At 71.0% G+C, this 113,376-nt stretch carries 102 protein-coding genes and 1 tRNA gene (2 of these 103 cut by a window edge); 57 read left to right on the forward strand and 46 right to left on the reverse strand.

Features of this window, described 5'->3' with window-relative positions; translation table 11 throughout:
- A protein-coding gene (locus LXM90_RS09075; RefSeq protein ID WP_026604751.1) for an alpha/beta fold hydrolase crosses the window boundary here: on the reverse strand, positions 1-1,028 show its 5' portion. 1 nt of this gene lie to the left of the window's left edge; 1,028 of the gene's 1,029 nt are visible here — the first part of the coding sequence; its start codon is at positions 1,026-1,028; the stop codon is cut by the window's left edge — 2 of its three bases fall inside, at positions 1-2.
- An 80-nt stretch (positions 1,029-1,108) separates the two neighbouring features.
- Entirely contained in the window at positions 1,109-2,173 is a 1,065-nt protein-coding gene (locus tag LXM90_RS09080) for a WcbI family polysaccharide biosynthesis putative acetyltransferase (RefSeq protein WP_020091925.1), read from the reverse strand.
- A gap of 724 nt (positions 2,174-2,897) precedes the next feature.
- Between LXM90_RS09080 and LXM90_RS09085 the strand changes: the two genes are divergently transcribed.
- Positions 2,898-3,563, forward strand: a complete 666-nt coding sequence (locus LXM90_RS09085) for a hypothetical protein (protein WP_106735905.1) — start codon at positions 2,898-2,900, stop codon at positions 3,561-3,563.
- Between the two features lie 91 nt (positions 3,564-3,654).
- Here LXM90_RS09085 and LXM90_RS09090 read toward each other — a convergent pair whose 3' ends face one another.
- Positions 3,655-4,509 (reverse strand): LysR substrate-binding domain-containing protein, encoded by an 855-nt coding sequence (locus LXM90_RS09090; RefSeq protein ID WP_020091927.1) that lies wholly within the window; start codon positions 4,507-4,509, stop codon positions 3,655-3,657.
- Between the two features lie 92 nt (positions 4,510-4,601).
- Between LXM90_RS09090 and LXM90_RS09095 the strand changes: the two genes are divergently transcribed.
- Positions 4,602-5,906 carry an aspartate aminotransferase family protein gene (locus LXM90_RS09095; RefSeq protein ID WP_234082422.1) on the forward strand — a complete coding sequence of 435 codons (1,305 nt, stop codon included), beginning with the start codon at positions 4,602-4,604 and terminating at the stop codon, positions 5,904-5,906.
- 10 nt (positions 5,907-5,916) lie between these two features.
- Here LXM90_RS09095 and LXM90_RS09100 read toward each other — a convergent pair whose 3' ends face one another.
- Positions 5,917-7,782, reverse strand: a complete 1,866-nt coding sequence (locus LXM90_RS09100; RefSeq protein WP_234082424.1) for an ABC-F family ATP-binding cassette domain-containing protein — start codon at positions 7,780-7,782, stop codon at positions 5,917-5,919.
- Between the two features lie 264 nt (positions 7,783-8,046).
- Between LXM90_RS09100 and LXM90_RS09105 the strand changes: the two genes are divergently transcribed.
- Positions 8,047-9,111 carry an HD-GYP domain-containing protein gene (locus LXM90_RS09105; RefSeq protein ID WP_234082426.1) on the forward strand — a complete coding sequence of 355 codons (1,065 nt, stop codon included), beginning with the start codon at positions 8,047-8,049 and terminating at the stop codon, positions 9,109-9,111.
- 9 nt (positions 9,112-9,120) lie between these two features.
- On the opposite strand, the gene LXM90_RS09110 is transcribed toward LXM90_RS09105, so the two are convergent.
- Positions 9,121-10,023 carry a UDP-3-O-acyl N-acetylglycosamine deacetylase gene (locus LXM90_RS09110; RefSeq protein WP_234082431.1) on the reverse strand — a complete coding sequence of 301 codons (903 nt, stop codon included), beginning with the start codon at positions 10,021-10,023 and terminating at the stop codon, positions 9,121-9,123.
- A gap of 245 nt (positions 10,024-10,268) precedes the next feature.
- On the opposite strand from LXM90_RS09110, the gene LXM90_RS09115 reads away from it, so the two are divergent.
- From LXM90_RS09115 to LXM90_RS09130, 4 genes are read left to right on the forward strand one after another with little or no spacing between them, the layout of a single operon-like run.
- Positions 10,269-10,955 carry a Crp/Fnr family transcriptional regulator gene (locus tag LXM90_RS09115; RefSeq protein WP_026604752.1) on the forward strand — a complete coding sequence of 229 codons (687 nt, stop codon included), beginning with the start codon at positions 10,269-10,271 and terminating at the stop codon, positions 10,953-10,955.
- 4 nt (positions 10,956-10,959) lie between these two features.
- The gene (locus tag LXM90_RS09120) at positions 10,960-12,018 is read left to right on the forward strand and encodes an ABC transporter ATP-binding protein (protein WP_234082434.1); all 1,059 of its coding nucleotides are present in this window, start codon (positions 10,960-10,962) and stop codon (positions 12,016-12,018) included.
- Positions 12,015-12,959: an ABC transporter permease gene (locus tag LXM90_RS09125; RefSeq protein ID WP_234082438.1), complete on the forward strand. Its 945-nt coding sequence runs from the start codon at positions 12,015-12,017 to the stop codon at positions 12,957-12,959. Before LXM90_RS09120 ends, LXM90_RS09125 begins: the two co-directional genes overlap by 4 nt.
- Positions 12,956-13,729 (forward strand): ABC transporter permease, encoded by a 774-nt coding sequence (locus tag LXM90_RS09130; RefSeq protein ID WP_234082441.1) that lies wholly within the window; start codon positions 12,956-12,958, stop codon positions 13,727-13,729. Before LXM90_RS09125 ends, LXM90_RS09130 begins: the two co-directional genes overlap by 4 nt.
- Positions 13,730-13,736: 7 nt before the next feature.
- Here the strand turns inward: LXM90_RS09130 and LXM90_RS09135 are convergent, their stop codons facing one another.
- Together LXM90_RS09135 and LXM90_RS09140 are read right to left on the reverse strand one after the other, a co-directional pair.
- A complete protein-coding gene (locus tag LXM90_RS09135) occupies positions 13,737-15,197 on the reverse strand; it encodes a sodium:solute symporter family protein (RefSeq protein ID WP_020091936.1) in 1,461 nt (486 codons plus the stop codon).
- Positions 15,194-15,397, reverse strand: a complete 204-nt coding sequence (locus LXM90_RS09140; protein WP_234082445.1) for a DUF3311 domain-containing protein — start codon at positions 15,395-15,397, stop codon at positions 15,194-15,196. Before LXM90_RS09140 ends, LXM90_RS09135 begins: the two co-directional genes overlap by 4 nt.
- Before the next feature lie 198 nt (positions 15,398-15,595).
- On the opposite strand from LXM90_RS09140, the gene LXM90_RS09145 reads away from it, so the two are divergent.
- A complete protein-coding gene (locus tag LXM90_RS09145) occupies positions 15,596-15,826 on the forward strand; it encodes a hypothetical protein (RefSeq protein WP_020091938.1) in 231 nt (76 codons plus the stop codon).
- 39 nt (positions 15,827-15,865) lie between these two features.
- Here LXM90_RS09145 and ureG read toward each other — a convergent pair whose 3' ends face one another.
- From ureG to LXM90_RS09180, 7 genes are all read right to left on the reverse strand, one after another.
- The gene (gene ureG / locus LXM90_RS09150; protein ID WP_020091939.1) at positions 15,866-16,483 is read right to left on the reverse strand and encodes an urease accessory protein UreG; all 618 of its coding nucleotides are present in this window, start codon (positions 16,481-16,483) and stop codon (positions 15,866-15,868) included.
- Positions 16,484-16,492: 9 nt separating this feature from the next.
- Positions 16,493-17,203 carry an urease accessory protein UreF gene (locus LXM90_RS09155; RefSeq protein ID WP_020091940.1) on the reverse strand — a complete coding sequence of 237 codons (711 nt, stop codon included), beginning with the start codon at positions 17,201-17,203 and terminating at the stop codon, positions 16,493-16,495.
- Positions 17,169-17,669 (reverse strand): urease accessory protein UreE, encoded by a 501-nt coding sequence (locus LXM90_RS09160; RefSeq protein WP_020091941.1) that lies wholly within the window; start codon positions 17,667-17,669, stop codon positions 17,169-17,171. Before LXM90_RS09160 ends, LXM90_RS09155 begins: the two co-directional genes overlap by 35 nt.
- Positions 17,670-17,702: 33 nt before the next feature.
- The gene (locus LXM90_RS09165) at positions 17,703-18,182 is read right to left on the reverse strand and encodes a DUF29 domain-containing protein (protein WP_020091942.1); all 480 of its coding nucleotides are present in this window, start codon (positions 18,180-18,182) and stop codon (positions 17,703-17,705) included.
- A gap of 32 nt (positions 18,183-18,214) precedes the next feature.
- Positions 18,215-19,942: an urease subunit alpha gene (gene ureC / locus LXM90_RS09170; RefSeq protein WP_020091943.1), complete on the reverse strand. Its 1,728-nt coding sequence runs from the start codon at positions 19,940-19,942 to the stop codon at positions 18,215-18,217.
- 2 nt (positions 19,943-19,944) lie between these two features.
- Entirely contained in the window at positions 19,945-20,565 is a 621-nt protein-coding gene (locus LXM90_RS09175) for an urease subunit gamma (RefSeq protein WP_020091944.1), read from the reverse strand.
- Positions 20,566-20,688: 123 nt separating this feature from the next.
- On the reverse strand, positions 20,689-21,702 hold the full coding sequence (locus LXM90_RS09180; RefSeq protein ID WP_020091945.1) for a LysR family transcriptional regulator: 1,014 nt from the start codon (positions 21,700-21,702) through the stop codon (positions 20,689-20,691).
- A gap of 97 nt (positions 21,703-21,799) precedes the next feature.
- Between LXM90_RS09180 and LXM90_RS31995 the strand changes: the two genes are divergently transcribed.
- Genes LXM90_RS31995 through LXM90_RS09195 form a run of 3 tightly spaced genes read left to right on the forward strand, consistent with a single transcriptional unit; the run spans position 21,800 to position 23,869 of the window.
- The gene (locus LXM90_RS31995; RefSeq protein ID WP_326491896.1) at positions 21,800-23,053 is read left to right on the forward strand and encodes a GNAT family N-acetyltransferase; all 1,254 of its coding nucleotides are present in this window, start codon (positions 21,800-21,802) and stop codon (positions 23,051-23,053) included.
- The gene (locus LXM90_RS09190) at positions 23,050-23,664 is read left to right on the forward strand and encodes a cysteine hydrolase family protein (protein WP_020091947.1); all 615 of its coding nucleotides are present in this window, start codon (positions 23,050-23,052) and stop codon (positions 23,662-23,664) included. Before LXM90_RS31995 ends, LXM90_RS09190 begins: the two co-directional genes overlap by 4 nt.
- A complete protein-coding gene (locus LXM90_RS09195; protein ID WP_234082447.1) occupies positions 23,657-23,869 on the forward strand; it encodes a hypothetical protein in 213 nt (70 codons plus the stop codon). The genes LXM90_RS09190 and LXM90_RS09195 overlap by 8 nt, the downstream gene beginning before the upstream one ends.
- Here the strand turns inward: LXM90_RS09195 and LXM90_RS09200 are convergent, their stop codons facing one another.
- Together LXM90_RS09200 and LXM90_RS09205 are read right to left on the reverse strand one after the other, a co-directional pair.
- On the reverse strand, positions 23,870-24,049 hold the full coding sequence (locus tag LXM90_RS09200; RefSeq protein WP_042673505.1) for a hypothetical protein: 180 nt from the start codon (positions 24,047-24,049) through the stop codon (positions 23,870-23,872).
- Positions 24,050-24,497: 448 nt separating this feature from the next.
- A complete protein-coding gene (locus LXM90_RS09205) occupies positions 24,498-24,725 on the reverse strand; it encodes a hypothetical protein (protein ID WP_042673504.1) in 228 nt (75 codons plus the stop codon).
- Between the two features lie 255 nt (positions 24,726-24,980).
- Between LXM90_RS09205 and LXM90_RS09210 the strand changes: the two genes are divergently transcribed.
- The 6 genes from LXM90_RS09210 (at position 24,981) to LXM90_RS09235 (ending at position 33,608) form a co-directional block, all read left to right on the forward strand.
- Positions 24,981-26,234, forward strand: coding sequence for an efflux RND transporter periplasmic adaptor subunit (locus LXM90_RS09210; protein ID WP_234082450.1), 1,254 nt, complete (start codon positions 24,981-24,983; stop codon positions 26,232-26,234).
- Positions 26,235-26,283: 49 nt separating this feature from the next.
- The gene (locus LXM90_RS09215) at positions 26,284-29,448 is read left to right on the forward strand and encodes an efflux RND transporter permease subunit (protein ID WP_234082454.1); all 3,165 of its coding nucleotides are present in this window, start codon (positions 26,284-26,286) and stop codon (positions 29,446-29,448) included.
- A gap of 236 nt (positions 29,449-29,684) precedes the next feature.
- On the forward strand, positions 29,685-30,830 hold the full coding sequence (locus tag LXM90_RS09220; RefSeq protein WP_234082457.1) for a CaiB/BaiF CoA transferase family protein: 1,146 nt from the start codon (positions 29,685-29,687) through the stop codon (positions 30,828-30,830).
- A 34-nt stretch (positions 30,831-30,864) separates the two neighbouring features.
- Positions 30,865-31,614, forward strand: coding sequence for an SDR family oxidoreductase (locus LXM90_RS09225; RefSeq protein WP_020091954.1), 750 nt, complete (start codon positions 30,865-30,867; stop codon positions 31,612-31,614).
- Between the two features lie 10 nt (positions 31,615-31,624).
- Positions 31,625-32,773 (forward strand): acyl-CoA dehydrogenase family protein, encoded by a 1,149-nt coding sequence (locus tag LXM90_RS09230; protein ID WP_042669501.1) that lies wholly within the window; start codon positions 31,625-31,627, stop codon positions 32,771-32,773.
- A 1-nt stretch (position 32,774) separates the two neighbouring features.
- Positions 32,775-33,608, forward strand: a complete 834-nt coding sequence (locus LXM90_RS09235) for an FAS1-like dehydratase domain-containing protein (RefSeq protein ID WP_042669502.1) — start codon at positions 32,775-32,777, stop codon at positions 33,606-33,608.
- A gap of 115 nt (positions 33,609-33,723) precedes the next feature.
- Here the strand turns inward: LXM90_RS09235 and LXM90_RS09240 are convergent, their stop codons facing one another.
- Together LXM90_RS09240 and ade are read right to left on the reverse strand one after the other, a co-directional pair.
- On the reverse strand, positions 33,724-34,149 hold the full coding sequence (locus LXM90_RS09240; protein ID WP_234082460.1) for an organic hydroperoxide resistance protein: 426 nt from the start codon (positions 34,147-34,149) through the stop codon (positions 33,724-33,726).
- An 85-nt stretch (positions 34,150-34,234) separates the two neighbouring features.
- Positions 34,235-35,956 (reverse strand): adenine deaminase, encoded by a 1,722-nt coding sequence (gene ade, locus LXM90_RS09245; RefSeq protein WP_103984782.1) that lies wholly within the window; start codon positions 35,954-35,956, stop codon positions 34,235-34,237.
- 127 nt (positions 35,957-36,083) lie between these two features.
- On the opposite strand from ade, the gene ilvD reads away from it, so the two are divergent.
- On the forward strand, positions 36,084-37,913 hold the full coding sequence (gene ilvD, locus LXM90_RS09250) for a dihydroxy-acid dehydratase (RefSeq protein WP_234082462.1): 1,830 nt from the start codon (positions 36,084-36,086) through the stop codon (positions 37,911-37,913).
- On the opposite strand, the gene LXM90_RS09255 is transcribed toward ilvD, so the two are convergent.
- From LXM90_RS09255 to fcl, 3 genes are all read right to left on the reverse strand, one after another.
- The gene (locus LXM90_RS09255; protein WP_234082463.1) at positions 37,914-38,612 is read right to left on the reverse strand and encodes a GDSL-type esterase/lipase family protein; all 699 of its coding nucleotides are present in this window, start codon (positions 38,610-38,612) and stop codon (positions 37,914-37,916) included.
- 3 nt (positions 38,613-38,615) lie between these two features.
- Complete coding sequence (locus LXM90_RS09260) at positions 38,616-39,638, reverse strand: lipase (RefSeq protein WP_042669512.1); 1,023 nt, start codon at positions 39,636-39,638, stop codon at positions 38,616-38,618.
- A gap of 77 nt (positions 39,639-39,715) precedes the next feature.
- On the reverse strand, positions 39,716-40,687 hold the full coding sequence (gene fcl, locus LXM90_RS09265; protein WP_042669513.1) for a GDP-L-fucose synthase: 972 nt from the start codon (positions 40,685-40,687) through the stop codon (positions 39,716-39,718).
- Positions 40,688-40,966: 279 nt separating this feature from the next.
- On the opposite strand from fcl, the gene LXM90_RS09270 reads away from it, so the two are divergent.
- The 4 genes from LXM90_RS09270 (at position 40,967) to LXM90_RS31895 (ending at position 45,368) form a co-directional block, all read left to right on the forward strand.
- Positions 40,967-42,568, forward strand: a complete 1,602-nt coding sequence (locus tag LXM90_RS09270; protein ID WP_106735906.1) for a hypothetical protein — start codon at positions 40,967-40,969, stop codon at positions 42,566-42,568.
- 74 nt (positions 42,569-42,642) lie between these two features.
- Positions 42,643-44,166: a phytoene desaturase gene (locus LXM90_RS09275; protein ID WP_020091964.1), complete on the forward strand. Its 1,524-nt coding sequence runs from the start codon at positions 42,643-42,645 to the stop codon at positions 44,164-44,166.
- Complete coding sequence (locus tag LXM90_RS09280) at positions 44,147-45,217, forward strand: phytoene/squalene synthase family protein (RefSeq protein WP_026604757.1); 1,071 nt, start codon at positions 44,147-44,149, stop codon at positions 45,215-45,217. Before LXM90_RS09275 ends, LXM90_RS09280 begins: the two co-directional genes overlap by 20 nt.
- A gap of 22 nt (positions 45,218-45,239) precedes the next feature.
- Positions 45,240-45,368: a hypothetical protein gene (locus LXM90_RS31895; protein ID WP_020091966.1), complete on the forward strand. Its 129-nt coding sequence runs from the start codon at positions 45,240-45,242 to the stop codon at positions 45,366-45,368.
- 50 nt (positions 45,369-45,418) lie between these two features.
- On the opposite strand, the gene LXM90_RS09285 is transcribed toward LXM90_RS31895, so the two are convergent.
- Both LXM90_RS09285 and hemC read right to left on the reverse strand, forming a co-directional pair.
- On the reverse strand, positions 45,419-46,330 hold the full coding sequence (locus LXM90_RS09285) for a PhzF family phenazine biosynthesis protein (protein ID WP_103984777.1): 912 nt from the start codon (positions 46,328-46,330) through the stop codon (positions 45,419-45,421).
- Between the two features lie 10 nt (positions 46,331-46,340).
- The gene (gene hemC / locus LXM90_RS09290) at positions 46,341-47,264 is read right to left on the reverse strand and encodes a hydroxymethylbilane synthase (RefSeq protein WP_020091968.1); all 924 of its coding nucleotides are present in this window, start codon (positions 47,262-47,264) and stop codon (positions 46,341-46,343) included.
- A gap of 183 nt (positions 47,265-47,447) precedes the next feature.
- On the opposite strand from hemC, the gene LXM90_RS09295 reads away from it, so the two are divergent.
- The 3 genes from LXM90_RS09295 (at position 47,448) to LXM90_RS09305 (ending at position 49,653) form a co-directional block, all read left to right on the forward strand.
- Positions 47,448-48,368, forward strand: a complete 921-nt coding sequence (locus LXM90_RS09295; protein WP_020091969.1) for a metallophosphoesterase — start codon at positions 47,448-47,450, stop codon at positions 48,366-48,368.
- Positions 48,369-48,559: 191 nt separating this feature from the next.
- Positions 48,560-49,114, forward strand: coding sequence for a TerB family tellurite resistance protein (locus LXM90_RS09300; protein WP_020091970.1), 555 nt, complete (start codon positions 48,560-48,562; stop codon positions 49,112-49,114).
- Positions 49,115-49,191: 77 nt separating this feature from the next.
- Positions 49,192-49,653 (forward strand): hypothetical protein, encoded by a 462-nt coding sequence (locus LXM90_RS09305; protein ID WP_020091971.1) that lies wholly within the window; start codon positions 49,192-49,194, stop codon positions 49,651-49,653.
- A 38-nt stretch (positions 49,654-49,691) separates the two neighbouring features.
- On the opposite strand, the gene LXM90_RS09310 is transcribed toward LXM90_RS09305, so the two are convergent.
- Positions 49,692-51,224 carry an acyl-CoA carboxylase subunit beta gene (locus tag LXM90_RS09310; protein ID WP_020091972.1) on the reverse strand — a complete coding sequence of 511 codons (1,533 nt, stop codon included), beginning with the start codon at positions 51,222-51,224 and terminating at the stop codon, positions 49,692-49,694.
- Positions 51,225-51,380: 156 nt separating this feature from the next.
- Positions 51,381-51,455, reverse strand: a tRNA-Val gene (locus LXM90_RS09315).
- 258 nt (positions 51,456-51,713) lie between these two features.
- On the opposite strand from LXM90_RS09315, the gene LXM90_RS09320 reads away from it, so the two are divergent.
- Together LXM90_RS09320 and LXM90_RS09325 are read left to right on the forward strand one after the other, a co-directional pair.
- Complete coding sequence (locus LXM90_RS09320) at positions 51,714-52,055, forward strand: SelT/SelW/SelH family protein (RefSeq protein WP_234082982.1); 342 nt, start codon at positions 51,714-51,716, stop codon at positions 52,053-52,055.
- Positions 52,056-52,110: 55 nt separating this feature from the next.
- The gene (locus tag LXM90_RS09325) at positions 52,111-54,327 is read left to right on the forward strand and encodes a sensor histidine kinase (RefSeq protein ID WP_020091974.1); all 2,217 of its coding nucleotides are present in this window, start codon (positions 52,111-52,113) and stop codon (positions 54,325-54,327) included.
- A gap of 24 nt (positions 54,328-54,351) precedes the next feature.
- Here the strand turns inward: LXM90_RS09325 and LXM90_RS09330 are convergent, their stop codons facing one another.
- From LXM90_RS09330 to LXM90_RS09365, 8 genes are read right to left on the reverse strand one after another with little or no spacing between them, the layout of a single operon-like run.
- On the reverse strand, positions 54,352-55,500 hold the full coding sequence (locus tag LXM90_RS09330; protein ID WP_234082465.1) for an ABC transporter permease: 1,149 nt from the start codon (positions 55,498-55,500) through the stop codon (positions 54,352-54,354).
- 11 nt (positions 55,501-55,511) lie between these two features.
- On the reverse strand, positions 55,512-56,528 hold the full coding sequence (locus tag LXM90_RS09335) for an ABC transporter permease (RefSeq protein WP_020091976.1): 1,017 nt from the start codon (positions 56,526-56,528) through the stop codon (positions 55,512-55,514).
- Positions 56,525-58,492 carry an ABC transporter substrate-binding protein gene (locus LXM90_RS09340; RefSeq protein WP_020091977.1) on the reverse strand — a complete coding sequence of 656 codons (1,968 nt, stop codon included), beginning with the start codon at positions 58,490-58,492 and terminating at the stop codon, positions 56,525-56,527. The genes LXM90_RS09335 and LXM90_RS09340 overlap by 4 nt, the downstream gene beginning before the upstream one ends.
- Positions 58,489-59,355 carry a hypothetical protein gene (locus tag LXM90_RS09345; protein ID WP_020091978.1) on the reverse strand — a complete coding sequence of 289 codons (867 nt, stop codon included), beginning with the start codon at positions 59,353-59,355 and terminating at the stop codon, positions 58,489-58,491. Before LXM90_RS09345 ends, LXM90_RS09340 begins: the two co-directional genes overlap by 4 nt.
- Positions 59,355-61,196 carry an ABC transporter ATP-binding protein gene (locus LXM90_RS09350; protein WP_234082467.1) on the reverse strand — a complete coding sequence of 614 codons (1,842 nt, stop codon included), beginning with the start codon at positions 61,194-61,196 and terminating at the stop codon, positions 59,355-59,357. Before LXM90_RS09350 ends, LXM90_RS09345 begins: the two co-directional genes overlap by 1 nt.
- The gene (locus tag LXM90_RS09355) at positions 61,193-63,145 is read right to left on the reverse strand and encodes a glycosyltransferase (RefSeq protein ID WP_020091980.1); all 1,953 of its coding nucleotides are present in this window, start codon (positions 63,143-63,145) and stop codon (positions 61,193-61,195) included. Before LXM90_RS09355 ends, LXM90_RS09350 begins: the two co-directional genes overlap by 4 nt.
- Complete coding sequence (locus LXM90_RS09360; protein WP_103984773.1) at positions 63,133-64,413, reverse strand: glycosyltransferase family 4 protein; 1,281 nt, start codon at positions 64,411-64,413, stop codon at positions 63,133-63,135. Before LXM90_RS09360 ends, LXM90_RS09355 begins: the two co-directional genes overlap by 13 nt.
- Positions 64,410-65,660, reverse strand: a complete 1,251-nt coding sequence (locus LXM90_RS09365) for a glycosyltransferase family protein (protein ID WP_020091982.1) — start codon at positions 65,658-65,660, stop codon at positions 64,410-64,412. The genes LXM90_RS09360 and LXM90_RS09365 overlap by 4 nt, the downstream gene beginning before the upstream one ends.
- Before the next feature lie 148 nt (positions 65,661-65,808).
- On the opposite strand from LXM90_RS09365, the gene LXM90_RS09370 reads away from it, so the two are divergent.
- Positions 65,809-67,137, forward strand: coding sequence for a glycosyltransferase family 87 protein (locus LXM90_RS09370; RefSeq protein WP_020091983.1), 1,329 nt, complete (start codon positions 65,809-65,811; stop codon positions 67,135-67,137).
- On the opposite strand, the gene LXM90_RS09375 is transcribed toward LXM90_RS09370, so the two are convergent.
- Entirely contained in the window at positions 67,097-67,957 is an 861-nt protein-coding gene (locus tag LXM90_RS09375; RefSeq protein ID WP_020091984.1) for a carotenoid 1,2-hydratase, read from the reverse strand. The genes LXM90_RS09370 and LXM90_RS09375 overlap by 41 nt on opposite strands.
- Positions 67,954-69,489 carry a 1-hydroxycarotenoid 3,4-desaturase CrtD gene (crtD, locus tag LXM90_RS09380; RefSeq protein WP_043712296.1) on the reverse strand — a complete coding sequence of 512 codons (1,536 nt, stop codon included), beginning with the start codon at positions 69,487-69,489 and terminating at the stop codon, positions 67,954-67,956. The genes LXM90_RS09375 and crtD overlap by 4 nt, the downstream gene beginning before the upstream one ends.
- A 106-nt stretch (positions 69,490-69,595) precedes the next feature.
- On the opposite strand from crtD, the gene LXM90_RS09385 reads away from it, so the two are divergent.
- From LXM90_RS09385 to LXM90_RS09455, 15 genes are all read left to right on the forward strand, one after another.
- On the forward strand, positions 69,596-70,465 hold the full coding sequence (locus LXM90_RS09385) for a polyprenyl synthetase family protein (protein WP_020091986.1): 870 nt from the start codon (positions 69,596-69,598) through the stop codon (positions 70,463-70,465).
- A gap of 29 nt (positions 70,466-70,494) precedes the next feature.
- Positions 70,495-71,622 carry a methyltransferase gene (locus LXM90_RS09390; protein ID WP_020091987.1) on the forward strand — a complete coding sequence of 376 codons (1,128 nt, stop codon included), beginning with the start codon at positions 70,495-70,497 and terminating at the stop codon, positions 71,620-71,622.
- A gap of 94 nt (positions 71,623-71,716) precedes the next feature.
- Positions 71,717-72,655: a chlorophyll synthesis pathway protein BchC gene (gene bchC, locus LXM90_RS09395; RefSeq protein WP_020091988.1), complete on the forward strand. Its 939-nt coding sequence runs from the start codon at positions 71,717-71,719 to the stop codon at positions 72,653-72,655.
- Positions 72,652-73,656 carry a chlorophyllide a reductase iron protein subunit X gene (locus LXM90_RS09400; protein ID WP_020091989.1) on the forward strand — a complete coding sequence of 335 codons (1,005 nt, stop codon included), beginning with the start codon at positions 72,652-72,654 and terminating at the stop codon, positions 73,654-73,656. Before bchC ends, LXM90_RS09400 begins: the two co-directional genes overlap by 4 nt.
- Positions 73,657-73,661: 5 nt before the next feature.
- Positions 73,662-75,191 (forward strand): chlorophyllide a reductase subunit Y, encoded by a 1,530-nt coding sequence (gene bchY, locus LXM90_RS09405; protein ID WP_020091990.1) that lies wholly within the window; start codon positions 73,662-73,664, stop codon positions 75,189-75,191.
- Positions 75,191-76,657, forward strand: a complete 1,467-nt coding sequence (gene bchZ, locus LXM90_RS09410; protein WP_020091991.1) for a chlorophyllide a reductase subunit Z — start codon at positions 75,191-75,193, stop codon at positions 76,655-76,657. Before bchY ends, bchZ begins: the two co-directional genes overlap by 1 nt.
- A 35-nt stretch (positions 76,658-76,692) precedes the next feature.
- Positions 76,693-76,914 carry a hypothetical protein gene (locus tag LXM90_RS09415; RefSeq protein ID WP_026604760.1) on the forward strand — a complete coding sequence of 74 codons (222 nt, stop codon included), beginning with the start codon at positions 76,693-76,695 and terminating at the stop codon, positions 76,912-76,914.
- Positions 76,915-77,041: 127 nt separating this feature from the next.
- On the forward strand, positions 77,042-77,278 hold the full coding sequence (pufB, locus tag LXM90_RS09420) for a light-harvesting antenna LH1, beta subunit (RefSeq protein WP_012319767.1): 237 nt from the start codon (positions 77,042-77,044) through the stop codon (positions 77,276-77,278).
- Between the two features lie 10 nt (positions 77,279-77,288).
- Entirely contained in the window at positions 77,289-77,480 is a 192-nt protein-coding gene (gene pufA, locus LXM90_RS09425) for a light-harvesting antenna LH1, alpha subunit (protein ID WP_020091993.1), read from the forward strand.
- Positions 77,481-77,560: 80 nt separating this feature from the next.
- Positions 77,561-78,385 carry a photosynthetic reaction center subunit L gene (pufL, locus tag LXM90_RS09430; RefSeq protein ID WP_020091994.1) on the forward strand — a complete coding sequence of 275 codons (825 nt, stop codon included), beginning with the start codon at positions 77,561-77,563 and terminating at the stop codon, positions 78,383-78,385.
- 80 nt (positions 78,386-78,465) lie between these two features.
- Positions 78,466-79,446 carry a photosynthetic reaction center subunit M gene (pufM, locus tag LXM90_RS09435; RefSeq protein ID WP_020091995.1) on the forward strand — a complete coding sequence of 327 codons (981 nt, stop codon included), beginning with the start codon at positions 78,466-78,468 and terminating at the stop codon, positions 79,444-79,446.
- Positions 79,447-79,456: 10 nt separating this feature from the next.
- Positions 79,457-80,560, forward strand: coding sequence for a photosynthetic reaction center cytochrome PufC (gene pufC / locus LXM90_RS09440; RefSeq protein ID WP_234082471.1), 1,104 nt, complete (start codon positions 79,457-79,459; stop codon positions 80,558-80,560).
- A 109-nt stretch (positions 80,561-80,669) separates the two neighbouring features.
- Positions 80,670-80,813, forward strand: coding sequence for a DUF3096 domain-containing protein (locus LXM90_RS09445; RefSeq protein ID WP_012319762.1), 144 nt, complete (start codon positions 80,670-80,672; stop codon positions 80,811-80,813).
- 165 nt (positions 80,814-80,978) lie between these two features.
- Positions 80,979-83,669 carry a pyruvate, phosphate dikinase gene (gene ppdK / locus LXM90_RS09450; protein WP_042671174.1) on the forward strand — a complete coding sequence of 897 codons (2,691 nt, stop codon included), beginning with the start codon at positions 80,979-80,981 and terminating at the stop codon, positions 83,667-83,669.
- 192 nt (positions 83,670-83,861) lie between these two features.
- Positions 83,862-84,113, forward strand: a complete 252-nt coding sequence (locus tag LXM90_RS09455) for a hypothetical protein (protein WP_020091998.1) — start codon at positions 83,862-83,864, stop codon at positions 84,111-84,113.
- An 82-nt stretch (positions 84,114-84,195) separates the two neighbouring features.
- Here the strand turns inward: LXM90_RS09455 and LXM90_RS09460 are convergent, their stop codons facing one another.
- The 3 genes from LXM90_RS09460 to LXM90_RS09470 form a co-directional block, all read right to left on the reverse strand.
- Positions 84,196-85,710 carry a DUF882 domain-containing protein gene (locus LXM90_RS09460; RefSeq protein ID WP_103984769.1) on the reverse strand — a complete coding sequence of 505 codons (1,515 nt, stop codon included), beginning with the start codon at positions 85,708-85,710 and terminating at the stop codon, positions 84,196-84,198.
- A gap of 142 nt (positions 85,711-85,852) precedes the next feature.
- Positions 85,853-87,877 (reverse strand): L,D-transpeptidase family protein, encoded by a 2,025-nt coding sequence (locus LXM90_RS09465; protein WP_103984768.1) that lies wholly within the window; start codon positions 87,875-87,877, stop codon positions 85,853-85,855.
- Between the two features lie 246 nt (positions 87,878-88,123).
- The gene (locus tag LXM90_RS09470) at positions 88,124-89,608 is read right to left on the reverse strand and encodes a sigma-54-dependent transcriptional regulator (RefSeq protein WP_020092001.1); all 1,485 of its coding nucleotides are present in this window, start codon (positions 89,606-89,608) and stop codon (positions 88,124-88,126) included.
- Between the two features lie 250 nt (positions 89,609-89,858).
- Here LXM90_RS09470 and LXM90_RS09475 point away from each other — a divergent pair, with 250 nt between their 5' ends.
- From LXM90_RS09475 to recJ, 7 genes are all read left to right on the forward strand, one after another.
- Positions 89,859-91,730 (forward strand): M3 family oligoendopeptidase, encoded by a 1,872-nt coding sequence (locus LXM90_RS09475; protein ID WP_020092002.1) that lies wholly within the window; start codon positions 89,859-89,861, stop codon positions 91,728-91,730.
- Between the two features lie 109 nt (positions 91,731-91,839).
- Entirely contained in the window at positions 91,840-93,201 is a 1,362-nt protein-coding gene (locus LXM90_RS09480) for an ABC1 kinase family protein (RefSeq protein WP_234082473.1), read from the forward strand.
- Positions 93,202-93,323: 122 nt separating this feature from the next.
- Entirely contained in the window at positions 93,324-93,617 is a 294-nt protein-coding gene (locus LXM90_RS09485; RefSeq protein WP_020092004.1) for an aa3-type cytochrome c oxidase subunit IV, read from the forward strand.
- A 207-nt stretch (positions 93,618-93,824) separates the two neighbouring features.
- Positions 93,825-95,054 carry a Re/Si-specific NAD(P)(+) transhydrogenase subunit alpha gene (locus tag LXM90_RS09490; protein ID WP_020092005.1) on the forward strand — a complete coding sequence of 410 codons (1,230 nt, stop codon included), beginning with the start codon at positions 93,825-93,827 and terminating at the stop codon, positions 95,052-95,054.
- A 24-nt stretch (positions 95,055-95,078) separates the two neighbouring features.
- On the forward strand, positions 95,079-95,534 hold the full coding sequence (locus LXM90_RS09495) for a proton-translocating transhydrogenase family protein (protein WP_020092006.1): 456 nt from the start codon (positions 95,079-95,081) through the stop codon (positions 95,532-95,534).
- 4 nt (positions 95,535-95,538) lie between these two features.
- Positions 95,539-96,936, forward strand: coding sequence for an NAD(P)(+) transhydrogenase (Re/Si-specific) subunit beta (locus tag LXM90_RS09500; protein ID WP_020092007.1), 1,398 nt, complete (start codon positions 95,539-95,541; stop codon positions 96,934-96,936).
- A gap of 131 nt (positions 96,937-97,067) precedes the next feature.
- Positions 97,068-98,885: a single-stranded-DNA-specific exonuclease RecJ gene (recJ, locus tag LXM90_RS09505; protein WP_020092008.1), complete on the forward strand. Its 1,818-nt coding sequence runs from the start codon at positions 97,068-97,070 to the stop codon at positions 98,883-98,885.
- Positions 98,886-98,897: 12 nt separating this feature from the next.
- On the opposite strand, the gene LXM90_RS09510 is transcribed toward recJ, so the two are convergent.
- From LXM90_RS09510 to LXM90_RS09525, 4 genes are all read right to left on the reverse strand, one after another.
- A complete protein-coding gene (locus tag LXM90_RS09510; RefSeq protein ID WP_020092009.1) occupies positions 98,898-99,392 on the reverse strand; it encodes a CAP domain-containing protein in 495 nt (164 codons plus the stop codon).
- Positions 99,393-99,545: 153 nt separating this feature from the next.
- Entirely contained in the window at positions 99,546-100,619 is a 1,074-nt protein-coding gene (locus tag LXM90_RS09515) for an HD-GYP domain-containing protein (protein ID WP_020092010.1), read from the reverse strand.
- 109 nt (positions 100,620-100,728) lie between these two features.
- Positions 100,729-100,875: a hypothetical protein gene (locus tag LXM90_RS09520; protein ID WP_020092011.1), complete on the reverse strand. Its 147-nt coding sequence runs from the start codon at positions 100,873-100,875 to the stop codon at positions 100,729-100,731.
- A 398-nt stretch (positions 100,876-101,273) separates the two neighbouring features.
- On the reverse strand, positions 101,274-101,966 hold the full coding sequence (locus LXM90_RS09525) for a GntR family transcriptional regulator (RefSeq protein WP_020092012.1): 693 nt from the start codon (positions 101,964-101,966) through the stop codon (positions 101,274-101,276).
- 478 nt (positions 101,967-102,444) lie between these two features.
- On the opposite strand from LXM90_RS09525, the gene oxlT reads away from it, so the two are divergent.
- Together oxlT and LXM90_RS09535 are read left to right on the forward strand one after the other, a co-directional pair.
- Entirely contained in the window at positions 102,445-103,722 is a 1,278-nt protein-coding gene (gene oxlT / locus LXM90_RS09530; protein WP_020092013.1) for an oxalate/formate MFS antiporter, read from the forward strand.
- Between the two features lie 113 nt (positions 103,723-103,835).
- Positions 103,836-104,507, forward strand: a complete 672-nt coding sequence (locus tag LXM90_RS09535) for a class II aldolase/adducin family protein (RefSeq protein ID WP_020092014.1) — start codon at positions 103,836-103,838, stop codon at positions 104,505-104,507.
- 12 nt (positions 104,508-104,519) lie between these two features.
- On the opposite strand, the gene LXM90_RS09540 is transcribed toward LXM90_RS09535, so the two are convergent.
- Positions 104,520-105,452 (reverse strand): methionyl-tRNA formyltransferase, encoded by a 933-nt coding sequence (locus LXM90_RS09540; RefSeq protein ID WP_020092015.1) that lies wholly within the window; start codon positions 105,450-105,452, stop codon positions 104,520-104,522.
- A 189-nt stretch (positions 105,453-105,641) separates the two neighbouring features.
- A complete protein-coding gene (gene frc / locus LXM90_RS09545; RefSeq protein WP_020092016.1) occupies positions 105,642-106,919 on the reverse strand; it encodes a formyl-CoA transferase in 1,278 nt (425 codons plus the stop codon).
- Positions 106,920-107,390: 471 nt separating this feature from the next.
- On the opposite strand from frc, the gene LXM90_RS09550 reads away from it, so the two are divergent.
- Positions 107,391-107,669 (forward strand): hypothetical protein, encoded by a 279-nt coding sequence (locus tag LXM90_RS09550; RefSeq protein ID WP_012319741.1) that lies wholly within the window; start codon positions 107,391-107,393, stop codon positions 107,667-107,669.
- Between the two features lie 5 nt (positions 107,670-107,674).
- Here LXM90_RS09550 and LXM90_RS09555 read toward each other — a convergent pair whose 3' ends face one another.
- Positions 107,675-108,367, reverse strand: coding sequence for a hypothetical protein (locus tag LXM90_RS09555; RefSeq protein ID WP_020092017.1), 693 nt, complete (start codon positions 108,365-108,367; stop codon positions 107,675-107,677).
- Between the two features lie 438 nt (positions 108,368-108,805).
- Here LXM90_RS09555 and LXM90_RS09560 point away from each other — a divergent pair, with 438 nt between their 5' ends.
- Genes LXM90_RS09560 through LXM90_RS09570 form a run of 3 tightly spaced genes read left to right on the forward strand, consistent with a single transcriptional unit; the run spans position 108,806 to position 112,199 of the window.
- A complete protein-coding gene (locus LXM90_RS09560) occupies positions 108,806-110,686 on the forward strand; it encodes an MHYT domain-containing protein (RefSeq protein WP_103984767.1) in 1,881 nt (626 codons plus the stop codon).
- Entirely contained in the window at positions 110,686-111,138 is a 453-nt protein-coding gene (locus LXM90_RS09565; RefSeq protein ID WP_020092019.1) for a response regulator, read from the forward strand. Before LXM90_RS09560 ends, LXM90_RS09565 begins: the two co-directional genes overlap by 1 nt.
- Complete coding sequence (locus LXM90_RS09570; RefSeq protein ID WP_020092020.1) at positions 111,135-112,199, forward strand: sensor histidine kinase; 1,065 nt, start codon at positions 111,135-111,137, stop codon at positions 112,197-112,199. The genes LXM90_RS09565 and LXM90_RS09570 overlap by 4 nt, the downstream gene beginning before the upstream one ends.
- A 10-nt stretch (positions 112,200-112,209) precedes the next feature.
- Here LXM90_RS09570 and LXM90_RS09575 read toward each other — a convergent pair whose 3' ends face one another.
- Positions 112,210-112,773, reverse strand: a complete 564-nt coding sequence (locus tag LXM90_RS09575) for a TetR/AcrR family transcriptional regulator (RefSeq protein WP_020092021.1) — start codon at positions 112,771-112,773, stop codon at positions 112,210-112,212.
- A 97-nt stretch (positions 112,774-112,870) separates the two neighbouring features.
- Between LXM90_RS09575 and LXM90_RS09580 the strand changes: the two genes are divergently transcribed.
- Positions 112,871-113,376 carry the start of an efflux RND transporter periplasmic adaptor subunit gene (locus LXM90_RS09580; protein ID WP_020092022.1) on the forward strand. The gene runs 598 nt beyond the window's last position, so 506 of the gene's 1,104 nt are visible here — the first part of the coding sequence; its start codon is at positions 112,871-112,873; the stop codon falls past the right edge of the window.

The following is a 113,376-nucleotide window of genomic DNA, read 5'->3' on the forward strand; positions in this document are numbered from 1 at the left end:
CACGCCGGTCGCGCGGCCGGCAGGCGGATGATGCTCGCCAGGAACGCGTCGTAGCCGGCCGCCACCGCCTCCGGCCGCTCGAAATGCGGGAACGCGCCGGTCGGCAGGATGTCGACGCGCCAGTTCGGCCGGTCGGCGACCCGCGGCACCAGACGGTAGTCGACGAAGTCGCCGCGCTCCCCGTGCACCATCCAGACCGGGAGGCGCAGGCGCTCGTAGAGGCGGGTCGCATCGGTGGGGAACAGGTGGCCCGCGATGAAGCAGAACGGGGCGTGCTCGGCGCCGGGCTGGTGAGCCGAGGCGTGATCGTAGGCGAGCAGACCCTCGTCGATCTCGGAGGAACCGAAGGTCTTCTCCAGGAAGAACCGCATGCTCGGCCGCGTGACCAGCGCGTCGAAGAGCGGCCGGCCGAGCGGAGGGCGGTCGAGGACGCGGAGCAGCCAGTCGCGGCCGCGATGGCCGTCCGGCGGTCCCTCCCCGGAGAGCCGGGCGTCGAACCCCGTCGGGCTCACCAGCGCGAGGCTGCGATAGGCGTCGGACCGCTCCAGGCTCGCCCGCGCCAGGAACGAGCACGAGAGCGACAGGGCGAGGGCGTCGATCGCCCAGCCGCCGTGCCGGCTCCGGATCTCGTCGACCGCCGCGTGGATCGCCTCCACCATCAGGCGCGGCGTATAGCGGCGGCGCGAGCGCTCCGAGAAGCCGAAACCCGGGAGTTCCAGGGCGTAGACCGGGCGCGTGCCGCGGTAGCGCAGGTACAGCGGCCGGACCTCGTAGGCGTTGGCCGCCGCGTTGATCGAGTGGATGAGCAGGAGCGGCACGCCCTCGGCCTCAGCGGAGCCGTAGAGCGACAGCGCGCCGGCGCGGCGGGTTCGGATCCGCTCGTGGCGGCCCGGCAGGGCAGGCGGCAGGGTCATCCGCCGGTCCACGGCCAGCGCGCTCCAGCCGACCAGCGCCGCCGCCGATCCGGCGAGCGTCAGGGCCGCCGCGGTCGCGGCGCGACCGGTGCGATGGCGGGACACGGAACTCATCGGAACACCTCGACGTCCTTCCCGCGGCGGCGGGCCGTGGCCGACAACGCCGGGCCCGCGGGGAAGTGCCCTTCCGGACGCTACGAGGCGTGGCCGGCGAGGCTGCCGGCATTCACCGCCGGGGCCCGGCTCGCCGGCCGCGCCGGCGCGTCGCCCCGGCCCGCGGCCTCGCGCAGGAAATCCACCGTCGGCGCGTCGTTGAGCCAGCCCTGGACGCGCTGCGAGATCAGGAGCTTCCGCTCGCGCCGGTCGTAGTTCGCGTAGGAGGCGGCGACGAATTCGGGCCGGCTCATCGTGCGCGCGGGGCCGGACCGGCGCGTCTCCGCCTTGAAGAACAGGGCGCTGCCGGGCACGCCGTAATGCTGGGCGATCTCCGGATAGACCGGCCAGCTGCCCTGGCCGCCGAGATCGTCCGGGAGGAACGCGTCGAGGTCGCATTCCTCGAAGGGCACGCCGGCCCGGGTCAGCAGGCCGCGGGCGAGGTCGGCCACCACGTAGAGCTTCGTGTGGTTGATCGAGTGCATGAAGCAGCCCCGACGCGCCCAGCGCGTGAGGTGCGTGTCGAGATCGTACCCGGCCTGGACGCCGAGGCCGCGCAGGTACGCGACCGACTCGTCCCAGAGATTGAAGTATCCGAGGCGCTCGAAGACCGGCTCGGAGAACAGCCGAAGCGCCTGCGCCTGCGAGAAGCCCGACAGGTAGGCGAACAGCGTGATCGCCGAGTGCGAGTGCCCCATCGGACCCGAGATCAGGCCGTTCAGCGTGACGTGATCCTGAACGCCCACGTGGACGAGGTCGGGATGGTAGGCGCTGAACACGATGGTCGGGATCAGTCGGACCTTCGGGTGCGTCCGAAGCGTGTCGATCGAGCCGCCGCCCTTGAACTTGGGCAGGTAGATGCTGGTGAAGACGTGGTCGTACCCGTCCGCGTGCGCCATCAGGTCGGCGAGCCGCGGGAACCGGCGGGACGCCGTGAAGGCCGAGACGAAATCCACCTGCGCGTGCGGCAGCAGGTAGCGCATCGTCTTGGCGATGGATCCGGCCTGGCAGACCCCGATCACGAGGATGCGCGGCGATCCGGTCCGCTTCTTCCCGAACTGCGCGAGCCGGTGCCGCGCGCGCCAGAGGCTATCGACGGTCAACATCCGGCCTCTCTCGCATGTCCGCGGGCCGCGGGCAAACACCGCACCCGTGCGGATCCCGCGGGCCGGGACCGCCGATCGCGCCCATCGGGAGGAGCCCCCTCGCGGTGCTGACCGTCGGACGGACTGCGCGACCCGCGCGGCGGAACCGCAGCACACGGCGACGCGCGCCGCCTGTGGATCGCCCAGGCTTGAAAGCACGCGCTCGGGGATCTCCGATTATTCGGAGCACCGCCCGCCATTTCTGAGAAGAGCGGAAGCAACGCGTACAGCGGACCGCCGAATTCCTACGATGTCGCCACGATATAAAGTCCAAGAAAGTCCGTCACGGAGACGATTCAACTTGCGCGCTGTTGACAGAGTCAAGTCGTTGGATACAAATCCGATTCAACGAAGCATGAAGCTCGCGGACTGGGCGCTCGCGGTCATGAGGACCGGCAGGCCCCCGATGACCGAGGTGGATCCCCTCTCTCGCCGTGTTTCCGCGTCAGCGGCCGCTCCGACGGGCGCGGGGCATTTCCGACCGACCTGCCTGGACAACCGGCCACGGTCCGAGCCGCTCGGACGGCGCAGCCGCGGCATGCCCGCGGTGGCGCCCCTCCGCATCGCCGCGACGGTCGTCGATCCACGCCCGCATGGCCGTCGGCAAACGGTCGATGCGCGGGCGACGGCGCTGCGCGGGTCGGAGGCCGGGTTCCGCATCGGGTCGAAAGCTGGAGACTGCGCGATGGATTACGTACCTCCGATGGCCGCGATCGCGGCGGCCGCACAGAAGGCGCCGCCCGGCGAGGCGACCGTGCTTACCCCGGCGCGCGACGTGAATCCCGTCGCGGCGCCGGATCCGCGGTCGATCTACACGCTCACGCCGGAGGCGGCCGGGGCCGTCTTCGCGCTCGTCGAGAACCGCATCCAGGTGATCGACGCCGCGCTCGACGTGACCGACCGGCGGGGCACGCAGGTCGCTGCCGCCGCGATGGCGACGGCCACGGCGACGACCCCGGTCGTGTCGCCGGAGACGACGAAGACGATCGGCGCCGCCAATCGCAATTGGAGCGAGGATGTCCGATTGGATCACAGCCCGTCCCGGCTCGTCGGCGCCGACACGGTCGTGGCGTACGACAGCCCGCGGGTCACGGCGGCCTGGAGCCTGGCCTTTCCGGACGTGCCCGGCCGGCGGTTCCGGGCCGTGCAATTGCCGGGTCCGAGCCTCCGCTCCGTCCTGCGCGAGGCAGAGGCCGGTTTGGACGACACGGGGAGCGACATCTACCTGCTCTGCAACAGCGCGCATTTCGAGACGATCCGCCAAGCCCATCCGCGCACCCACATCAACTGGATCAACGTCGACAACGACGAGATCGTCGTCGTCTGGCGGAAGCCGTCCGAGGCGGGCTAGCGACAGGCCCGACCGGCTCGGGGCGGCCGCGATCGCGACCGGACCAGGGCTACCCCGCCCGGACGAACGGGAGCCCGGCGGGACCGCCCGATCAGAGCGTCGGCAGTACCGCGCGCAGGTGGGCGGCGAAGGCGCGGGTCAGCGGCGCGGCGTGCGCCTCGTCCAGGCGGATCGTCAGGCCGATCCGCGGCAGCGCGGGCAGGCCGCTGCCGCGGTTCAGGATGCGCAGGTCGGGCGGGACCGCGGCGCGGGTGAGGACCGCGACCGCCTGGGCAGAGCGCGCCACCGCCAGCAGTCCGGACAGGCTGCCGCTCGCGTAGGCGATCCGGTACGCGCGCCCGCCCGCGTCGAGGGCGGCCCGCGCCGCCCGGTGGTCCAGCGTGTCGGGATCGCCGAGCGCCAGCGGCAACGGGTCGGGCCATGGCGCTTCGGCGCCGCGCGGCGCCACCCAGACGAGGTCCTCGCGCCGCAGGATCTCCCGCCCGGCCGCCAGCGGGACCGAGACGAGGGCCAGATCGAGCCCGCCGCGGGCGAGCCGCTCCTCCAGACGGGGCGTCGCGCCGCAGACCACCTCGATCGCCGCGTCGGGATGCAGGTGCGCGAAGCCGCGCAGCAGGGTGGGGAGGAAGGCCTGCGCGTAATCGTCCGGGCAGCCGAACCTGAGCGTGCCGTTGAGGCGGCCGCCGGACAGTTCCGCCACCGCGTCGTCGTGCGAGGCCAGGATCCGGCGCGCGTGGACGAGGAGGCGCTCGCCCTGCACCGTGAGCACCACCCCGCGCCCGGTCCGTCGCAGCAGCGGCTGCGCGACCAGATCCTCCAGCCGCTTCATCTGCATGCTGAGGGCGGCTTGGCTGCGCCCGACCCGCTCCGCGGCCCGGCTCAGCGCGCCCGTCTCCGCGACCGTGGCGAAGCTGCGCAGGAGGTCGATGTCGAGGCTCTGGGCCATCAGGATCGCTGAACCCTCGGTTCAGAACTATAAGCTTCTCTGGGGTTGCGGGCGGTCCTAGCATGGCGGGGCCTGCCACGGGACCCGGATCGATGACGACGCGGAACGACGACCCCGACTTCTGGACGCGCGCGCGCCGGCACCTCGTGCGCTACGGCGGCGCCTTCGCGCCGGTCATCATCGAGCGCGCGGAGGGCAGCTTCGTCTACGACGCGGACGGCCGGAAGATCCTCGACTTCACCTCCGGCCAGATGAGCGCGATCCTGGGTCACGGGCATCCCGAGATCGCCGCCGTCGTCGCCGACCACGTCGGGCGCCTGGATCACCTGTTCAGCGGCATGCTGAGCCGGCCGGTGGTCGACCTCGCGACCGCGCTGGCCGGACTCGCCCCCGGCGGGCTGGAGCGCGCGCTTCTCCTGACCACCGGCGCCGAGGCCAACGAGGCCGCCCTGCGCATGGCCAAGCTCGCCACAGGCGGCTGGGAGATCGTGAGCTTCGCGCAGTCGTGGCACGGCATGACGGCGGGGGCCGCCTCGGCCACCTACAGCGCCGGCCGCAAGGGCTACGGCCCGGCCCCCGTCGGGTCCTTCGCGATCCCCGCGCCGAACGCCTACCGCCCGACTTTCGCGCGGGACGGGGCCGCCGACTGGCAGACCGAGCTCGACTACGCCTTCGCCCTGGTGGACCGGCAGTCGACCGGCAATCTCGCAGCCTTCCTGGCCGAGCCGATCCTCAGCTCCGGAGGCATCCTCGAACTCCCGCCCGGCTACCTCGCGGCGCTCAAGCGCAAGTGCACCGAGCGGGGCATGCTGCTGATCCTCGACGAGGCCCAGACGGGCATCGGCCGCACCGGCCTGATGTTCGCCTGCGAGCGCGACGGGGTGGTGCCCGACATCCTCACCCTGTCGAAGACCCTGGGCGCCGGCCTGCCCCTCGCGGCGGTCCTGACCACGCCGGAGATCGAGGATCTCTGCCACGCCCGCGGCTTCCTGTTCTACACGACGCACGTCTCCGACCCGCTTCCCGCCGCGGTCGGGCTCAAGGTGCTGGAGATCGTCCGGCGCGACGGCCTGGTCGGCCGGGCCGAGGCGGCCGGCGCGCGGCTGGCGGCGCGGCTGCGGGCGCTGCAGCAGCGCTTCGCCTGCATCGGCGACGTGCGCGGGCGCGGCCTCCTGCAGGGCGTGGAGATCGTGGCCGACCGGGACACGAAGGTGCCGGCACCGGAACTCGGCGACGCGATCACGCGGCGCTGCCTCGAGCTCGGGCTGAGCATGAACATCGTGCAGCTGCCCGGCATGGGCGGCGTGTTCCGCATCGCCCCGCCGCTCACGGCCACGGACGCGGAGATCGACCTCGGGGTCGACATCCTGGAGCGGGCGATCGAAGGCTCGGTGTGAGGCGGCCCCGTCAGGCCGCCTCGATCTCCGCGCTGACCGTCAGCCACTCCTCCTCGGCGGCGGCGAGCGCGGTCGCGGCGTCCGACCGCATCTTGGCGATCTCGCCGGCCTTGGCGGCGTTCTCCCGAAACGCGGACCCGTCCTCCAGGGCCGCGTCGATCTTCTGGATCGCCGCGGTCAGCTTGGCCATCCGCGCCTCGATCGCCTCCAGCCGCTTGCGCAGGGGCGCGAGGGCCGCGCGGCGCTCGACGCCGGCGCGGCGCGCCTCGGCTTTCTGGCCGCCGGACGGCTCCGTGTCGCGCTCGGTCTCGCGCTCGGGCCCCGACAGCACGAAGCGCCGGTAATCGTCCATGTCGCCGTCGAAGGTCTTCACCGTGCCGTCCGCGACCAGCCAGAGCCGGTCGGCGCAGGCCTCGACCAGGAACCGGTCGTGCGAGACGAGGATGACGGCGCCCTCGTAATCGTTGATCGCCTCCACGAGGGCCTGCCGGCTCTCGATGTCGAGGTGGTTGGTCGGCTCGTCGAGGATCAGGAGGTGCGGGCCGTGGAAGGCCGCGAGCCCCATGAGCAGCCGCGCCTTCTCGCCGCCCGACAGCTTCTCGACCGGCGTGTCGGCCTTGTTGGCGCCGAATCCGAGCCGCGCCGTCGCGCTGCGGACCTTCGCCTCGGGCACATCCGGCATCAGGGTCCGGACATGCGCGTAGGCGCTCTCGGCGGGGCGCAGCTCGTCGAGCTGGTGCTGGGCGAAGTAGGCGACCTCCATCTTGGAGGAGCGCTTCACCTCGCCGGCGACCGGCCCGAGCCGGCCGCCGATCAGCTTGCAGAAGGTCGACTTGCCGTTGCCGTTCGCGCCCAGCAGCGCGACCCGGTCGTCCGGCGCGAGGCTGAGGTCGAGGCCGGTCAGGACGATCCGATCCCCGTAGCCGGCCTTGACGCGCTCCATGGCGACGATGGGCGGCGACAGCGGCTTCTCCGGGCTCGGCAGGTGGATCACCGGCACATCGTCCTCGAGGAGCGCGGCGATCGGCTCCATCTTGGCGAGGCGCTTCATCCGCGACTGGGCCTGCCGCGCCTTGGTGGCCTTGGCCTTGAACCGGTCGATGAAGCTCTGCAGGTGGGCGCGCTCGGCATCCTGCTTGGCCTTCGCCTTGGCCTGGAGAACGCGCTTCTCCGAGAGCTGCTTGGCGAAGCTGGTGTAGCCGCCGCGGTAGATCGCCAGCTTGCCGCGGTCGAGGTGCAGGATGTGGTCGACGCTGGTGTCGAGCAGGTCGCGGTCGTGGCTGATGATGATCGCGGTGCGCGGGTAGCGCTCCAGGTAATCGTACAGCCAGAGCGTGCCCTCGATGTCGAGGTAGTTGGTCGGCTCGTCGAGGAGCAGCAGGTCCGGCTCCGAGAACAGGACGGCGGCGAGCGCCACGCGCATCCGCCAGCCGCCGGAGAAGTCCGCGCAGGGCCGCGCCTGGGCCGCCGCGTCGAAGCCCAGCCCGTGCAGGATCGCGGCGGCGCGGGCCGGCGCCGAGTGGGCGCCGATATCCACGAGCCGCGTCTCGATCTCGGCCCGGCGCAGGCCGTCCGCGTGCTCGGCCTCCGCCATCAGGCGGGCGCGCTCCGTGTCGGCGGCGAGCACGACCGCGTGCAGCGTCTCCGGTCCGGCCGGCGCCTCCTGGGCGACCGCGCCGATCCGCATGCCCTTGGGCAGCGACACCGACTTCGCGTCGACCGGGAGGTCGCCGAGGATGGCCTTGAACAGGGTGGTCTTGCCGGCCCCGTTGCGCCCGACCAGCCCGACGCGGGCGCCTTCCGGGATCGTGAAGCTCGCGGAATCGAGGATCAGGCGGTCGCCGATGCGGTAGGTGAGGTCGTTGACGCGCAGCATGCCGGCGTTCTGGCGGTCCGGACGCCGCGAGGCAAGCGCCGCCGTCGCGCGGGCAGGCCACCGCCCCCGCGGCGACCCGGACACATCGCAACGCCAATTATAAGCTTCAAACATCAGCTTCGGCTGTCGGATTTTTAACGGAATGCCGTCAAACCTGCGGCGAGTGCTGTGCATATAGACGATGATAGTGCGTTCATCGGCTCTAGAGCGTCGGCACGCGAGCTCGCGAAGCGCCCGGGCGGGGGCGAGCCACAGGGGGGAATCTTGGGCCAGACCCTGATCCTGACCGACGATGTCGAGCGCGCCGAGAGGCTCGCGCGCAATCTCGGCGGCGTCACGCCCGTTGTGCTGCACGACCTTTACGGCGACGCCGTCCCGCCGCGGGGGGCGGCGCTGATCATCAGCGACGTCAGCGCGCTGACCTCCGAATCCGTGCGGCGCCTGCGCCAAGCGCTGTCCACCGCGCGCGGGCCCGGCGTCCCGTTCCTGGCCCTGATCCACGGCAACCTCGGCCGCGGCGAGATCCAGGCCACCGCCCTCGGCGCGACCCGCGCGATGCCGGCCGCCGCGGTCAGCGCCATGCTGCTGAACGCGGTCGCGGCCCTGATCGGCACCGCCAAGGCCCCGCCGCAGACCGGCAACTGGCGCGAGCAGGTGAACGAGGCCCGCTCGGCCTTCGTCAGCCTGTTCCGTGCCGATCAGGCGCCCCCGGCCGCGCTGGTCGAGAACGGCGCCGACCTGGTCAACCAGGCGATCCGCGAGGCCAAGGTGCGCGAATGGCTCAGGGTCGTGGCGAGCTTCGACGACGTCACGCACCGCCACTGCCTGAGCGTGGCCGGAATCGCGGCCGAGTTCGCGCGCGTCCTGGGGCTCAACGAGGCGGATTCCCGCTACCTCGTCAAAGGCGCGCTGCTCCACGACATCGGAAAGGCCAAGATCCCCCTCGCGATCCTGAACAAGCCCGCGCCGCTGACACCGACGGAGCGCGCCGAGATGGCGCGCCACCCGGCGCTCGGACACGAGATGCTGCTCACGGGCGACTACGACGCGCTGACCCTGTCGGTGGTCCGCTCGCACCACGAGTATCTCGACGGGTCGGGATATCCGGACGGGCTGCGCGGGCAGCAGATCCCCGACCTCGTCCGCCTGATCACCATCGCCGACATCTTCGCCGCGCTGATCGAGGCGCGCCCCTACAAGGCGCCGAAGGCCCCGCGCGAGGCCTACGCCATCCTCGAGTCGATGAGGGCGAAGCTCGATGCGGACCTCGTCCGCGCCTTCGGTGCGGTCGCGGTCGCCTGCGAGACGCCCCGCCGCGCCTCGGCCTGAACCCGACCCTCAGACGAGTTCCCAGGCCTTGCCGTCCCGCATCAGGGCGGTGACGAGGGCGTGGTTCAGCTCGTGCCCCGTGTGGAACGCCGAGATCCGGCCCTCGACCGGGTGGCCCGCCAGCGCGAGGTCGCCGACGAGGTCGAGGATGCGGTGGCGGACCGGCTCGCCGGGGACGCGCATCCCGCCCAGCACGTGCCCGCGCACCAGCAGAGCTGCCGAGCGGGGCGAGACGCCCTGCAGGAAGTCGTTCCGCATCAGGTAGCCGTAGGCGCGGCCCGCCATGGCCCGCGCGTAGCGCCCGAAGCTGCGGGCCGGCGCGATCTCCCGCTCGAAGGAGTCCGGCGTGATCGCGCCCGACCAGTCGATCGATCCGAAATGCGCCAGCGCGACGTGGCCGGTGACGTGCAGGCCCGGGCCCGGCTCGATCTCGAGGCGGCGCCGCCCGTTCTCGACCGCGACCGTGCGCAGCAGGCGGATCACCCGGCAGGGCAGGCTCTGCTCGCGGCGACCCGCGATCCGTATCGCCTCACACCAGGGCGTCGCGCTCCCGTCGAAGATCGGCAACTCGTCCGCGTCGATCTCGGCCAGCACGTTGTCGATCCGCAGCGCGCTGAGCGAGGCCATCAGGTGCTCGATCGTGCGCACGAGGACGCCGTCGCGTCGCAGCGCCGAGGAGAGCGGCTGCGATTCCCGGTAGTGCCAGTGGGCGGGCACGTCGACCGCCCGACCGTCCTTCAGGTGACGGCGGAAGACGATGCCGTGGCCGGCCGGGGCAGGGCTGACGCGGACCGTGGCGTGCCGCCCGGAATGGAGGCTGCGGCCCGAACGCTCGAAGGGGAGCGCGAGCGTCGCCTGCTGGCGGGGACCGGTGGAGGATGTCGAGCGCGGGAAAGGTACGTCTTGATGCATCGATACTGCCCGCCTCGGCGGGCCAGGAATTTAGCCCTGATCCCTGATCCACGCTAATAAACTCCTGTTCATCGGGACGCGGCTTGACCGCCCCGCCCGCGACCGTCACGATTGCGGCTGCCCGATCAATCCAGCACCGCCCCGGCGGGGCGCGGCTTCACTGTGCGGGCTGCTCCCGTCCCCAGATCTGCTGGCCGGCCCCCGTCAGGGCAGGGACGGAGGCCGGAGTTGAGGGAACACGATCGATGGCGCGGTTGGGGACAATACCTTTCTTCAAGGATCCCGGCATCGAGCTCAGCCCCTACGAGCCGCGCTGCCACTGGCGCCGCTTCGACGAGAACGAAGTCCTCGTCGACTTCGACGACATCTCCACCGACGTGTACTTCATCGCCTCCGGCGAGGTCCGCATCCTGAACCGGACCCAGTCCGGCAAGGAAGTCATCCTGGGCGAGATGCGGGGCGGGGCCTTCTTCGGCGAGCTCGCCGCCATCGACGGGATCGGCCGCTCGGCCAACGTCACGGCGCTGACCCGCGGCGAGGTCTGCGTGGTGCCGGCGCCGGTCTTCCGGCAGATCGTGTTCGCCTCCGAGGCGATTGCCGACCGTCTGTTCCGCCTCCTGGCCAAGCGCGTGCGCGAGCTGAACACGCGGCTCATGGAGCACGCCCTGCTCGACCTGAAGCACCGGCTCTACGCCGAGCTGCTCCGCCTCTCCGTGCCCCGGGCCGGCACGGCGGGCGAGCGGGTGGTCTCGCCGCCACCCTACCACCACGTCCTCGCCGCGCGGATCGGCTGCCGCCGCGAGCAGGTGACCCGGGAGTTCACCGCGATGGCGGCGGAGGGACTGGTCGACCGCACCCGCGGCGCCCTGGTCCTGCGCCGGCCGGACCTCCTGGAAGCGCGCGTGGCCGAGGCGCTGCGCGAGGATTCCTGATCCGTTGTCCGAGGGGCCTGCGCCGCGCCTGCGGCTGGAGGAGCTGACCAAGCGCTTCGGCACGCATCGGGCCGTGGACACCGTCTCCCTCGCTCTCGAGGCGGGGGAGTTCTTCTGCCTGCTCGGCCCGTCCGGATGCGGCAAGAGCACACTCCTGCGCATGATCGCGGGCTTCGAGAGCCCGACCTCGGGGCGGATCCTGCTGGGCGAGCAGGATCTCACCGCGCTGCCGCCCCATCGGCGGCCGGTCAACATGATGTTCCAGTCCTACGCCCTGTTCCCGCACATGAGCGTGGCCGGCAATATCGGCTACGGGCTGAAGGGCCTCGCCCGCTCCGCCTTGGCGGAGCGCGTGTCGGAGCTGCTCAAGCTCGTGCGCCTGGACGGGTTCGGCGGCCGTCGCCCGGAGACGCTCTCGGGCGGCCAGCGCCAGCGGGTCGCCCTGGCCCGGGCGCTCGCCCGGGAGCCGAAGCTGCTGCTGCTCGACGAGCCGCTCGGCGCGCTCGACCGCGGCCTGCGCGAGGAGACGCAGGGCGAGCTGCGCGCGGTCCAGCGCCGCCTCGGCACCGCCTTCGTCGTCGTCACGCACGATCCCGAGGAGGCGATGATGCTCGCCGACCGGATCGGCGTCATGGAAGCGGGCCGCCTGATCCAGGTCGGCCCGCCGGCCGATCTCTACCGCCGACCGGCGAGCCGCTTCGTGGCCGGTCTGCTCGGCGACGTGAACCTCATCCCCGGCCGCATCGGCGCCGGAGGCGCCGACACGGTCCGCACGGTCGAGACCGCGCACGGCCCCGTGCGGGGCGTCACGGAGGCCGCGCTCGCGGAGGGGGCCGCGGTCGTGGTCGCGGTGCGGCCCGAGGACGTGGTGCTGGGCGCCGAGGGGCTGCCGGTGGTCGTCGCCGACGCCGTGTTCCTGGGCGACCGGGTGCGCCGGACGCTGCGTCTGCCCGACGGCGCGACGCTGCGGGCGAGCGGGCGGCCCGCGGAGGCCGCCGCGGCGCCGGGCTCGGACGCACGGGCCAGCTTCCCCGCCGACGTCGCCGTGATCCTGCCGGCATGAGGGCCGCTGGAGCCGAGGCCGGGCCCGCGCGCGTCCGGAAGCGCGGCCGGCTGTTCGACCGCCTGGTGCGCCTGCCGCCGTTCCTGTGGCTGGCGGCGTTCTTCCTGCTGCCCTTCGTCATCACCCTGAAGATCAGCCTGTCGGAGCCGGCGACGGCGATCCCGCCCTACCTGCCGCTGCTCGACTGGCGCGGCGGGCTCGACGGCTGGTCGGCCTTCCTCGAAGCCCTCAACTTCGACAATTACCTCACGCTCGCAGCCGACCCCCTCTACCGCGACGCGGCCCTGGGCTCCCTGACCTACGCGGGCGTCGCCAGCCTGATCCTCGTCGCCCTCGGGACGCCGCTCGCCTACGCCCTGGCGCGGGCGCCGGCGCGCTGGCAGCCGCTCCTCGTGGCGCTGGTCATCGTGCCGTTCTGGACGAGCTTCCTGATCCGGATCTACGCCTGGATCGCGATCCTGAAGCCCGAGGGGCTGCTCAATCTCGCCCTGCGCCGGCTCGGCCTGATCGACGCGCCGCTGACGATCCTCAACACCGACGCGGCGGTGATCGTCGGGCTCGTCTACGCCTACCTGCCCTTCATGGTGCTGCCGCTCTACGCGGTGATGAACCGCCTCGATCCGACCCTGCGCGAGGCCGCGGCGGATCTCGGCGCCTCGCCGAGCCGGGTGTTCTGGACCGTGACCGTGCCGCTCAGCCTGCCCGGGATCGCGGCAGGCGCGGGGCTCTGCTTCATCCCGATGGTCGGCGAGTTCGTGATCCCGGACCTGCTCGGCGGGTCGGAGACGCTGATGCTCGGCCGGGTGCTCTGGAGCGAGTTCTTCTCGAACCGCGACTGGCCGCTGGCCGCGGCGGTCGCCGTGCTGATCCTCGCCATCGTCATCGGACCGGTGGTGCTGTTCCGGGACAGCCTGCGCGCGGGCGAGGGCGAGGCGCCGTGAGCTGGGTGACCCGCACCGCCCTGGTGGCCGGCCTGGGCTTCCTCTACGGGCCGATCGTGGTGCTGATCGTGTACTCGTTCAACGCCTCGCCGATGGTGACGGTCTGGGGCGGGTTCTCGACCCGCTGGTACGGCGCCCTGCTCGCCGACGCGCCGCTCCTGTCGGCCGCCTGGGTCTCCCTCAAGGTCGCTTTCCTCGCGAGCCTGCTCGCCACGATCCTGGGGACGCTGGCCGCGCTCGCCCTGGAGCGGCAGGGCCGCTTCCGCGGTCGCGCCCTGTTCACGGGTCTCGTCTTCGGGCCGATCGTGATGCCGGAGGTGATGATCGGGCTGTCGCTCCTGCTCATGTTCATCGGGATCGGGCTGGACCGCGGCCTCCTGACGATCGTGATCGCGCACACGACCTTCTGCACCGGCTTCGTGGCGGTGGTGGTCGGCGCGCGCCTGCGCGGCCTCGACCGGTCCCTCGAGGAAGCCGCGGCCGATCTCGGGGCGTCGCCGGGGCGGGTGCTGATGACCGTGACGCTGCCGCTGCTCGCGCCCGCCCTCGCGGCCGGCGCGCTCCTCGCCTTCACCCTGTCGCTCGACGACCTGGTGATCGCGAGCTTCGTCTCCGGCCCGGGCTCCACCACCCTGCCGATGCGGCTCTACAGCCAGGTCCGTCTCGGCGTGAATCCGGAGATCAACGCGGCCTCGACCCTCCTCGTCGGGCTGGTGAGCGTCGCGGTGCTGCTGGCGTCCTGGCTGACCGCCCGCCGCGGACAGGGTTGAGCGGGCATCACTCCGCGGCCTGCGCGGCGGTCGCGCCCGCGCGCACCATCTGCGCCACGGCGACCGTCACGACGACGTTCACCACCAGCGCCACGATGCCGACATTCACGTCCTGGAGCGGTCCCAGGAGCGGCAGCTTCGCCAAGCTGAACCCGGAGAGGACGGTCGCCGCCACGGTGGCCACGCCCGCGACGATCCCGGCGATGGCGGCGCGGCGGTCGAGGGGATTGCGGCGCATCAGGCTGGTGATGAAGCAGGGGAAGAGCTGCGTCACGAAGTTGTAGCCCATGAGCAAGAGCTGCACGATCGTGTCGCCGCCCGACAGGGTGAAGCCGACGCAGACCAGCGCCAGCACCGGCACGAGGATCTTGCACAGCCGCGCGGTCGCGGCGTCGTCCATGCCGGGGCGCAGCGGCCGGACGAGGTTGTTCGCCACCAGCGTGACGCCCGCGATCAGGATCATGGAGCCCGGGACGAGGGCGGTCAGCACCCCCGTGGCGCCGATCAGCCCGATGACCCAGGGCGGGAAGGTCGCGAGGGAGAGCTTGAACAGCGAGAGGTCGACGTCGGGCCCCGTCAGCCCCGGCACCTGCATCACGGCGGTGAAGCCGATCACGAACACGAACAGGTTGATCAGCTGGTAGATCGGCAGGATCACGGCGTTTCGGCGGAAGGCGCCCGGCTCCCGCGCCGTGTAGAGCGACGCGAAGGTGTGGGGCCACATGTAGCCGCCGAGCGCGGTCAGCAGGACCGTGGTGGTGAACCAGGTCGGGCTCTGGCCGCGGTCGGGCAGGGCCAGGAAGCCGGGCTTCGCCGCCTCGATCGCCGTGAACAGGCCCTCGTAGCCGCCGTAATAGTGGACCGGCAGGTAGATCCCGAGGAACACCACCACGAACAGGATGCTGGTGTCCTTGATCACGGCCGTCCAGGCGGAGCCGTGCACGCCCGACACCACGACGTAGGCGGTGAGCGCGGCCGCGCCGATCCAGACCGCGGTCGTCGACGAGATCGCGCCGTAGGACGCCGTCGAGACGATGATCCCGAGGCCCTTGAACTGCAGCACGAGGTAGGGAACGAGGGCGACGATCCCCACGAGCGCCACCAGCATGCCGAGCGCGCGGCTGCCGTACTTGCGCGCGAAGAAGTCGGGCTGCGTGTAGAGGTTGTGCTGCTTGGCGTAGCGCCAGACCGGCGGCAGCAACCAGTACGAGGTCACGTAGGCGAGCGTCAGGTAGCAGAGGATGTAGTAGGCGGGGCCGCCCTTGCCGTAGGCGATGCCGGAGCCGCCGAGGAACGTGAAGGTCGTGTAGATCTCCCCGGCCATCAGCAGGAAGACCAGGGCGGTGCCGAAGCCGCGGCCGCCGACGGTCCACTGCTCCAGCCCCATCTCGCGGCCGACCCGCGCGTAGAGTCCGAGGCCGATCGCCAGCGCGAAGCCGGCGGCCACGATAACGAGCGCGATGCTCATCGGGGATCCTCCGGCGCGCGGTTCTGAGGGTCGGTCAGGTAGATCACCCCCATCAGGATCGAGGTTCCGATCACGCAGAACACCAGCCAGGCGAGGAGCAGCGGCAAGCCGAACACGAAGGGCTCGACCCGGTTCAGGAAGAACGGGCCGACCAGGATGCCGAGGAAGGGAAGGGCGGCCAGCCACCGCAGATTTCGCATGCGCGATACCGTTCAGAAGGCCCCGATATCGCGGGTTGAATCAGTCACGGACCGCTGTCAACGCCGCGATGGCCCAACGGCGCTCATCCCGATCACGTCTGCGTGCTGTGCGCTCGCGCACGCGGCCGCGCTCCGGGCGCGCATATCCTCAGCGCAGCGTCGCGCCGTCCGACACGGCGGGCGCCGAAGGATTTCACGATGACCCGCACTCTGACCTTCGCGGCGCTGGCCGCGCTCCTCGCCGTTCCGGCGGTCCAAGCGGAGGCCCGCCCGCGGCACACCCCCGCCAAGGCGCAGCCCAGCGCCGCGATCAAGGCGCGCCAGACCGTCCTGAACGATTTCAACGCGCGGATGAGCCGCCTGGACGCGCTCATGGGCACCCCGAGCAGGTCGTCGGTCCGCGCGCGCTCGGCCGAGGCCGGCCGCTAGGAAACGTGACGCGCCGGTCGCCCGGACCGGCGCGTCGACTCAGCGGCCCAGGCCGCCCGCCTCCTCCACGAAACGCGCCACCGCGTCCGCGCCCGCGCCCTCGCGCAGGGACGCGAACACGTACGGCCGGGTGCCGCGCATCCGCTGCGTGTCGGATTCCATCACCGACAGGTCGGCGCCGACGAGCGGCGCGAGATCCGTCTTGTTGACGATCAGCAGGTCGGACCGGGTGATGCCCGGACCGCCCTTGCGGGGGATCTTCTCGCCGCCGGCGACGTCGATCACGTAGAGCGTGATGTCTGCGAGTTCCGGCGAGAACGTCGCCGCGAGGTTGTCGCCGCCGGACTCGATCAGCACGAGGTCGAGCTTCGGGAAGCGCCGGCTCATCTCGGCGACGGCGGCGAGATTGATCGAGGCATCCTCCCGGATCGCCGTGTGCGGGCATCCCCCGGTCTCGACGCCGAGGATGCGCTCCTCCGGCAGGGCGCCCGCGACGGTGAGGATCCGCGCGTCCTCCTTCGTGTAGATGTCGTTGGTGATGGCGCAGATCTCGTAGCGGTCGCGGAAGCGCTTGCAGAGCTGCTCCATCAGGGCGGTCTTGCCGGAACCGACAGGTCCGCCGATGCCGACGCGGAGGGGGCCGTTCGTGGAGGTCATGCTGCGGGCTCAGGATCGGAAGATGCGGGAATACTGGGTCTCATGGCGGAAGGAGCCGAGATCCAGGCGGAAGGTGGCGGCACCGAGCGCGTCGAGATCCGCCGCGGTGGCCGCCTCGGCGAGCCCGGCGAGGCGCGGCGCGAGGGCGGCCACGACCCGCGTGCCGGCGGCCTGACCCACGGGCGCCGCCCGAAGGGCCGCGGAGACGAGGTTCTGCAGGAAGGCGAGGCCGTAGGCGGCGAGCACGGGGCCCGGATCCATGCGGTGCGCGCCGGCCGCGAGGCCGACCGCGACCGGGTAGGCGACCGGCCCCGGCAGATTGCCGGCCAGGGCGTCGAGGGCGTCGCAGGGCCACGCGCCGCGCGTCGCGTCGAGGAAGCTGCGGCCCTGCTGGCTCGTCTCCAGGTGCAGCTCGCGCGACGGCGCCAGGGCCAGGGCGAGGTCGTTGACGGCGACCAGCGCGGCGCCGTCCGCGGACAGCGCCGCCGCGTGGGCGTGGGCGGCCAGGATCAGGTCGTTGCGCAGGGCGCCGCGCTCGCAGACGTCCCGGAGCCACGCGGTCAGGCTCGCCTCGTCGCGGACGTCGCCCGCTTCGACCGCCCATTCGAGCCCGTGCGAGTAGGCGTAGGCCCCGACCGGGTAGCCGGGCGACAGCCACGCCATCAGGCGCAGCGCCTCCAGGGCGTCAGCCCGCGGCATGGTGGTGCTGGTGGCCGCCATGCGGGTGGTCGTGCCCGTGGTCGTGCCCGTGGCCGCCGGAATAGGCGCCGCCCTCGGGCCGGAACGGGCGCACCACCGGCTCGGCGGTGCCGCCGAGGCCCCGGACCATCTCGGCGAGGACGTGGTCGTGCGCGATCCAGACCGCGTCCGGGCCGATCTCGGCGGCGATGTGCCGGTTGCCGATGTGCCAGATCAGGCGCTTGAGGGCGTGATCGCCGGCGGCCCGGATCTCGAGCAGGCGCTCCGGCGCGGCCTCGACCCAGACGAGGCGTCCGTCCTGCAGGACCAGGGCGTCGCCGTCCTCCAGCACGGTCGGCTCCGGAAGGTCCAGCAGGAAGCTCAGTCCCCCGGCGCCGCGCATGGCGACGCGGCGGCGGTGGCGGTCGCCGTGATCGAGGACGACGCGGTCGACGATCTCGCCACCTGACAGGGCGTCGCGGCGGAGGATGCGGGTGGCGCGGATCATGGTTGACGGATCGGGCTGGATACTCGGGCGCGGTCAGACAACGTCCGTCTCCGGCGTGCCCGGATAGAAGCCGAGCTCACGGATCTGCTCGATCGCGTAGGGACAGGATTTCGGAAAGACGGATCCGGGCAAGCCCGTCTCGCTCGCGGCCCCGAGGACAGCGACGGAATAGGCCTTCGCGAGCACCGCATCCGGCCAGGACTGGAGGCTGGGGCTCATGTCGATCAGGTCATCGATCCGGATGCGCTGCTCGAGGATGGTCGCGCGCCAGCCGTACTTCCGCTTCTCCGGCTGGAATTCCCACTTCAGCAGGTGCAGCAGCAGGATGGCGAGACGGCTCCGGATCTCGGCTTTCTGGGATCCGCCCAAGCTCTCGATCTCCTCGGCGACGTTGGCGCGGTCCAGATCCGGCCAGCGCCCGGCCCGGAGCAGGGCTGCCTGCTCCTCGGTCCAGAGGCAGAGATCGGTCGTGTAGAGGTCGTCCCTCGCCGGAAGCTGGGCGATCTTCGTCATCGCGGCTCTCCTGCCACCGAGCCCATCCTATCTCAGAACAGGAAGTAGCGCTGCGCCATCGGCAGCACCTCGGCCGGCTCGCAGACCAGCAGCTCGCCGTCGGCGCGCACGTCGTAGGTCTCCGGATCGACCTCGATGACCGGCGTGGCGTCGTTCAGCACCATGCTCTTCTTCGAGATGCCGCCGCGGACGTTCTCAACGGCGACCAGCTCCTTCTGCACGCCCAGCCGCTCCCGCAGGCCGTCCTCCACCGCCGCCCGCGAGACGAAGGTGAGGGCGGTGGCGAAGGGCGCCCGGCCGTAGGCGCCGAACATCGGCCGGTAATGCACCGGCTGCGGCGTCGGGATCGAGGCGTTCGGGTCGCCCATGGGCGCGGCCGCGATGCTGCCGCCCTTCAGCACGAGGTCGGGCTTCACGCCGAAGAAGGCCGGCGTCCACAGCACGAGGTCGGCGAGCTTGCCGGGCTCCACCGAGCCGATGTGCCGGGAGATGCCGTGCGCGATGGCCGGGTTGATCGTGTACTTGGCGACGTAGCGGCGCGCGCGCAGGTTGTCGGTGCCGGACGCGTCGCCCGGCAGGGCGCCCCGCTGGCGCTTCATCTTGTCGGCGGTCTGCCACGTGCGGATGATGACCTCGCCGACCCGGCCCATCGCCTGGCTGTCGGAGGACATCATCGAGAGCGCGCCGATGTCGTGCAGGATGTCCTCGGCCGCGATGGTCTCGCGCCGGATCCGGCTCTCCGCGAAGGCGAGATCCTCGGGGATCGACGGGTCGAGGTGGTGGCACACCATGAGCATGTCGAGATGCTCGTCGATCGTGTTCCACGTGTAGGGCCGCGTCGGGTTGGTGGACGACGGCAGCACGTTCGGCAGCCCGGCCACCTTGATGATGTCCGGCGCGTGGCCGCCGCCCGCGCCCTCGGTGTGGAAGGCGTGGATGGTCCGGCCCTTGAAGGCCGCGATCGTGTCCTCGACGAAGCCCGATTCGTTGAGCGTGTCGGTGTGGATCATGACCTGGATGTCGTGGGCGTCCGCCACCGACAGGCAGGTATCGATCGCCGCGGGCGTGGTGCCCCAGTCCTCGTGCAGCTTCAGCGCGCAGGCACCCGCCCGCACCATCTCGACGAGGCTCTCCGGACGGGACGCGTTGCCCTTCCCGGCGAAGGCGAGGTTCATCGGGAAGGAATCCGCCGCCTCGATCATCCGGGCGATGTGCCAGGGGCCCGGCGTGCAGGTGGTGGCGAAGGTGCCGTGCGCCGGGCCGGTGCCGCCGCCGAGCATCGTGGTGACCCCCGAGCAGAGCGCCTCCTCGATCTGCTGCGGGCAGATGAAGTGGATGTGGCTGTCGAAGCCGCCCGCCGTCAGGATCTTGCCCTCGCCGGCGATGACCTCGGTGCCCGGCCCGACCACGATGTCGACCCCCGGCTGCACATCCGGGTTGCCGGCCTTGCCGAGCCGGAAGATCCGGCCGCGCACGATGCCGACATCGCACTTCACGATGCCCCAGTGGTCGAGGACCACCGCGTTGGTGATCACCGTGTCGACGGCGCCGTCGGCGTTGGTGGCCTGGCTCTGGCCCATGCCGTCGCGGATGACCTTGCCGCCGCCGAACTTCACCTCCTCGCCGTAGGTGGTGAAGTCGCGCTCGACCGTGATCTCCAGGCTCGTGTCCGCGAGCCTGATGCGGTCGCCGACGGTCGGGCCGAACATGTCGGCGTAGGCCGAGCGCGGCAGGCTGGCGGGCTTGGGCGTGTTGGCCATGGTCAGAGCTTGCCCATCACGTCGCCGCGGAACCCGTAGACGGTGCGCCCGCCGGAGAGCGGCACCAGCGCCACTTCCCGCGTCGATCCCGGCTCGAACCGCACGGCGGTGCCCGGCGCGATGTCGAGGCGCTTGCCGCGGGCCTGCTCCCGCGGGAACACGAGGCCCGGATTGACCTCGAAGAAGTGATAGTGCGAGCCGACCTGAATCGGCCGGTCCCCGACATTGGCGACCTCGATCACGGTCCGCTCGGCGCCGGGGTTGAACACGATCTCGCCGGGCAGCGTCGTCACCGCGCCGGGGATGTCGGACGAGGCCGCGCCCCGAATCGGGTGATGCACGGTGACGAGCTTGGTGCCGTCCGGGAAGGTCGCCTCCACCTGGATGTCGTGGATCATCTCGGGCACGCCCTCCATGACCTGATCGGCGGTCAGCACGGAGGCGCCGGCCTGCATCAGGTCGGCCACGGTGCGGCCGTCCCGGGCGCCCTCGACCACGAAGTCGGTGATCAGCGCCACCGATTCCGGATGGTTGAGCTTCACGCCGCGGGCGAGGCGGTTGCGCGCCACCTGCGCCGCCATGGCGATGAGCAACTTGTCCTTCTCACGGGGCGTCAGCAGCACGGGCAACCTCGTCGTCGCGGCGGCCGGAGCAAGGATCATGCGCGCGGCGCGGTCAAGGGCGGGCGTCGGCCGTTGCAGAACCCGGACCAGCGGCCGTCGCGGGCCGCCTGAATCAGGGAGGCGTCACGGCGTCATGGCGATGAAGCCGGCGAACAGGTCGGGGAGGGCCGCGCCCTTCACCGCACCCGGCAGGTCGCGGGGATGGATGAACTCGTCGCGGAACCAGGGATAGCGCTTCGGATCGAAGGAGGCCCGCAGCCAGTCGATCGTCCGCCGCACGCGGGTGATCCGCTCGGCGTCCGGGTGATAGGTCAGCCAGATGTCGACGCTGAAGCGGCCGAGATTGTCGACCGGGACGACCTGGGCGCCGATCGCGCTGGCATAGGTCGGCAGCAGGCCGATCCCGGCCCCCTTGGCGATGGCCCAGTAATACGCGCTGCTGACGTTGATCTTCAGGGTGATCGGGACCTTCGCGGGGAAGCCCGGCACCGTGCGCACGTAATCCTCGAGGGCGACGGTCTGGCCGCCGTCCTGCACCACGATCCGGTGGCGCTCCAGGTCTTCGGGGCGCGCCGGGAGCCCGTAGGTCTCCTCGTAGCTCCGCGCGGCGTAGGGCACCATGTGGATCCGGCCGAGCTTGACGATGCGCAGGTCCGGGCTGGTCGGCCGCGTCAGCTGGATCGCGACGTCGGCCTCCAGCCGCAGGACGTCGGCGGATTCCATCGCGCAGCGCAGGTCGACTGTCAGGCGCGGGTTGGCGCGCTGGAACTCGACGAGCCGCGGCGCGAGCCAGAAGGCGCCCAGCCCCTCCGTCACGGCGATCCGCACCTCGCCGGTCTCGGCGAAGGGCGCGCCCTCGCCGGTGCGCACGAGGCTGAAGGCGGCCGCCTCCATGCGGCCGGCGGCCTCGAGGATCGCGTGGCCCTCGGCGGTGAGGCGGATGCCGTCGACGTGGCGGGTCAGCAGCGGCGCGCCGATCAGCGCCTCGAGATCGTCGATCCGGCGCCGCACCGAGTTCACCGACAGGCCGAGCTTCGTCGCCGCCGAGCGGAAGCTGCCGGACCGCTGGAGCGCCAGGAAGACCCGGATGCTCTGCCAGTCGGGCATCGGGTCCCGGATCGCCTCCGCCTGTTCCATCGACGGAACACCCCTGTTTCAAATTTTGCACATACAGCCAGAGCGCTAGATGCGAAGTGCTTAACCGTCAATCCGTACCCGAATGACAGGTCATCCGATGACGGTGCACATTGCTCGCGCGCAGTTCGTGGCCAAGGACGCCGATCAACTCGGTACAGCGCTAGTCTCTCCCGAGCCGCGGCACGCGCTGAATGCGCTCGAGGTCGGCCGAATTGCCCGGCACCTCGTCATCTTCACGCCGACCCCGGACGATCTGGCGCGGCTGATCGCGGCGGCGCGCGCGGATCTGCCCGATCTCGCGCCCCTGCGCACCGTCCAGCGGGTGATGTCGATCAATCCCGACAGCGTCCTGGCGATCGCCCAGCGCCACCGGTTCGACGCCGCGGATCCGCGGGGCGAGGGGTTCGTGGCCTGCCTGATGCTGAACGCCGACGGACTGGCGGCGCTCAAGGCCGGGACGCTCGACGCGTCCGACCCGCCCGCCGCGCTGCTGGCCGGCCAGCACGAACGTCCGGCGGGCATCTACGTCTGGGCCGTCTACGCGCGGCGGCGCCTCTCCGGCGGCGTCGGCCTCGTCTTCGACCGTCTGTCGAGCCCGACCTACCGGGGCGTCGACTTCTACGCCCGCGCCGCCACCCCAGAGGGGGCCGACCTCCTGACGACCCTCGGCTTCACGGCGCAGACCTCCGCCCGCGGTGCTCTGTACCATTTCGCCCGCGCACCGAAGGCGGAGACGGCGCCCCCGTACGACACCCACCGGACCGGCGGGACCGGCATCAGCGTCGCGGTCGCGCGGAACATGGAGGACCTGTCCCGCGTGATCGCCCTGCGGGCCGCCGTCTACATGGCGGAGCAGGCCTGCCCGTACGAGGAGGAGTTCGACGGCAACGACCTCTCGGCGACGCACCTGATCGGCTATGTCGGCGACGAGCCGGCGGGCTGCCTGCGCATCCGGTTCTTCGCGGATTTCGCCAAGATCGAGCGCCTCGCGGTCCGAGCGGAGTTCCGCAACACGCGCCTGTCCTTCGCGCTGGTCCGCGCCGGGATCGAGCTGGCCCGGGTCAAGGGCTACCGGCGGCTCTACGGCCACGCCCAGAAGCGCCTCGTCGGCTTCTGGAGCCGCTTCGGCTTCCGGGTCTTCGAGGGCGCGCAGGAGCTGGTCTTCTCGGATTTCGACTACGTCGAGATGCTGATGGAGGCGGAGCCGCACCCGCAGGCGATCGGCCTCGGCGCCGACCCCTACGTCATCATCCGGCCGGAGGGGCGCTGGCATCGGGCGGGCGCCCTCGACCGCTCGCGGAGCCGCGCCGTGACCCGCCCGTCCGTCGACCGGGCGGTGGCCGCGCGATGAACCGGCCGATCAACCCGGCGCTGTATCGCCGGCCGCGCAGCGTCCCGGCCCTGGTCCTGGTGGACATGCAGCAGGAATACGAGATCGCGGGCCGCCCGCTCGCCCTGGCGGGGATCGAGCCCGCGCTCTCCAACTGCCGGCGCGCCCTCGCGCATGCCCGCGCGAGCGGCATGCAGGTGGTCTACGTCCGCTGGATCGGCGCGCCGCTGTTCCAGGCGGGCAGCCGCTTCGTCCGCTGGATCGAAGGGTTCGAGCCGCACGGCTGCGACATGATCTTCGACCGGGACCGCCCGTCCTGCTACGCCAGCCCCGCCTTCGCGGACGCGATGGAGCGGGGATCGCCGCCGCTCGTCATCGCGGGCTTCGCCGGCGAGTCGTCCTGCCTCGCGACGGCGGTCGACGGCTTCCACCGCGGCCAGGACGTGACCTTCCTGTCCGACGCTTCCGCGAGCCACGACCTCGACGGGATCTCCGCCGACGAGATCCACCGGTCGGTGAGCGCGGTGATGCGGGTGTTCGGCGACGTCACCGACACGCAATCCTGGATCGCGGCCTCGGCGCCTTTCAGGCCCCTGCCCACAGCTTCGAGACCCACGCACGCCAATGACTGACCGAAGCCAGAATCACGGGTTTCCGGAGGGGGTCCCGGCCGGCGACGATGTGGACCTGCGCCTCGGCCGGCACGCGATCGAGTTGCTGCAGGCGGCGCGCGAGGCCGGCGAGCCGACGCTGATCGCCCAGGCCGAGGCCATGGCGATGGCGGTCGGCTTCGTGCTGGCGAGCCGGCTGCCGGGCGGCGCGCCGGAGACCGCGTGATCAGTCGGCGCCGTCCTCGCCGCCGATGAGGCGCATGGCGCGCAGGCGCGCGGTCCGCTCGTCCTGGGCGCGCCGGTCCGCGGCGAGCGCCCGCCACAGCACGACGAGCTCATCCGCGAGAGGCGAATCGACGGTTTCGTCGGCATCGCGCGCGATATTGGCGTGATCGAAGGCGTCCATGTTCGAGGTTCCGCGCCTTGAGGTGCGGTCCGCTAACAGGACAGGATCGCGATCGTCCAGCCCGAAAGTTGAGCAGATCCTGTACAAGCCGACGGGATCGTCACGCGCGGCGCAATCCATCGCCGGCAAACCGAACACCGGATCGTAGATCGGCGAGGATGGGGAGGCTGACGGCGGTCGATCGACCGGGGCGATGATCCGGCTGGACCGAATTGCATCCGGAGCCGCTGTTTCGGCGCCTGCCCGGACATGAATTCAATAATCTATTGACGATAATCGATGAATACGCGACCGGCCACGCCGCCCGCCGCCTCGAACAGTGTCCGCACGGGGCCGCGCACGCCGCGAGCGCTCAGAAACATCTCGGACACCGAACTGTGACAATCCCGACCGGTATCGGCCAGGGCCCGGGCGCCGCACGGGTGCGTCCGATCGGACCGCGAGCACCTCAGGCCCGGGATCGCGTCAGCGCGGCGATGATGGATTCGACCACCACGATCTGCTCCTGCACGGCGACCAGCCGCGGCCCGGCATCCGCGCCGTCGCCCAGCACGAAGGTGCCCTTCTGCCGCCGCGCGTCGCGCAGCTTGCGCACCGACGCGACGATGACCTGCCGCTCCTCGATCAGCGCGTCGCGCAGTTCGTTCAGGCCGTCCAGTTCCAGGGTCGAGGCCATGCGGCGTCCCGGTCTCACATCCTCGGCGCGGCGTCGGCGGCCATCCCGCGCGGGCACGCCGGGCGCCTGTCGTCCGCGCGGGGCGTCCGGCCCCGCGGCGCGGCCCACTCTCGGCGGCGGTAGCACGCTTTCCGCTCACGGAACATTGCCGCGATCCGGGGAGCGCCGCGATGTCCGGCGCGGCCATTGTATGCTATTGAATGCAAAATTATCCCGGTCCGCGAAGCGGTCGGATCAACGGGCGGATAGCGGCGCATGCTGAGTGAGGACGTGCACGACCGCGACGGGTCTCGCGCGGACGAGACGGTCACGGACCGGAGCCACGGCGACGCGCGCCGCGCCGCGACCAAACCGGCGAAGAAGCGCTCGGGCGCGGCCGGCCTGATCCTCCTGCTGCTCGCCGTCGCGGGCGGCGGCGCCTACGGCTACACGCGCCTGAATCAGCCCGCGGTGAAGTCCCGGGCGGCGGCCCCGCTGCCGGTGCCCGTCACCCTCGGCACGGTCGAGCAGGGGCCGTTCGCCCTCGTGTCGAACGGCCTCGGCACCGTCCAAGCGTACAACACCGTTCAGGTGCGCACGCGCGTCGACGGCGAGATCCAGCAGGTCGCGTTCCGCGAGGGTCAGACCGTCCGCAAGGGCGACGTGCTCGTGCAGATCGACCCGCGGCCCTACCAGGCGGCGCTGGATCAGGCGAAGGCCAAGAAGGAGCAGGACACGGCCAACCTCGGCAACGCGAAGGCGGACCTCGTCCGCTACACCGGGCTGGGCGCCTTCGCCTCCCGGCAGCAGACCGAGACGCAGACGGCCCTGGTCGCCCAGCTCACCGCGCAGGTGGCGTCCGACCAGGCGGCCATCGACAACGCCACGACGCAGCTCGGCTACGCCACGATCCGCGCGCCCATCGACGGCGTCACGGGCTTCCGGCAGGTCGATATCGGCAACATCGTCAACGCGGCCGGCCAGACCCCGATCGTGACGATCACCCAGGTCGAGCCGATCTTCGTGGTGTTCACGGCCCCGGAGGATCAGCTGCCCGCCATCACCGCGGCCCTCAAGGCCGGTGACGTGCCGGTGGAGGCCTGGACGTCGGACGGGCTGACCAAGCTCGCCGACGGCAAGCTCGCCCTGTTCAACAATCAGGTCGACACCGCGACGGGCACGATCCGCCTCAAGGCCGTCTACGAGAACAAGAACCACGCGCTGTGGCCGGGCCTGTCGGTCTCGACCAAGATGCGGGTCGGCACGGTCGCGGTCGCCACGACGGTGCCGGACGACGCGATCCAGCACGGGCCCGACGGGCTGTTCGCCTTCGTGGTGGACGATGCCAGCCGGGCGCATCAGCGCGCGCTGAAGGCGGGCCGCTCGGATTCGGGGCGGACGCGCGTTCTCAGCGGCGACCTCCGGCCCGGCGAGCGGGTGATCGTCGCCGGCCAGTACAAGGTGCAGGACGGCAGCCTCGTGGCCGATCCGCACGCGGCCCACACCGCGCAGGCGGAGGCGGTCCAGTGACGCGCGCCGGACGCCTCACGGCGGGCGCGTCCCCGCGCGGGGCCCGGCCATGAAGGGCGGCATCTCGGCACCGTTCATCCGGTTCCCGGTGGCGACCACGCTGATCATGGTCGGCATCCTGTTCCTCGGGATCGTGGCCTATCCGCTGCTGGGCGTCGCGCCGCTGCCGCAGGTGGATTTCCCGACCATCCAGGTGACCGCGCAGCTCCCCGGGGCCAGCCCGGAGACGATGGCCTCGTCGGTGGCGCAGCCCCTCGAGCGGCAGTTCTCGCAGATTCCCGGCGTGTCGCAGATGACCTCGACGAGCTCCCTCGGGATCTCGACGGTCACGGTCCAGTTCGACCTCAACCGCAACATCGACGGCGCCGCGAGCGACATCCAGGCGGCGATCAATGCCGCCAGCGGCCAGCTCCCGAAGAACCTCCCGACCCCGCCGACCTACCGCAAGGTCAATCCGGCCGATTCGCCGATCCTGCTGCTCTCGGCCACCTCCGACAGCATGCCGCTGATCGACGTCGACGACGCGGTCGACGTCCAGCTCGCCCAGCGGATCAGCCAGATCTCGGGCGTCGCGCAGGTCTTCATCGGCGGCCAGCAGAAGCCCGCCGTGCGGATCCAGATCGACCCGGCCAAGCTCGTGGCCAAGGGCCTGTCGCTGGAGGACGTGCGCGCGCAGCTCACCCTCACCACGGTCAACAACCCGAAGGGCAGCATCGACGGCGGCAGCCACAGCTACACCATCTACGCCAACGACCAGCTCACCGCGGCGCACAACTGGAACGACGTCATCGTCGCCTATCGCGACGGCGCGCCGCTGCGCGTCCGCGACATCGGACAGGCGGTCGCCGGCCCCGAGGACACCAAGCAGGCAGGCTGGACCAACGGCAAGCGCGGCATCTTCCTGGTCGTGTTCAAGCAGCCCGGCGCCAACGTCATCGACACGGTCGACAGCATCAAGGCCCAGCTGCCCCGCCTGACCGCCACACTGCCGGCCGCCATCAAGGTCGGCATCCTGAGCGACCGCACGCAGACCATCCGCGCCTCGGTCGAGGACGTGCAGTTCACCCTGCTGCTGACGATCGCGCTGGTCGTCGGGGTGATCTTTGTCTTCCTGCGCAGCTTCTGGGCGACCGTGATCCCGAGCGTGACCGTGCCGCTCGCGCTACTCGGCGCCTGCGCGCTGATGTGGATGGCGGGCTACACCCTCGACAACCTCTCGCTGATGGCGCTCACCATCTCGGTCGGCTTCGTGGTCGACGACGCCATCGTCGTGCTGGAGAACATCAGCCGCTACGTCGAGGAGGGGATGCGGCCCATGGAGGCCGCCTTCAAGGGCGCGGGCGAGATCGGCTTCACCATCGTGTCGATCTCGGTGTCGCTGATCGCCGTGCTGATCCCGCTCCTGCTGATGGGCGGCATCATCGGAAGGCTGTTCCGCGAGTTCGCCGTGGTGCTGTCGATGACCATCGCGGTCTCGGCCTTCGTGTCTCTGACGCTGACCCCGATGATGGCCTCGCGGCTGCTGAAGGCCCACGACGCCGAGCGCCACGGCCGCCTCTACCGCATGAGCGAGGCCGCCTTCGACTGGCTGCTGGCGGTCTACGCCGACGCCCTCGACGTCGCGCTGCGCTTCCGCCGCGTCACGCTGCTGGTCTTCTTCGCCACGCTGGCGCTGACCGGCTACCTGTTCGTCGCCATCCCGAAGGGCTTCTTCCCGCAGCAGGACACCGGTTTCATGATCGGCGTCACCGAGGCGTCGCAGGACATCTCCTTCTCGGCGATGAAGGCGCTGCAGGAGAAGGTCGGCGCGATCGTCCAGGCCGATCCCGCGGTCGCCACCGTCGGCATGTCGCTCGGCGGCAACGGCCAAGCGCTCAACTCCGGGCGCATGTACATCACGCTGAAGCCCCGCGACGAGCGCGACGTCAACGCCTTCCAGGTGATCGGCCGGCTGCGCCCCAAGCTGGAGCGCGTCGAGGGCATCCGGACCTTCATCCAGGCGACCCAGGACGTGCGCACCGGCGGCCGCACCTCGCGGACGCAGTTCGAGTACACCCTTCAGGACCCGGACCTCGCCGAGCTGAACACCTGGGCGCCGCGCATCCTCGACAAGATGAAGACGCTGCCGGAGCTGCGCGACGTCGCCACCGACCAGCAGACCCGCGGCACGACGCTGACGCTGTCGATCGACCGCGACGCCGCCTCGCGCTACGGCATCACGCCCCAGCTCATCGACGACACGCTCTACGACGCGTTCGGCCAGCGCCAGATCGCGCAGTACTTCACGCAGCTCAACAGCTACCACGTCGTCCTGGAGGTTCTGCCGGCGCTGCAGGGCAGCGTCGAGAGCCTCGACAAGATCTACATCAAGGCGCCGATCGGCGGCGGGCAGGTGCCGCTCGCGGCCTTCGCCCGCTGGACGACGGTTCCGGTGGCGCCGCTGGCCGTGAACCACCAGGGGCAGTTCCCGGCGGTGACGATCAGCTTCAACCTCGCCCCCGACGTCGCCCTCGGGCAGGCCACGGAGGCGATCGGCCGGGCGATGCGAGAGCTGCAGGTCCCGCCGACCGTGGTGAGCGGCTTCCAGGGCACCGCCCAGGCCTTCCAGCAATCGCTCTCGACGGTGCCGCTGCTGATCCTGGCGGCCCTGTTCGTGGTCTACCTGATCCTCGGCATCCTCTACGAGAGTTTCATCCACCCGATCACCATCCTGTCGACGCTGCCCTCGGCCGGCGTCGGCGCCCTGGCGGTGCTGATGTGGGCGGGGTTCGACTTCAGCCTGATCGCGCTGATCGGCATCATCCTCCTCATCGGCATCGTGAAGAAGAACGGCATCATGCTGGTCGACTTCGCCATCGTCGCCGAGCGGGAGGAGGGCCTCTCGCCCGAGGTTGCGATCCGGAAAGCCGCGCTGCTGCGCTTCCGGCCGATCCTCATGACCACGATGGCGGCCCTGCTCGGCGGCATCCCGCTGATGGTCGCCACCGGGACCGGCTCGGAAATCCGGCAGCCCTTGGGCTACGCCATGGTGGGCGGCCTCGCGGTCAGCCAGGTGCTGACGCTGTTCACCACGCCGGTGATCTACATCTACCTCGACCGGCTGGCGCACCGCTTCTCGTTCCGCGACAAGCCGCGGGCGGTGGACGGGGCGCTCGATGACCCCGAGCCGCTGGAGGAGGTCCGCGGCCCGCCAACGCTGCGCGCGGCGGAGTGAGGCCGACCGCCGTCTCTGCGAGCGGAGCGAAGCGATCCAGATACGCCGCGCTCGCCGACGTCGCGCTTCCCTGGATTGCTTCGCTCCGCTCGCAAAGACGCTGAGCGCGGCGAAAGCGACGTCCCGAAGCCAATGGCCGGGCAGCCCTGTCACCGCGGCCCGCTTGGCGGGGCTTCTCGCCGTTCCAGTTCATGCGGCACCGGCCCTCTGAGACCGCGGGAAGCCGAAGGATGCGGATGAGCCAGAACCTGCCGCTGCGAGGGCTGACCGTGCTCGCCCTGGAGCAGGCCGTCGCCGCGCCCTACTGCACCTCGCGGCTCGCCGATGCCGGGGCCCGGGTCATCAAGATCGAGCGGCCGGAGGGGGATTTCGCCCGCGGCTACGATGCGGCGGTCAATGGGCTGGCGAGCTACTTCGTCTGGCTCAACCGCGGCAAGGAGAGCCTCGTCGCCGACATCAAGGATCCGGCCGACGCCCGCCTGCTGCACGCGATCCTCGCTCAGGCCGACGTGTTCGTGCAGAACCTCGCCCCCGGCGCGGCGGCCCGGGCGGGCTTCGGCTCGGCGGAGCTGCGCGCGCGCTACCCCCGGCTGATCACCGTCGACATCTCCGGCTACGGCGCCGGCAACGCCTACAGCGACATGAAGGCCTACGACCTGCTGGTCCAGGCCGAGAGCGGGCTCACCGGGATCACCGGCCACCCGGCGGGGCCCGGCCGCGTCGGCGTCTCCGTCTGCGACGTCGCCTGCGGGATGGACGCCCACGCCGCGGTCCTCGAGGCGCTGATCGCCCGCGGGATCACCGGGCAGGGCTGCGCCCTGGAGGTCAGCCTGTTCAGCGGCGCCGCCGACTGGATGAACGTGCCGCTGCTCTACTTCGAGGGGACCGGCAAGGCGCCCCAGCGGGTTGGCCTCGCGCACCCGTCGATCTGTCCCTACGGCGCCTTCCCCACGGCCGACGGCAGCCTCGTGCTGATCTCGATCCAGAACGAGCGCGAGTGGGCGAATTTCTGCGCCGGCGTGCTCCGGGAGCCGGAGCTCGCCCGGGCCGAGGGCTTCGCGTCCAACAACGCCCGTGTGGCCAACCGCGCCGCGGTCGACCTGCGCATCGGCGCCGCGCTGGTGCGGCTGACCCGCGACGCGGCCGCCGCCCGGCTGAAGGCGGCGGGCACCGCCTACGGTTTCGTCAACACGCTGGCGGACCTCGCCACGCACCCCGCGCTGATCCGCGCGGAGGTCCGGACGCCTTCGGGGCCGGCCCGGATCGTGGCGCCGCCGGTGCTGATCGACGGCGCGGTCCGCGCCCTCGGACCGGTCCCGGCCATCGACGAGCACGGGGCGCGGATCCGCGCGGAATTCGCGCCCCGGGCTCGAGGACAGTGATCTGACAGCGCATCGGAATGGACGGGAGGAGACGATGAGACTGGACGGCAAGATCGCGCTCGTGACGGGGGCCGGCAGCGGCTTCGGGGCCGGGATCGCCCAGCGCTTCGCCGCGGAGGGCGCCAAGGTGGCCTGCGTGGACATCGACGGCGCGGCGGCCGGGCGCGTCGCGGCGGCGCTCGGCGACAACGCCATCGCGATCGCCGCCGATGTCGGGCTGGCCGCTGACGTCGCCGCCAGCGTCGCCGAGACGCGGCAGCGCTTCGGCGTGCCGAGCATTCTCGTCAACAACGCCGGCACCACCCACCGCAACAAGCCGCTGATGGAGGTGACGGAGGAGGATTTCGACCGGGTCTTCCGGGTCAACGTGAAGTCGATCTTCCACTACGTCCGGGAAGTCGCCCCGCTGATGCGCGACGCGGGCGGCGGCGCGATCCTCAACGTCAGCTCGACGGCGGCGCTGCGGCCGCGCCCGGGTCTGACGTGGTACAACGCCTCCAAGGGCGCGGCGAGCCTCGCCTCGAAGTCGCTGGCCCTGGAGCTGGCGCCCTGGAAGATCCGTGTGAACGCCCTCTGCCCGGTCATGGGCGCCACGGGGCTCCTCGAGCACTTCATGGGCGTCCTCGACACGCCCGAGAACCGCGACCGCTTCATCGCCACGATCCCGCTCGGGCGCCTGTCGGAGGCGAGCGACATCGCCGCCGCCGCCCTGTTCCTCGCCTCCGACGAGGCGGCGTTCATCACCGGCGTCGATCTCCCCGTCGACGGCGGCCGCACGGCCTGAGGAGCCCCCGATGGAAGCCTATACCGAGATCCGCGAGGCGGTCGCCAAGCTCTGCGCCGGCTTCCCGGGACCGTACTGGCGGGCCCTCGACCGGGAGATGGCCTACCCGATTGAATTCGTGAACGCGCTGACCGAGAGCGGCTACCTGTCGGTGCTGATTCCCGAGGCGTACGGCGGCTCCGGCCTGCCGCTCTCGGCGGCCGCCGCGATCCTCGAGGAGGTGCAGCGGGCGGGCTGCAACGGCGGCGCCTGCCACGCCCAGATGTACACGATGGGCACGCTGCTGCGGCACGGCTCGGAGGCGCAGAAGGCCGAGTACCTGCCGGGCATCGCGGAGGGCCGCCTGCGGCTCCAAGCCTTCGGCGTGACCGAGCCGACCTCCGGCACCGATACCGGCAGCCTGAAGACGACGGCCCGCCTGGAGGGCGACCACTACGTCGTCAACGGCCAGAAGATCTGGACCAGCCGCGCCGAGCATTCGGACCTGATGCTGCTCCTCGCCCGCACCACGCCGCGGGCCGAGGGCATGAAGCGCACGGACGGGCTGTCGGTGCTGCTCGTCGACATGCGCGCGGCCAAGGGCAACGGCCTGACGATCCGGCCGATCCGCACGATGATGAACCACGCCACCACGGAGGTGTTCTTCGACAATCTCCGCGTTCCGGCGCAGAACCTCATCGGCGAGGAGGGCAAAGGCTTCCGCTACATCCTGTCCGGCATGAACGCGGAGCGGATCCTGATCGCCGCCGAGTGCGTCGGCGACGCCAAGTGGTTCATCGACAGGGCCCGGGCCTATGCCGGCGAGCGGACCGTCTTCGGCCGGCCGATCGGTGCCAACCAGGGCGTGCAGTTCCCCATCGCGAAGGCCTACGCGAACATGCGCGCGGCCGAGCTGATGGTCCGCGAGGCGCTGACCCTCTACGAGGGCGGGGCCAATCCCGGGGCCGAGGCCAACATGGCCAAGATGCTCGCCGCCGACGCGTCCTTCGAGGCGGCGAACGCCTGCATCCAGACCCACGGCGGCTTCGGATTCGCCGAGGAGTACGACGTGGAGCGCAAGTTCCGCGAGACGCGCCTCTATCAGGTCGCGCCGATCTCCACGAACCTGATCCTCGCCTACCTGTCCGAGCACGTGCTCGGCCTGCCGCGCTCGTACTGACATGACCGATCTCAGCGCCTGGATCGGCCGCGCGCGGGACGCGTCCGACCTCGTCACGCCGCGCCTCCTCGCCGAGTTCCGCGCGACCTTCGCGCCGCACCTGGCGCCGGTCGCCGACGGGATCGCGCCGCCGGCCCTGCACTGGTGCCTCGCGCCCGAGACGCCGACGGCCGACTCCCTCGGGCCCGACGGCCACGCCGCCAAGGGCGGCTTCCTGCCCCCGGTGCCGCTGCCCCGGCGGATGTGGGCGGGGGGCGAGATCGAGACGCTCTCGGACCTGCGCGCGGGGGACACGGTCACGCGCACCGAGACCGTGCGGGACGTCGCCTTCAAGAGCGGGCGGAGCGGGAGCCTGTGCTTCGTCACCGTCGACCACACGGTCTCGACAGAACGGGGCGTCGCGATCCGCGACCGGCAGGATATCGTCTACCGCGAGGCGGCGGGCGCACAGACGGGAAGCGGCGCCGCGCCCGAGCGCGACGGTTCCGAATCCTACGCGGTGATCTGGGAGGTGCCGGCGACGCCGACGCTGCTGTTCCGCTACTCGGCGATGACATTCAACGGCCACCGCTTCCACTACGACCAGCCCTACGCGACGCGGGTGGAAGGCTACGCCGACCTCGTCGTGCACGGCCCGATGCAGGCGACGCTGCTGATGAACCTCGCCGCGACGCTCCTCGGACGCGTGCCGCGGACGTTCACGTATCGCGGCGTCGCGCCGATGACGGCGAACCAGGTGTTTCGGATCTGCGGGCGGGTCGCCGGGACGGCGTTCGAGGGTGTGACCCTCGACGCGGGGGGCCAGGTCTGCATGCGGGCCCGGGCCGACGGGTGAGCGGCCGCGGACGCTCGGTCCGCATCCGAGATCAGGCCGGGATCGGCACCGCCGTCGCGCCGCGGGCGGGAAAAAAGCGGCCCGCGGACGCGTCCGCGGGCCGGCCCCGGGGGGATCAGGCCAGCTTCAGGCCGACGTTGACGTTGCCGCGGGTCGCGTTGGAGTACGGGCAGACCTGATGGGCGGCGTCGACGAGCTTCTGCGCGTCGACGCGGTCCAGGCCCGGGAGGCTGATGGTCAGGTCGGCGGTGATGCCGAAGCCGCCCTCGGAACGCGGGCCGATTCCGACGTCGGCGGTCACGGTGGTCTCGGCCGGAACCTTCAGCTGCAGCGACGGCGCGACGGCCTTCATGGCGCCGAGGAAGCAGGCCGAGTAGCCGGACGCGAAGAGCTGCTCCGGGTTCGCGCCCGGACCACCCGCGCCGCCGAGCTCCTTCGGGGTCGAGAGCTTGACCTCGAAGCTGCCGTCGGCAGTCCGGGCGGCGCCGTCGCGGCCGCCGGTGGCCGTGGCGGTGGTACGGTACTTCACGTCTACGGGCATGGGACTCTCCGGTTTGGGGATGCCGCCGGCATGTAGGCGCCGACTCGCCTCCGCACAGTCCACTTAGATTGCGCGCAATCTAATTTCAAGGATCGATCAGCGCGAAGCGGTCGACATCGACGAGCCCACGATCGGTGATCTTCAGGTGGGGGATCACCGGCAGGGGCAGGAAGGCCACCTGCAGGAAGGGTTCGGGAAGGACGACCTCCAGGCTTCGCGCCGCGTCGCGCAAGGTTACGAGCGACCGGCGGATGGCGTCGAACGGCATGAGACTCATGAGCCCGGCGATCGGCAGCGCGATCTCGGCCAGCACCCGGCCGCCCTCGACCACCACGAAGCCGCCCTCGATCGCGCCGAGGCGGTTCACCGCCACGGCCATGTCGGCGTCGTCCGCCCCGACCACCGTGATGTTGTGGCTGTCGTGCCCGACCGACGAGGCGATGGCGCCGCGCTTGAGGCCGAACCCCTTCACGAACGCGACGCCGACGCCGCGCGCGCCCGGCTGTGTCCGGCCGTGGCGCTCGACCACCGCGACCTTGATGACGTCCTGGTCGAGGTCGATCCGGCGCTCGCCGCCGGAATAGGGCAGGGTCAGGTCGTGCCGCAGGGTGATGATCTTGCCGGGCACGACGCCGATCACCGGCGTCGACGGCCCGGAGCCCGGAGCGGCGAAGTCGGCGGCCGTCACGTGCCGCGCCCGCACGCTCCGGCGGCCGATCGGCTCGATCGACGCGCGCGCGTCGAAGAGCGCCGCGCCCACCGGCCGGCCCGCGCTGAGGACTTGCGACACGGCACAGGCGGCGAGATCGTCGAGCACCACGAGGTCGGCGCGCTGGCCGGGCGCGACGAGGCCCCGGTCGTGCAGCCCGAAGGCGTGGGCCGCCGACCAGGAGGCCGCCCGGTAGGCGGCCAGCGGCGGCACGCCGAGGGCGATGGCCGTGCGGATGACGAAGTCGAGGTGCCCCTCCTCGGCGATGTCGAGGGGATTCCGGTCGTCGGTGCAGAAGGCCAGGAACGGCGCCGTCCGCTCGGTCAGGATCGGCGCGAGGGCGTGCAGGTCCTTGCACACCGAGCCCTCGCGGATCAGCACGGTCATGCCCTTCGACAGCTTCTCGCGGGCCTCCTCGGGCGATGTCGCCTCGTGCTCGGTGCGGATGCCCGCCGCGATGTAGCCATTGAGGCCGAGGCCGCGCAGGAGCGGCGCGTGCCCGTCGATGTGCCGCCCCTGGAAGACCGCGAGCTTGTCCAGCACGCCCGGGTCGCCCGCCAGAACACCCGGGAAGTTCATGAACTCGGCGAGGCCGATCACCTTCGGGTGCGTCGCGAAGGGCAGGAGATCCTGCGCCTCGATCCGGGCGCCCGAGGTCTCCAGGTGGTCGGTGGCCGGCACGCAGGACGAGAGCTGCACCCGCAGATCCATCGCCAGCGTCTCGGAGGATCTGAGGAACCACGTGAAGGCGTCGGTGCCGAGCACGTTGGCCATCTCGTGCGGGTCGCAGATCCCGGTGGTGACGCCGTGCGGCAGGACGCACCGCTCGTATTCCTGCGGCGGCATCAGCGACGACTCGACGTGGAAATGCGTGTCGATGAAGCCCGGCACCACGATCTTCCCGGACGCGTCGATCTCCCGGGCGCCGCGATACTGCCCGAAGGTCCCGACGATCCGGTCGCCGCAGATCGCGATGTCGGAGGCGACGAGGTCGCCGGTGACGAGGTCGAGGAAGCGGCCGCCCTTCAGGACCAGATCGGCCTCGGCCTGGCCCTGACCCTGCGCGATCGCGCGCCGGAGGAAATCCACCTGTGTCATCGCGATCCGCCCCTCCCGCCTGCCATCAGCCAGAAGCATGCCACGGGTACCGGCCTCGCGGCGACGCTTGCGGATGCGCGGGCGCGGGCGCAGAAGCCCTTCACCTTTGAACCAGTCGAAGCTCTCGATGCCTGCCTATCGCTCACGCACCACCACCCACGGCCGCAACATGGCCGGTGCCCGCGGCCTCTGGCGCGCCACCGGCATGAAGGATTCGGATTTCGGCAAGCCGATCATCGCGGTGGTGAACTCTTTCACGCAGTTCGTGCCGGGCCACGTTCACCTCAAGGACCTCGGCCAGCTCGTCGCCCGGGAGATCGAGGCGGCCGGCGGCGTCGCCAAGGAGTTCAACACCATCGCGGTCGATGACGGGATCGCGATGGGCCACGATGGGATGCTGTACTCGCTGCCGTCCCGCGAGCTGATCGCCGATTCCGTCGAGTACATGGTCAACGCGCACTGCGCCGACGCGATTGTGTGCATCTCGAACTGCGACAAGATCACCCCCGGCATGCTGATGGCGACGCTGCGCCTCAACATCCCGACCGTCTTCGTCTCGGGCGGTCCGATGGAGGCCGGCAAGGTCCAGCTGCCGGGCATCGCCAGGAAGGTCGACCTCGTCGACGCGATGATCGCGGCGGCCGACGACAGGATCTCCGACGAGGACGTCGCCGTCATCGAGCGCTCCGCCTGCCCGACCTGCGGCTCCTGCTCGGGCATGTTCACGGCGAACTCGATGAACTGCCTCACCGAGGCGCTGGGTCTGGCGCTGCCGGGCAACGGCTCGGTGCTCGCCACCCACGCCGACCGCAAGCGCCTCTTCGTCGAGGCCGGCCACCTGATCGTCGATCTGGCCCGCCGCCACTACGAGCAGGACGACGCCAGCGTGCTGCCGCGCGCGGTCGCGAGCTTCCAGGCGTTCGAGAACGCCATGACCCTCGACATCGCCATGGGCGGCTCGACCAACACGGTGTTGCACCTGCTGGCCGCCGCCCACGAAGGCGAGGTGCCCTTCACCATGGCCGACATCGACCGGCTGTCCCGGCGGGTGCCGGTGCTGTGCAAGGTCGCCCCGGCGGTGGCCAACGTCCACATGGAGGACGTCCACCGGGCGGGCGGCATCATGGGGATCCTGGGCGAGCTCGACCGGGCCGGCCTGATCGACACCGGCGTCGGCAACGTCTCGGCCGGAACGCTCGGCGGGGCGCTCGCCCGCTGGGACGTGCGCGGCGAACCGGCCGCCTCGGTCCAGACCTTCTACCGCGCGGCCCCGGGCGGCGTGCCGACCCAGGTGGCGTTCAGCCAGGAATCGCGCTTCGACGCACTCGACCTCGACCGGGAGGGCGGCGTCATCCGCGACGCGGCGCACGCCTACTCGCAGGATGGCGGCCTCGCCGTGCTCTACGGCAATCTCGCCGAGCAGGGCTGCATCGTGAAGACCGCGGGCGTCGACGCCTCGATCCTGACCTTCACGGGCACCGCCCGCGTGTTCGAGAGCCAGGACGCGGCCGTCGACGGCATCCTCAACGGCAAGGTCACGGCCGGCGAGGTGGTGCTGATCCGCTACGAGGGCCCCCGCGGCGGCCCCGGCATGCAGGAGATGCTGTACCCGACGAGCTACCTGAAATCGAAGGGACTGGGTAAGGCCTGCGCCCTCGTCACCGACGGACGATTCTCCGGCGGGTCGTCGGGCCTGTCCATCGGGCACGTCTCGCCCGAGGCGGCCGAGGGCGGCCTCATCGGCCTCGTGCGGGACGGCGACCGGATCGCCATCGACATCCCGAACCGGCGCATCCACCTCGATGTCGAGACGGCGGAGCTCGACCAGCGGCGGGCCGCTCAGGAGGCGGCGGGCTGGCAGCCGGCGAAGCCGCGCAAGCGAAAGGTGAGCACGGCCCTGCGCGCCTACGCCATGCTCACGACGAGCGCGGCGCACGGCGCGGTGCGCCGGGTCTGATCAGCGGAGTTCGAGGACCAGGGCGGCGATGGCGGCCAACAGGGCCGCCGCCGCCACCGCGGCGCCGATGAGGCGCGCGCGGACGGACCGGGCCGTGTTCGCGGGCGCACCGTTCACCGACAGGGCAGGGGCGGATGGGGCATCCGGGATGCGCCCCAGCGCCCGGAGCATCAACGGCTCGATCGCCGCGTATCCGGCCGGGCTCAGGTGGAGCCCGTCCGTCCCGTAATCCGGCCGGAGCCCGCCGGACTCGGACACCAGCACGGCGTGGTAATCGATGAACGTCGCGCCGTGCTCGTGGGCGTGGTCACGGAGCCACGCGTTGACCGCCGCGATCATGGCGGGGGCGTCCCGCACCTCCGGGTTCCACGGGATGCCGTCCACCGGCGTGAGCGAGCCGATCCAGGCCTTCACGCCCAGGGCGCGGGCCTCGTCGAGCATGCCGGCGAGCGTGCGGCAGATCTCCTCGACCGGGACGAAGACACCCTCGTTGCGGCCGATATCGTTGACGCCGCACAGGAGATGCACGCCCCGGGCGCCGGTCTCCGCGAGGTCGCGGGCGAACCGCATGGTGATCCAGCGCGTCGTCTGCCCGGAGCCGCCACGGGGGATGAGGTCGTAGGCCTCGAAAGTGCCGGCCCGGTGGAAGCCCCAGAGCTCCGTGATCGAGTCGCCCACGAAGACGATCGGTTCGGCCATGGCTCAGGCGGCCGTCGCCGCCCCGACCGTCTCGACCACCTCCGCCTGGAGACGGTCGGCCATCACTTGGCGCCCCTCCGAAGTCACGTGGACGATGTCGGTGAACAGGGCGCGGGTGTCGGCCTCGAACAGCCGGCTCAGGTTCCGCGCCGCGAAGGCCCGGTCGGCCGTGTCCAGCCGCCCGAGGACACTCTCGAAGCGCTCGTACTGGCGGTCGAGATAGGCGAGGAACGCGCCGGACGCGGCGCCGGCCTCCGCGCCCGCGAGCGTCCCCTTGCGGACGACCGTCGGCTGCAGGAGGAACCGGACCGGCGCGCCGATCCCGGGCGCGAGCCGCGCGAGGCGCCTGAGCGCCAGCTCGAACTGCCGCACCCCCTCCCATTCCCAGATGTCGGACTGCCAGTTCGTGAGCGCGCGCAGGTTCTCGAGGCGATTGAAGATCATCGCCTGCAGGCCGTCATACGACAGGTCCTCCGCGTCCTCGGCGGATTTCCTCGGGTCGAAGAAGTAGTCGTAGAGGCTCTCGTTCGCGAAGTGATTGTAGGGAACGCCGGCCCGCGGATCGAAGCTCCAAGGCTGGAAGATGTCGGTCGCGCCGCCGACGACCAGGATGACGTCGGGCTGCAGGTCCATCAGCCGCGTCGTGATCAGGGCGATCATCTGGTTGAGACAGGCCGAGACCGCGCCGAAATTGTAGACCCGCGCGCCGGGCCCGTGCGCCTGCTTCAGCCCGGTCTCCAGGCGTCCGGGCACGGTGTCGGCGAAGACCTGGCCGTCGATCAGCGTGCTGTCGCCGACGACGAAGACCCGCAGCGTCTCGGACGGCGGCCGCGCGTCCGCGTGCGCGTCGTTGCGATACCCGAGGGCGTCGTAGCGCCAGCCCTGACCGGACGCCTCGGTCAGCGGCTTCCCGGCGAACTGCGCGTAGGGCGCGGGAAACCGGCTGTTCGCGTCGAAATTCTGGAAGCTCTGCAGGAACTTCCGCCGTCGCGCGTCCGCGCTGTCGTCGGGCGGCCGGTGGGCCATGGTCCGTCTCCTCGCCGGGCGGATGCCCGGTGGCTGTGCGATGGTCGGTGAGCCGGGCGGCGCGACGGCGGGCCCACTCAGCTCCGCAGCGTCGCGTGGTTCTCCAGGAACCAGCCGTAGGTCTGGCGCAGGCCGTCCTCGAGGGCGATCTCCGGCCGCCAGCCCATCGCCCGCAGCCGCGACACGTCCATCAGCTTGCGCGGCGTGCCGTCCGGCTTGGTCGCGTCGAACGCCAGCTCGCCCGCGTAGCCGATCACCCGCGCGAGCGCCTCGGCGAGCTGACGGATGGTGCAGTCCTCACCCGTCCCGACGTTGATGTGCGACAGGTCGGGGCGCGTGTTCGCGGCGTAGACCGCGTCGTCCATCTCCATCACGTAGACGCTGGCCCGCGCCATGTCGTCGACGTGCAGGAACTCGCGCATCGCCCGGCCGGTGCCCCAGACCGTGACCTTCGCCAGACCCTCCCGCTTCGCCTCGTGGAAGCGGCGCATCAGCGCCGGCAGCACGTGGGCGTTCTCGGGATGGAAGTTGTCGTTCGGGCCGTAGAGGTTCGTCGGCATCACGCTGCGATAGCGGCGCCCATACTGGCGGTTGTAGCTCTCGCACATCTTGATCCCCGCGATCTTGGCGATCGCGTAGGGCTCGTTGGTCGGCTCGAGCAGCCCGGTCAGCAGGGCGTCCTCGCGCATCGGTTGGGGCGCGTGCTTCGGGTAGATGCAGGACGAGCCCAGGAACAGCAGCCGGTCGACGCCGTGCGTGTGCGCGGCGTCGATCAGGTTCGACTGGATCAGCAGGTTCTCGTGGATGAACTCGGCCGGGTAGGTGTTGTTGGCGTGGATGCCGCCGACGCGCGCGGCGGCGAGGTAGACCTGGTCGATGCGGTTCTCGGCGAAGAAGCGCCGGACCGCGGCCTGATCGAGGAGGTCGAGGGTTCGGCGGTCGGCCGTGAGGATCCGCTCGTGACCGAGCTCACGCAGGCGACGCACGATCGCCGAGCCCACCATGCCGCGATGGCCCGCCACGAAAATGGTCTGACCTCGACCGTCCATCACGCGTCCGTTCCCTGCCGAAAGCTCGGATTTCCAAGCCCCTATAGCCCCTTTGCGGCGCGATATCGCCGCGCAAACACGCGTTTTCTGAGGCGGGCCACGGGGCGCACGCCGGCCTCCGCGAACCGCGTCATTGTACGGGAAACGACGAAACCAAATACAACTGAAAGTTAGCGTTAATCATTCTACCAGAAGCTGCATCTCGTTCCTGCTTGCCGACCAACGGGTTGCAGGGCCGGATCGGAATCGCTCCCCGGCCGCGCAGCAATGGAGTTCCAGATGCGTCCCTTGACCGTCGTCCCGGTTACGCCGCGGACTGCGACGATCGCTGTCCTCCGTCCGGGCGCCGCCCGCGCGATCCCGATCGCGGCCGGGCTCCTGCTCTGCACGGCCCTGGCGACACCCGCCCAGGCGCAGCTCCTGCGCGGCGCGCTGGATACAACCACGAATGGCATCCTCGGCACCGGGCTCACGATCGGCACGAGCAGCCCCGGCAGCGGCGTGCTCGGAACCGGCCTCAATGTCGGCACGACCAATGGCGGGCTTCTCGGCACGGGCGTCACGGTCGGCACCACCAATCCCGGGACCGGCGTCCTCGGGACCGGCGTCAATGTCGGGACCACGACCGGCGGCAGCGTGCTCGGCACCGGCGTGACGGTCGGCACCACCGCTCCCGGGACCGGCGTCCTCGGAACGGGGCTCAACGTCGGGACCACCGGCGGGGGTGTGCTCGGGACCGGCGTGCTCGTCGGCACGACCGGTCCGGGAGACGGGCTGCTCGGCACCGGTCTGACCCTGGGAACCGCGGGAGGGACCGGAACGGGCGGCTGCGGCACATGCGGCGGCACCGGCGGGGGTGGGACCGGCGGAGGCGGAACCGGTGGTGGTGGTACTGGTGGCGGGTCCAATCAGGGCATCTACATCATCACCGGCAACGTGACGCAGTCCCAGGGGCAGACCGTCATCAACGAGCTGAGGCTCTCGCAGCTCACGAGCGTCACGGGCGTCGCCGCGAACAACACCAGCAACCAGGCCGCGCCGATCGCCGTCGGCAGCGACGCGCTGGCGGTGGGCTACGGTTCGAGCGCGGCCGGGACGGCCTCGACCGCGGTCGGCACGGGCGCCAGCGCGGCCAACACCGGCAGCGTCGCCCTCGGCTACGCGGCCAGCGCGCAGGGCCTCGGCGGAACGGCGATCGGCACGGCCTCCGCGGCGTCCGGAGCCGGCAGCACCGCCTTGGGCTTCGTCGCCGGCGCGACCGGGACCGGATCCACCGCCATCGGTGCGGCCGCCTCGGCGGCCGGCAACAACAGCGTCGCGCTCGGCAACGGGGCGGCCGCCAATCAGGCCAACACGATCGCGATCGGCGCGAACGTGAAGACGACCCAGGCCAACCAGGTGGCGATCGGCAATTCCGCGAACACCTACACGCTGGCCGGCATCGCCTCGCAGGCGAGCGCCGCCGCCCAGAGCGGAGCGACGGCCTTCGTGACCACGGACGCGAACGGTAACCTCGCGGCCTCGGCCTACGGACCGTCGACGATCGCCGGCCTCGGCAACCGGATCGATTCGGTGCAGGCGCAGGTCAACAACCTGGAAGCCAAGACCGACTCGGTCCAGCGCTACGCCATCCAGACCCGCAAGGAGGCCCGGCAGGGCGTCGCCATGGCCATCGCGATGGCGACCGCGCCGATGCCGTCGGCGCCGGGCAAGACGACCTGGGCCACCAACGGAGCGACCTACCGGGGCGAGTGGGCCGGCGGTCTCGCTGTGGCGCACCGGTTGCCGACCTGCTGCGTCCCGATCGCGGTGACCGCGGGCGTGGCCTACGGCGGCGACAACGCCGTCGGTGTCCGCGCCGGCCTCGCGGGCGAATTCTGACAGGGCCATCATCACCAGGGACGCGCCTGATTTCGTCCTTGCGCAGCGTGAAAGGACCGCGATAGTGTCAAGCAATGCTGACACTCGCGGTCGACCATCGGGTTGCGCAAGAGATCGATCGGCGCCCGCACGCCGTCGTGGTCGGCTCGGGCTTCGGCGGTCTCGCCGCGGCGGTCCGGCTGGGCGCGCGCGGCTATCGCGTCACCGTCTTGGAGCGCCTCGCGCAGCCCGGGGGACGGGCCCGCGTCCACCGGCAGGACGGCTTCACCTTCGACGCCGGTCCGACCATCGTCACCGCGCCCCAGCTCTTCGAGGAGTTGTGGCAGCTCGCCGGCCGCAGGCTCGCCGACGACGTGACGCTGGTGCCGATGGATCCCTTCTACCGGATCCGCTTCGCCGACGGCACGTCCTTCGCCTACAGCGGCGACGTGGACCGGATGCGCGCCGAGGTGGCCCGCTTCGCGCCGGACGACGTCGCGGGGTACGAGCGCTTCATGGCGCACAGCCGCGCCGTCTGCCGGATCGGGTTCGAGCAGCTCGGACACGTGCCGTTCGGCAGCGTCGGCGCGATGCTCAAGATCGCGCCCGACCTGCTGCGCCTCTCGGGACACCGCTCGGTGCACGACGTGGTGGCGCGCTTCATCCGCGACGAGCGGCTGCGCACGGTCTTCAGCTTCCATCCGCTCCTGATCGGCGGCAACCCGTTCCGGGCCAGCGCCATCTACTGCCTGATCGCCGACCTCGAGCGGCGCTGGGGCGTTCACTTCGCGATGGGCGGTACGGGGCAGCTGGTCGACGGGCTGGTGCGGCTGATCCGGTCGCAGGGCGGCCGCCTGCGCCTCGGCGTCGAGGTCGCGCGCATCCGGGTCGAGGCGGGGGCGGCCACCGGCGTCGACCTGACCAGCGGCGAGACGATCGCGGCCGACGTCGTGGTGTCCAACGCCGATTCGGCCGTGACGCACGCGCGCCTGCTTCCGGAGGCGCAGCGCTGGAGCCCGGGGCGGTTCCAGCGAGCCCGCTCGTCGATGGGACTATTCGTCTGGTACTTCGGCACCAAGCGGCGCTACCCGGCGGTGGATCACCACACGATCCTGCTCGGGCCCCGATACCGCGGCCTGCTCGCCGACATCTTCGACCGCAAGGTGCTGGCCGAGGACGCGAGCCTCTACCTGCATCGTCCGACCGCCACCGATCCGAGCCTCGCCCCACCGGGATGCGACGCCTTCTACGTGCTGGCCCCGGTGCCGAACCTCGCCGGCGGCCAGGATTGGCAGACCCTCGCCGAACCGTACCGGCGCCGGATCGCCGCCCTGCTCGAGGCGAGCGTGATGCCTGGCCTGTCGGAGGCCATCGTGACCTCGAAGGTGACGACGCCGCTGGATTTCCAGGACGATTTCCTGAGCTACCGGGGCTCCGGATTCGGCCTGGAGCCGGTGCTGACGCAATCGGCCTGGTTCCGTCCGCACAACCGGTCGAGCGCAGTCCGCAACCTCTACCTCGTGGGCGCCGGCACGCATCCGGGGGCCGGCCTCCCCGGGGTGCTGTCCTCCGCCCGCATCCTCGACAGCGTGGTCCCCGATGCCCGCGTTACCGCCTGAATTCGCCGCCGCGGCCGACCGGACCGCCTGCCGGATGGCGATCCGGGCCGGTTCGAAGAGCTTCTTCGCGGCCGGCCAGCTGCTGCCGGCCGACATGCGCGAGGCGGCTTACGGCCTCTACGCCTTCTGCCGGCTGTCCGACGATCTCGTCGACGATGCGGCGAGCCCGGCCGACCGGCGCGGCGCCGTGGCGCGTCTCGAGGCCCGGATCGGTCAGGCCTATGCGGGCCGTCCCGCCGACGCCCCGGCGGACCGCGCCTTCGCGGAGATCGTCGCGGCCCACGCGATTCCGGAAGCGCTGCCGCGCGCGCTGATCGAGGGCTTCGCCTGGGACGCCGAGGGCCGGCGCTACGCCGATCTCGGGGCGCTCCACGCCTACGCTGCCCGGGTCGCGGGCTCGGTCGGGGCGATGATGTCCCTGATCATGGGGACCCGCTGTCCCGACGCGCTGGCCCGCGCCTGCGATCTCGGCGCCGCGATGCAGCTCACCAACATCGCGCGCGACGTCGGCGAGGACGCGCGGATGGGCCGCCTCTACCTGCCACTGGACTGGATGCGGGAGGCGGGGCTCGATCCGGACGCGTTCCTCGCCGATCCGCGGCCGAGCCCGGCCCTGGCCGGCGTGGTGGCCCGCCTCCTCGCCGAGGCGGACAGCCTCTACGCGCGCGCCGAGGCGGGCATCGCGGTGCTGCCACGCGGCTGCCGGCCCTCGATCCGGGCGGCGGGGCTGATCTACGCCGAGATCGGCCGGGTCGTCGCGGCGCAGGGCTACGATTCGGTCCGCCACCGCGCCCGGGTCACGACGGCGCGGAAGCTCGCCCTGATCGTCCGCGCGATCCGAACGCCCGCGGACGCGGCCGGCCTCGGCGCGGCCCCGCTTCCCGAGACGGCGTTCCTGATCGAGGCCGTGGCGGCCGAGCCGGTCCTGCCGATGCGCGCGCGCCCGGCGCTGCGGCCCTGGTGGGACGTCGGCGGCCGGGTCGTGCACGTCCTCGACCTGATCGAGCGGATGCGCGAGCGCGAGGCGTTCGGCCGCTCCGCACCGTCCTGATCGACGCGGCGGAGGCTCATCGGTGCGCGACGGGCTGTTCGCCGCCCTCGATATCGGACTCGTCTTCGCCCTGGCGCTGGGTGTCGGGGTCTGGCAGCTCATCGCGGTCCGCCGCAGCATCCGCCGCGACCGGGACGGCAAGGCGGATTGAGGCCACGGTTACCGACGGCGGCCTCCGGGCCGTGACGGCGCGGTGAGCCACTACCCCGCGATCCGGCCGCCCTCATCCGTCGCGGTCACGCGGTCGGCGGATTCGGCGAGCGCGACGTCGCCCTCCAGCAGGCACCCGACCGGGCGGCCGTCCACGAAGCCGAGCCGCACCCGGATCTCGGACAGGCGGCCCATAGCCCGACCCTGCAGGATCCGGATCGGACGGTCGTCCGGCTCGATGAGGCCGTCCTGCAACAGCCCGAAGGCCAGGGCTGCGGCCGCGATGCCCGTGGCGGCGTCCTCGGGATAGCCGGAGGCGCGGGGAAACTGCCGCGCCTCGAACAGCCGGGCCGGGCCGTCGAGCACGGCGTAGGGGTAGAGCCCGGTCGACCCGATCCGCGTGCAGGCAGCCTCGACGGCATCGCTTGCGGGCGCGAGGGCGTTCAGCGCCGCCGAGTCGCGCATCGGCACGAGCGTCTTGATCCGGGACGTCACAGCGTTGTGGACCGGCCGCGCAGCGAGGGCGTCGCGCCCGATTCCGAGCGCCGCTTGAGCTGCGGCGCTCTGCTCGTCCGTCAGGGGCCGCACGCGGCCGACCGACTGCGTGATCGCGACGCTCCAAGCATCCGCGCCGCGCGGGCTGACGAACCCCGTTACGGAACCGCTGCCGGTGGCGATGCGGACCGACCCGTCCGGGAGGCGCCCCTCGCGGGCGAGCACCCACAGGACGCCGATCGTGGCGTGGGCGCACATCTCCATCTCGTGGTTCGGCACGAAGAAGCGGAGGTGCAGATCGTGGGCCGGGTCATCGGCCGGCAGCGCGAAGCCCGATTCGTGGCCGTACCGCCGGGCGACGCCCCGCATGGCCTCCGCGTCGAGGGCCCGCGCGTCGGAGACGACGGGACAGGGATTGCCGCCCGTGCCGGCGTGCGTGAAGACGTCGACCACAGTCACGCGGGGCATCGGCCGGCCCTCACTGGAGGTGGCGGGTATAGGTGTCGCCGGCCGCCGCCTTGAGGGCCGCGCCCGCCTCGCGGCCGATCCGCTCCGCCTCCGCGACGGGTCCCTGCCGGGACGCCGCCCAGTGGCGGCTGCCGTCGGGCAGGAACAGCAGCCCGTCGATCCGCAGAGTGTCCCCGTCGATCTGCGCCAGGGCGGCGATGGGCGTCCGGCAGGATCCGTCGAGTTCCGCGAGCAGCGCCCGCTCGGCCGAGACCGCGATGGTGGTCCGCGCGCAGGCGATGGGCGCCAGGAGGTCGCGGATCGCCGCGTCGTCCGAGCGGCACTCGATGCCCAGGGCGCCCTGCGCCACGGCCGGCAGCATCTCCTCGACCGACAGGACGCTGCGCGCCATGCTCTCCAGGCCGAGGCGCTCCAGGCCCGCGATGGCGAGGAGCGTCGCGTCGCACTCGCCGGCCTCGAGTTTGCGCATCCGGGTGTTGGCGTTGCCCCGCAGCGGGACCACTCGGAGATCGGGCCGTCGCATCAGCACCTGCGCGCCGCGGCGGAGCGACGAGGTCCCGACCCGGGCGCCGGCCGGCAGCCCCGCCAGTCCGTCGGCGTGCGGCGACAGGAACGCGTCCCGCGGGTCGTCGCGCGCGAGGATGCAGGCGATGGTGAGACCGTCGGGGAGCCAGGTCTCCACATCCTTCATCGAATGCACGGCGACGTCGACCTCGCCGGCGAACAGGGCCTGCTCGAGTTCCTTGGTGAACAGGCCCTTGCCGCCGATCTCGGACAGGGGCCGGTCCAGGATCTTGTCGGCCACGGTGGTCACGACCACCAGCTCGGTCTCGAGGCCCGGATTGGCCGCCACGATCCGGTCGCGCACCATCCCGGTCTGCGCGAGCGCCATCGGAGAGCCGCGGGTGCCGATGCGCAGGGGGCGGTTCAACATCTGTTCCGGATCGCTTCGCTGGACGAGACACTGCCTTATAGACCGAGCGCGGCGGCAGGCCACATTCCGTCAACCGGTTTCGGGCCAGGGTCTCGCGGCCGTGAAGGCGGCCCGCCCCGCTTTCGCCGGACTGCGCGCCTAGCGGGACCCCGGCGGGTTCTGGAGCCTACAGGTCTTATCGCGATGCTGATCATGCCGAGCCGCCGGCAGTTCCTGACCGGGCTCGGCGTGGGCGCCGGCCTCACCGCCGCGACGGGCGTCTACGCCTTCGACGTCGAGCCGCTGCACCGGCTCGTGGTCACGTCCTACGCGCCGTCCCTGCCGCGCTGGGATCCGGCGCTGCGCCTGCGGGTGGCGGTGCTGGCGGATTTCCACATCTGCGAGCCGTACATGCCGTTCGACCGGGTGGCGGAGATCGTCGCGGCCACCAACGCCCTCGCGCCCGATCTGGTCCTGCTGCTCGGCGACTACCCGGCCGGGCGCATCGCGTGGCGCAAGCTGCCGCTCGACCAGTTCGCCCGGATGATGACGGAGCTGAAGGCGCCCCTCGGCACGCACGCGATCCTCGGCAACCACGATTGGTGGGACGACCACGCCGTCCAGCGGGCCGGCCGCGGCGTTCCGGCGGTGCGGCGCCTGCTGGAGGCGCAGGGCATCCCGGTCCTGGAGAATCAGGCCGTGCGCCTCGTGAAGGACGGGCGGCCGTTCTGGCTGGCCGGGCTCGGCGACCAGCTGCCGTTCCTCAACGCGTGGAGCACGTTCAGCCTGGCCGACCTGCCGCGAACGCTGCGAGCGGTCACGGACTCGGCGCCCGTGATCCTGATGGCCCACGAACCCGACATCTTCGTCTCCGTGCCCGACCGCGTCTCGCTGACCCTCGCCGGCCACACCCATGGCGGCCAGGTCCGGCTGTTCGGCCACGCCCCCGCCATCCGGAAGGTGCGCGGCCACGATTACTCCTACGGCCACATCGTCCAGGACGGCCGCCACATGATCGTCTCGGGCGGTTTCGGGATGAGCCGGATCCCAGTGCGGATGGGCGTCCCTCCGGAGATCGTCCTCCTCGAGCTCGGCACGTCGGACGCGTCCGCGACCGCCAGCTGAGCACGCGAGCGCGTCACGCGGACGCCGACGGTCGCCGCATCCGTGAAGTAGATCCGGGTCGCGCACAATGGATGTGTCGCCTGCGCGCGCGATCTTGCAAGTCACAGCCGTCATTCGCAGGCATTGACGCGGGTTTGACACACCGAGATGTGCGTGAGAGCGTCCCGCGTCGATTCGATCTGGGGACGCTCATGCCGATCCTGCTCGGCCTCATCGGGATCATCGTCGCGGGACTGTTCTGGATCTTGCGGACGCACGGAGCCGTCAAGGGCCTGCAGGAGGTCAACCGGGACACGAAGGGGCTTCAGCGCCGCGCCGTCTCGACCTTCCAGAACCTCGTGGGGACGCCGTTGCAGCGCGTCCGAGACCCGCGCCTGGCGGCGGTGATCCTGATGATTCAGCTGGTCCGGACCGGCAGCCCCCTCACCGCCAGCGAGAAGACGCGGATCCTCGAATACATGGAGCGTCCGCTCGAGGTGGATCGGATCTCGGCCACCTTCGAGCGGGCCTGGGGCTACACGCAGGCGCGTCTCCCGTTCTCGCAGGTCGCCGACGCCCTGGCGCCGCTTCTGCGCGACGCGCTGACGGTGGCCGAGCGGGGCGAGCTGATCGCGATGCTGACCCAGGTGGCCAGCGCGCATTCCCCGCCCAGCGAGTTGCAGCGGGAGGGCATCGCCCGCCTCAAGCGGCGCCTGCTCGTCGGCGAGGGACCCGTCCTGGTCAGGGGACGAGGCGAATCCGCCTGATCCGCATCGGGGTGGGGCAAGGCGCGCCGGAACGCCGCGCCGCTCGCCTTTCCGGACCGCTGCGCTACCTCGCGGGCATGCGCGCGCTTCTGCCTCTCCTCGTCTTCACCGCCCTTTCGGCCGGCGCCGGCCCCGTCCGGGCACAGTCCTGCGACGCGCTCGTCGACAAGGTCACGGCCGAGACGGCGGCCAAGACGGCCGAGCGCCGGAGCGACTACGCGAGCTTCACGGCCGGTCCGGACATGACCCTGACGCTGGCCTGCGGCGGGCCAGACTTGTCCTCTGTGGGCGCGCAGTTTCGCGGGGCGAACCCGCCCGACCGCTACTACGACCTGTTCGGGCAGGCCGGGCACGCGGTGACCGGCATCGATGCCGCCGTGATCACCGAGGCCGCGCACCGGGCCCAGGCGACGGCCACGAAGCTCAGGCACAGCAACGTCGATCTCGGCGGGGCCCGGGTCACCTGCTCGGCGATGGTGTCGCCCGACAAGGGCCCGCTGACGCTGTGCGCGGTGATCGAGAACAGCAACCGCAGCTGAGACCGGCGGCGGCGCGGCCGCCGGCCCGTGCGCCCGCCTCAGAGCGGGATGTTGTCGTGCTTCTTCCAGGGCTGCTCCATCTTCTTGGTGCGGAGCATCCCGAGGGCCTTGGCGATCCGGCGGCGGGTCGAGTGCGGCATGATCACCTCGTCGATGTAGCCGCGCTCGGCCGCCACGAAGGGCGAGAGGAACCGGTCCTCGTACTCGCCGGTGCGCGCCGCGATCTTCTCCGGGTCGCCGATCTCACTGCGGAAGATGATCTCGACCGCGCCCTTCGCGCCCATCACGGCGATCTGCGCCGTCGGCCACGCGTAGTTCACGTCCGCGCCGACGTGCTTCGACGCCATGACGTCGTAGGCGCCGCCGAAGGCCTTGCGGGTGATGATCGTGACCAGCGGCACCGTCGCCTGTGAGTAGGCGAAGAGCAGCTTGGCGCCGTGCTTGATCAGGCCGCCGTATTCCTGCGCCGTGCCCGGCAGGAAGCCCGGCACGTCCACGAAGGTGACGATCGGGATGCCGAAGGCGTCGCAGTAGCGCACGAAGCGCGCGGCCTTCCGCGAGGCGTCCGAATCGAGCACGCCCGCGAGCACCAGCGGCTGGTTGGCCACGAAACCGACGGTCCGGCCCTCGATCCGGCCGAACCCGGTGATGATGTTGCGCGCGTAGGCGGACTGGATCTCGAAGAAGTCGCCCTCGTCCACCACGCGGCGGATCAGCTCGCCCATGTCGTAGGGCTTGTTCGGGTTGTCGGGGATCAGCGTGTCGAGGGACGCGTCGATCCGGTTGACGTCGTCGAAGCTCTCCAGCTCCGGCACGCCGTCGATGTTGTTCGCCGGGAGGAAGTCGAGGAGGCGGCGGATCTGGAGGATCGCCTCGACGTCGTTCTCGAAGGACCCGTCGGCGATCGACGACTTGGTCGTGTGGACCTTGGCGCCCCCGAGTTCCTCGGCGGTCACGACCTCGTTGGTGACGGTCTTCACCACGTCGGGGCCGGTCACGAACATGTAGCTCGTGTCGCGAACCATGAAGATGAAGTCGGTCATGGCCGGCGAGTAGACGTCGCCGCCCGCGCAGGGACCCATGATCACCGAGATCTGCGGGATGACGCCCGAGGCCATGACGTTGCGGCGGAACACCTCGCCGTAGCCGCCGAGCGCCGCGACGCCCTCCTGGATGCGCGCGCCGCCGGCGTCGAAGATACCGATGATCGGGGCGCGCATCTTCAGCGCCATGTCCTGAACCTTCACGATCTTCTGGGCATGCGCCTCGGACAGCGAGCCGCCGAAAACCGTGAAGTCCTTCGAGAAGAGGAAGACCGTGCGGCCGTTGATCGTGCCCCAGCCGGTCACGACGCCGTCGCCGGGGATCTTCTGCTTCTCCATGCCGAAATCGGTGGAGCGGTGCTGCACGAACATGTCGAACTCCTCGAACGACCCGTGGTCGAGGAGGAGTTCGATGCGCTCGCGCGCCGTGAGCTTGCCGCGCTTGTGCTGGGCCTCGACGCGCTTCTCACCGCCGCCGAGCCGGGCCTGCGCCCGCCGCTCTTCGAGCTTGTCGAGGATGTCCTTCATGGCTGTTCCCGCCCTTCCCCTGCCTGTGACCTGCGACCCGGATCGGGCCGGGTCCAAGCTTATGCGTTCACCGATCGAGCGCCCTTAGCACGCGCTTTTCGGGTGGCAAACCGACGCGGGGAGCCGCGGGATCAGACCTTCGGGGGATAGGGATGATGGTGGACGGTGCAGGGATCGAACCTGCGACCTTTCCCGTGTGAAGGGAACGCACTACCGCTGTGCTAACCGTCCGTACCGGCGTGCTGCCTGAGCGCACGCCATCGCCGCTCGCCCGTGGGGGCGCCGCGACCCGGTGGCGGGCCTTCTAGAGCGCGGCGGGCCGCGACGTCAAGCGCGGCCGGCGATGTTGGCTGACAGCCGGACGAGCGTTCGAGCAGGCGTCCAGATACGCACCGCACTCGGCGGAGCGCCGCCGTCGCCGGCCCGGGGCACGCCGACGTGCGCGTGCGTGAGGTTGACAAGGGCGCCGGCCGGGTGCGCTGTGCGGGCATGCACGATGGGCCAGCGGGCGCGAAGCCCGGCAGCGACGTGACGGTGGAGGGCGCGGCGAGGCCAGGACGGCCGCGCGTCGCGATCACGTACTGCACCCAATGCAACTGGCTGCTGCGCTCCGCCTGGATGGCGCAGGAACTCCTCTCGACGTTTCGCGATGATCTGGGCGAGGTCGCCCTCGTCCCGGCCACGGGGGGCGCTTTCAACATCCAACTGGACGGGGTGCTCCTGTGGGAACGGGTGCGCGACGGCGGTTTCCCGGACGTGAAGGCGCTGAAGCAGCGCGTGCGCGACCACCTCGACCCGACACGCGATCTCGGTCATATCGACCGGTCATGAGGCGAGGGAACGGCGACGAGCCCGCGTGGCACCGCGGGCCGGGGACGGACCCCGCTTGAGTCCGGACCATCACGCCGAGGGCGCGGGCGTCCCCGCGGTGATTCCCGCGCGCCGTTCCTGGCTGTCGCGGCGGCTGCACCGCTTCGGGCGAAACGGCTTCTCGACCCAGGTCTACCTGATCGCGCTGGTGATCGCGCTGATCGGCCCCGGCCTGCTGTTCACCAGCATCCTGCTGATGCGCTACGCCTCCGCCGAGCGGGCACGGTTCGAGCAGGACGCCCGCGAGAACGTGCGCGGCATCGGCCTGTCCCTGGACCGCGACACCGCCGGTCTCGTGTCGGTGCTGCAGACTCTGGCGACCTCACCGCGGATCCGGCAGGGCGACTTCGAGGCGTTCGACGCCCAGGCGCGCCTCGTCCGCGAATCGATCGACCTGGACGTGCTCCTGCGCCGGCCCAACGGGCAGGAGATGGTGAATACCGGCGTGCCGCGCGGTGCGCCGATGCCGGTCGTGACGCTACCCTTCGACCAGGATCTGGCCCGCGGGACGCAGCGCGCCATGGTGAGCGGCTACGTGCCGGGCCCGACGCCGAGCGAGGCCACCTACGCGGTCGGCGTGCCCGTGATGGTCGACGGCGAGGTCGGCTATATCCTGAGCTTCACCGTCCCCCTGTCGCGCCTGCAGGGCATCCTGTCCCGGGAGGTCGTCCCGGGCTGGACGACGGGGATCAGCGACAGGTCGGGCATCGTCCTGGCGCGCCTGCCCGATCCCGAGGCGGTGGTCGGCAAGCAGCGCCTCGCCAGCCTCCGCCAGGTGCAGTCGTCGACGCCCGGGGTCTGGGAGGGCCAGGATCGCCAGCACAAGCCGGTGGTGGTGATCGAGGCGCGCTCGCGGCTCACCGGCTGGATGGTCGCGACCAGCATCCCGCAGGCCCTCGTCGACGCGCGGGTGCGGCGCTGGATCTGGGCCTTCGCGGGCTTCGGCCTGCTGGTGCTGGCCACCTCGTCGCTCCTGGCGGTGAACCTCTGGTCGCGGGTCTCGCGCCCCCTCCGGCTGCTGGCCGCTTCGGGGCCTGCCCTGGCCCGGGGCGAGGCGATCCCGCGCGTGTCGTCGCCGGTCCACGAGATCCAGCGGCTCGGCGTCGTGCTGTCGGAGGCGTCTCTCCGGCTGCGCACCCGGGAGGAGGAGCGCGACCGGGCGCTCGCCGAGACAAAGCGCGGTCTGAGCGCCCTGAGCGAGTCCGAGGCGCGCTTCCGGCACATGGCCGATTCGGCGCCGGCCCTGATCTGGATGACCGACGAGACCGGCGCGGTCAGCTTCGCCAACCTCCATTTCGAGCACCTGTTCGGGCTGCCGGCCGCACGGTTCAACGACGACGGCTGGCACCAGATCGTGCATCCCGACGACCTGAAGAATTTCCGCAGCGCCTTCACGGAGGCGTTCGAGGCCCGGATCCCGTTCCGCACGGAGGCGCGGGTGATCGACCGGACGGGCGCGGTGCGCTGGCTCCAGTGCGAGGGCGTGCCGCGGCTCGACGACGCCCAGAACTTCCTGGGCTACACCGGCTGCAACATCGACATCACCGACACGAAGAACGCCGAGGAGCACCTCCTGCTCCTGATCCACGAGTTGAACCACCGGGTGAAGAACACCCTGGCGACGGTGCAGTCGATCGCGGCCCAGTCGCTGCGCGGGCTGGAAGGCGCCGAGGCCGACGCGGCGCGCGCCGCCTTCGAGGCGCGCCTCCTCGCCCTGGCGCGGGTGCACGACGTGCTGACCCGGGAGAGCTGGGAGGGGGCGGAACTCTCAGCCGTCGTGGCGGACGCGATCCGGCCGCTGGAGGCCGGCGACGGCCGGGCCTCGCGGTTCCAGGTTCAGGGACCGGCCCTGCGGCTGCCGCCGCGGCTCGCGCTGTCCATCGCCATGGCCCTGCACGAGCTCGGCACGAACGCCGTGAAGTACGGCGCGCTCTCGACCGAGGGCGGCACGGTCGAGATCGCCTGGACGGTGCGGCGCCTGGACGAGATGCAGCTCTCGCTCCGCTGGTCCGAGCGCGGCGGCCCGCCGGTGAAGAAGCCGACGCGGACCGGATTCGGCTCGCGCCTGATCGAGCGCAGTCTGGCGCGCGAGCTCGCCGGCGAGGTGGTGCTGAGCTACGAGCCGACCGGCGTGGTGTGCACCATCGACGCCCCGGTGCCGCCGCCGGGCCTCCTCGAGCGCAAGGGCGTCGCCGCCCCGACGCGGATCGCGCCGCTGCCGCTCGCCGGGTAGGCCACACGGCGCGGCGCGCGCCCGTCAGTGGTACGGATCGGCAGCGTCGCGCAGGCCGTCGCCCATGAAGTTGAAGGCGAGCACCGTCACCAGCACGGGCAGGACCGGCAGGAGCAGCCAGGGGTAGAGCTGCACCGCCGCGAGATTCTGCGCCTCGTTGAGCAGCACGCCCCAGCTGGTCACCGGCGGTCTGAGTCCGAGGCCCAGGAACGACAGGGCGGTCTCGCCGAGGATCATGGTCGGGATCGACAGCGTCGCCGACGCGATCAGGTGGCTCATGAAGTTCGGGATCAGGTGGCGGCCGATCACCCGGGTCGGCGAGGCGCCCATCAGCTCGGCGGCCTGGACGAAATCCTCCTCCCGCAGCGCCAGGAGCTTGCCGCGCACCGCCCGCGCGAGCCCCGGCCAGTCGAGCAGGCCGAGGATCACCGTGATGCCGAAGAAGATCAGCAGCGGGCTCCAGTTCGGCGGCAGCGCCGCCGACAGGGCGAGCCAGAGCGGCAGCTCCGGCAGGGAGCGCACCACCTCGATCAGCCGCTGCACCCCGGCATCGACGAAGCCGCCGAAATAGCCCGCGATGCCGCCGAAGAAGAGCCCGAGCGCGAACGAGATGGCGACGCCCACGAGGCCGATGGTGAGGGAGATTCGGGCCCCGTAGATCATGCGCGAGAACAGGTCACGCCCGAGCTTGTCGGTGCCGAGGAGGAACAGCGTGCCGTTCTCCGGCGGGCAGACGAGGTGCAGGTCGGTGCGGACGAGCCCCAGCCAGTCGTAGCCGTCGCCCCGGCAGAGGAAGCGCAGCGGCTGCGGGGCGGCGGCGTCCACCTTGTAGTCCCGGCGGAACGTGTCGAGGTCGAGATGGGCCCGGTAGGGGTAGACGAACGGCCCGACGAAGCGGCCCTCGTGGAACAGGTGCACGCCCTGTGGCGGCGCGTAGAGGAAGTCGCCGTTGCGGCGGGCCTGTCCATAGGGCGCGAGCTGCTCGACGAACGGCACGGTCGCGTAGAGCGCGAGCAGGATCAGGGCCGAGGCCACGGCGAGGCGGTGGCGCAGGAACTTGCGGAGGATGAGCCGCCACGCGGAGGCCGTGGCGACCGGGCTCTCGGTCCGGGCCTCCGGCTCGAAGGGCGCCGGATCGACGAAGTGTCCGGATGCGGGCAGCGCGTCGGTCATCGCGGGGCGAGTCATCGCAGGCCCATGCGGATGCGCGGATCGAGCCAGACCAGGATCAGGTCCGAGATCAGCATGCCGACGAGGGTGAGGGCCGCGACGAACATCAGGATGAACCCGGCCATGAACTGGTCCTGGCTGCGCAGGGCCTCGAGAAGCAGCGGCCCGACGGTCGGCAGGCTGAGCACCAGGGAGACCAGCACCGACCCCGAGACGAGGTGCGGGAGCAGGTTGCCGATATCCGCGACGAACGGGTTGAGCGACATCCGGAACGGGTATTTCAGCAGCGCCTGCAGGGGCGGCAGGCCCTTGGCGCGGGCGGTCACCGTGTAGGGCTTGGCCAGCTCGTCGAGCAGGTTGGCGCGCATGCGCCGGATCATGGCCGCGGTGCCGCCGAGGCCGATCACCAGCGTCGGCACGATTAGGTGCGCCATGAGCGAGCGGACCTTCTCCCAGGTCCAGGGCTGGTTGGTGAGGGCCGAATCGTAGAGGCCGCCGATCGACAGCCCGAACCACCGGTTGGCGTAGAACAGCAGGATCAGGGCGAGCAGGAAGCCCGGCACCGCGAGGCCGACATAGCCCAGCAGGGTGACGACGGCGTCGCCGAGCGTGTTCCGGTGCGTCGCGGAGTAGATCGCCGCCGGGATCGCCACGAGGTGGACGAACACCACCGCCGTCAGGTTGATCAGCAGGGTCAGCCACAGGGCGTCGCCGACGACGTCCGCCACCGGCTTGTCGTACTCGAACGACCAGCCCCAGTCGCCCTGGAGCAGCCCGGAGAACCCGACCGATCCGGGCAGCACGCCGATCCACATCAGGTACTGCTGCCAGACCGGCCGATCGAGCCCGTACTGCTTGATGAGCAGCTCGGCCTTCGCCACGGAGCTCGCGTCGCCGGTGGCCCGCAGCTCCATGATCCGGTTGGTCAGGTAGTCGCCCGGCGGCAGCTTGATGATCACGAAGACGAGCGCCGAGATGACCAGCAGCGTCACCGCCATCGTGACGACGCGGCGGAGGATCTGGACGATCACCGGGCCTCCGCGCGCTTGTCGGCGCCGGTTTCAGTGCCCGTGTCCCAGAACAGCTCGTCGAGGCGCTGCACGCCGATCATCGCGGTGGGCTCCCAGGAATAGAGGGCGCGCTTCGGGAGGTTGATCAGGCGATCGGCGCCGACCACCGGCTGGAGCGCGCCCGCCACCGTGCCGATCACCCAGGTGTTGTGCGCGTGGTTCATCAGCATCTCGCGCCAGATCGCGGCCTGCCGGCCGGCATCGTCGGTGTGGCGCCACTCCCGGTCGAGCTCGATGAGGCGCTGGACCTCCGGTACGTCGCAGGGCTCGCCGCTCTTGCCGCGGCTCTCGACGTTCATGCTCCACAGCGGCCAGGAATAATGCTCCGGCTGGGCCGGACTCAGCTCGGTCGGGGGCATGATCGCGGTCGGGACGGCGAGGTCGAGGCCCTGGGCGGCGACCATGACGGTCACGCCCGCGATCGAGCGCCGGTGCAGGTTCGTGCGCTCCTGCGGCTTGGTGATCAGGCGGATCCCGACCTCGCGCCAGAACTCCGTGATGAGCAGCAGCGCGTCGAGGACCATCTCGGCCTCGCCGTCGCTCTCCACCACCAGTTCCAGGGCGCGACCGCCGGGGAGCAGCCGCGTGCCAGAACCGTCGCGGGCCGTCAGCCCGATCTCGTCCAGAAGCTTGGCGGCCCGGGCCGGGTCGTAGGCGGCGTTGAGGGTCCGCATCTCGGGCTCGAACAGCGCGCTCTCCGGCACGATCGTGTCGTTGCCCTCGGTGCCCAGGCCGAACAGGAGCGTGTTGTTGAGGGTGCGCCGATCGATGGCGAGCGACAAGGCGTGCCGGTAACGCACGTCGCGGTTGAGCTGCCGCCACGCCGGATCCGTCGTGGTCAGGTTCGGGTAGAGCGCGATCTCCGAGCCGCGGGCCACGGGCCACAGGTTGGTGCGGTAGCGATGCGCCGCCTCACCCTCCTTGAGGCTCGGGATGTCGGGCATCATCAGGCCGCGGAACATCAGGTCGGCCTCGCCGGCATTGGTCTTGGCGACCAGGAGGCCCTGCGAGGCCACGTCCATCACGATGGAATCGACGTAGGGGAGCTGCGTGCCGGCCGTGTCGACCCGGTGGTAGCTGCGGTTGCGCTCGAACCGGAACCGGGTGGCCGGCGAGCGGGTCCGCGGGACCCAGCCCTGCAGGGTCGGGCAGTCCGGGTTGTTGAGCTCGTAATTGTCGTCGAGGCGATTGTGCAGGGCCGCCCAGCTGCGGAGCTTCAGCGCCTTGGCCTTCGCGTCGGCCGCCTCCTTGCCGACGTAGCGGGCGTGGTACGGCTTGAGATAGTGCGACGGCCGGTAGATCAGCGGGTCGCGCGGCGCCGCCAGGGCCGGCAGGAACATCGGGTTCGGCCGGTCCCAGCTGTAGCGGACGGTGACCGGATCGAGGAATTCCACCTCCGGGAGCTTGCCGTCGACCCGGAAGAAGGCCGCGGGCCCGTCGGGGCTCAGGGCCTTCTCGTTGGCGACATCCTCCCAGTAGTAGCGGAAATCCTCCGCGGTGAACGGGTGCCCGTCCGACCAGCGGTGGCCCTGGCGGAGCGTGAACGTGAAGCGGCCGCCCTCGACGTCGACGCGCTCCAGCACGTCGGGCCGCAGGTTGAGGTCGGAATCGTAGCCGACGAGGCGGGTGTAGCCGTAGACCGACAGGTAGCGGACGTCCCGCGCCTTGGCGATCAGGGTGCGGATCGTGCCGCCCGCGCTGCCGAGGCGGCGTCCGTGGGCGGCGAGGTCGGCCACGTAGGGGGTGGTCGGCGGGCCAGGCGCGTCGGCCGGCGGGGTGTCGGCGAAGGCCCGCGACGGCGCGCGCGACCAGATCAGGCTGGCGCCGAGCCCGGCGAGCAGGGCGCGGCGGGACACGGTGCTGTCGTTCCCGCCCCGCAGCGGGAGAGCGGACGGGGTGCCGTCCTGAATGTCCCAGGCCTTCATGAGCTGCCCCGCAACGTCACGGAGGTGAGCCGGGCGGGCGAGTAGCCGGTCGCCCTGTGCAGGTCGTCGAAGGCGTGGGACCGGGCGATCAACCCGGCGGCCTGCCGCACCAGGGCGTCGTCGGCCGGCTGCTCGAAATGGCGGCCGTTCCGCGTCCACCGGATCGGCTCCGGGTTGCGCTCGGGCCCGGTGATCATCGCGATGGTCGGGTGCGCGGGGCCGCCATGGGCGTGGATCCGGTGCCCGGCCGCGTCGTCGTCGAACAGCAGCCGGGTCAGACCGCGCGCCCGCGCCTCCACGACCCGCCGGCCCTGGGCGACGTGGTCGTCGAAGAACGCCACCGTCCGCGCCGGGTCGAGCATGGACCAGTCGGCGGTCGACCAATCCGCCGTGCTGTAGCGGGCCTGCCGGTCGCGGTACTGCAGGCCCGACAGGTCCGGATCGTGGCAGAAGATCTGCGCCTGCGGGCGGGCCTGCCGGATCACCCAGGTCGTGAGCCCGCGGAACACGCCCGATTCGATCACGAAGTCGGGCTTCAGCGCCCGCATGGCGACGTAGAGCTGCAGCGCGCCGTTGAAGCCGCTGCCGCCGCGCCGCTGCCGGACGGGGGCGGTGGGTATCAGCGCCCAGAACGCCCGGACCTGCTCCAGCACGTCGCCGTCGGGGACGAGGCCGGCGGCGGCGAGATCGCGTTCCAGGATGGCGGCGGCCGATTCGAGCAGGGTGGCGACTTCCCGCGGCGAGGTCGGCCGGTGGGTCCAGTCGGGGGCGGCCGGTACGAGGTCGTAGCCCAGGCGGTCGAAGAACGGCGACAGCACCTTGCGGCGCAGGCGCTCCAGCATCACGGGCGGCCGGGCCTGCATCACGCGGCCTCCGCACTGTGGGCGGCGCTGAAGCGCACCCGGTGTCCGGTCTCGACCGGGCGCATCGCCCCGGCCTCGTCGGGGGCCAAGCGGAACGGCTCCTCCCAGCGGGTCGGGTCATTGCGGTCGGAGGCGACGGCCGCGAAGTCGAGGGGATGGTCCAGGCTCGGATCGGGCACGGCGGCGAGCAGCGCCCGCGTGTAGGGATGGACGGGCCGGCGGAACAGGGCCGCGCGGGGCGCCTCCTCGACGATGCGGCCCCGGCACATCACGCTGATCGTGTCCGCCATGTAGTCGATCACTGCCAGATTGTGGGAAACGATGAGGTAGGAGAGGCCCAGGGCGGCCTGGAGATCCTTGAGCAGGTTCAGGATCTGCGCCTGGACCGAGACGTCGAGGGCCGAGACCGGCTCGTCGAGCACCAGCAGCCGCGGCTTCGGGGCGAGCGCCCGGGCGATCCCGATGCGCTGCCGCTGCCCGCCCGAGAAGGCGTGCGGGTACCGGCCGAGACCGCTGGGCTCCAGGCCGACCATCGCCATAAGGGCGCGGCAGCGCTCCCGCCGCTCCGCCGCCGGGACGCCGTGGATCTCCATCGGCTCCGACAGGATCTGCCGGACGGTCATGCGCGGATCGAGGGACGCGTAGGGGTCCTGGAACACGAACTGGACCGTGCGGCGATAGGCGAAGAGGGCGTCGCCGCTCAGGCCGTGGACGTCCCGCGGGCCGCTGCCGTCGTCGAACAGGATCCGCCCGGAATCCGGCCGGAGCGCCCGCATGATCATCTTCGAGACCGTGGTCTTGCCCGACCCGGACTCGCCGACGAGCCCCAGCGTCTGGCCCGCCGCCAAACTCAAGGAGGCGTCGGACACGGCGTGGACGATCCGCGGCTTCTGCCACAGCCGACCGGCGCGCAGCGTGAAGCTCTTGCTCACCCCCTCCACCTGCAGGATCGGCCCGGCCAGGGGCGCGGGCGCCTGGCCGGGCGGGATCTCGGCCTTGGCCGGGCGGATCGGCGTGAGCCGCTCGCCGGGCGCCATGTCGAAGCGCGGCACCGCGTGGAGGAGCGCGCGGAGATAGGCGTGGCCCGGCGCGCGCATCACCGTGTCGCGCGGGCCCGCCTCGACGAGGCGTCCGCGATAGAGGACGGCGACGTCGTGGGCGATGTTGGCGACCACGCCGAGGTCGTGGGTGATCAGCAGGATCGCCATCCCGGTCTCCTCCTGGAGCCGGGCCAGCAGGGCGAGGATCTGGGCCTGGGTGGTGACGTCGAGCGCGGTGGTCGGCTCGTCGGCGACGAGGAGGGCGGGTTTCAGGATCAGCGCCATGGCGATCATGGCGCGCTGGCGCAGGCCGCCGGACAACTCGAACGGGTAGGTCCGCAGGGCGCGGTGCGGGTCCGGGAAGCCGACCCGGGCCAGCGCCCCCTCGGTCCGGGCATCGGCCTCCTTGCGGTCGGCCCCGGTGTGGATGCGCAGCGCCTCGCCGATCTGGTCGCCCACCGTGTGGAGCGGTGACAGGCAGGTCATGGGCTCCTGGAAGATCATGGCGATGCGCTGGCCACGGATCGCCCGCATCGCCTCGCCCTCGGAGGGGAGCCGCGCGATGTCGGCCTCGACCTCGCCGTCCCGGAACAGGATCTGACCGCGGGTGATGGCGGCGGAGGGCGGCAGGATCCGCAGAATCGCCTGGGCGGTCACCGACTTGCCCGAACCGGACTCGCCGACCAGGGCGAGGGTGCGGCCGCGGTGAACGTCGAGGGACAGGCCGTGCAGCGCCTCGAACGGACCGCTCTCCGTGCGGAACGCGACCGCGAGGTCGCGGATGGACAATAGCGGGCTCAACCCGTCCTCGCGATCTGTGAGACCTGAGACTTAGATGCCGCCGGCCCCTTGTCCATCGCGGACGCGCCGAAGTGCGCCCGAACATCCACGACCTGTATCGCCGGGTGCCGCAGGAGGTTGGCCACGAGGGCGCCGGCGAAGTCCCAGACGGCCTCGTCGTGGACGCGGTGGTGCGTCAGCAGGCCGAGCGGCCGCTCCGGCGCGCCCGCGATGTCGGCGGCGAGGCCGCGCAGCAGGGCTTCCGGATCGCGCAGGGACCGGCTGCCCCGCCAGTCGATCGGATCGAGGGTGGCATCGAGCCGGCGCAAACCCGGGATCGACGGGCCGGGCACGGCCGAGAGGCCGCGATAGCCGAGATCCGGCAGGGCGGCGGCGAGCTCCGGCGCGACGCGGTTCCACGGCGGTACGAAGACAGGCAGCAGCGAGCCTTCCGGCAGACGCTGCCGGGCGATCCGGAGACCGGCAGCGGCGTCGGCGACCAGGGTTTCGAGCGGGCGGTGCGCGCCGAACTCGGCCCGCTTCTCGCCCGGCGGGGCGTGGTTGTGGTGGGCGAGGCCGTGGACGGCGACGGATACACCGGCAGCCGCTTCGAGCCGCCGCGGCAGCGAGGCGTCGATGCCGGCCGGGATCGCGGCGAGGAGCAGCGGGACGCCGTGGTGCTCGGCGAGACCGATGAGGCGGTCGAGGTCCGGACCGCCCGCGACCGCGTCGTCGTCGCGCCAGAACAGCGGCACGCGCAGGCCCCGCGCCGCGACGGCGTCGAGAGCACGGCGGAGAGCGTCGAGGGCCGGCTCGGCCGGCTTAGCCCGGACGGGGCGCGATCGCTCGCCCCCGCGGAGGGATTCGACCAGCGCGACCGTGCGCGCTGCGCCGTCCCGATCGATCCCGGGATCGCCGGGCGCGGGGAGGACGCCCCGCGACGCGATGGCCTCCACCAGGGTCCCGGGCGTCAGCTCCGATTCCGGCAGCACCCGGGCGAGTCCCCGGGTGGCGAGGCGCTCGGCGCGCAGGCGCTGCTCGGTCTCGCCGCCGGCCTCGAAGGGCACGAGGACAGCGGGTGTGCCGGTGGCGAGGAGATCGACGGCCGTGTTGTAGCCGCACTGGCTGACCGACAGGGCGGCGCCGGCCAGGAGCGCGCGATAGTCCGGCTGGGCGCGACCGAGGATGCCGGGCGCGAGACCGTGACCGATCTCGGACAGCTCGGCCTCGGGGACGCCGTGGCCGGCCAGGATCCGCCAGCCGAGATCCGGCCGAAGCCGGGCCGCGCCTGCGGCCGCGCGCAGCAGGACCAGCCCGGCCGGTCCGGATCCGGCGGCGACCACCACGCCGGAGCGGCGCGAGGCCGGCGCGGGCACGGTCCCCTCGTCCACGTAGCCGGTGTAACGCACCTTCGCGGCGGTGGCCGCGTCGAGGGGCCACGAGGCCTCGAGAGGGATCAGGGCCGGGTCGCCGTGCACCAGCACGGCGTCGTAGAGGTCCGCCACACGCGCGTGCGCCTGGGCGATCCGCTCCGGCTTGGTCGAGGCCACGAGGACGTCGCGCACGGAGGCGAGGACGAGCGGGCGCGGGCGCCGGGCGCGGGCCGCGTCCACCAGGGCGAGGAACTCGGCCGCCAGGGCGCGCCGGCCGAACGGGAACAGCTCGGTGATCACCGCGTCAGGCTCGAAGGCCGCCAGGGTATCGACCATCAGGGCTCGGCGGCGTTCGAGGAGCGCCGGCCCGGCCGGGCCTCCGTCGGGGTCCAGCAGCGTCGAGAAGTCCGTGCCGGCGATCCGGAGCGGCGGCAGCTGCACGCGGCGCAACCCGTCCTGTCGGACCATCGGTGCCGGGACGCCGCCCGAGACCAGCATCGTCTCGTGGCCGGCCGCCGCGAAGGCGCGGGCGATGGCGGCCGCGCGGGTGAGGTGCCCCGCGCCGAGCAGATGCGTGACCGCGATCAGGACGCGCACGCGGACAACTCCGATTCGCGGGCGACCGCGCCCTGCGGCAGACCCGCGGACGCGCGCAGCCGGCCGGCGATCAGCGCGATCGCCGCTTCCTCGGAGAAGTCCTGCACGAGCCGGGCCAGGGCCGCCGCGCCGAGCCGCTGACGGAGGCCCGGATCGCCCGCGAGACGGACCAGGGCCTCGGCCAGCGCCGCCGGCTCGCCGGGCGGCGTCAGGACGCCGTGGACACCGTCGGTGATGAATTCCGGCGTGCCGGCGAAGGCGGTCGCCAGGATCGGGAGCGCTTGGCTCGCGGCCTCCATCAGCACGTTCGGCAGGCCGTCGCGGTCGCCGCCAGGGGCGGGCTTCGTCGGCAGGACGAAGAGGTCCGCCGCGCGCATGGCCTCAATCACCGCGGGCTGCGCCAGGGCGCCGCGGAAGCGGACCCGCTCCGCCAGGCCGCAGGCAGCGACCCGGGCCTCCAGGGCTTCGCGCCGCTCGCCACTGCCGATCAGGTCGAGCCACCAGTGCAGGTGCGCGGGCAGGGCGGCGAGGGCGTCGATGAGGTCGTCGTGCCCCTTCTTGGCGACGAGCCGGCCGACACAGAGGAGCCGGAGGGGGCGGTCCGGGTCCGTCCCGTCGCGCGGCTCGCGCGGCGGCGGCGCGTCGGGGAACCGGGCGAGATCGAGCCCGTGATAGGCGAGGAGCGTCCGGCCCGGGGCGAGGCTGTCGAGCCGGGCGAGGCCGTCACGGGTGCAGGTCACGCCCCATTCGGCGTCGCGCAGCTTCTCGGCCAGTTCCCAGTCGGGCGTGGTCCAGATGTCCTTGGCATGCGCCGAGAAGCTCCACCGGCGCCCGGTCAGGAGCGCGGCGTAGCGGGCGACGCTGGCCGGCGTGTGCAGGAAGTGCACGTGGATATGGGCGACCTCGGCCGGCAATTCCCGGGCGAGGACCAGGGCCTGCCCGAGGCGCCGCAGCCGCGACGCCGTCGGGTCGCGCCGGAGATCGCGGGCGAACAGCGCCAGGAGCGCGGGCAGGTTCGGCCGCCGGAGCGCGGCGCCGACGCCCCGGGACACCCGCAGCGGCGCGTCGCGCAGGTACTCGGGCAGGTAGGCGGCCTCCGCGCGGATCTGCGCGTGCATCGGATGGCGGGCCCGATCGGTCGGGCGCCGGAGGGACCAGATCTCGAGAGCCAGGCCGCACCGTTCCAGCGCCAGCAACTCCTGCGCGATGAAGGTCTCGGAGAGCCGCGGATAGCCCTTCAGCACCACGGCGACCCGTTTGGCGCTCACGAATAGGCCTGCAGGTACGGCCGGGCCGGGACGTTCGCGCCGCCGCGGGCGGTCAGCGCCCGGACGCGGCGCGCGACCGCGTCGAGGCCGTCCAGGAGACCCGGCACCAGAACCCGCGACGGCGGGTCCTGTCCCGGCAGGTCGCGGAGCGCCGCCGCCATGCGCCCGGGCGCCCGGCCTTCCGCCTCCATCAGCACCCGCGCGAGGCCGAGCCGCTCGGCCGCCAGCGCCCGGATCGCCTGTTCCCGCCGCGGCTCGGTCCGGGGCACGAGGATCGCCCGGCGGTCGAAGGACAGGATCTCGCAGAACGTGTTGTAGCCCCCCATGGCGACGACGCCGGCGGCCTTGCGCATCAGGAACTCGATCTCGCTGTCGAAGGTGATGGCCGCGATCCGGTCGCCGAGGCGGCGGATGCGCGCCATGAACCCGTCGCGGATGCCGGCGTCGAGGAAGGGACCGAAGGCGATGAGCGCGGGCAGGGGGATCGCGGGATCGGCCTCGTAGGCGGCGATCACCCAGTCGATCAGGGCCGCCCCGTCGCCGCCGCCGCCCGGCGTCACCAGGATGAAGGGGCCGTTCGCGATCGGGGGCTCCTCGCGGCCGGCGCGGCGCTCCGGGAGGTCGCGGCGGAGATAGCCGGTGTAGATCAGGCGCCCGTCGATGCGGGCGGCCATCTCGGGCTCCATCGGCAGCGCCGCCAGGGGCTCGTGGATCCGGCTCAGCCCGTACACCCAGATCTCGTCGTAGAAGCGCGCCATCGTCTCGGCCGCGCCCTTGCGCTCCCATTCGGGGACGAGGCGGTCGGCGTCGTCGAGGACGTCGCGCAGGCCCAGGACGAGGCGGATGTCGCGGGCCGCGGCCTTCTCCAGCACCGGCAGCAACTCGCCGTGGAAGCCGGCCGGTTCCTTGTCGACGATGATCAGGTCGGGTCGGAAGGCGTCGCAGGCCTGGGCGATGATCGCGGAACGCTGCGCGACGGTGCGCGCCAGCGGGGTCGCGCCGTCGAGGCTGGCATAGCCGCCGTCGGCGAACTTGGTCACCGGCGGCAGCCTGACCGTCCGGACGCCCGCGGCGAAGGCGAAGCGGTCGACCACCGGGGAGCCCGAGACGATCATCGCCCGGGCGCCGCGGTTGCACGCCACGATCGCGTTGGCGATCGCCCGCGAGCGGCGCAGATGGCCGAGCCCGAAGGTATCGTGGCTGTAGATCAGGACGCGCGGGGCCGGAGACGCCTCGTCCAGTCGCATCGATGTGATCGCCCCGGTTTGACGGCGCGAGGATCGCAGCCGCCGCCCTCTTGCACAAGCCGGGCCGGGCCGCAAACACCCCTGTTAACGGGCCCGGAACCGCGCGCGCCTAGGCTGCTGCGGAATCCGGACGCGGAAATCCTCCGTCATGCCAGCGCCCATCGAGACCCGCGTGCCGGGCTCACCGACAGCACGCGCCGCCGCGCTCCGGTCGGATCTCGCGCATCTCCTGAGCAGCGATGACCGGCTGTTCGCCTTCGGCAGGCGGGCGGCCTGGGTGCTGCTGCCGCTCGGCCTCGCCATGGTCCTACTCGTCTACGGGACCGGCCCGGACCCGCGGCGCAACTGGTACGGCGACCCCCTCGGCAACGACTTCGTCCAGGTCTGGGTGGCGGGCCGCTCGGCGCTGGAGGGGCGGGGGGCGGACCCCTACGACCTGCCGGTGCACCTGGCGAACCTGAAGGCGGCCTGCGGGCAGGCGTGCCGGTTCGCGTGGCACTATCCCCCGGTGTTCCTCCTGCCGGCGGCCGCGATGGCACTGCTGGATCTGCAGCCGGCCTACCTGCTGTGGACCGCGCTCTCCCTCGCCCTGTTCGCGCTCGCGATGCGGGTCGCGGCCGGCCGGCGGGACGCGGCCCTCGTCGCGCTCGCGCACCCGCTCGTGCTCTGCAACCTCGTCTACGGCCAGAACGGCCTGTTCACCGCGTCGCTGCTCACCCTCGGCGCGGTGCTCGTCGATCGCCGACCGAGGCTCGCCGGGCTCTGCTTCGGCCTGCTGGCCTACAAGCCGCACTTCGCGGCGCTCGCCCCCCTGCTCCTGCTCGTGACGGGACGGCGCGCATGCCTGGCCGCCTGCGCGTCGACGGTGCTGGCCCTCTGCCTCGCGTCGCTGGCGCTGTTCGGGACGGCGCCCTGGACCGGCTTCCTCGGCACGCTCGGGGACACGAACCGGATCATCCTGCAGAACGCGGCGGCGAGCCTCAACCTCAACGCCAGCGCGTTCGGCGCGGTGCGCCTGCTCGACGGCTCGATGGCCGCCGCCTGGACGGCGCAGGGTCTCGTCGCCGTACTGGCGCTCGGCCTCGCCTGCCGCGCCTGGTCCCGGCCCACAGACCCGACGCTGCGCGCGGCCGCGCTCCTCGTCTCCGCGCCGCTGCTGTCACCGTACCTCCCAGTCTACGACCTGGCGCCCCTCGTGCCGGCCGTGCTCCTCCTGGCGCTCGCCGCGCACCGCGCGGGCGGCCTGCGGCCGCGCGAGCGGGCCCTGCTATGCGCGGTGCCGCTCTTCGCGGTCGTCCGGGAGGCGGCCGCGCTGACCGGCTTCCCCCTCGGCCTCGTGCTGAGCATGGCGACCTTCGCCTGCATCGCGGGGCGCGTCATGCCGCAAAGCGTCACCCCGAGCCGACGGCGATCCGGGACGGGGGGCGCCGAGGCCCTCACGGAGCCAGCGGCCGCGGGATCCGGAAGGGCAGCATGAGTCGCACCATCGGGTTGCGGAACCGGTCGAGCGACAGGCTCTCGTGCACGGCCCGGACCGGCTCGCCGCCCAGAGTCGAGGCGAGCAGCGAGCGGGCGTAGAACGGCGTGTCCTCGTAGGTCGCGAGCACCCGCGAGCGGCCGCCGTCGCTGCGGGTCTCGCGCGGCATCCGCCAGAAGCGCGTCGCCGGGAGCGCCGCGCCGGGCGGCGGCCGGATCTCGCGGCGGCTGCCGTCCGCGGAGAACCGGAGCGACAGGTTCTGGCCACCGCCGTCGCGGTGATGGACGTCGTAGAGGATCGCCGCGCCGTCCGGCAGGTCAGCCCGGCACCATGTCCACCGCGAGAAGGCGGCCTCCAGCGGTTCGTCGCCGTCGTTGGTGTCGAAGTAGCCGCTCCCGCTCCAGCGAAGGTCCGGCGCGTCGAAATCGACCTCGACCCGCGAGGACGGCGACATCGGCCACCAGCGGTGGCGCCCGGCCCGGTCGAGATGGAACGGGCCGCCCGTGAACCCGCGCGGCTCGAGACGCACGGTGCCGCGGATCCTCCGGGGCAGGGGCGCGCCGCGCTCGTCGATCCGCACCGTCAGCGCCGTGCCGTCCCAGTGCATGGCGCTGGGTCCGACGGCGATGTGGTCGGCGCTGCGCGACAGGCTGGTTGCGCGGCGCTCGGTCATGGCGAAGCGGCCGCGGTCGCCGTAGAGCACCACGTTCATGGCGCAGTGGGCGAAGGGGTCCTTCTCGGCGCTCCAGGCGTAGTAGGGCGAGAACACGCTGCCGATGAACGCGATGATCGTGAGGCCCTGGCGGCCGTCGTCGCTCACCGCATCGACGTACCACCACGCGTAGCCGCCCCGCGCGACCGCGCCATCGAATCGCGGTCGTCCAGGATCGCTGCCGCTGCCAGCCGCCCCGACTGCGCCGCCATCGGCACGCCCGGGCCGGGATGGATCGAGCCCCCCGCGAGATAGAGGCCCGGCACCGCCGTCCGCGCGCCCGCGCGCTTGAAGGTCGTCGCCCATCCCTGTGCCGCCCGACCGTAGAGGGCTCCGCCCGTCCCGGGGAAGAGGGCGTCGAAGTCCCGCGGCGTCGTCGTGACCGCCGACGACGTGAAGTCCAGGGTGAGCCCGCAGGCCTCCAGCCGGCGGATCAGGTTCCTCTCGCATCTCTCGATCTCCGGCGGCTGAAGGGGGCGCTCCCGGCCATCCGCCGGAGCGTTGACGAGCAGGAGCAGGCGTTCTGGCCCCCGCGGCGCGGCGCCCGCCGCGTCCCGGTCCTGGGCACAGACGTAGACGGTCGGGTCGTCGGGCAGGCGGCGGGCGCGCAGGAGCGCGTCGAACTCGGCCCGGTAGTCGCGCGAGAAGAACACCGTGTGGTGCGCCAGCGGGAAACCCGCCGGCACCGCCTCCGCGCAGAGCGTGACCGCGGAGAGCGAGCGCTCGCCGGGCGCGAGCCGCTCGCCGGCGGCGGCCGCATCGGGCCCGAGCAGCCCCGCCCCCAGGGCCGCGCAGTCCGCGTTGCAGACGACGTAGTCGGCGGCCACGGTCGTGCCGTCGCTCAGGCGCACGCCGGTGACGCGGCCGCCGTCCGCGAGGATTTGCGCGACCTCCGCGCCGTACCGGAAGGTCGCGCCGCGCTCCGCCGCCAGATCGGCCACCGCCCGCGCGAGGCCGCTGAGCCCTCCCGCGACGGTCCAGACGCCGGCCTGCTCCACGTGGGCGACGAGCATCAGCGTCGCCGGTGCCGTGAAGGGCGAGGCGCCGCAATAGGTGGCGTAGCGGCCGAACAGCTGGAGCAGCCGCGGGTCGCGAAAGTACGCCCCCAGCGCCGACCAGAGCGTCGTGAAGGGCTGGATTCGCCAGAGATCGCCGAGGCCCGAGAGCCCGACCCGCTGCGCGAGGCCGGCGGGACCCGTCCGGCCCTCGCGGATGAAGGGCCCTTCGAGGGTGCGGTAGACCTCGGCCGAGCGGGCGCAGAAGCGCCGGTAGCCGTCCGCCTCGCGCGGTCCCGCGAAGGCCGCGATCGCGTCCGCCGACGCGTCGATATCGGCGAAGAGGTCGAGACGCTCGTCCCGGCTCCAGGCGTGACGGGCGAGGAGCCTTGCCGGTGACAGGGCGACCCGGTCGCCGAGATCCGCCCCGCAGTCGGCGAACAGCTCCTCGAGAACCCAGCGCATCGTGAAGACGGTCGGACCGGCCTCGACGGCGCGGTCCCCGACCGGGACGGCGCGCATCTTCCCGCCGGGCTGCGGCGCGCGCTCGAGGATTGTCGTCTCGAAGCCGGCATGGGCGAGCCGCAGGGCGGCGGCGAGGCCACCGATCCCGGCACCGATCACGACGACGCGCTCCTGCGCCACGGCCGCTCCGAACTCCCCCACCACGGGATTGATCTCCCCTCCGCAAAGTGTCAATAAGAAATGACACCTGTTGCTGACAACCGCATACAACACGGGAGGCAACGATATGGAGTCCGGTCGGCGGATCGAGATGGCGCTGGATCGCGCCGTTGCGCACGCGGAGGCGCCCGGCGCCCCGCCCCTTCTGGCGGAGGCTCTCCGCTACGCGGTGTTTCCCGGGGGCCATCGGATCCGGCCGCGCCTGTGCCTCTCGGTGGCCCGCGCCTGCGGCGACGACGACCCGGCGGGGTCCGTGGCGGCCGCCGCCTCTATCGAGCTCCTGCACTGCGCCTCGCTGGTCCACGACGACCTGCCGTGCTTCGACGATGCGCCGATGCGGCGGCAGAAGCCCTCCGTCCACGTCGCCTTCGGCGAGCCGATCGCAGTCCTGACCGGCGACGCCCTGATCGTCCTCGCCTTCGAGACCCTCGCGCGGTCCGTCGGGCCTTATCCGGCGCGCCTCGGGCGCCTCGTCGGACTCCTCGGCCGCGCCGCGGGGTCGCCGTCCGGCATCGCGGCCGGGCAGGCCTGGGAATCGGAGGCGCATATCAGCCTCAGCGACTATCAGCAGGCGAAGACGGGCGCCCTGTTCGCCGCCGCCACCGTGGCCGGTGCCGCGGCGGCGGGGGCGGAGCCTGAACCCTGGCGCCGCCTCGGCGAGTGCCTCGGCGAGGCCTATCAGGTCGCCGACGACCTGCGCGACGTCGCCTGCCGGCAGGAGGAGATCGGCAAGCCCGCCGGGCGCGACGCGACGCTGGGCCGCCCCAACGCCGCCGCCCTGCTGGGTACCGGCGGCGCGATGGAGCGCTTGTCCCGGCTGACCCGCGAGGCGATCGCGGCGATCCCGCCCTGTCCGGGCGTGGCCGCGCTCACCGCCGAGATCGAGGCGCAGGCGCGGCTGTTCCTGCCCGCGAGCCTGCGCGCGGTGGCGGTCTGAGCGCCGGATCGCTCCCCGGAACCGGCACGGTGCCGCCCGTTCCGCCCGCGTGGGCGGACAGGTGGCTCGCGTGGCGCAACCGCCTCGTCGCCAGCCCCCGGTTCCAGCGCTGGGCGGCGGGTTTTCCGCTGACGCGCCGCATCGCGCAGCGCAACACGCGCGCGCTGTTCGACCTCTGTGCCGGCTTCGTCTACGCGCAGGTCCTGACCGCCTGCATCCGCCTCGACCTGTTCGCGATCCTCGCGGATGGCCCGCAGACGGTCGACGCGCTGGCGCGGCGGCTCGACCTCACGCCCGACGCGGCACGACGCCTGCTGCGCGCCGCCGAGTCCCTCGGTCTGCTGCGCGCCCTGTCGAATGACCGATTCGGGATTGCCGACCTGGGCGCGGCCCTGGTCGGCAATCCCGGCATCGCCGCCATGATCGAGCATCACGCGCTGCTCTACGCGGATCTCGCGGATCCGGTCGCCCTGCTGCGCGGACAGGCCCAGCCGACCCGCCTCGCGGGCTACTGGCCCTACGCGGCCGGGGCGACGGGCGACGCGCGCACGGTGGCTCCCTACAGCGGCCTGATGGGTGCCTCGCAGGCGCTGATCGCCGAGGATGTGCTCGACGCCTGCGACCTGTCGCGCGTCCGGCACCTCATGGATGTCGGCGGCGGCGAGGGCGCCTTCCTGCAGGCCGTGGCGGCGCGGCACGCCGGCCCCCGCATGACCCTGTTCGACCTGCCGGCCGTCGCCGACCGCGCCCGAGCGCGCCTCGACCAATCGGGCCTCGGCGACAGGATCGCCTGCCGCGGAGGCGACTTCCACGGCGGGCTGCCCGCGGGCGCCGACACGATCACCCTGGTGCGGATCGTCCACGATCACGACGACGCGCCGGCCCAGGCACTGCTGCGGGCGGCCTACGCGGCGCTGCCGCCGGGCGGCACGCTGCTCATCGCGGAGCCGATGGCCGGGACGCCCGGCGCGGAGCCGGTCGGCGACGCCTATTTCGGCTTCTACCTCCTGGCGATGGGCTCCGGCCGGCCGCGCCGGGCCGAGGAGCTGCGCGCGATGCTCGCGGCCGCAGGTTTCACCGCCACGCACGAGCATCCGACACGTCGCCCCCTGCTCGCGCGGGTGCTGAGAGCTCAAAAAACAGGCCCAGCCAAGTAAGTGTGACTTGACGCTGACCTGTGTCTATCTAGGATGACACATAGCGGCTTCGCACCAGAGAGAGTCGCAACGCAAAGGGTGGACACTTCCAGCCATGGACGCTCTGGCCGTCATTCTGGAAAACCCGGAGCACCTGTCGGTTCAGCGCCTGGCCCTGACGCCGCCCACTGACGCGGACGCGGTCGTGGCGGTGTCCTGGAGCGGGATCAGCACCGGCACCGAGCGCCTGCTCTGGTCGGGGCGGATGCCGCCCTTCCCGGGCATGGGCTACCCCCTGGTGCCGGGCTACGAATCCGTCGGGACGGTCGTGGAGGCGGATGCCGGCGCTTCGGTCCGGGTCGGCCAGACCGTCTACGTCCCGGGGGCCCGCTGCTTCGGCGCCGTTCGCGGCCTGTTCGGAGGCGCCGCGTCCCATCTGGTCGCACCGGCCGCCCGCCTCGTGCCGGTGGACGAGGCCCTCGGCGAGCAGGCCTGCCTCCTGGCCCTCGCGGCGACTGCCCATCGCGCCCTCGGGCGCCTCGCTCTCGGCGCGGCTCCGCTCATCGTCGGGCACGGCGTCCTCGGCCGGCTGCTCGCGCGGCTGACCCTGGCTGCGGGCGCCGCGCCCACCGTCTGGGAGACGGACCCCGTGCGCGCAGCCGGCGAGCACGGATACACCGTCGTCGCGCCCGACGCGGATCCCCGGCGCGACTACGCGACGATCACGGATGTCAGCGGCAACGCCGCCGGCCTCGACGACCTGATCGCCCGGCTCGCACCGGGGGGCGAGATCGTCCTCGCCGGGTTCTACGAGGCGCCCCTCAGCTTCGCTTTCCCGCCCGCGTTCATGCGCGAGGCCCGGATCCGGATCTCGGCCGAGTTCAGGCCCGAGGACACGGTGGCGGTGACGCGGATGATCGAGAGCGGCCGGCTCTCCCTCGACGGTCTGATTACCCACCGTGCCCCGGCGGCACAGGCCCAGGACGCCTACCGCACCGCGTTCGCGGATCCGGGCTGCCTGAAGATGATCCTCGACTGGAGGGACGCCGCGTGAACGTTCAGCTCAACAAGGCTGCCCTGTCCCAGGCGACTCAGCTCCGCGCCGAGGCCGCGATCGAGCCCGATGCCGTGTCCACCGCACCGGCGAAGAAAGAAACGCAGATCATCGCGATCTACGGCAAGGGCGGCATCGGCAAGTCGTTCACCCTCGCCAATCTCAGCTACATGATGGCCCAGCAGGGCAAGAAGGTCCTGCTGATCGGCTGCGACCCGAAGAGCGATACGACCTCGCTCCTCTTCGGCGGCAAGGCCTGCCCGACCATCATCGAGACGTCGACCAGGAAGAAGCTCGCGGGCGAGTCGGTCGCGATCGGCGACGTCTGCTTCAAGCGCGACGGCGTCTACGCAATGGAGCTCGGCGGTCCCGAAGTCGGGCGCGGCTGCGGCGGCCGCGGGATCATCCACGGCTTCGAGCTTCTGGAGAAGCTGGGCTTCCACGAGTGGGGCTTCGACTTCGTCCTCCTCGACTTCCTCGGCGACGTGGTCTGCGGGGGCTTCGGCCTGCCGATCGCCCGGGACATGTGCCAGAAGGTCATCGTCGTCGGCTCGAACGACCTGCAGTCGCTCTACGTCGCCAACAACGTCTGCTCGGCGGTGGAGTATTTCCGCAAGCTCGGGGGCAATGTCGGCGTCGGCGGACTCGTGATCAACAAGGACGACGGCACCGGCGAGGCCCAGGCCTTCGCGGAGGCGGCCGGCATCCCGGTCCTGGCCTCGATCCCGGCCGACGAGGACATCCGCCGCAAGAGCGCGAATTACGAGATCATCGGCAAGCCGGACGGGCGCTGGGGCACCCTGTTCGCGGACCTCGCCGCCAATGTCGCGGAGGCCGCGCCGCACCGCCCGACGCCGCTCTCGCAGGACGGGCTGCTCGGCCTGTTCTCCAGCGAGACCACCGGCCGCGACGTCGTGCTGGTTCCGGCGACCCACGAGGACATGTGCGGCGTCGCCCACGTGTCCAAGCCGTCCCTCGAAGTCGTGTACGACGAGGTCTGACGCGCATGGCCGTCTCCCTCGACATCGCCGATCTGCGGGCCCGCAAGGCGCCGGCCACCATCGACCTCGCCGCGGCGCAGAGCGACGGCCTGGGCTGCCACGCCGGTAAGGACGCGATGGTGGCGGCCGCGGAAGCCGCCGGCATGTCGGAGACCCTGGCGCAGCTGCGCGAGGATTATCCCCAGGGCCCGCACGACCAGCCGCAGAGCATGTGCCCGGCCTTCGGCTCGCTGCGGGTCGGTCTGCGGATGCGCCGCACGGCGACGATCCTGTCGGGCTCGGCCTGCTGCGTGTACGGCCTGACCTTCACGTCGCATTTCTACGGGGCGCGGCGCAGCGTCGGCTACGTGCCGTTCAACTCCGAGACGCTCGTCACCGGCAAGCTGTTCGAGGACATCCGCGAGGCGGTCCACGCGACTGCGAAGCCGGAGGATTACGACGCCGTCGTCGTCATCAACCTCTGCGTTCCGACGGCCTCCGGTGTGCCGCTGCGCCTGCTGCCGAAGGCGATCGACGGCGTCCGGGTGATCGGGATCGACGTGCCGGGCTTCGGCGTCCCGACCCACGCGGAAGCGAAGGACGTGCTCGCCGGCGCCATGCTCAAGGTCGCCCGCGCGGAGGCCGAGCAGGGGCCCGTCGCCGCCCCCCGCGGTGGCCGTTCCGAGCGCCCGAGCGTCGCGCTGCTGGGCGAGGTCTTCCCGGCCGACCCGGTGGTGATCGGATCGCTCCTGGAGCCGCTGGGACTCTCGGCCGGCCCGGTCGTGCCGACCCGGGAATGGCGCGAGCTCTACGCGGCCCTCGACTGCGCGGCGGTGGCGGCGATTCACCCGTTCTACACGGCCTCGATCCGCGAGTTCGAGGCGGCCGGCCGCCCGATCGTCGGCTCCGCTCCCGTCGGCGTCGACGGGACCGCCGACTGGCTCGACCGGATCGGCGAGGCCTGCGGCGTGCCCCGCGCCACCGTCGAGGCCGCCAAGAACCGCATCCTGCCCGGTATCCGCGGCGCGCTCGGCGCGATGCCGATCAAGGGGCGGATCACGCTCTCGGGCTACGAGGGATCGGAGCTGCTCGTGGCGCGCCTCCTCGTCGAGAGCGGCGCCGAGGTCCCCTATGTCGGCACCGCCTGCCCGCGCACGCCCTGGTCGGAGGCGGATCGCGACTGGCTCGAGTCTCGCGGAACGGAGGTCCGCTACCGGGCCTCCCTCGAGGATGATCTGTTCGCCTTCGAAGCGCTGAAGCCCGATCTCGCCATCGGCACGACGCCGGTGGTGCAGCGCGCCAAGGAGCGCGGCACGCCGGCGCTCTACTTCACCAACCTGATCTCGGCGCGCCCGCTGATGGGCGCGGCCGGCGCCGGGTCGCTCGCCACGGTGATCAACGCCGCCCTCGGCAACAGGGCGCGGTTCGACGCCATGCGCGACTTCTTCGAGGGCGTCGGCACCGGCCACGCCGCGGGCGTCTGGCAGGAGGTGCCGCAGAAGCGCCAGGGACCGAAGATCGAGGGTCCGAAGAAGCCGATCGGGGAGATGGCCTGATGCTCATCCTCGATCACGACAGGGCCGGGGGCTACTGGGGCGCGGTCTACGTCTTCACGGCGATCAAGGGCCTGCAGGTCGTCATCGACGGCCCCGTGGGCTGCGAGAACCTGCCGGTCACCTCGGTGCTGCACTACACCGACGCGCTGCCGCCGCACGAGCTGCCGATCGTGGTCACCGGGCTCGCCGAGGAGGAACTCGGCCGGCACGGCACCGAGGGCGCCATGAAGCGCGCCCACGCGACCCTCGATCCGGGCCAGCCCAGCGTCGTGGTCACCGGCTCCATCGCCGAGATGATCGGCGGAGGCGTGACCCCTGAGGGCACCGGCCTCCAGCGCTTCCTGCCGCGCACCATCGACGAGGACCAGTGGCAGGCCGCCGACCGCGCCATGCGCTGGCTCTGGCAGGAATACGGCGCCAAGAAATTCGCCAAGAAGGGCATCCCGGCCCGGCCGGAGAAGAAGCCCGGCGAGAAGCCGCGGGTGAACCTGATCGGCCCGGCCTACGGCACCTTCAACATGCCCTCCGACCTCGCCGAGATCCGGCGGTTGGTCGAGGGGATCGGCGCCGAGGTGAACCTCACCTTCCCGCTCGGCGCGCACCTCGCCGACGTGCCGAAGCTGGTCAACACCGACGCCAATATCTGCCTCTACCGGGAGTTCGGGCGGCTGCTCTGCGAGGATCTGGAGCGCCCGTACCTTCAGGCGCCGATCGGCATCCTGTCCACGACCAAGTTCCTGCGCTCGCTCGGCGAGATCCTGGGCCTCGATCCCGAGCCGTTCATCGAGCGGGAGCGGCACACCACGATCAAGCCGGTCTGGGATCTCTGGCGCTCGGTGACGCAGGACTTCTTCGGGACCGCGAGCTTCGGCATCGTCGCGACCGAGACCTACGCGCGGGGCGTGCGCCACTTCCTAGAAGACGAGATGGGCCTGCCCTGCCACTTCGCCTTCGGGCGCTCGGCCGGTCTGAAGCCCGACAACGCGGCCGTCCGCGCCGCCGTCGCGGCCAAGCCGCCGCTGGTCCTGTTCGGCTCGTTCAACGAGCGGATGTACCTCGCCGAGTGCGGAGCCCGGGCAACCTACGTGCCGGCCTCGTTCCCCGGCGCGATCATCCGGCGGCACACCGGCACGCCGTTCATGGGCTACGCCGGGGCGACCTACCTGGTCCAGGAGGTCTGCAACGCCCTGTTCGACACCCTCTTCCACATCCTGCCGCTCGCCCGCGACATGGACAAGGTCGAGGCCACTCCCACTCGGCGGCACGCCGAGCTGCCGTGGGACGAGGCCGCCCGGCAGGCACTCGACGCCCTCGTCGAGGCCCAGCCGGTGCTCGCCCGGATCTCCGCGGCCAAGCGCCTGCGCGACGCCGCCGAGCGGGCTGCCCGGGACACCGAGGCCGCCGCCGTAGCGCCCGCCCACGTGGCGCGGGCCCGGGCCGCCCTCGCGGGAGGAGTGCCCGCATGAGCCGCCTTTCCGTTTCACCCAGAGGAGACCTGACGATGCGAACGATGGTCCCGACCGGCCGCCAGCACCAGGAAGCGTTTCAGTTCCGGCTGATCCTGGCGGCGACCTACCCGTTCTTCCTCGCCGCCGCGGCGCTGAACCGGTTCCGGCCCAGCCGCGAGACGGCCCGCCCAGGCCTGGCGCCGGCGCGCCGCTCGGTCTTCGGCGAGGCCCGCGCCATGGCGGTTCAGGCGATCCCCTTCGCCTTCATGGGCTGAAACGCCCCTGAGCGAGACGCTTCCGTCCGGTCACGCGGGGGAAGTCGGGCCGTGACAGCCGAAAGGCATCGCGGCTGAACCCGTCGCGCCTCGCCAGAGGCGCGGCCAACACACGGAGGTCTGAACGATGGCGAGTGGACCCGTCACAACAGAAAGACCGAGCAGCCTGTCCGGGCTGACGGAACCGGAAGCCAAGGAGTTCCACGCGATCTTCCTGACGAGCTTCCTCATCTTCACGGCGATCGCCGTGGTCGCCCACATCCTCGTCTGGCTGTGGCGTCCGTGGCTCCCCGGACCGCAGGGCTACGCCTCTCTCGAGGGCGTTCGCGATGCGGCCCACGCCCTCGTCACGATGATCGGCTGAGGAGGATCGGATGCACAAGGTTTGGTTGCTCTTCGATCCGCGGCGCACGCTGGTGGCTCTGTTCACCTTCCTCTTTATCCTGGCGCTGCTGATCCACTTCATCCTGCTCTCGACCGACCGGTTCAACTGGCTGGACGGCCCGAGAAACAACAAGGCGGCCCAGAACACCATCACGCTCGCGCTGCCGCAGATGCCGGCCTGAGTGCCGGTCCGGACCGCGGCGCGCGAGGGCCGCGGTCCACCAACCTTCTTCTTCTCCGGCCTGACTGAGGAGCAGCCGCCATGGCGATGCTGAGCTTCGAGCGCAAATACAGGGTTCGCGGCGGCACCTTGCTCGGAGGCGACCTGTTCGACTTCTGGGTCGGGCCGTTCTTCGTCGGTTTCTTCGGCGTCGTCGGTATGTTCTTCACGGTGCTGGGCACCGCGCTCGTCATCTACGGCGCCGCGATCGGACCGACCTGGAACATCTGGCAGATCAACATCGCGCCGCCCGATGTCAGCTACGGCCTGAGACTCGCGCCGCTGAAGGATGGTGGGCTCTGGCAGATCATCACCATGTGCGCGCTCGGCTCGTTCGTTTCCTGGGCGCTGCGCGAGGTCGAGATCTGCCGCAAGCTCGGGATCGGCTACCACGTCCCCGCGGCCTTCGGCATGGCGATCTTCGCCTACTTCACCCTCGTGGTGATCCGGCCGCTGCTGATGGGCGCCTGGGGCTACGGCTTCCCGTACGGCATCCTCAGCCATCTCGATTGGGTGTCCAACACCGGATACCAGTATCTCCACTTCCACTATAATCCGGCCCACATGCTGGCCGTGACGTTCTTCTTCACGACGACGCTGGCCCTGGCGATGCACGGCGGCCTGATCCTGTCGGCGACCAACCCGAAGAAGGGCGAGACCGTCAAGACGCCCGAGCACGAGGACACCTTCTTCCGCGACACGATCGGCTACTCGATCGGCACGCTCGGCATCCACCGCCTCGGCCTGTTCCTGGCGCTCTCTGCAGGGTTCTGGAGCGCGGTCTGCATCGTCATCAGCGGGCCGTTCTGGACGCAGGGCTGGCCGCAATGGTGGGGCTGGTGGCTCAACCTGCCGGTCTGGCGGTGACGGGTCGGACGCGATCGGAACGAGGGGACTAACGCGGGTCGCCGCCGCTCAGCGCGCGGCACTCCGGGGGAGGGCAGGCCATGGCCTATTACCAGAACATCTTCACGCAGGTTCAGGTGCGCCCGCTCGTGCCGGATCAGGGCGTTCCGGTCGCGGTCGACGAGCGGGTCGGCAAGCCGTTCAACAGCTACCTGTTCGGGCTGATCGGCAACAGCCAGGTCGGGCCGATCTACATCGGCTACATCGCGGCCCTGTCGATCACATGCGGGGTGATCGCCTTCGAGATCATCGGGCTCAACATGTGGGCCTCGGTGAACTGGGACCCGGTCCAGTTCGTCCGGCAATTGCCGTGGCTCGCCCTCGAGCCGCCTCTCCCGAAGTACGGCCTGAAGGTCCTTCCGCCCCTGAACGAGGGCGGGTGGTGGCTCATCGCCGGCTTCTTCCTGACGGCCTCGATCCTGCTGTGGTGGGTCCATCTCTACAAGCGGGCGCGGGCGCTCGGCCTCGGCCTGCACGTGCCGTGGGCCTTCGCGTCGGCGATCTGGCTCTACCTCGTCCTCGGCTTCATCCGGCCGGTGCTGATGGGCTCGTGGTCGGAAGCCGTGCCGTTCGGCATCTTCCCGCACCTCGACTGGACCGCGGCCTTCTCGCTCCGCTACGGGAACCTCTTCTACAACCCGTTCCACATGCTCTCGATCACGTTCCTCTACGGGTCGACGCTGCTGTTCGCGATGCACGGGGGCACGATCCTGGCCTGCTCGCGCTACGGCGCGGAGCGCGAGATCGACCAGATCGTCGACCGCGGCACGGCCACCGAGCGCGCCGCCCTGTTCTGGCGCTGGACCATGGGCTTCAACGCCACGATGGAGTCGGTCCATCGCTGGGCGTGGTGGTTCGCCGTGCTGACGACGCTGACCGGCGGCATCGGCATCCTGCTCACCGGGACCGTGGTCGACAACTGGTACCTCTGGGCCGTCAAGCACGGCGTCGCGCCCTCGTACCCGCAGGTCTACGGCCCGATCGTGGATCCCGCCCATCTCGCACCCGGCATGAAGCCGTGAGGAGGCCGTCATGAAGACGATTCTGGCGGTGGCCGGCGGCGCACTGGCCCTCTTCCTCACCATCGCGATGTTCGGCGGCGCCGGCTGGACCCACCCGCCGATGGCGAACAAGCAGACCGGCTTCCGCGGGACGGGCATGGACCTGATCCGCACCCGCGCCGGCAACGAGGCGCTGGCCGCCGCGAACGTCGCCCCGACCCCGGCCGATCCGGCCGATGCGGGCGGCGACAAGGCCTCGGCCGTCTACCAGAACGTCCAGGTTCTGGGCGATCTTTCGGCCGAGCAGTTCAACCGGCTGATGGTGTCGATCACCGAGTGGGTGGCCCCGCAGCAGGGCTGCACCTACTGCCACAGCACCGAGAACATGGCGTCCGACGAGCTCTACCAGAAGCGCGTCGCCCGGCGGATGCTCCAGATGACCCAGTACATCAACTCGTCCTGGAAAGAGAACCACGTCCATCAAACGGGCGTGACCTGCTACACCTGTCACCGCGGCAATCCGGTGCCGGCCAATATCTGGTTCGATCATCCGGTTCAGGGGGCGGGGCGCTTCATCCCGCGCAACAACAGCCAGAACCTCGCCTCCGCAGAAGTCGGCAACACCTCGCTGCCCTACGACGTCTATCAGGCCTTCTATCAGCACAAGGAGACGTCGGAGGACGCGGTCCGGGTCAACGCCACCACGGCGCTGCCGGAGACCAAGGGCAAGCCGATCCAGGACGCCGAGAAGACCTTCGCGATCATGATCAGCATGTCGCAATCGCTCGGGGTCAACTGCACCTTCTGCCACAACACCCGATCGGTGGCGCAGTGGGACACCAGCACGCCCAACCGCATCCATGCCTGGTACGGCATCCGCATGGTGCGTGACCTGAACCAGGATTACATGGAGCCGCTGAAATCGACATTCCCGCGGAACCGGCTCGGGATCCTGGGCGACGTGCCGAAGATCAACTGCGCCACCTGTCACAACGGCGCCAACAAGCCGCTCAACGGCGCCAACGTGATCGAGCCCTATCCGGAGCTGTCGCACCCGACGATCGCCGTGAGCCTGCCGACCGGCGAGGCCAAGGACCCGATCCCCGGGACCGAGACCCCGACGCCGAAGCCCTGATCCGCCCCGGGGCGGCCGGACCACCGGCCGCCCCGCCCAAGCTACAGGGAACCTCCGTGGGGTAGAGGCGTCGATACCGGCGGCCAAGCTCGGCCCTCAGGAGGCGTCCGTGACCATCACCATCTCGAACCTCCAGCCGCTGATCGCGATACTCGCCGGAATCCTGATCCTGGTGATGCCGCGGCTGCTCAACTACATCGTCGCGATCTACCTGATCGTCGTCGGCGTGATCGGGCTCGGAATCCTGCATTGACGGGCCGCGCCCGCGCCGCGACGGCGCGGACCTGACAGACCGCTCGAGCCGTCAGTCGCGCACGCACAGGGCCATCGCGCGTTCATCTTGCGTTGCGCTGCGGGATGGTCCAACCCCGCCCATCAGCTCGGCCGGCGCCGGGCACCAGATACGGACGGGATCGACATGGCGACCGGCAGCGCGAAGTGGGTCTATGCCTTCGGCGACGGCAAGGCGGAGGGCAAGTCGCAGATGCGCGACCTGCTCGGCGGCAAGGGCGCCAATCTCGCCGAGATGTCCAACCTGGGCCTGCCGGTCCCGCCGGGCTTCACGATCACCACCGAGGTCTGCACCTACTTCTACGATCACGGCAAATCCTATCCGCCGGAACTCAAGGATCAGGTCGCGGAAGCGCTCGCCCAGGTGGGCAAGCTCACCGGCCGCAAGTTCGGCGACGCGACGAACCCGCTGCTCGTGTCGGTCCGCTCGGGTGCGCGCGCCTCGATGCCCGGCATGATGGACACGGTCCTCAATCTCGGCCTCAACGACGAGACCGTCCTGGCCCTCGCCAAGGAGGCCGACGACGAGCGTTTCGCCTACGATTCGTACCGCCGTTTCATCACGATGTACTCGAACGTGGTGCTCGGCGTTGAGCACCACGCCTTCGAGGAGGCGCTGGAGCAGTACAAGGAGGGCAAGGGCTTCGACCTAGACACCGAGCTCGGCGCCGGCGACTGGAAGACCCTCATCCAGACCTACAAGAGCATCGTGCGCGACGAGCACGGCTCGGACTTCCCGCAGGGCGCGGACGACCAGCTCTGGGGCGCGATCGGCGCCGTGTTCAATTCGTGGATGATCCCCCGCGCGAAGAAGTACCGGGAGCTGAACAACATCCCGGAGAGCTGGGGCACGGCCGTCAACGTGCAGGCCATGGTGTTCGGCAACATGGGCGACACGTCGGCCACCGGCGTCGCCTTCACCCGCAACCCCTCCACCGGTGAGAAGGCGCTCTACGGCGAGTTCCTGATCAACGCGCAGGGCGAGGATGTCGTGGCGGGCATCCGCACCCCGCAGAACATCACCGAGAAGGCGCGGGAAGAGGCGGAGAGCGACAAGCCTTCCATGGAGAAGGCCATGCCCGAGAGCTTCGCGGAGCTGACCCGGATCTACGGGATCCTGGAGTCGCACTACCGCGACATGCAGGACATGGAATTCACCATCGAGAAGGGGAAGCTCTGGATGCTCCAGACCCGCAACGGCAAGCGCACGGCCAAGGCCGCCCTGCGCATCGCCGTTGATCTGGCGGGCGAGGGGCTGATCTCCCGCGAGGAGGCGATCGGCCGCGTCGAGCCCGGCGCCCTCGACCAACTCCTGCACCCGACCATCGACCCGAAGGCCGACCGCAAGGTGATCGCCTCCGGCCTGCCGGCCTCGCCCGGCGCGGCGACCGGCGAGATCGTATTCAATTCCGAGGACGCGGAGGCGCACCGCAAGGCCGAGCGCAAGTGCATCCTCGTCCGGATCGAGACCTCGCCCGAGGACATCCACGGCATGCACGCCGCCGAGGGCATCCTCACCACCCGCGGCGGCATGACCAGCCACGCCGCCGTGGTGGCCCGCGGCATGGGCAAGCCCTGCGTCTCCGGCGTCGGCTCGATCCGGATCGACTACAAGGCGCAGACCCTGACGGTCGGCGGCACGACGCTGAAGGCCGGCGACCGGATCACCATCGACGGGTCCACGGGCCAGGTGATCCAGGGCGAGGTGAAGATGCTGGAGCCCGAGCTGTCGGGCGACTTCGCCACGCTGATGGAGTGGGCCGACGCGATCCGCGGCATGAAGGTCCGCGCCAACGCCGACACGCCGACCGACGCCCGGACCGCGCGCAATTTCGGCGCCGAGGGCATCGGCCTCTGCCGCACCGAGCACATGTTCTTCGAGGGTGACCGCATCATCGCGGTCCGCGAGATGATCCTCGCCGACGACGCCGAGGGCCGACGGACGGCGCTGGCGAAGATCCTGCCCTACCAGCGGCAGGACTTCCTCGAGCTGTTCACGATCATGTCCGGCCTGCCGGTCACGATCCGCCTCCTCGACCCGCCGCTCCACGAGTTCCTGCCGCACACCGACGCCGAGGTCGCCGAGGTCGTGAAGGCGACGGGCGTCTCCGAGGAGAAGATCCGGCACCGGACGCGCGAGCTGTCCGAGCACAACCCGATGCTCGGCTTCCGCGGCTGCCGCCTCGCGATCGCCTTCCCGGAGATCGCCGAGATGCAGGCCCGCGCGATCTTCGAGGCCGCGGTCCAGGCGGCCGCCGATACCGGCAAGGCGGTGACGCCCGAGGTGATGGTGCCGCTGGTCTTCACCCGCGCCGAGTTCGACATCGTGAAGGCCCGCATCGACGCCATGGCGAAGGCCGTGGCCGAGGAGAAGGGCGCGACCCTCGACTATCAGGTCGGCACGATGATCGAGCTGCCGCGCGCGGCCCTCAAGGCCAACGAGATCGCCGAGACCGCGGAGTTCTTCTCCTTCGGCACCAACGACCTCACCCAGACGGCGCTGGGCATCTCCCGCGACGACGCCGCCACCTTCCTGGGCCCCTACACCCAGAAGGGCATCCTGCCGGCCGACCCGTTCATCACGATCGACCAGGAAGGCGTGGGCGAGCTGGTGCGCATCGGCGTCGAGCGCGGCCGCAAGACCCGGCCGGACATCAAGCTCGGCATCTGCGGCGAGCACGGCGGCGATCCCGCCTCGGTCGGCTTCTGCCAGGAGGTGGGACTCGATTACGTGTCCTGCTCGCCCTACCGGGTGCCGATTGCCCGGCTGGCGGCCGCCCAGGCGGCGCTCGGCAAGGTCGCCGGCAAGGAAGGCTGAGACCGGTCCGGGGGACGCCGAGCACGTCCCCCTTTCGGCTATCAACCTTCCGTATGAGGATCAGTGGAAAAATTCGCCTTTCGGTCGAACTCGCCTCTTTTTGAGGCGTTCTTCGATTGAATGGGTACGCCCGACGTGCGCCTAATCGGCCCGCGTCGGGTTCAGCATCGCCCGTCAGAAGCGGCCGCCACCATGTCCCACAGCCCATCGCCGCTGTGCCTCGCCGAGACCGAAGCGGTCGCGGCTGTCCCGAGCGTCGCCGTTCGCGCCTACCTCGCTCTCGTCGCCGGTCTCGGCGGTGTCGTCACGGCCGTGATGCTGATGATGTCGGTCGCGGCCAACAGCGGCAGCGAGGCGGAGCGCATCTCGGCGACGCAGGAAGACAGCTACGCGACCACGCTGGTCGGCGCGCTGGCGGTCAACCTGTCCAAGCCTCTGCGCTGAGCGGGTATCCGGCGTCGACCGCCCCGGGTGGCCCGGCCCACTGCGTGGCTCCGATCCGGACGTCCTGACGACGACGGTCGAATCACCGCGCCCCCGACACGGCCCGCGCGGCCGAGCCGGTGAAACGGGTCGGCAGGTCGTCGCCGGGGCTGCGGGGACTGAAGCGCGTAGTGACCCGGTCGGGCGCTGCGCCGACCACCGCGTCGGGCGCGGCGCCGCGCAGGCGCGTGGCGGCCACGTGCACGGGGGTCGCGCGGCTCGCCGGGGCAGCGCCCGGGCCGGCCGATACGGAGTCGAACAGGGCGCGCAGTTGCGCCTTGGCATCCGCGTCCGGAGCCACGAGGGAGCGGGCGCGAGCCGGAACCGCCGCCGCCGGCTTGTCGAGGGCGCGGATCTCGGCCGCCGGCGCGAGGTTGGCCATCCCGCGCTCCAGCGCCGCGAACTGCACAGGGCGGGGCGGCGGCAGGGGCATGTTCAGGCTCGCCGCGACGGCGGCCATATCGGCGGGGCGCCGCGGCGGGAGCGGTGCCGTGACGGCGGTCACGGTATCGTCGACGGCGACCGGCTGACTGGCGGTCAGGAGCGCCTTGGCGTCGGCGGGCCTGGTGTCGGAGGGCTTGGTCTCGGCGCCTTTCGCCTGCGCCCGCTCGGCCAGCGAGCCGCGCAGGGCGTCGTCGGCCGCGGGCGCCGCGTAGGCGAGGGCCGCGCGCGCGCCCGCCGGATCCTGCGGATCGGCGCTCGCCACGGCGACGACGGGCGCGCGGCGCGACTTCCGCGCCGTCTCCACCGGGGCCGGCACCGGCGCGGGTTCCGGTGCCGACCGGCCGCCGCCGAACAGGCTGGCCAGGAAGCCGAACAGGCCGGGCCCGTCCTCCTCCTCGCCGCTGGCCATCTGCGTCGTGAGGCCCGCCACGGTGCCGCCGCGGGCCAGGATCTCGGCCTTGGCCTCCTCGTAGCGAGGGAAGGGCCGGTTGTCGCTCGGGAGCAGGACGGTCTTGCCGTCCGGGAAGAGGCGGGCGAGCTGATCGTGGGTCATGCGCGGCCACATCCGCACCGAGCCCACGTCGAGGTGCACGAACGGCGTTCCGGCATGGGGGTACCAGCCGACGCCGCCGCGCTGCATCCGGAGACCGACCTCCCGGATCCGGTCGATCGACACGTCCGGCAGGAAGAAGTCCATCGCCTTGCCGAGCATGTGCTGGCTGTACTCGGCCACCATCCTGGAGCGGCGGCGCAGCATCGCGTTGGTGCCCGGCGACCGGTAGGCCGACACGACGTGGATCGGCTGCGTCGCCCCGACCTGGCGATAGGCCTCCCAGACCGTATCGAACAGCCGCGGGTCCATCTTTGTCGGCTCGTTGACCCGCCAGTCGCGCAGGAGCCAGTTCAGCTGCTCGAGAGCCGCGCGGTCGTAGCGCCCATCGCGCTTGAACGTGATGGTCGCGCTCTCCTGCGTGTGGGTGTGGTAGATCGACAGGGAGCGGGTGTCGCCGTTGGCGACCGCGTCCTCGGTCTCGGCCGTCCCGGCGATCAGTCCGAGCGCGAGGCCGGACAGGGCGAGAGTGAGGTGGCGAAGGGCGCGCGGGAGACTGGGCACGACGGTCCTGATCCTCTCCCGACAGCCTGACCCGACGCCTGTTGAACCGGGTTCGCGACCGAAACGGCTAAGGCTCGACCGTGGCGAAATCGTGCCCGGCTGTGCGGCCGCGCACCTGAAAGTTGCTGGTGGCGCGGGTGGGCTACCACCACCCGCGCGGCGCCGCCTGCTGCGGCGCGGGCGTCCAGAGGCCGGGCTCGCCGTATTCCGGCGCGCTGTCGGCACGGGCGGCGCGACGCTGGGCGCGGCGCGGCGTCTCCGCCTCCTCGTAGCGCCCGCCCGGCCACGCGTCGGCATCCGCGATCGGCCGCTCGGGCGCGCGGCGATGGACGGTCCGGGGCGCGGGCGGCTTCGGGGCGCGCTCGGCCTTGCGTCGCGCCGGCTCTTCCGGGAGCCTGGCGATCGCCGGACCGCCGCCGCCGGGCAGCCCGAGGGCCGCGCGCATCGGCGCGTCGTAGCCGTAGAGATCCGGCAGGGTGCGGTAGGTGCCGCCGTCGTCCACGAACGCCGTGAAGTAGGCGAGGTGGACCGGCAGCTTCTCCGGCAGCCGGATGGTGCGCTCGCCCTTGCCGATCAGCTTCTTCAGCCGATCCGCGGACCAGTTCGGCAGCACCGCGTCGGCGAGGCGGAACGGGTCGTCGACGCGGACGCAGCCGTGGCTGAAATCGCGCTTCGCGGCCGAGAACAGCGAGCGGTTCGGCGTGTCGTGCAGGTAGACCGCGTGCTGGTTCGGGAACATGAATTTGATGAAGCCGAGCGCGTTGCGCTCCCCCGGGGGCTGGCGCAGCGAGATGTGCCCGCCGCGACGGACGACCTCGTAGCCGCCCCAGGTCTTGCCGCCGTAGCCGGCGAGCTTCGGCGCCATCGTCTTCAGGATCGACGGCGGGACGTACCAGGACGGGTTGACGACCGCATACTCCATCATCCCGGAGAACAGCGGCGTGCGCGATTCCGGCTTGCCGACGATGACCCGCGCCTCGTCGCGCATCACACCGCCCCGGTAGGCGCGCAGGCGATACTCCGGCACGTTGACGAGGATGTAATCCGGCCCCAGATCGCCCGGGAGCCAGCGCCACCGCTCCATGTTGACGATGAGTTCGGCCTCACCGCCCGTCGGGCGCGCCGTGCGGCCGGCATCGGCGAGGGCGAGCACCGTCTGGACGTTCAGGACGCCGTTCCCAGGTAGGCCGCGGCCGCGCTGGAACTTGGCCACCGCGTCGGCGACCATGGAATCGTACTCCTCCGGCTCGCCGGGCCCCTTGTCCAGGGTCGCGGCCGGACGGCTTTCGAGGTTGAAATGTGCCCGCAGCAGCGGGACGCGGGCATCGCGCATGCCGACGCGCAGGGCCGGCCCGGCCGGGAGGCGCAGCGGCTTCACCGCGGTCGGCGCAGGCCCCCGCAGGCTGGCGAGCCGCGCCTTCAGCGCGAGATAGCCCGGAGTCGCCGGGTTGTAGGCCTGCAGTGTCTCGCCGGCTTTCGCGCCGGCCTCGTCGAGCTTCGCCAGGACGTCGTTGCCGGCCGGCAGATCGAGGTGCGGGGTGATCAGCCGCGAGATCGAGGCCAGGTTGATCCGGCCGCCGCGGGCGTCCCGGGCATAGAGAACCGCCGCCGCGGACAGGCGCAGATCGGCGTCGGCGACCGCCTTCTCGTCCGGTTTGTCGGCGAGCGCCGGGACCGTGTAGGCGCGGGGGTCGAGCCCGTCCTCGGCGGCGGCCGCCAGCCGCGCCGACACCGCCTTCGCGGCGTCGGTCCAGGCCCCGCCGGAGATCCAGAGCGGCTTGAAGCTGCGGGCCTCGTAGAAGCTCCGGATCGCGTCGCGGTCCTTGCCGGCGAGGCGGAGCAGCAGGGGCGCGGCATCCGCGAACCGGGCGAAGATTGCGGCGCCGAGCGGGTCCGTCGGGGCGACCGGGGCCGCCGCGGCGGGAGCCGGGGACGGCTCGGCCGCCGGCGCCTCAGGCTTGTAGTCGGGAAGGGCGGTCGCGGCGGGCGCCGACGGGTCCGCCGGCGCGGGCGCCGCCGGCCCCGGCGCGGCAGTGGGCGGGGTCGCGGGGACATCGGTGGCCGGCTGGTCCAGCGCGGCCGTCGCGGCGCGGAGGGAGCCGGCCGGTGCCAGCGTGCCACCGAGAAGGGCGGCCAGCGCGATGAGGCTGGAGCGCGGGACGCGCATTGTGATCTCCCGGGGCGCGGCGGCAGGACCGCACGCTCAGATTGTGATTATCCGCGCAAGCGTGGCTTTGAGCAACCGCAGTTATCGCGAATAGAGGCTCGGTCCTGCAGATGAATGTGTCATTTCTAATGCTGCTCAGCTTACGATCCGCTCAATCATCTGCCGGCGCGACGCAGCAGGGCCGAGAATTTCAGCGACCGTGGCCGAAACGAATGCGCGCGGTGCGCTAGCGCACGCCGCGCTCGATCAGGCCGCGTCCTCGGTTTTATCGTCCTCCTCCAGCCCCAGATCCTTGAGCTTGCGGTAGAGGGTGGAGCGTCCGATGCCGAGGCGGCGCGAGACCTCGGACATCCGCTGCCGGTAGAACTGGAGCGCGAAGCGGATAATCTCCGCCTCCAGGACGTCCATCGGCTTCATCTCGCCGGTCTCCTCGGCGACGAGCGACATAGCGTGCGGGTCGCGGACCTCGACGCGGACGATCTCCCGCACCGGTTCGGGGGCGTAGGCCGGCATCTGCGGCTGGACCGGCGCTGCCGGGATCCGCACGTCGAAGCCCTCGACCTGCGCGGCGATCTGGGGGAATTCGGAGACGGTCAACTCGTCGCCGTCCGCCAGCACGACGGCGCGGAACAGGGCGTTCTCCAGCTGCCGGACGTTGCCCGGCCAGGGATAGCGCGTGAGCAGGGCCATGGCCTCCGGGCTGATCGCCCGCACGCGCTTGCCTTCCTCGGCCGAGAACCGCGCGCAGAACGAGCGGACGAGGTCCGGGATGTCCTCGCGGCGCGCCCGCAGGGGCGGCAGCGTCATCGGGAAGACGTTCAGGCGGTAGTAGAGATCCTCGCGGAACTTGCCCTGCTTCACGAGGTCGAGCAGCGACCGGTTCGTCGCCGAGACGAGTCGGATGTCCACCCGCACCGAGCGCTTGCCGCCGACGGGATCGACCTCGCCCTCCTGGAGGGCCCGGAGCAGCTTCACCTGCGCGTCGAGGGGCAACTCACCGATCTCGTCCAGGAACAGGGTCCCGCCCGAGGCCTCGACGAACTTGCCGGCGTGCTTCTCGGTGGCGCCGGTGAACGCCCCCTTCTCGTGGCCGAACAAAGTGGATTCCACCAGGTTCTCCGGGATCGCCCCGCAATTGACGGTCACGAAAGGCTTGCCGCGCCGGTCGCCGGACCCCTGGATCGCCCGGGCCAGGACCTCCTTGCCGACGCCGGACTCGCCCTCGATCAGAACGGGGATGTTCGACTTCGCCGCCCGCTCGGCGAGGCGGATCACCCGCTCCATGTCGGGGCTCTTCGAGGTGAGATCCTTGAAGGTGAGCGCCCCGGAGGCGCGGCGGCGCATGCGGCGCACCTCCTCCTCAAGCGTGTCGACCCGCAGGGCATTCTTGATCGAGACCTGGAGCCGCTCCGCGCCCGCCGGTTTGACCACGAAATCCACGGCGCCGGCCCGCATGGCGCTGACCACAGTGTCGATGGAGCCGTTGGAGGTCTGGACGATGACCGGCGTGGCGAGGCCGCTCTTGCGCATCTCGGCCAGGACACCGAGCCCGTCGAGCCCCGGCATCACGAGGTCGAGGAGCACGACATCCGCACCCTCGGATCGCAGCAGGGTCAGCGCGTCCGCACCGGTCTCGGCGATCCGCGCCTCGAAGCCGAAGCGGCGCACGGCCGCCTCGGCCAGGCGCCGCTGGACCGGATCGTCATCCACGATGAGCACGGTGGCGGACATGGCGGCTCCCTGAACGGCGCGCGAAGGCCGGACACGCGACGCGGGCTCGACCCGGTCGCGGCCTTCCGATTCGGCGACTGTTTCGTTTCGAGCCGTAGGGTGACCGACAGTCGTAAAGTGCCGCTTAACGACGTTTGCGCCGCGTCGTCACCGATCGCGCGCCGGTCCGACGGTCCCTCCGCGTTGAACGCGTGGCGGCACGCTCGATATCAGGGTACGGGGCCGGAGCCCTTGGAGAGGATCGCACACCATGATGCCGAGCCACACCGCCTCGCCGGTGACTGTCCGCCTGCCGGAGAGCGTGAGTGCCGCGCGCGCCGCCGCGAAGGCTGCCGACCTCGGCCATCTTCCGGAATGGGACCTCACGGATCTCTATTCCGGCCTCGATGATCCGAACTTCTCCGGCGACATGACCCGCGCCGAGGAGGAGTGCCGCCGCTTCTCCGAGACCTACGCCGGCCGGATCGCGGAGCTCGCCGCGGGCCCGGACGCGTCCGCGCGGCTGGCCGAGGCGGTGCGCGCCTACGAGGGCATCGAGGACCTGCTGGGCAAGCTCATGTCCTTCGCGGGTCTCGTCTATTCCGGCGACACCACCGACGAGGCGCGCGCCAAGTTCTACGGCGACACCCGCGAGCGGCTGACCAGCGCCTCGGCGGATCTCCTCTTCTTCGCCCTGGAGCTGAACCGCGTCGACGATACGGCCATGAACGCCGCGATGGCCGAAGGGCCGCTCGCCCACTACGCCCCGTGGATCGAGGACCTGCGGCGGGAGAAGCCGCACCAGCTCGACGATCGCACCGAGAAGCTGTTCCTCGAGAAGTCGGTCACGTCGAACGCCGCCTGGGACCGGCTGTTCAACGAAACGATCGCCGCGCTGCGCTTCACCGTGCAGGGCGAGGAGATGCCGCTGGAGCCGACGCTCAACAAGCTTCAGGATCCGGACGGCGCAGTCCGCAAGGAGGCGGCCGGCGCGATCAGCGCGGTCCTGCGCGGTCAGCTGCGGGTGTTCACGCTCATCACCAACACGCTGGCGAAGGACAAGGAGATCAGCGACCGCTGGCGCGGGTTCAAGGACGTCGCAGACGCGCGCCACCTGTCGAACCGGGTCGAGCCCGAGGTGGTGGAAGCCCTCGTCGACGCCGTGCGGGCGGCCTATCCCCGCCTGTCCCACCGCTACTACACGCTCAAGGCGAAGTGGTTCGGGCAGGAGGCTCTGCCCTACTGGGACCGCAACGCGCCGCTGCCCCGCGTCGAGCAGCGCACGATCCCGTGGACGGAGGCCCGCGACACGGTGCTGTCCGCCTACGACGCCTTCTCGCCGAAGATGGCGGGGATCGCGCGGCGCTTCTTCGACGAGCGCTGGATCGACGCACCGACCCGTCCCGGCAAGGCGCCGGGCGCCTTCGCGCATCCGACCGTGCCCTCCGTCCACCCCTATGTGCTGGTCAACTACCAGGGCAAGCCGCGGGACGTGATGACGCTGGCGCACGAGTTGGGCCACGGCGTCCACCAGGTGCTCGCCGGGCCGAACGGCGCCCTCATGGCGCCGACGCCCCTGACGCTGGCCGAGACGGCGAGCGTCTTCGGCGAGATGCTGACCTTCCGTCGGCTCCTCGCCGCGACCACGGACACGACCCAGCGTCGGGCCATGCTCGCCGCCAAGGTCGAGGACATGATCAACACGGTGGTGCGCCAGATCGCCTTCTACTCGTTCGAGCGGAAGGTCCATCTCGCCCGCGCCAAGGGCGAGCTGACCACAGATCAGATCAACGCGCTGTGGCTGTCCGTCCAGGCAGAATCGCTCGGTCCGGCCATCACGCTGGATTCCGGCTACGAGCCGTTCTGGGCCTACATCCCGCACTTCATCCACTCGCCGTTCTACGTCTACGCCTACGCGTTCGGCGACTGCCTGGTGAACTCGCTCTACGGCGTCTACGCCCGGGCGGAGGACGGCTTCGTGGACCGCTACTTCGCGTTGCTCGCGGCCGGTGGCTCGAAGCCATACGGTGAGCTGCTCGCGCCCTTCGGCCTCGACGCCAAGGACCCGGGCTTCTGGCAGATCGGGCTCGGCATGATCGAGAGCATGATCGTCGAGCTCGAGAGCATGGAAGGACAGGCCTGAGCCGAGCGCCGCGGACCCCGTCGGCCCCCGCGGCGCAGGGACCCACGCCCCTGGTTCGCGGCCGGGGGCGGCTTATCTGCGCATCATCGTCAGACAAGCAGATCGAGTGATGGCCGAGACCGACCGCGAAGCCAACCGCTTCTCCGCCCGCGCCGGGCGCTACGCCAGCGTGGGCGCCAACGTCGGCGGCGTCGCCGCCCGGATGGCCGTGGCACGGCTGTTCGGAAAGGAGGGCACTACCAACGCCGCCGCCCTGGCGCAGGCGCTGGGCGGCCTGAAGGGCCCGATCATGAAGGTGGCCCAGCTGCTGGCCACCGTTCCGGACCTGCTCCCGCCCGAATACGCGACCGAGCTGCAGAAGCTTCAGGCGGACGCTCCGCCGATGGGCGCGGCCTTCGTCCGGCGCCGGATGCAGTCGGAGCTCGGCGCCGGCTGGCAGGAGCGCTTCGGCAGCTTCGACCTCAAACCCGCGGCGGCGGCCTCGCTGGGCCAAGTCCATCGCGCGACCACCAAGGACGGCGAACGTCTCGCCTGCAAGCTCCAGTACCCGGACATGCAGTCGGCCGTGGAGGCCGACCTGAAGCAGCTGGAGGTCGCGTTCGCGCTGCACCGCCGGATGAACACGTGGCTCGACACGCGCGAGATCGCGAAGGAGATCGGCGCCCGGGTGCGCGAGGAGCTCGACTACGAGCGCGAGGCCAAGCACGCGGCGCTCTACGGGGCCGTGCAGAAGGACATCGCGGCGGTGCGCGTGCCGCGCGTCTTTCCGGAGCTCTCGACGAAGCGTCTGCTCACGCTCGGCTGGCTCGACGGGGACAAGATCCTGGGCTTCGCCGACGAGCCGGTCGAGGTGCGCAACCGGATCGCCCAGGCGATGTTCAAGGCGTGGTGGCACCCGTTCAGCCGGGCAGCGGTGATCCACGGCGACCCGCATCTGGGCAATTACACCGTGTTCTCGGACGCCGGCGAGGCCGCGGGAATCAACCTGCTGGACTACGGCTGCGTTCGGATCTTCCATCCGCGCTTCGTCGGCGGCGTCGTGGATCTCTACCGCGGCCTGTTGGAGAACGACGATGCCCGCATCGTCCACGCCTACGAGGTCTGGGGATTCAAGGATCTCGACAAGGAGAAGATCGAGATCCTGAACATCTGGGCCCGCTTCATCTACGGGCCGCTGCTCGAAGACCGTACTCGCACCGTCGCCGACGGCGTGAAGCCGGGGGAGTACGGTCGCCGACAGGCCTTCCAAGTCCATCAGGCCCTGAAGGAGCGCGGGCCCGTGACTGTCCCGCAGGAATTCGTCTTCATGGATCGCGCGGCCGTGGGGCTGGGCGCCGTGTTCCTCCACCTCAGATCTGAGCTCAACTACCACCGGTTGTTCGAGGCCGAGATCGAGCATTTCTCGCTGGACGAACTCACGAAACGCCAGGGCCGGGCACTCACCGAAGCCGGTCTGCCGAAACCGGCCTGATTCGACGCGAAGATGCACCGGGAGAGCGATCAACTTGCGTGCGTCCGATTGCGGCAGGTAAACGCTTGAGCTACATCCGACCGCGACCGCAAGAAGTCGCGTCTTAGGGAAACGAGCGCACGATGGCCGAGAGTGACACGGTGGCCGGGCACACCTACAGCCCGGCGATGGACGCGACGACGCACGAGCAGACCTATCGCGGATTTGTCCGGTTCGTCGAAATCGCCACTGGCGTCGTCATCTGCTGGGTGCTGGCCCTCGCCATCGGCGGGATCCGCGAGGCGTGGCTGCTGGCCATCGTCGGCGTGATCGCCTCCGGAGCCGCGGGCGCGGTGGGCGCCCTCGCGCCGGCCGTGGGGTGGAAGGCCCCGCTGGTCGTCGGCATTCTCCTGGTCCTCTACCTGTTCTTCGCCTGAGAGGGCCGTGGGCGGCGGCGTCGAGCGTCGCCGCGGATGACGAACCCGCTCGCGTTCGCCGGGCGGGTCGCTGACACATTGTTGGCAATTAAATTGGGCGCAAGTTACATTCCGGCCGCATCCATCGCGGTATCGTAGATCCGCCTCTCGAAAAGCTGCGCCGGTTCGCGCATTCGAAAGGCCGAGCTTTTCCAGGGGAACCCTCGCATGCGCATTGCTGTGCTGTCCGAGACGGACTCCGCGGAGCCGCGCGTCGCCGCGGTTCCTGAGACCGTCAAGAAGTTCAAGACTCTCGGTGCCGACGTCGTGGTGCAGTCCGGGGCCGGTCAAAAGGCCGGAATCCTGGACTCCGAGTACGAGGCCGCCGGCGCCAGCATCGCTGGGAGCGCCGCCGATGCTGCCGGGGATGCCGACCTCGTGCTCAAGGTCCGGCGCCCGAGCGCCGAGGAGCTGCCGCAGTTGAAGCGCGGCGCCACCGTGATCGCGATCATGGACCCCTACGGCAACGAGGACGCCCTCAAGGCGATGGCCGAGGCGGGGATCAACGGCTTCGCCATGGAGCTGATGCCCCGCATCACCCGCGCGCAGGTGATGGACGTCCTGTCCTCGCAGGCGAATCTCGCCGGCTACCGCGCGGTCGTCGACGGCGCCGCCGAGTACGGGCGGGCCATGCCGATGATGATGACCGCCGCCGGCACCGTGCCGGCCGCCCGCGTCTTCGTCATGGGCGTCGGCGTGGCCGGCCTCCAGGCCATCGCGACAGCCCGCCGGCTCGGCGCGGTCGTCACCGCCACCGATGTCCGGCCCGCCACCAAGGAGCAGGTCGAATCGCTCGGCGCCAAATTCGTCGCCGTCGAGGACGACGAATTCAAGCAGGCCGAGACGGCCGGCGGTTACGCCAAGGAGATGTCAGCCGAGTACCAGAAGAAGCAGGCGGAGCTGGTCAAGGGCCACATCGCCAAGCAGGACATCGTCATCACCACCGCACTGATCCCGGGCCGGCCGGCGCCGAAGCTGGTCTCCGAGGAGATGGTGGCGTCGATGAAGCCGGGTTCGGTCCTCGTCGATCTTGCGGTGGAGCGCGGCGGCAACGTCGCCGGCGCCAAGGCTGGCGAGGTCGTCACGAACGATCGCGGCGTGAAGATCGTCGGCCACGTCAACGTGCCGGGGCGGCTCGCCGCCACCTCGTCGAGCCTCTACTCTCGCAACCTCTACGCCTTCGTCGAGACCCTGATCGACAAGGAATCGAAGGCGCTGGCCATCAACTGGGACGACGAGCTGGTGAAGGCCACGAACCTCACCCGAGACGGCTCGGTCGTCCACGCATCCTTCCAGCCCAAGACCGATGGCGCAGCCTCGGAAGCCGCCTCCGTGGGGCTGGCCAAGTCGGAGGCCAGCAAGGCGTCCGGTGCGGCCACCCCGGCAGGCGCGCAGTGAAGCCTGGCCGAGAGGAGTAGCAGAATGGCAAACGTCATCGTCCCTCCCGATCAGGCGGCCGATCAGGCCCGCGTGCTGGCCGACGCCGCGCGCGCCGCGGCCGCGGTGGCGCGCAACGCCGCCGACCAGGCGCAGGTCATCGCCGACGGCATGGGCCACGGGCTCAGCGCCGCCACCGGCGGCGCGGTCGATCCGACCGTGTTCCGGCTCGCGATCTTCGTGCTGGCGATCTTCGTCGGCTACTACGTGGTCTGGTCGGTGACCCCGGCCCTGCACACCCCGCTCATGTCGGTGACCAACGCGATCTCGTCGGTGATCATCGTCGGCGCTATCCTGGCGGTCGGCGTTCCGCTGATCGAGAAGGGCACGGGCCTCGCCCGGTTCTTCGGCTTCATCGGCATCGTGCTCGCCAGCGTGAACATCTTCGGCGGCTTCCTCGTCACGCAGCGCATGCTCGGCATGTACAAGAAGAAGGGCTGAGCCGGTGTCAGAGAACGTCTCCTCCCTTCTCTATATCGTCGCCGGCGTCCTGTTCATCATGGCGCTGCGGGGGCTCTCGCACCCCACGACCTCCCGGCAGGGCAACCTGTACGGCATGGTCGGCATGGGGCTCGCCATCCTGACCACTCTGGTCGGCCACCCGCCGGCGGGTGCCGGCGCCTGGATCCTCGTCCTGCTGGGCTTAGGGCTCGGCGGCGGCGCCGGCGCGGTGATCGCCAAGCGCGTGCCGATGACCGCGATGCCGCAGCTCGTGGCGGCCTTCCACTCGCTGGTCGGCCTCGCGGCCGTCTTCGTGGCCGCGGGCGCCCTCTACGCACCGCAAGCGTTCGGCATCATCGAGAACGGGCACTTCCACAAGCAGTCGCTGTTCGAGATGGGTCTCGGCGTGGCCATCGGCGCCATCACCTTCACCGGCTCGGTGATCGCCTTCGCCAAGCTCGACGGGCGCATGTCCGGCAAGCCGATCATGCTGCCTCAGCGCCACCTCATCAACGCGCTGCTGGCCGCCGGCCTCGTGCTGCTGATCGCCCTGTTCATCGGCACCGAGTCGAAGGCGATCTTCTGGCTGATCGTCATCGCCTCGCTGGTGCTCGGCGGCCTGATCATCATCCCGATCGGCGGCGCCGATATGCCGGTGGTCGTGTCGATGCTCAACTCGTACTCGGGCTGGGCGGCGGCCGGGATCGGCTTCACCCTGGGCAACCTCGCGCTGATCATCACCGGCTCGCTGGTCGGGTCCTCGGGCGCGATCCTGTCCTACATCATGTGCCACGCGATGAACCGGTCGTTCATCTCGGTGATCCTCGGCGGCTTCGGTGGCGACACCGCCGCGGCCGGCACCGGCCAGGTCGAGACCCGGCCCGTGAAGCAGGGTTCGGCCGACGACGCGGCCTACATCATGAAGAACGCCGAGCGGGTCATCATCGTCCCGGGCTACGGCATGGCGGTCGCCCAGGCGCAGCACTCCCTGCGCGAGATGGCCGACATGCTGAAGAAGGAGGGCGTCGACGTGAAGTATGCCATCCACCCGGTGGCGGGCCGCATGCCGGGCCACATGAACGTGCTGCTCGCCGAGGCCAACGTGCCCTACGACGAGGTCTTCGAACTGGAGGACATCAACGGTGAGTTCCCGCAGGCGGACGTCGCCTTCGTGATCGGCGCCAACGACGTCACCAACCCGGCCGCCAAGACCGACAAGGCCTCGCCGATCTACGGCATGCCGATCCTCGACGTGGAGAAGGCCAAGACCGTGCTGTTCATCAAGCGCGGCATGGGCTCCGGCTACGCGGGTGTCGAGAACGAGGTGTTCTTCCGCGACAACACCATGATGCTGTTCGGCGACGCCAAGAAGGTCGTGGACAGCGTGCTGAAGTCGCTCTGAGACCCAGGTCTCCGGCAGCGTCGAGGGGCGGGCAGCGATGCCCGCCCTTTCTCGTTGTGGCGATCGGGTTCACCGTCGCTGTTGCGGCGGGGCGCAAGATTCCCCGCGCCGGCCGGTGTAGGGTGGCGCCCGTGTCGTCCGCTCCGCTCCTCGCCGAATTGCCGCCCTTCCTGGGTGTGGCCGCCTCCGTGACCGGCCGGCGCTGGCAGGAGCGCTGCGGCGGCGCGGCCGTCCAGAATCACATCGCCAAGATGGTCCAGGCCCACGGCCTGCCGGAACTGCTGGCCCGGGTGCTCGCGGGACGCGGGATCGTACCGGAGGCGGCGCCCCGCCACCTCGCCCCGCGCCTGCGGGACCTGATGCCGGATCCGGACACGCTGCTCGACATGGAGGCGGCCGTCCGCCGACTCGTTCGGGCGGTGAAGCGCGGGGAGACCGTGGCGGTTTTCGGCGATTACGACGTCGACGGCGCCGCGAGCGCGGCCCTGCTCGCCGGATACCTCCGCGAGCTGGGTTTGCGCGCGCCGATCCACATTCCCGACCGGATCACCGAGGGCTACGGACCCAACATCGCGGCGATCACCGCGCTCGCGGCCGAGGGCGCGACGCTCCTTATCTGCGTCGATTGCGGGACGAGCGGCCACGCGCCCCTGGAGGAGGCCGAGAAATCCGGCCTGGACGTCATCGTCCTCGACCACCACGCGGCCTCCGAGGTGCTCCCGCCGGCTCGCGCCGTGGTCAACCCGAATCGCCTCGACGACCTCTCGGGCCTCGGCCATCTCTGCGCCGCCGGCATCGTGTTCCTGACCCTGGTCGCGCTGAACCGCGCCCTGCGGCAGGACGGCTTCTTCGGCGGCCATCGTCCCGAACCGCAGCTCACCGACGCCCTCGATCTCGTCGCCCTGGCGACCGTTGCCGACGTTGTGCCCCTCACGGGCCTCAACCGGGCCTTCGTGACCCAGGGCCTCACGGTGATGCGCCATCGCGGCCGCACCGGGCTCGCGGCGCTGCTGGACGCCGCCTCGCTCGGCGAGCCGCCGGAAGCCTGGCACCTCGGCTTCGTCCTCGGGCCGCGCATCAATGCCGGGGGCCGCATCGGCGATTCGGCACTGGGCGCCCGCCTGCTGACCACGGCGGACCCGAGCGAGGCGGCCCGGATCGCCGCCGACCTCGATCGGCTGAACCGCGAGCGCCAGGCGATCGAGGCGCAGGCCGTCCAGGAGGCCGAGGCCGAGATGGACCGGGCGCTGACGCTGGATCCGGCCCGCACCGTGCTGGTGATCGCCAGCGCCGAGTGGCACCCCGGCATCGTCGGCCTCATCGCCTCGCGGTTGAAGGAGCGCTTCAACCGCCCGGCCTTCGCGTTCGCGATCCGCCCGGACGGCACCGCCACGGGGTCTGGGCGCTCGATCCCGGGCGCGGATCTCGGGCTCGCGGTCCGCGCCTGCGTCGAGGCCCGGCTCGCCAGCAAGGGCGGCGGCCACGCCATGGCGGCCGGCGTCACCGTGCGGGCCGACGACATCCCACGCTTCGAGGCGCACCTGGCGATGCTGCTCGGGGCGAGCGTCGCGGTGGCCCGCGCGGCCGACGCCCTGCTGATCGACGGCGGCCTCAGCGCCGGCGGCGCCACCGCGGAGACGGTCCGGCTGCTGCAGCAGGCCGGCCCGTTCGGCCAGGGCGCGCCCGAGCCGCTCTTCGCGCTGGGCCGGCATCGCCTCGTCGATGCCGGCGTGGTCGGCTCGAACCATGTCAGGGCGCGACTGCGCAGCCGCGACGGTCAGGTGGTCGGGGCGATCTGCTTCCGCGCGGCCGAACGGCCGCTCGGCCTCGCCCTCCTGAACGGGATCGGCCGAGAGATGCACGTGGCCGGGACCCTCTCCTGCGACCGCTGGCGCGGCGCCGAGCGGGCCCAGCTCCGGATCGTCGATCTCGCGCGGTCCGAACCCTGAGACGCCCCGGCGTCAGGTCCCGGCCATCACGAGCGCCCAGAAGCGCTTGTACCGCGTCGTGGGTGCATCGACCCGGGCGATCCCGATCCTGCGGATTTGCGGGAGCAGCATGTTCTTGTTGTGCTCGGGGCTCGCCTTCCAGCGGGCGAGCACCTGTTCCAGGGTCTCGGAGCCGGCGCTGAGATTCTCGGCTGCCCAGGATCTCGCGAGACCGGCCGACGCCATGCGCGAGGTGAAGCTGCCGCCGGCATCGTGGCTGAGCTGGCCGCGGCGGGCGTTGTTGCCGGCCTGGAAGGCGGCCGCCTTCACGAGAGCCGGATCGACCACGACCGGGCTCAGGCCGTGCTGGACCCGGTAGGCCGAGATCGCCGCGGCGGCCGCGACCTCGTCGAGCACGGCGGTGTGCGTCGCGTTCTCGACAGAGGACTCGGGAAGGACCGAGAGACCGCCGCACCCGGTGAGGGCCAGCAGGAGGGCGGCGGCGATGGCGCGACTGAGTTTGGGCACGGTCCGGACGGCGTTGCGTGAGACGGGATCGCTTCCCTCCGGCGCGGTTGCGGCGAAAGCGCGGCGCGCGGCGCGCCGGCAGGATCCCGCCGACCGGCGTGGCGCCAGAGCCACGCCCGGCCGCGGATCAGGCCGCGAGTTCAAGCTGCGGATTCAGGCCGCCAGGGCGCTGCCTTTGAGCATGGAGGGCGCGAAGGCCCGCAGGAGATCCGGATCCAGATGCCCGGCGCTGTCCGTCATGATCGACAGCGCCTCGGCGGGCGAGGCGGGCTGCCGATAGGTCCGCCGCTCGGTCAGCGCGGAGAACACGTCGCAGATCGTCACGATCCGCACGAGGTCGGAGATCGCGGGGCCGGACAGCCGATCGGGATATCCTTTCCCGTCCAGACGCTCGTGGTGGTGGCGGACCACGTCGATCACCGCGTCCTCGAAATCGCCGTGCGCCCGGAGCAGATCGGCGCCGATGTCGGGATGGCGCTGCATCAGCCGCAATTCCTCGGCGTTGAGCGGCCCCGGCTTGTTGAGGATCTCCACGGGGATGCGCGCCTTGCCGATGTCGTGCAGGAGCGCCGACCGCACCAGCAGTGCGAGATCGGTCTGACCGAGCCCGATCTGCGAGCCGAACGTGGCGGCATGGCCCGCGACGCCGAGGGTGTGCTGATAGACGCCAATCTCGTGGCGCCAGACCTCGGCAAGCCACTCGGAGATCCCGACCTCGGAGATGGCCGCCAGAACGAGCTCGGTCCCGCGATCCGCGTCGGCGCGCTGCAGCCGGGCCCCGAGGGCGGCGCTGTCGAAGATCTCGGCGACGACGGCGGTCGCGCCCGAGACGCGCTCCAGGAGCCGGCGCTGCCGCAGCTCTGCGGACCGCGTCGCCTCCTCGATCATGGCGAAGACGTTCGCCAGAACGAGTTGCCGGGGCGAGGCGGCCGGCAGCTGACGCAGATAGCGGGTAGCCGGCATGGGTTCGCCGCGCACGAGGACGAGGCGCGGAACCGGCGGTCCGTGTTGGGGGAGGGTCGACTGCACTCTGGCGGTCTGGGCCGGCGGCAGGTCGAGGATGACGAGGTGCGGGCGGCCTGACGGTAGCGGCGCGCCGGGCGGGATCGACCAGCAGTTCATCACGAGCGCGATGGCACGCTCGAGGGCCGATCGTTCGGACGGGCGGTCCGATACGAGGAGGACGAAGGGGCCGTCCGAGAAAACCGAGGCTGCGCCGAGGGCCAACGCGGTAGCTCCTCGCCCGCACGGTCAACGATCGGTTCACCCTACGCGTAAAATTTGAGGAAAGCGTTACCCCTACGCACTCTCTGGTATCGCGGATCCAGCTCTGACTTCAGGCGAGCTTGGCGTTCGCGACGTCGGCGGTCGGCTCGACAGTGTTCCGGGCACGGTCGGCGGAGAGGAAGTCCGCGAACTTGACGGTGAGCAGCGCCTGGCAGGCGGCGAAGGCGACAAAGATGGCGAGGAAGCTGGCGATCATCGGATTCTCCGGCGCGGTCTGGAACCGCCTCATGTTGCGACGCAATGCGTGCCATGCTGCTGCGCAACTTGGTATGCCAGATTACGAATACCGATTATGTCGAACATGCATGGGGCGCGCAGATCGAGCCCACAAAGTTCGGATTGTTGCCCAGTCATGCATAAAAATGCACAACCGATCAGCTTTGAAAGGTTGTGGCCTGGCCGAACATGTTCTGCAGTGCATCAACGCTTGCGCGCGATTTATATTCAGGCGCGTGCTGAGCTTGTGTGATAGCCGGCGCGGCAAACGAGGGTTCCCCCCGAGCGCCGCTCGCGCCCTTGGCCCATCATCATGCCGCACAGGCACGAGGTGTCGTCCGGGCCGGGCGATCCGTCAGGCGAGGACTGAACGGTCGCTCAATCCAGATAATCGCCGTAGGTGTCGACGTGCTGCGCGAGACCCAGACCGTGCTCGCGAACGAGTCTCTCGGCCAGATCGGCATCACGGGCTTCGAGCGCCGAGATGATGGCGACGTGCTCCCGGATGGAGCGCTCCGCCCGATCGCCCTGCCGGAGCGCGGTGCTGCGGATGCCGCGCACGTGCATGAGCAAATTGCTGGTCAGATCGGCGATCGCCTCGCAGTGACCCAGCGCGATGATCCGCTGATGGAATCGGATGTTCGCGTCCGAATACTCGTCCATGTGTTCGGACGGCTGGCCCTCGAAGAACTCGGGGAAGGATTCGCGCAGCGAGCGGAGCTGGCCGTCGGTGGCGCGCGCGCAGGCGAGGCGTGCCGCCATGCTCTCCAGCGCCGTCCAGGCGTGGATCATGCTGACGATCTCGCGCTTGTTCTTCTTGATCACGAAGACGCCGCGCCGGGCCTCGGAGCGGACGAAGCCTTCCTGCTCCAGAACCGTCAGGGCCTCCCGCACCGGGGTGCGGCTGACACCGAGATCCTGCGACAGCTTGCGCTCGTCGAGCCGCACCTCGTCCGGACGCCCGTAGATGTCCATGTTGGTGATGGCCGTCTTGAGCGCCTCGTAGGCCAATGTCCGGAGACTGGAGCTGGCGACGATGGGCTTCACGCTCAGCGGTTCGGAATTCGACATCCCTCGTCCAGTCAGCTCACACGCATGATGTCTCGCACGCATTCTCTGTCGTGCGCTCTCAAACGACCTAACCCAAACCTTTGCGAGATCCTAGTCGATCGCGGAGCGGTCCCACAGACCTGTGACCATTGCCGGCGCTCGGCACCTGAAAAATTGGCCGCGGCGCGACCATCACCCGTCGCCTAGCGCGACACGTTCGGGAAGGCGATTTAATCCCCGGTCGCGAACCTGTGTTTTTTTGCAGGTTTGATTGACACCCCGGGATTAAATCAGCACCATCTTGCTGGCATACCGTCGACCATCGGACATCAAGGCCGACTCGGCGTCGGATGCTGCTGTACTGCAGAGATTATTTGTCTGCGGGCCAAGAATTTTTCGAAGAATTCCGATCACGTTGTTCTGACAAGCTGCGCCGTGGCAGGGCATAAGCCCGGTTCGAGCGCGAACGCCGACAAGAATACTGCCAAGAGGGAACGGTATGTCCGAGATCGTCAAACCGGTTGGGCGCGGCCGCTGGCTGCAACTCGCCTTCGGCGTCGTCTGCATGTGCATGATTGCCAATATGCAGTACGGCTGGACCTTCTTCGTGAGCCCGATGCAGGAGCGGCACGGCTGGGATCGCGCGGCGATCCAGGTGGCGTTCACGCTGTTCGTCGTCACCGAGACGTGGCTGGTCCCGATCGAGGGCTGGTTCGTGGACAAGTACGGTCCGCGCATCGTCACGCTGTTCGGCGGCCTGCTCTGCGCCGTCGCGTGGGTGATCAATTCCTACGCGGACTCGCTCACCGTGCTCTACATCGCGGCCGCGATCGGCGGCACCGGTGCAGGCGCGGTTTACGGTACCTGCGTGGGCAACTCGCTGAAGTGGTTCCCCGACCGCCGCGGCCTGGCCGCCGGCATCACCGCCATGGGCTTCGGCGCGGGTTCGGCACTCACGGTCGTGCCGATCCAGGCGATGATCAAGTCCCAGGGCTACGAGGCGGCCTTCTTCTACTTCGGGATCGGGCAGGGCGTGATAGTCATGCTGATCGCCCTGTTCCTGCGCGCGCCGGCCAAGGGCCAGGTTCCGGAAGTCGCCCGGGTCAGCCAGTCGAAGCGGGACTACAAGCCCTCCGAGATGGTCCGCACCCCGATCTTCTGGGTCATGTACGCGATGTTCGTCATGATGGCCGCCGGCGGCCTGATGGCCACCGCGCAGCTCGGCCCGATCGCCAAGGACTTCAAGATCGCCGACGTCCCGGTCTCGCTCCTGGGGATCACGCTGCCGGCGCTGACCTTCGCGGCCACGCTCGACCGGGTTCTCAACGGCGTGACGCGCCCGTTCTTCGGCTGGGTCTCCGACCATATCGGCCGCGAGAACACGATGTTCCTGTCCTTCGCGATCGAGGGCCTGGGCATCTACGCGCTGAGCCAGTTCGGCCAGAATCCGATCGCCTTCGTGCTGCTGACCGGTCTCGTGTTCTTCGCGTGGGGCGAGATCTACTCGCTGTTCCCGGCGACCTGCGGCGACACGTTCGGCTCGAAGTACGCGGCGACCAATGCCGGGCTGCTCTACACGGCCAAGGGCACCGCGGCGCTGATCGTTCCCTACACCAGCGTGCTCACGACCATGACCGGAAGCTGGCACACGGTGTTCCTCGCGGCCGCGGCCCTCAACATCCTCGCGGCCCTGCTGGCGCTGTTCGTCCTCAAGCCGATGCGCGCCGCCTACACCAAGAAGCCCGAGGCGGGCCTCGCGCCGGTGCTGGCGCAGTAGCAGGCCCCGATCGCTCGCCGCCGCGGCGCCGAACCGAAGCGAATAAGCCCGGCGCCGTCTTTACGGCGCCGGGCTTCCTGCATACCGGGAACCGGGCCTTCCGGAGATCGGGCATGGACAGGGACGAGCGGATCGCGCGCGAGGGCGTCGTAGCGGCGGCGCGGGCACTCGACGCACAGGGGCTGAACCGCGGCACGTCGGGCAATGTCTCGGTGCGCTTCCGCGACGGGCTCCTGATCACCCCGTCGGGCGTGCCCACCGAACGGATCGGACCGGACGACGTGGTCCGGATGGGTCTCGACGGCACCCACGCGCCGGATCGGAAGCCGTCATCGGAATGGCGCTTCCACCGGGACATCCTCGCGTCCCGTCCGGAATTCCACGCGGTGGTCCACGCGCATCCGGTCTACTGCACCGCCTTCGCGATGTGCGGAGAGGCCATCCCGGCGGTCCACTACATGATCGCGACCTTCGGCGGCCCGACGGTACGCTGCGCGCCCTACGCGCCCTACGGCACCGCGGAACTCTCGGACCTCGCCCTCGCGGCGCTCGTCGACCGCAACGTCTGCCTCCTGGCCAATCACGGCATGATCGCGGCCGGGGCGAGCCTGGAGAAGGCCCTGTGGCTCGCCGTCGAGCTGGAGACGCTCTGCCAGCAATACGCCGTCGCGCGGCAGATCGGGACGCCGATCATCCTGTCCGACGACGAGATCGGCACGACGGTCGAGCGCTTCCGCGGCTACGGTCTGAATGCGGCGCGGCCGACCGCGCCGGAGACGACCTGACGCGCGGGTGACCTAGCGCCCGAGAAACTGACCGACCGCCAGCCCGGCCTCCCGGGCGTACTCGGCGGCCGCGACCTTCTTGCCGCCCTCCGCCTTGACCTTGCGGATCTCGAGGCGCCCGCCCTGCGCGCAGACGCTGAAGCCCTCGTCGTCGACGGCGATCACCTCGCCGGGCTTGCCGACGACGTCGGCGAGCTTGCGGATCCGATGCAGGCTGCTGTCGAAGATCTGGAGCTTCTTGCCGTCGTGCGTGGTCCAGGCACCGGGTGCCGGGTTCGCCGCGCGGATCAGGTTGTAGATCTGCTCGGCGTGGGCCGACCAGTGGATCTCCGCCTCGGCGCCGCGGAACCAACCCTCGTAGCTCGCGGCGTCCTCGTCCTGATCGATCTCGACATGCTGGCCGGCCACGACGAGGTCGGCCGCCTCGAGCATGGCCTCGACGCCCATCGGGAACAGGTTGTCGAAGTAGACGTCGCCCAGGGTCGCGTCGGCGCCGATCGGGCAGGATTTCTGCAGGATCACCGGCCCCTCGTCGAGACCGTCGGTCGGCCGGAAGATCGTCAGGCCGGTCTGCAACTCGCCCCGGGCGATCGGCCAGTTGATCGAGGAGGGGCCCCGGTAACGCGGCAGCAGGCTCGGATGATACTGGATGGTGCCGTGCTTCGGGATGTTGACGAAGCTCTGCGGCGCGAACTGGAGCACGTAGGCCATGACGCCGATATCGGCGTTCAGGCCGCGCATGGCGTCCTCGGCCTCAGGGCTCTTCAGGCTGGGGAACTGGAAAACCGTCAGCCCCTTCTCGACGGCCGCCGTCTTGAGGACGTCCGGCTTGGCGCCGGGCTTCTCAGGCGCGCAGAACACCGCCGCAACCTCATCGCCTCGTTTGAGGAACGCCTCCAGGACCGCTTTTCCGAAATCCTGTTGACCGATGAAGGCGATGCGCATGCAGGCTCCTGGGTGTCATCCGGACCCTGAGCGGGGCCGGGGAGAAACAAACCGAACGCGGGCTCGGCGGCGCGACCGTGCCCCGGCTGTCGAACGGCGTCACCCGGAATCCGGGGCCGCGCTTCACGCACGCCCCCGGATTGTAACATCGGCGATCCGGGATCTCGCCCCCGGATCGCCGGAGACCGATCACTCCGCCGCGATCTTCTGGACCGCGCCGATCGCGCCAGATTCGGCGATCTCGCCAACCTCGGCCTCGGAGTAGCCGAGCACGGAGCGCAGGATCTCATCGGTGTGCTCACCGAGGAGCGGCGAGCGGGTGACCTCGCTCGGGCTCGCCGACAGCTTGATGGGGTTGCCGACCGTCAGGTACTTGCCGCGGGTCGGGTGATCGACCTCCACGATGGTGCCGGTCTTCCGCAGGGACTCGTCCTCGGCGATCTCCTTCATCGACAGGATCGGGCCGCAGGGGATGTCGTACTTGTTCAGGGTGTCCATCACCTCGAACTTCGACACCTTCATCGTCCAGGCCTCGATCCGCGTGAAGATCTCGTTGAGATGCGGCAGGCGGGCCTTCGGGGTCGCGTAGTTCGGATCGGTCTTCCAATCCGGCTCACCGATGATGTCGCAGATCGGCTCCCAGACGGCGGCCTGGGTGATGACGTAGATGTAGGAGTTCGGGTCCTGCTCCCAGCCCTTGCAGCGCAGGATCCGGCCAGGCTGGCCGCCACCGGAATCGTTGCCCGCACGCGGGGTCGCCTCGCCGAACGGGATGCCCTCGCCGAACTGGCTGTACTCCCTGAGAGGCCCGTGCGCGAGACGCTGCTGGTCGCGCAGCTTGACCCGGCAGAGGTTGAGCACGCCGTCCTGCATGGCGCAGTCGACCTTCTGGCCGAGGCCGCTCTGGGTCCGGTGGTAGAGCGCCGTGACGATGCCGAGGGCGAGGTGCAGGCCGGTGCCGGAATCGCCGATCTGCGCGCCCGTCACCATCGGGATTCCGTCGCGGAAGCCCGTCGTCGACGCGGAGCCGCCGGCGCACTGCGCGACGTTCTCGTAGACCTTGCAATCCTCGTAGCGGCCCGGACCGAAGCCCTTCACGGAGGCCAGGATCATCCGCGGGTTGACCTCATGGATCTTCTCCCAGGTCAGGCCCATGCGGGCGAGGGCGCCGGGCGCGAAATTCTCGACCAGGACGTCGCATTCCTTGATCAGCCGCCAGAGAACCTCCTTGCCCTTCGGGTTCTTCGAGTCGAGCGTGATCGACCGCTTGTTGTGGTTCAGCATCGTGAAATAGAGGCTGTCCACGTCCGGGATGTCCTGAAGCTGCTGACGCGTGGCGTCCCCCGCGCCCGGCCGCTCGACCTTGATGACGTCGGCGCCGAACCAAGCCAGGAGCTGCGTACAGGTCGGGCCGGATTGAACGTGGGTGAAGTCCAGGATGCGGACGCCTTCGAGGGCCTTGGTCATGATCGGTCTCGGAGCTGGAGTCGGTTTGGGGATGTCGGAGGGCGGCTCAGGCCGCGCGGGATATCGGTTCGATGCCTGCACGGGCCCGTGTCGCGCGTGCCGCGACTGAGGGGCAGGGGCCTTCCATCCTCGAACGGATCATGTCTGTTCTCCCTCCCACAGCGCGGTCCCGTCGTATCGCGACACCGTCACGCGGACCCGGAGTGACGAGTCCGCCAATTTGTATACCACATGCCATTTGCCGGATGCGAGTGCCTATTGTGGACACCTCCGGCACCGGCCGATGGCCGACCGTAAGCCGGTGCGGGCTCGCGCTCAACACGCTGCACAGCGTGCAGGGGGTCCGGGGCGGCGACCCCTTGGCATTCGCCGACAGGCGGTCCATGATTTCGCCAAAATTGCCCCAGCCGCGGGATGAAATACGCGTCGCGGCCGTGGGTGAAACGATGTAACGCTGCACGAGGAACGCCCATGCTCGCCAGCACCAGCCTGATCAAGTCGTCCTGGATCGCCGTCGACGTCGCCCACGACCGCGCCGAGCGCGTGTTGGTGGTCGAGACCTACATCGCCGTCAGCCCGCTCGAACCGAATTACGACGCCGCGCAGTACGAGCGGGTGCTCGCTTGCGTTCAGAAGGTGCTCAAGACGCACCCGGAGATCGACCGCGCGTCGATCCTGAGCATGCATCGCGGCTCCGGCTGTACGGCTCTGTTCCGCGACACGCCCGCGAAGCAGCCCGCGGCGGCCTGAGGCGTTCAGGCCTCGCCGCCCTCGGTCGGTCGGGACAGGTCCGGCGGCTCGAGGGCGACTCGGGCCGCGTGGAACCACCAGAGCGGGATGTCGCGATTGGCCTTCGCCAGTTCCGACGCCCATCCCTCCTTGGGCATGACGTCGGCCCGGTCGGCGAACAGGCGCAGCGCCGCCTCCGCGCGCTCCCGTCGGCAACGCTCCTCGATCGCCCGCCGCTCGGCCTCGGCGCGGGCGTCGGTCTGCTCGATGAGGCGCCGGGTCGCGAGATCGTCGGCGTCGAAGGCGAATTGCTGCCAGAACGCCTCGGCTTCCCGCGCGACATCCCGCTCGCGGCGCAGCGTCGCGAGCGCTTCCTCCGCGGTGTGCCGCGCCGTCTCGGCGGCCTCGGCGCGGGCGACGAGGCGGTTGTTCGCCTCCAGCAGCTCCCGCTCGCGCTCGGGCGACATCCTCTGCCGGCGCAGCACCCGCAGTTCCTCCTCGTCGGCATGGCGGGCGGCCATCAGGTCCGCGAGCGGACCGGCCGCCAGGGCGTCGGCGGATCGGCGATAGCGCTCGCGCAGGCCCGGGTGGCGGGCCTCAAGGTCCGTGTCGGTCCAGGCGGCGCGATCCTCCCCGTCCGTCCGCTCGCAATCGTACAGAGCCTGCGCCAGGGCTTCGCGCAGGTCGTCCGGAAATCGTGCCGCGGCGTGTCCGTTCATGAACCTGCATTCGCGTTGAGCGATCAACAGAACCTAGAACGCGCGCGACCGCCGGGAGAGACCGTCGCTGTGTGACGAACGCGTTTTTTTTCGACGCGGCTCGGCCGCGCAGCGGCGGCGATACGCGCCTGTCCACCGAGGCATTCCGGCCGGGATGCCAGCGTCGCCGTCATCCAGCCTCTGGCGCGCATCCTGTCTGCCGGTCTCGTCTGACGGGGGTCGCGGTGCATCATCGCTGACCCTGCTTGCCTGAGCCTGTGTGGCGCGCACCGGGATGCCGATCGCGGTGGCCGATCCGTTCTGGTCCCGGCGCCGGTCTCGGTGCTCGCCGACGCGGCTCGATGTTCGGGAGCTTCATGCGTCTCGGAATCGCGATAGCGCCGACGGATCACCCGGGATACATCGCGAGAAGGCTCATTCACGCGTCGATCGCAGTCGATGGTCCATACTGGCTACAATCCGGCGCTGGTCGCCCTGTCGATCGGCCTCGCGGTCTTCGCGTCCTACACCGCGCTGGACCTGGGCGCGCGGATCCGCGGGCCCGTCGCGGGACCGCGCTGGCCGTGGATCGCCGGCGCCGCCCTCGCCATGGGCGGGGGCATCTGGTCGATGCACTTCATCGGCATGCTGGCCTTCGAGATGGGCCTGCCGGCCGCCTACGATACCGGACTCACGCTCCTGTCCCTCGCGATCGCCGTCGCGGCGACCGGCGCCGCCTTCCTGTGGGTGGCGCGCGTCGGCGAGGGGACCGGCAGCCTTCTCGTCGCCGGCCCGCTGATGGGCCTGGGCGTTGCCGGCATGCACTACACCGGCATGGCGGCGCTGCGGATCCCCGGCGACCTCGCCTATAGCCCGGCGATCATCGCGCTCTCGGTGGCGATCGCCGTGACCGCGGCGACCGCCGCCCTGTGGCTCTCCTTCCGGCAACACGGCGTCTGGCAGAAGCTCGTCGCGGCCTGCGTGATGGGCCTCGCGGTGGCGGGCATGCACTACACCGGCATGGCGGCGGCGACGATCACCGCCGAGGCGGGCGGCGCCCACACCGCCCACGCGGTGACCGGCGCTCCGGCTCAGCAGAACCTCGCCCTCTACGTCGCCGGTGCCACGTTCCTCATCCTGTTCCTGGCGATGCTCGCCTCGTCGCTGGACCAGCAGCGCGTGCAGCGCGAGCTCCAGGCGAGCGAGGCGCGGTTCCGGGCCGCCGTGCAGGCCGTGCGCGGCGTGCTCTGGACTAACGATGCGACGGGCCGGATGCTCGGCGAGCAGCCGGGCTGGAGCGCGATCACCGGTCAGACGCGGGCGGAGTATCAGGGTTACGGCTGGGCCGACGCGGTCCATCCCGACGACATGGAGGCCTCCGTCGAGACGTGGAACGCGACCGTCCGGGCGCGGCGCACCTACGTCCACGAGCACCGGGTTCGGGTGCGCGACGGGACGTGGCGACACTTCGCGATCCGTGCCATCCCGGTCATCGACGCGCGCGGCGAGATCCGCGAGTGGGTCGGCGTCCACACGGACATCACCGAGCAGCGTCAGGCCGAAGCCGACCTGCGCGAGTCCAACGAGGAGATCCAGCGCTACGCCTACATCGTCAGCCACGACCTGCGCGCGCCGCTGGTCAACGTGATGGGATTCACGAGCGAGCTGGAGGCGACCCGGACCGAGGTCGCCGCGGCCCTCCGGGATCACCCCGCGGCAGAGCGGCTCGACGCCGATTTCGGCGAGGCGCTCGGCTTCATCAAGGCGGCGGTGAACCGGATGGAGGGGCTGATCGCCGCCATCCTCAAGCTCTCGCGAGAGGGCCGGCGACAATTCTCGCCCGAGGCCCTCGACATGACGGGCGTGCTCCGCGGCGTGGCCGATGCCCAGCGGCATCAGGCGGAGGCGGTCGGGGCCACGGTGACGATCGCCCGCGACCTGCCCGAGATCGTCGCCGACCGGCTCGCGATCGAGCAGGTCTTCGGCAACCTGCTGGACAACGCCGTGAAATACCTCGACCCGAGCCGGCCTGGACGGATCACCGTCACGGCCAAGGCCGTGGGCGAACGCGGCGTCTGCTTCTCCGTCGCCGACAACGGCCGGGGGATCGCCGCGCGGGACCATGCCCGCGTCTTCGAACTCTTCCGCCGATCGGGCGCCCAGGACCGCCCGGGCGAGGGGATCGGTCTCGCCCACGTGAAGGCGCTGGTGCGCTCGTTCGGGGGCCGGATCGAGATCCGTTCAGAACTCGGTGTGGGCACGACGTTCGACGTGACCTTGCCGCACGGGACAGCTACAGCGGTCCGGATCGACCCCGAACCGGCGCCCATCGCCGCCTAATGAGCGTGGAGCGGCCCGTGCACCCCGTCAGCATCGTGATGATCGAGGATGACGAGGGCCATGCGCGCCTGATCGAGCGCAACATCCGACGCGCCGGCGTCAACAACGACATCGTGCCGTTCCGCAACGGCACTTCGGCGCTGGACTATCTGCTCGGGCCGGACGGCTCCGGCGAGGCGAGCGCCCGACGGCACCTGCTGATCCTGCTCGACCTCAACCTGCCGGACATGACCGGCCTCGACATCCTCGAGAAGGTGAAGGCGAACCCGCACACGCGTCGGTCCCCGGTGGTGGTCCTGACCACGACGGACGACAGCCGCGAGATCCAGCGCTGCTACGACCTCGGGGCCAACGTCTACATCACTAAGCCGGTGAGCTACGACGGCTTCGCGAACGCGATCCGCCAGCTCGGTCTGTTCTTCTCGGTCATGCAGGTTCCGCAGAACCCATGACTGCTCGGCGTGCCAGCGGGGACGGCACCGCCGCGGCGGCACGCATCCTCTACATCGACGACGATCCCGGCCTCGGCCGCCTGGTCCGGCGCGCCCTCGAGGCGCGCGGCTACGCGGTCGAGCTCTGTCCCGACGGCGCGGCGGGGCTGGCGCGGCTCGCCCAGGGCGGGATCGACGCCGTCGCCCTCGACCACCACATGCCGGGACAGACGGGCCTCGACCTGCTGCCCGAGATCCGCGCGCTGCCCGAGGCGCCGCCGGTCATCTACGTGACCGGCTCCGAGGACAGCCGCGTCGCCGTGGCGGCCCTGAAGGCCGGAGCTGTGGACTACGTCTGGAAGGACGTCCAGGGTCAGTTCCGCGAGCTGCTCGGCGAGGCCGTCGCCACCGCCCTCCGGCAGGAGAGCCTGCGGCGCGACAAGGAGCGGGCCGAGGCCGAGATGCGCGAGGCGCGCGACCGCGCCGAGCTGCTGCTGCGCGAGGTCAACCACCGCGTGGCCAACTCCCTGGCCCTCGTCGCCGCCCTGGCGCACATGCAGCGCAACGCCGTCACGGACCCGGCCGCCAAGGCGGCGCTCGACGAGATGCAGGCCCGGATCTCGGCGATCGCCGGCATCCACCGCCGCCTCTACACGTCCGACGACGTCGAATCCGTCGAGCTCGACGCCTACCTGCAGAGCTTGGTCGAGGAGTTGCAGGCCGCCATGCGGGCGAGCGGGCGCGACCACGCGATCCGCCTTCGTGCCGCGCCGGTGCGGCTCTCGACCGACAAGGCCGTGTCGGTCGGCGTTGTCGTGACCGAACTCGTGACCAACGCCTACAAGTACGCCTACCCGGTCGGCACGTCGGGCGAGATCCGCGTCGCGGTCGAGCGGGACGCCGCCGACACCGTGCTGCTCGCCGTCGAGGATGACGGTATCGGCTGGACCGGGGAGGGCGAGGTCCGCGGCACCGGTCTCGGGTCGCGCATCGTGCGCGCCATGGCGTCGAACCTGCGCTCGGCCCTGTCGTATGCCCCCCGAAGCGCCGGGACGCGCGCCGTCCTCGCGTTCCAGGCCTGAGCGTCCGGATCTAGCCGCCGGCTCGCCCGGCGATGCGGTCGAGGGCCTCGAGCATCGGCGCCAGGGCGTCCTCGTCGAGTTGCTGGAAGCCCAGCGCCCGGCTCATGAACAGACCGAGGATGGCGAAGTACAGGACGGAGCCCTCGCCCGGGGGAGCGCCCTCGATCCGTCCGAGCTGGTCCAGCTGATCCGCGACGAACGCCTGGAAGTCTTTCTGCGCCTCCGGTGACTCCATCGATGCCAGCAGGAGTGCGCGCGCCGCTTCGTTGTCGTCGCAGTAGTGCCCGCGGATATGCGCCACCATCGCCCTGGGAAGCTGCGACGGGCCGGCCGGTATCTCCCGCGCGCAGGCGTCGATCTCCGCGCGCACGTCCGCGAGCTTGCGGGCGACCAGCGCCCCCACCAGGGCGTCCTTCGACGCGTAATGGTGCAGGACGCCGCCTTTGCTCAGCCCGGCCTCGGCCGCGACCGCGTCGATGGTCAGCCCGCGGACGCCTCCCTTCAGGAGAACGGCCGCGGCCGCCTCCAGGATGATCTCGGGGCGCGCCGCCAGTCGCTGTCGCTTCGCCTGCATCACGGACCTGCACTAAAAACCGTCTGGACGGTATGTAACGGATGGCGTAGGAACGCGCCACGCAATTCGCACGAGTCGCGCCGACACGGTCGATCGCATGAACCGCATCGCCTTCCTTCCATCCGCATCCGCGCTGCTGATGTTAACCGCGCTCGCGTGGATCGGGTGCGCCCAGGCCGCGCCCGAGACGGCGCTCGACTCCGCCGTGGCGCGCGTGCGGGTCGTGCAGGCGCGTCGCACACCGATGGCGCTCGACGTGGTGGTGACCGGCGACGTCCAGGCCCAGGCGCAGGTCAACGTCTCGTTCCGAACGAACGGGAAGGTCGCCGAGCGGCGCGTCGAGATCGGCGACCACGTCACGGCCAATCAGGTCCTCGCCGTCCTCGAACCCCTGACGCAGCAGGCGAATCTCGACAACGCCAAGGCCGCCCTGGCTTCGGCCGAGGCGCTGCTCACGCAGGCGAAGATGTCGTACGAGCGCCAGAAGCAGCTCCTGGCCGGCGGCTTCACGACCCGCTCGACCTACGACAACGCCGAGCAGGAGCTGCGCACCACGCAGGCGGCGGTCGACTCGGCCAAGGCGGCGCTGGGAACCGCGCAGGA

The sequence above is a fragment of the Methylobacterium oryzae genome (assembly GCF_021398735.1).
In the GTDB taxonomy this organism is placed as follows: domain Bacteria; phylum Pseudomonadota; class Alphaproteobacteria; order Rhizobiales; family Beijerinckiaceae; genus Methylobacterium.

Excerpts from the sequence above, each read along its gene's own strand:
- LXM90_RS09080 (WP_020091925.1), bottom strand. The coding sequence starts at position 2,173 with ATGTTGACCGTCGATAGCCTCTGGCGCGCGCGGCACCGGCTCGCGCAG.
- LXM90_RS09085 (WP_106735905.1), top strand. The coding sequence starts at position 2,898 with ATGGATTACGTACCTCCGATGGCCGCGATCGCGGCGGCCGCACAGAAG.
- LXM90_RS09090 (WP_020091927.1), bottom strand. The coding sequence starts at position 4,509 with ATGGCCCAGAGCCTCGACATCGACCTCCTGCGCAGCTTCGCCACGGTC.
- LXM90_RS09095 (WP_234082422.1), top strand. The coding sequence starts at position 4,602 with ATGACGACGCGGAACGACGACCCCGACTTCTGGACGCGCGCGCGCCGG.
- LXM90_RS09100 (WP_234082424.1), bottom strand. The coding sequence starts at position 7,782 with ATGCTGCGCGTCAACGACCTCACCTACCGCATCGGCGACCGCCTGATC.
- LXM90_RS09110 (WP_234082431.1), bottom strand. The coding sequence starts at position 10,023 with ATGCATCAAGACGTACCTTTCCCGCGCTCGACATCCTCCACCGGTCCC.
- LXM90_RS09115 (WP_026604752.1), top strand. The coding sequence starts at position 10,269 with ATGGCGCGGTTGGGGACAATACCTTTCTTCAAGGATCCCGGCATCGAG.
- LXM90_RS09125 (WP_234082438.1), top strand. The coding sequence starts at position 12,015 with ATGAGGGCCGCTGGAGCCGAGGCCGGGCCCGCGCGCGTCCGGAAGCGC.
- LXM90_RS09135 (WP_020091936.1), bottom strand. The coding sequence starts at position 15,197 with ATGAGCATCGCGCTCGTTATCGTGGCCGCCGGCTTCGCGCTGGCGATC.
- LXM90_RS09140 (WP_234082445.1), bottom strand. The coding sequence starts at position 15,397 with ATGCGAAATCTGCGGTGGCTGGCCGCCCTTCCCTTCCTCGGCATCCTG.
- LXM90_RS09145 (WP_020091938.1), top strand. The coding sequence starts at position 15,596 with ATGACCCGCACTCTGACCTTCGCGGCGCTGGCCGCGCTCCTCGCCGTT.
- ureG (WP_020091939.1), bottom strand. The coding sequence starts at position 16,483 with ATGACCTCCACGAACGGCCCCCTCCGCGTCGGCATCGGCGGACCTGTC.
- LXM90_RS09155 (WP_020091940.1), bottom strand. The coding sequence starts at position 17,203 with ATGGCGGCCACCAGCACCACCATGCCGCGGGCTGACGCCCTGGAGGCG.
- LXM90_RS09160 (WP_020091941.1), bottom strand. The coding sequence starts at position 17,669 with ATGATCCGCGCCACCCGCATCCTCCGCCGCGACGCCCTGTCAGGTGGC.
- LXM90_RS09165 (WP_020091942.1), bottom strand. The coding sequence starts at position 18,182 with ATGACGAAGATCGCCCAGCTTCCGGCGAGGGACGACCTCTACACGACC.
- ureC (WP_020091943.1), bottom strand. The coding sequence starts at position 19,942 with ATGGCCAACACGCCCAAGCCCGCCAGCCTGCCGCGCTCGGCCTACGCC.
- LXM90_RS09180 (WP_020091945.1), bottom strand. The coding sequence starts at position 21,702 with ATGGAACAGGCGGAGGCGATCCGGGACCCGATGCCCGACTGGCAGAGC.
- LXM90_RS31995 (WP_326491896.1), top strand. The coding sequence starts at position 21,800 with ATGACGGTGCACATTGCTCGCGCGCAGTTCGTGGCCAAGGACGCCGAT.
- LXM90_RS09190 (WP_020091947.1), top strand. The coding sequence starts at position 23,050 with ATGAACCGGCCGATCAACCCGGCGCTGTATCGCCGGCCGCGCAGCGTC.
- LXM90_RS09195 (WP_234082447.1), top strand. The coding sequence starts at position 23,657 with ATGACTGACCGAAGCCAGAATCACGGGTTTCCGGAGGGGGTCCCGGCC.
- LXM90_RS09200 (WP_042673505.1), bottom strand. The coding sequence starts at position 24,049 with ATGGACGCCTTCGATCACGCCAATATCGCGCGCGATGCCGACGAAACC.
- LXM90_RS09205 (WP_042673504.1), bottom strand. The coding sequence starts at position 24,725 with ATGGCCTCGACCCTGGAACTGGACGGCCTGAACGAACTGCGCGACGCG.
- LXM90_RS09210 (WP_234082450.1), top strand. The coding sequence starts at position 24,981 with ATGCTGAGTGAGGACGTGCACGACCGCGACGGGTCTCGCGCGGACGAG.
- LXM90_RS09215 (WP_234082454.1), top strand. The coding sequence starts at position 26,284 with ATGAAGGGCGGCATCTCGGCACCGTTCATCCGGTTCCCGGTGGCGACC.
- LXM90_RS09220 (WP_234082457.1), top strand. The coding sequence starts at position 29,685 with ATGAGCCAGAACCTGCCGCTGCGAGGGCTGACCGTGCTCGCCCTGGAG.
- LXM90_RS09225 (WP_020091954.1), top strand. The coding sequence starts at position 30,865 with ATGAGACTGGACGGCAAGATCGCGCTCGTGACGGGGGCCGGCAGCGGC.
- LXM90_RS09230 (WP_042669501.1), top strand. The coding sequence starts at position 31,625 with ATGGAAGCCTATACCGAGATCCGCGAGGCGGTCGCCAAGCTCTGCGCC.
- LXM90_RS09235 (WP_042669502.1), top strand. The coding sequence starts at position 32,775 with ATGACCGATCTCAGCGCCTGGATCGGCCGCGCGCGGGACGCGTCCGAC.
- LXM90_RS09240 (WP_234082460.1), bottom strand. The coding sequence starts at position 34,149 with ATGCCCGTAGACGTGAAGTACCGTACCACCGCCACGGCCACCGGCGGC.
- ade (WP_103984782.1), bottom strand. The coding sequence starts at position 35,956 with ATGACACAGGTGGATTTCCTCCGGCGCGCGATCGCGCAGGGTCAGGGC.
- ilvD (WP_234082462.1), top strand. The coding sequence starts at position 36,084 with ATGCCTGCCTATCGCTCACGCACCACCACCCACGGCCGCAACATGGCC.
- LXM90_RS09255 (WP_234082463.1), bottom strand. The coding sequence starts at position 38,612 with ATGGCCGAACCGATCGTCTTCGTGGGCGACTCGATCACGGAGCTCTGG.
- LXM90_RS09260 (WP_042669512.1), bottom strand. The coding sequence starts at position 39,638 with ATGGCCCACCGGCCGCCCGACGACAGCGCGGACGCGCGACGGCGGAAG.
- fcl (WP_042669513.1), bottom strand. The coding sequence starts at position 40,687 with ATGGACGGTCGAGGTCAGACCATTTTCGTGGCGGGCCATCGCGGCATG.
- LXM90_RS09270 (WP_106735906.1), top strand. The coding sequence starts at position 40,967 with ATGCGTCCCTTGACCGTCGTCCCGGTTACGCCGCGGACTGCGACGATC.
- LXM90_RS09275 (WP_020091964.1), top strand. The coding sequence starts at position 42,643 with ATGCTGACACTCGCGGTCGACCATCGGGTTGCGCAAGAGATCGATCGG.
- LXM90_RS09280 (WP_026604757.1), top strand. The coding sequence starts at position 44,147 with ATGCCCGCGTTACCGCCTGAATTCGCCGCCGCGGCCGACCGGACCGCC.
- LXM90_RS09285 (WP_103984777.1), bottom strand. The coding sequence starts at position 46,330 with ATGCCCCGCGTGACTGTGGTCGACGTCTTCACGCACGCCGGCACGGGC.
- hemC (WP_020091968.1), bottom strand. The coding sequence starts at position 47,264 with ATGTTGAACCGCCCCCTGCGCATCGGCACCCGCGGCTCTCCGATGGCG.
- LXM90_RS09295 (WP_020091969.1), top strand. The coding sequence starts at position 47,448 with ATGCTGATCATGCCGAGCCGCCGGCAGTTCCTGACCGGGCTCGGCGTG.
- LXM90_RS09300 (WP_020091970.1), top strand. The coding sequence starts at position 48,560 with ATGCCGATCCTGCTCGGCCTCATCGGGATCATCGTCGCGGGACTGTTC.
- LXM90_RS09305 (WP_020091971.1), top strand. The coding sequence starts at position 49,192 with ATGCGCGCGCTTCTGCCTCTCCTCGTCTTCACCGCCCTTTCGGCCGGC.
- LXM90_RS09310 (WP_020091972.1), bottom strand. The coding sequence starts at position 51,224 with ATGAAGGACATCCTCGACAAGCTCGAAGAGCGGCGGGCGCAGGCCCGG.
- LXM90_RS09320 (WP_234082982.1), top strand. The coding sequence starts at position 51,714 with ATGCACGATGGGCCAGCGGGCGCGAAGCCCGGCAGCGACGTGACGGTG.
- LXM90_RS09330 (WP_234082465.1), bottom strand. The coding sequence starts at position 55,500 with ATGACCGACGCGCTGCCCGCATCCGGACACTTCGTCGATCCGGCGCCC.
- LXM90_RS09340 (WP_020091977.1), bottom strand. The coding sequence starts at position 58,492 with ATGAAGGCCTGGGACATTCAGGACGGCACCCCGTCCGCTCTCCCGCTG.
- LXM90_RS09345 (WP_020091978.1), bottom strand. The coding sequence starts at position 59,355 with ATGCAGGCCCGGCCGCCCGTGATGCTGGAGCGCCTGCGCCGCAAGGTG.
- LXM90_RS09365 (WP_020091982.1), bottom strand. The coding sequence starts at position 65,660 with ATGCGACTGGACGAGGCGTCTCCGGCCCCGCGCGTCCTGATCTACAGC.
- LXM90_RS09370 (WP_020091983.1), top strand. The coding sequence starts at position 65,809 with ATGCCAGCGCCCATCGAGACCCGCGTGCCGGGCTCACCGACAGCACGC.
- LXM90_RS09385 (WP_020091986.1), top strand. The coding sequence starts at position 69,596 with ATGGAGTCCGGTCGGCGGATCGAGATGGCGCTGGATCGCGCCGTTGCG.
- bchC (WP_020091988.1), top strand. The coding sequence starts at position 71,717 with ATGGACGCTCTGGCCGTCATTCTGGAAAACCCGGAGCACCTGTCGGTT.
- bchY (WP_020091990.1), top strand. The coding sequence starts at position 73,662 with ATGGCCGTCTCCCTCGACATCGCCGATCTGCGGGCCCGCAAGGCGCCG.
- bchZ (WP_020091991.1), top strand. The coding sequence starts at position 75,191 with ATGCTCATCCTCGATCACGACAGGGCCGGGGGCTACTGGGGCGCGGTC.
- LXM90_RS09415 (WP_026604760.1), top strand. The coding sequence starts at position 76,693 with ATGCGAACGATGGTCCCGACCGGCCGCCAGCACCAGGAAGCGTTTCAG.
- pufB (WP_012319767.1), top strand. The coding sequence starts at position 77,042 with ATGGCGAGTGGACCCGTCACAACAGAAAGACCGAGCAGCCTGTCCGGG.
- pufA (WP_020091993.1), top strand. The coding sequence starts at position 77,289 with ATGCACAAGGTTTGGTTGCTCTTCGATCCGCGGCGCACGCTGGTGGCT.
- pufL (WP_020091994.1), top strand. The coding sequence starts at position 77,561 with ATGGCGATGCTGAGCTTCGAGCGCAAATACAGGGTTCGCGGCGGCACC.
- pufM (WP_020091995.1), top strand. The coding sequence starts at position 78,466 with ATGGCCTATTACCAGAACATCTTCACGCAGGTTCAGGTGCGCCCGCTC.
- pufC (WP_234082471.1), top strand. The coding sequence starts at position 79,457 with ATGAAGACGATTCTGGCGGTGGCCGGCGGCGCACTGGCCCTCTTCCTC.
- ppdK (WP_042671174.1), top strand. The coding sequence starts at position 80,979 with ATGGCGACCGGCAGCGCGAAGTGGGTCTATGCCTTCGGCGACGGCAAG.
- LXM90_RS09455 (WP_020091998.1), top strand. The coding sequence starts at position 83,862 with ATGTCCCACAGCCCATCGCCGCTGTGCCTCGCCGAGACCGAAGCGGTC.
- LXM90_RS09465 (WP_103984768.1), bottom strand. The coding sequence starts at position 87,877 with ATGCGCGTCCCGCGCTCCAGCCTCATCGCGCTGGCCGCCCTTCTCGGT.
- LXM90_RS09470 (WP_020092001.1), bottom strand. The coding sequence starts at position 89,608 with ATGTCCGCCACCGTGCTCATCGTGGATGACGATCCGGTCCAGCGGCGC.
- LXM90_RS09475 (WP_020092002.1), top strand. The coding sequence starts at position 89,859 with ATGATGCCGAGCCACACCGCCTCGCCGGTGACTGTCCGCCTGCCGGAG.
- LXM90_RS09480 (WP_234082473.1), top strand. The coding sequence starts at position 91,840 with ATGGCCGAGACCGACCGCGAAGCCAACCGCTTCTCCGCCCGCGCCGGG.
- LXM90_RS09485 (WP_020092004.1), top strand. The coding sequence starts at position 93,324 with ATGGCCGAGAGTGACACGGTGGCCGGGCACACCTACAGCCCGGCGATG.
- LXM90_RS09490 (WP_020092005.1), top strand. The coding sequence starts at position 93,825 with ATGCGCATTGCTGTGCTGTCCGAGACGGACTCCGCGGAGCCGCGCGTC.
- LXM90_RS09495 (WP_020092006.1), top strand. The coding sequence starts at position 95,079 with ATGGCAAACGTCATCGTCCCTCCCGATCAGGCGGCCGATCAGGCCCGC.
- LXM90_RS09520 (WP_020092011.1), bottom strand. The coding sequence starts at position 100,875 with ATGATCGCCAGCTTCCTCGCCATCTTTGTCGCCTTCGCCGCCTGCCAG.
- LXM90_RS09525 (WP_020092012.1), bottom strand. The coding sequence starts at position 101,966 with ATGTCGAATTCCGAACCGCTGAGCGTGAAGCCCATCGTCGCCAGCTCC.
- oxlT (WP_020092013.1), top strand. The coding sequence starts at position 102,445 with ATGTCCGAGATCGTCAAACCGGTTGGGCGCGGCCGCTGGCTGCAACTC.
- LXM90_RS09535 (WP_020092014.1), top strand. The coding sequence starts at position 103,836 with ATGGACAGGGACGAGCGGATCGCGCGCGAGGGCGTCGTAGCGGCGGCG.
- LXM90_RS09540 (WP_020092015.1), bottom strand. The coding sequence starts at position 105,452 with ATGCGCATCGCCTTCATCGGTCAACAGGATTTCGGAAAAGCGGTCCTG.
- frc (WP_020092016.1), bottom strand. The coding sequence starts at position 106,919 with ATGACCAAGGCCCTCGAAGGCGTCCGCATCCTGGACTTCACCCACGTT.
- LXM90_RS09550 (WP_012319741.1), top strand. The coding sequence starts at position 107,391 with ATGCTCGCCAGCACCAGCCTGATCAAGTCGTCCTGGATCGCCGTCGAC.
- LXM90_RS09555 (WP_020092017.1), bottom strand. The coding sequence starts at position 108,367 with ATGAACGGACACGCCGCGGCACGATTTCCGGACGACCTGCGCGAAGCC.
- LXM90_RS09560 (WP_103984767.1), top strand. The coding sequence starts at position 108,806 with ATGGTCCATACTGGCTACAATCCGGCGCTGGTCGCCCTGTCGATCGGC.
- LXM90_RS09565 (WP_020092019.1), top strand. The coding sequence starts at position 110,686 with ATGAGCGTGGAGCGGCCCGTGCACCCCGTCAGCATCGTGATGATCGAG.
- LXM90_RS09570 (WP_020092020.1), top strand. The coding sequence starts at position 111,135 with ATGACTGCTCGGCGTGCCAGCGGGGACGGCACCGCCGCGGCGGCACGC.
- LXM90_RS09575 (WP_020092021.1), bottom strand. The coding sequence starts at position 112,773 with ATGCAGGCGAAGCGACAGCGACTGGCGGCGCGCCCCGAGATCATCCTG.